At 42.5% G+C, this 115,343-nt stretch carries 108 protein-coding genes and 1 pseudogene (2 of these 109 only partly in view); 55 read left to right on the forward strand and 54 right to left on the reverse strand.

Going from position 1 to position 115,343, the window contains the following annotated elements; translation table 11 throughout:
* The 5 genes in view from BLR73_RS03490 to BLR73_RS03510 are tightly spaced (at most 54 nt apart) and all read left to right on the forward strand, a layout consistent with a single transcriptional unit that may run on beyond the window.
* A protein-coding gene (locus tag BLR73_RS03490; protein WP_091858989.1) for an oligosaccharide flippase family protein crosses the window boundary here: on the forward strand, positions 1 to 176 show its 3' portion. The gene continues 1,135 nt to the left of window position 1, outside the view; 176 of the gene's 1,311 nt are visible here — the last part of the coding sequence; its start codon lies off the left edge, out of view; the stop codon is at positions 174 to 176.
* A complete protein-coding gene (locus BLR73_RS03495) occupies positions 173 to 931 on the forward strand; it encodes a glycosyltransferase family 2 protein (protein ID WP_091858992.1) in 759 nt (252 codons plus the stop codon). Before BLR73_RS03490 ends, BLR73_RS03495 begins: the two co-directional genes overlap by 4 nt.
* Positions 928 to 1,797: an alpha-1,2-fucosyltransferase gene (locus tag BLR73_RS03500; protein ID WP_091858994.1), complete on the forward strand. Its 870-nt coding sequence runs from the start codon at positions 928 to 930 to the stop codon at positions 1,795 to 1,797. The genes BLR73_RS03495 and BLR73_RS03500 overlap by 4 nt, the downstream gene beginning before the upstream one ends.
* Entirely contained in the window at positions 1,794 to 2,609 is an 816-nt protein-coding gene (locus BLR73_RS03505; RefSeq protein ID WP_091858997.1) for a glycosyltransferase, read from the forward strand. The genes BLR73_RS03500 and BLR73_RS03505 overlap by 4 nt, the downstream gene beginning before the upstream one ends.
* Before the next feature lie 54 nt (positions 2,610 to 2,663).
* Entirely contained in the window at positions 2,664 to 3,290 is a 627-nt protein-coding gene (locus BLR73_RS03510) for a sugar transferase (protein WP_013063779.1), read from the forward strand.
* Here the strand turns inward: BLR73_RS03510 and BLR73_RS03515 are convergent.
* Complete coding sequence (locus tag BLR73_RS03515; RefSeq protein WP_013064896.1) at positions 3,287 to 3,682, reverse strand: lipocalin-like domain-containing protein; 396 nt, start codon at positions 3,680 to 3,682, stop codon at positions 3,287 to 3,289. The genes BLR73_RS03510 and BLR73_RS03515 overlap by 4 nt on opposite strands.
* 12 nt (positions 3,683 to 3,694) lie before the next feature.
* Positions 3,695 to 5,179, reverse strand: a complete 1,485-nt coding sequence (locus tag BLR73_RS03520) for a capsule assembly Wzi family protein (RefSeq protein WP_091858999.1) — start codon at positions 5,177 to 5,179, stop codon at positions 3,695 to 3,697.
* 158 nt (positions 5,180 to 5,337) lie between these two features.
* On the opposite strand from BLR73_RS03520, the gene BLR73_RS14515 reads away from it, so the two are divergent.
* On the forward strand, positions 5,338 to 6,177 hold the full coding sequence (locus BLR73_RS14515) for a hypothetical protein (RefSeq protein WP_233456419.1): 840 nt from the start codon (positions 5,338 to 5,340) through the stop codon (positions 6,175 to 6,177).
* Positions 6,178 to 6,180: 3 nt separating this feature from the next.
* Here BLR73_RS14515 and BLR73_RS03530 read toward each other — a convergent pair whose 3' ends face one another.
* The gene (locus BLR73_RS03530) at positions 6,181 to 6,687 is read right to left on the reverse strand and encodes a histidine phosphatase family protein (protein WP_091860097.1); all 507 of its coding nucleotides are present in this window, start codon (positions 6,685 to 6,687) and stop codon (positions 6,181 to 6,183) included.
* Between the two features lie 93 nt (positions 6,688 to 6,780).
* On the opposite strand from BLR73_RS03530, the gene BLR73_RS03535 reads away from it, so the two are divergent.
* The gene (locus BLR73_RS03535; RefSeq protein ID WP_091859002.1) at positions 6,781 to 7,428 is read left to right on the forward strand and encodes an HdeD family acid-resistance protein; all 648 of its coding nucleotides are present in this window, start codon (positions 6,781 to 6,783) and stop codon (positions 7,426 to 7,428) included.
* On the opposite strand, the gene udk is transcribed toward BLR73_RS03535, so the two are convergent.
* From udk to BLR73_RS03550, 3 genes are read right to left on the reverse strand one after another with little or no spacing between them, the layout of a single operon-like run.
* A complete protein-coding gene (gene udk / locus BLR73_RS03540) occupies positions 7,415 to 8,029 on the reverse strand; it encodes a uridine kinase (protein ID WP_013065046.1) in 615 nt (204 codons plus the stop codon). The two genes, BLR73_RS03535 and udk, sit on opposite strands and share 14 nt — an antisense overlap.
* Complete coding sequence (locus tag BLR73_RS03545) at positions 8,026 to 8,604, reverse strand: uracil-DNA glycosylase family protein (protein ID WP_033149989.1); 579 nt, start codon at positions 8,602 to 8,604, stop codon at positions 8,026 to 8,028. Before BLR73_RS03545 ends, udk begins: the two co-directional genes overlap by 4 nt.
* Positions 8,604 to 9,647, reverse strand: coding sequence for an endonuclease/exonuclease/phosphatase family protein (locus BLR73_RS03550; protein WP_091859005.1), 1,044 nt, complete (start codon positions 9,645 to 9,647; stop codon positions 8,604 to 8,606). The genes BLR73_RS03545 and BLR73_RS03550 overlap by 1 nt, the downstream gene beginning before the upstream one ends.
* 151 nt (positions 9,648 to 9,798) lie before the next feature.
* Here BLR73_RS03550 and BLR73_RS03555 point away from each other — a divergent pair, with 151 nt between their 5' ends.
* The 4 genes from BLR73_RS03555 to BLR73_RS03570 all read left to right on the forward strand — a co-directional run bounded on the left by BLR73_RS03555 (position 9,799) and on the right by BLR73_RS03570 (position 13,673).
* Entirely contained in the window at positions 9,799 to 10,053 is a 255-nt protein-coding gene (locus tag BLR73_RS03555) for a type B 50S ribosomal protein L31 (protein ID WP_013064062.1), read from the forward strand.
* A gap of 104 nt (positions 10,054 to 10,157) precedes the next feature.
* Complete coding sequence (locus BLR73_RS03560; protein WP_041385870.1) at positions 10,158 to 10,709, forward strand: glutathione peroxidase; 552 nt, start codon at positions 10,158 to 10,160, stop codon at positions 10,707 to 10,709.
* Between the two features lie 29 nt (positions 10,710 to 10,738).
* Complete coding sequence (gene trxB, locus BLR73_RS03565; RefSeq protein ID WP_073043312.1) at positions 10,739 to 11,671, forward strand: thioredoxin-disulfide reductase; 933 nt, start codon at positions 10,739 to 10,741, stop codon at positions 11,669 to 11,671.
* Positions 11,672 to 12,068: 397 nt separating this feature from the next.
* Positions 12,069 to 13,673 carry a hybrid sensor histidine kinase/response regulator transcription factor gene (locus BLR73_RS03570; protein WP_176763601.1) on the forward strand — a complete coding sequence of 535 codons (1,605 nt, stop codon included), beginning with the start codon at positions 12,069 to 12,071 and terminating at the stop codon, positions 13,671 to 13,673.
* Here BLR73_RS03570 and BLR73_RS03575 read toward each other — a convergent pair.
* Positions 13,594 to 15,027 carry a sodium:solute symporter gene (locus BLR73_RS03575; protein WP_091859011.1) on the reverse strand — a complete coding sequence of 478 codons (1,434 nt, stop codon included), beginning with the start codon at positions 15,025 to 15,027 and terminating at the stop codon, positions 13,594 to 13,596. The two genes, BLR73_RS03570 and BLR73_RS03575, sit on opposite strands and share 80 nt — an antisense overlap.
* A gap of 143 nt (positions 15,028 to 15,170) precedes the next feature.
* Here BLR73_RS03575 and BLR73_RS03580 point away from each other — a divergent pair, with 143 nt between their 5' ends.
* Positions 15,171 to 16,532 (forward strand): TrpB-like pyridoxal phosphate-dependent enzyme, encoded by a 1,362-nt coding sequence (locus tag BLR73_RS03580; RefSeq protein WP_013064193.1) that lies wholly within the window; start codon positions 15,171 to 15,173, stop codon positions 16,530 to 16,532.
* A gap of 58 nt (positions 16,533 to 16,590) precedes the next feature.
* Here the strand turns inward: BLR73_RS03580 and BLR73_RS03585 are convergent, their stop codons facing one another.
* The 4 genes from BLR73_RS03585 to BLR73_RS03600 form a co-directional block, all read right to left on the reverse strand.
* The gene (locus BLR73_RS03585; RefSeq protein WP_091859014.1) at positions 16,591 to 17,376 is read right to left on the reverse strand and encodes a hypothetical protein; all 786 of its coding nucleotides are present in this window, start codon (positions 17,374 to 17,376) and stop codon (positions 16,591 to 16,593) included.
* Positions 17,377 to 17,554: 178 nt separating this feature from the next.
* Positions 17,555 to 18,016 (reverse strand): DUF4293 domain-containing protein, encoded by a 462-nt coding sequence (locus BLR73_RS03590; RefSeq protein ID WP_013064554.1) that lies wholly within the window; start codon positions 18,014 to 18,016, stop codon positions 17,555 to 17,557.
* A 1-nt stretch (position 18,017) separates the two neighbouring features.
* The gene (locus tag BLR73_RS03595; protein WP_013063820.1) at positions 18,018 to 18,356 is read right to left on the reverse strand and encodes a DNA-directed RNA polymerase subunit omega; all 339 of its coding nucleotides are present in this window, start codon (positions 18,354 to 18,356) and stop codon (positions 18,018 to 18,020) included.
* A 3-nt stretch (positions 18,357 to 18,359) separates the two neighbouring features.
* A complete protein-coding gene (locus tag BLR73_RS03600) occupies positions 18,360 to 19,187 on the reverse strand; it encodes an outer membrane protein assembly factor BamD (protein ID WP_013063050.1) in 828 nt (275 codons plus the stop codon).
* Between the two features lie 109 nt (positions 19,188 to 19,296).
* Between BLR73_RS03600 and uvrB the strand changes: the two genes are divergently transcribed.
* From uvrB to BLR73_RS03615, 3 genes are all read left to right on the forward strand, one after another.
* Complete coding sequence (gene uvrB / locus BLR73_RS03605) at positions 19,297 to 21,336, forward strand: excinuclease ABC subunit UvrB (protein ID WP_033149983.1); 2,040 nt, start codon at positions 19,297 to 19,299, stop codon at positions 21,334 to 21,336.
* A 96-nt stretch (positions 21,337 to 21,432) separates the two neighbouring features.
* A complete protein-coding gene (locus BLR73_RS03610) occupies positions 21,433 to 22,050 on the forward strand; it encodes a DUF4468 domain-containing protein (RefSeq protein WP_091859016.1) in 618 nt (205 codons plus the stop codon).
* 182 nt (positions 22,051 to 22,232) lie between these two features.
* On the forward strand, positions 22,233 to 24,563 hold the full coding sequence (locus tag BLR73_RS03615; protein ID WP_091859018.1) for a putative porin: 2,331 nt from the start codon (positions 22,233 to 22,235) through the stop codon (positions 24,561 to 24,563).
* Here BLR73_RS03615 and menA read toward each other — a convergent pair.
* Positions 24,560 to 25,474: a 1,4-dihydroxy-2-naphthoate octaprenyltransferase gene (menA, locus tag BLR73_RS03620; protein ID WP_033149979.1), complete on the reverse strand. Its 915-nt coding sequence runs from the start codon at positions 25,472 to 25,474 to the stop codon at positions 24,560 to 24,562. The two genes, BLR73_RS03615 and menA, sit on opposite strands and share 4 nt — an antisense overlap.
* Positions 25,475 to 25,543: 69 nt before the next feature.
* Between menA and BLR73_RS03625 the strand changes: the two genes are divergently transcribed.
* A complete protein-coding gene (locus tag BLR73_RS03625) occupies positions 25,544 to 26,200 on the forward strand; it encodes an HD domain-containing protein (RefSeq protein ID WP_013064404.1) in 657 nt (218 codons plus the stop codon).
* Here BLR73_RS03625 and BLR73_RS14305 read toward each other — a convergent pair.
* Genes BLR73_RS14305 through uxaC form a run of 3 tightly spaced genes read right to left on the reverse strand, consistent with a single transcriptional unit; the run spans position 26,175 to position 28,691 of the window.
* The gene (locus BLR73_RS14305) at positions 26,175 to 26,327 is read right to left on the reverse strand and encodes a hypothetical protein (protein ID WP_170857807.1); all 153 of its coding nucleotides are present in this window, start codon (positions 26,325 to 26,327) and stop codon (positions 26,175 to 26,177) included. The genes BLR73_RS03625 and BLR73_RS14305 overlap by 26 nt on opposite strands.
* 1 nt (position 26,328) lies before the next feature.
* Entirely contained in the window at positions 26,329 to 27,225 is an 897-nt protein-coding gene (locus BLR73_RS03630; protein WP_041385874.1) for an RluA family pseudouridine synthase, read from the reverse strand.
* Positions 27,226 to 27,284: 59 nt separating this feature from the next.
* Positions 27,285 to 28,691 (reverse strand): glucuronate isomerase, encoded by a 1,407-nt coding sequence (uxaC, locus tag BLR73_RS03635; RefSeq protein ID WP_073043337.1) that lies wholly within the window; start codon positions 28,689 to 28,691, stop codon positions 27,285 to 27,287.
* A gap of 99 nt (positions 28,692 to 28,790) precedes the next feature.
* On the opposite strand from uxaC, the gene BLR73_RS03640 reads away from it, so the two are divergent.
* A complete protein-coding gene (locus BLR73_RS03640) occupies positions 28,791 to 29,828 on the forward strand; it encodes an asparaginase (RefSeq protein WP_091859020.1) in 1,038 nt (345 codons plus the stop codon).
* Positions 29,829 to 29,842: 14 nt separating this feature from the next.
* Here BLR73_RS03640 and nrdG read toward each other — a convergent pair whose 3' ends face one another.
* Positions 29,843 to 30,310 carry an anaerobic ribonucleoside-triphosphate reductase activating protein gene (gene nrdG, locus BLR73_RS03645; protein ID WP_091859023.1) on the reverse strand — a complete coding sequence of 156 codons (468 nt, stop codon included), beginning with the start codon at positions 30,308 to 30,310 and terminating at the stop codon, positions 29,843 to 29,845.
* On the reverse strand, positions 30,304 to 32,409 hold the full coding sequence (gene nrdD, locus BLR73_RS03650; RefSeq protein ID WP_091859026.1) for an anaerobic ribonucleoside-triphosphate reductase: 2,106 nt from the start codon (positions 32,407 to 32,409) through the stop codon (positions 30,304 to 30,306). The genes nrdG and nrdD overlap by 7 nt, the downstream gene beginning before the upstream one ends.
* A 567-nt stretch (positions 32,410 to 32,976) precedes the next feature.
* Here nrdD and rbr point away from each other — a divergent pair.
* Positions 32,977 to 33,519, forward strand: a complete 543-nt coding sequence (gene rbr / locus BLR73_RS03655; RefSeq protein ID WP_013063889.1) for a rubrerythrin — start codon at positions 32,977 to 32,979, stop codon at positions 33,517 to 33,519.
* Positions 33,520 to 33,602: 83 nt separating this feature from the next.
* Here the strand turns inward: rbr and BLR73_RS03660 are convergent, their stop codons facing one another.
* Positions 33,603 to 34,664, reverse strand: a complete 1,062-nt coding sequence (locus BLR73_RS03660; protein ID WP_091859030.1) for a UDP-N-acetyl glucosamine 2-epimerase — start codon at positions 34,662 to 34,664, stop codon at positions 33,603 to 33,605.
* 347 nt (positions 34,665 to 35,011) lie between these two features.
* Here BLR73_RS03660 and BLR73_RS03665 point away from each other — a divergent pair, with 347 nt between their 5' ends.
* Positions 35,012 to 35,611, forward strand: coding sequence for a riboflavin synthase (locus BLR73_RS03665; RefSeq protein ID WP_013063884.1), 600 nt, complete (start codon positions 35,012 to 35,014; stop codon positions 35,609 to 35,611).
* Between the two features lie 7 nt (positions 35,612 to 35,618).
* On the opposite strand, the gene BLR73_RS03670 is transcribed toward BLR73_RS03665, so the two are convergent.
* Together BLR73_RS03670 and BLR73_RS03675 are read right to left on the reverse strand one after the other, a co-directional pair.
* Positions 35,619 to 36,260: an HAD family hydrolase gene (locus BLR73_RS03670; protein WP_091859033.1), complete on the reverse strand. Its 642-nt coding sequence runs from the start codon at positions 36,258 to 36,260 to the stop codon at positions 35,619 to 35,621.
* 27 nt (positions 36,261 to 36,287) lie between these two features.
* Positions 36,288 to 38,897 (reverse strand): 4-alpha-glucanotransferase, encoded by a 2,610-nt coding sequence (locus tag BLR73_RS03675; protein WP_091859035.1) that lies wholly within the window; start codon positions 38,895 to 38,897, stop codon positions 36,288 to 36,290.
* Between the two features lie 98 nt (positions 38,898 to 38,995).
* Here BLR73_RS03675 and mltG point away from each other — a divergent pair, with 98 nt between their 5' ends.
* The 7 genes from mltG (at position 38,996) to BLR73_RS03710 (ending at position 47,298) form a co-directional block, all read left to right on the forward strand.
* Positions 38,996 to 40,021, forward strand: a complete 1,026-nt coding sequence (gene mltG, locus BLR73_RS03680; protein WP_091860100.1) for an endolytic transglycosylase MltG — start codon at positions 38,996 to 38,998, stop codon at positions 40,019 to 40,021.
* A 38-nt stretch (positions 40,022 to 40,059) separates the two neighbouring features.
* The gene (locus tag BLR73_RS03685; protein WP_013065220.1) at positions 40,060 to 41,814 is read left to right on the forward strand and encodes a glutamine--tRNA ligase/YqeY domain fusion protein; all 1,755 of its coding nucleotides are present in this window, start codon (positions 40,060 to 40,062) and stop codon (positions 41,812 to 41,814) included.
* An 11-nt stretch (positions 41,815 to 41,825) separates the two neighbouring features.
* Complete coding sequence (locus BLR73_RS03690) at positions 41,826 to 43,244, forward strand: tetratricopeptide repeat protein (protein WP_143010874.1); 1,419 nt, start codon at positions 41,826 to 41,828, stop codon at positions 43,242 to 43,244.
* Position 43,245: 1 nt separating this feature from the next.
* Positions 43,246 to 43,884 carry a DedA family protein gene (locus BLR73_RS03695; protein WP_013065076.1) on the forward strand — a complete coding sequence of 213 codons (639 nt, stop codon included), beginning with the start codon at positions 43,246 to 43,248 and terminating at the stop codon, positions 43,882 to 43,884.
* Between the two features lie 80 nt (positions 43,885 to 43,964).
* Positions 43,965 to 45,032 carry a mannose-1-phosphate guanylyltransferase gene (locus BLR73_RS03700; RefSeq protein ID WP_033149969.1) on the forward strand — a complete coding sequence of 356 codons (1,068 nt, stop codon included), beginning with the start codon at positions 43,965 to 43,967 and terminating at the stop codon, positions 45,030 to 45,032.
* Positions 45,033 to 45,047: 15 nt separating this feature from the next.
* The gene (gmd, locus tag BLR73_RS03705; RefSeq protein WP_013065500.1) at positions 45,048 to 46,139 is read left to right on the forward strand and encodes a GDP-mannose 4,6-dehydratase; all 1,092 of its coding nucleotides are present in this window, start codon (positions 45,048 to 45,050) and stop codon (positions 46,137 to 46,139) included.
* The gene (locus tag BLR73_RS03710) at positions 46,129 to 47,298 is read left to right on the forward strand and encodes a GDP-L-fucose synthase family protein (RefSeq protein ID WP_091859042.1); all 1,170 of its coding nucleotides are present in this window, start codon (positions 46,129 to 46,131) and stop codon (positions 47,296 to 47,298) included. Before gmd ends, BLR73_RS03710 begins: the two co-directional genes overlap by 11 nt.
* A 40-nt stretch (positions 47,299 to 47,338) precedes the next feature.
* On the opposite strand, the gene BLR73_RS03715 is transcribed toward BLR73_RS03710, so the two are convergent.
* Complete coding sequence (locus BLR73_RS03715; RefSeq protein ID WP_091859045.1) at positions 47,339 to 48,829, reverse strand: xylulokinase; 1,491 nt, start codon at positions 48,827 to 48,829, stop codon at positions 47,339 to 47,341.
* 184 nt (positions 48,830 to 49,013) lie between these two features.
* Between BLR73_RS03715 and BLR73_RS03720 the strand changes: the two genes are divergently transcribed.
* The 11 genes from BLR73_RS03720 to BLR73_RS03770 all read left to right on the forward strand — a co-directional run bounded on the left by BLR73_RS03720 (position 49,014) and on the right by BLR73_RS03770 (position 61,484).
* Positions 49,014 to 49,379 carry a response regulator transcription factor gene (locus tag BLR73_RS03720; protein WP_013063705.1) on the forward strand — a complete coding sequence of 122 codons (366 nt, stop codon included), beginning with the start codon at positions 49,014 to 49,016 and terminating at the stop codon, positions 49,377 to 49,379.
* Between the two features lie 9 nt (positions 49,380 to 49,388).
* On the forward strand, positions 49,389 to 50,588 hold the full coding sequence (locus BLR73_RS03725) for a sugar transferase (protein ID WP_091859048.1): 1,200 nt from the start codon (positions 49,389 to 49,391) through the stop codon (positions 50,586 to 50,588).
* A gap of 15 nt (positions 50,589 to 50,603) precedes the next feature.
* Positions 50,604 to 51,614: a TolC family protein gene (locus tag BLR73_RS03730; RefSeq protein WP_091859051.1), complete on the forward strand. Its 1,011-nt coding sequence runs from the start codon at positions 50,604 to 50,606 to the stop codon at positions 51,612 to 51,614.
* 11 nt (positions 51,615 to 51,625) lie between these two features.
* Positions 51,626 to 53,803 (forward strand): GumC domain-containing protein, encoded by a 2,178-nt coding sequence (locus tag BLR73_RS03735; RefSeq protein ID WP_091859054.1) that lies wholly within the window; start codon positions 51,626 to 51,628, stop codon positions 53,801 to 53,803.
* Entirely contained in the window at positions 53,804 to 55,336 is a 1,533-nt protein-coding gene (locus BLR73_RS03740; RefSeq protein WP_091859056.1) for an O-antigen ligase family protein, read from the forward strand.
* The gene (locus BLR73_RS03745) at positions 55,320 to 56,192 is read left to right on the forward strand and encodes a glycosyltransferase family 2 protein (RefSeq protein WP_091859059.1); all 873 of its coding nucleotides are present in this window, start codon (positions 55,320 to 55,322) and stop codon (positions 56,190 to 56,192) included. The genes BLR73_RS03740 and BLR73_RS03745 overlap by 17 nt, the downstream gene beginning before the upstream one ends.
* A gap of 3 nt (positions 56,193 to 56,195) precedes the next feature.
* Positions 56,196 to 57,359 (forward strand): glycosyltransferase family 2 protein, encoded by a 1,164-nt coding sequence (locus tag BLR73_RS03750; RefSeq protein WP_091859062.1) that lies wholly within the window; start codon positions 56,196 to 56,198, stop codon positions 57,357 to 57,359.
* Between the two features lie 3 nt (positions 57,360 to 57,362).
* Positions 57,363 to 58,535 (forward strand): glycosyltransferase family 2 protein, encoded by a 1,173-nt coding sequence (locus BLR73_RS03755; RefSeq protein ID WP_091859065.1) that lies wholly within the window; start codon positions 57,363 to 57,365, stop codon positions 58,533 to 58,535.
* Between the two features lie 70 nt (positions 58,536 to 58,605).
* Entirely contained in the window at positions 58,606 to 59,457 is an 852-nt protein-coding gene (locus tag BLR73_RS03760) for an ABC transporter permease (protein ID WP_091859068.1), read from the forward strand.
* Between the two features lie 12 nt (positions 59,458 to 59,469).
* Complete coding sequence (locus tag BLR73_RS03765) at positions 59,470 to 60,741, forward strand: ABC transporter ATP-binding protein (protein ID WP_091859071.1); 1,272 nt, start codon at positions 59,470 to 59,472, stop codon at positions 60,739 to 60,741.
* Positions 60,738 to 61,484, forward strand: coding sequence for a hypothetical protein (locus tag BLR73_RS03770; protein WP_091859074.1), 747 nt, complete (start codon positions 60,738 to 60,740; stop codon positions 61,482 to 61,484). The genes BLR73_RS03765 and BLR73_RS03770 overlap by 4 nt, the downstream gene beginning before the upstream one ends.
* Positions 61,485 to 61,490: 6 nt before the next feature.
* On the opposite strand, the gene BLR73_RS03775 is transcribed toward BLR73_RS03770, so the two are convergent.
* The 3 genes from BLR73_RS03775 to BLR73_RS03785 are packed head-to-tail and all read right to left on the reverse strand — an operon-like array spanning position 61,491 to position 65,089.
* Positions 61,491 to 62,402 (reverse strand): glycosyltransferase family 2 protein, encoded by a 912-nt coding sequence (locus tag BLR73_RS03775; protein ID WP_091859077.1) that lies wholly within the window; start codon positions 62,400 to 62,402, stop codon positions 61,491 to 61,493.
* Positions 62,393 to 63,478, reverse strand: coding sequence for an acyltransferase family protein (locus BLR73_RS03780; protein ID WP_091859080.1), 1,086 nt, complete (start codon positions 63,476 to 63,478; stop codon positions 62,393 to 62,395). The genes BLR73_RS03775 and BLR73_RS03780 overlap by 10 nt, the downstream gene beginning before the upstream one ends.
* Positions 63,479 to 63,487: 9 nt before the next feature.
* The gene (locus BLR73_RS03785; protein ID WP_091859083.1) at positions 63,488 to 65,089 is read right to left on the reverse strand and encodes an ATP-binding protein; all 1,602 of its coding nucleotides are present in this window, start codon (positions 65,087 to 65,089) and stop codon (positions 63,488 to 63,490) included.
* A 91-nt stretch (positions 65,090 to 65,180) separates the two neighbouring features.
* Between BLR73_RS03785 and BLR73_RS03790 the strand changes: the two genes are divergently transcribed.
* The 3 genes from BLR73_RS03790 to BLR73_RS03800 are packed head-to-tail and all read left to right on the forward strand — an operon-like array spanning position 65,181 to position 67,853.
* Positions 65,181 to 65,972 (forward strand): glycosyltransferase family 2 protein, encoded by a 792-nt coding sequence (locus BLR73_RS03790; RefSeq protein ID WP_091859086.1) that lies wholly within the window; start codon positions 65,181 to 65,183, stop codon positions 65,970 to 65,972.
* Positions 65,973 to 65,978: 6 nt separating this feature from the next.
* Entirely contained in the window at positions 65,979 to 66,962 is a 984-nt protein-coding gene (locus BLR73_RS03795; protein ID WP_091859089.1) for a glycosyltransferase family 2 protein, read from the forward strand.
* A complete protein-coding gene (locus BLR73_RS03800; protein ID WP_091859092.1) occupies positions 66,963 to 67,853 on the forward strand; it encodes a carbohydrate deacetylase in 891 nt (296 codons plus the stop codon).
* Between the two features lie 14 nt (positions 67,854 to 67,867).
* On the opposite strand, the gene BLR73_RS03805 is transcribed toward BLR73_RS03800, so the two are convergent.
* The gene (locus BLR73_RS03805) at positions 67,868 to 68,929 is read right to left on the reverse strand and encodes a glycosyltransferase family protein (RefSeq protein ID WP_091859095.1); all 1,062 of its coding nucleotides are present in this window, start codon (positions 68,927 to 68,929) and stop codon (positions 67,868 to 67,870) included.
* A gap of 119 nt (positions 68,930 to 69,048) precedes the next feature.
* Here BLR73_RS03805 and BLR73_RS14700 point away from each other — a divergent pair, with 119 nt between their 5' ends.
* Together BLR73_RS14700 and BLR73_RS03815 are read left to right on the forward strand one after the other, a co-directional pair.
* On the forward strand, positions 69,049 to 70,107 hold the full coding sequence (locus BLR73_RS14700) for an acyltransferase family protein (protein ID WP_091859098.1): 1,059 nt from the start codon (positions 69,049 to 69,051) through the stop codon (positions 70,105 to 70,107).
* Positions 70,104 to 70,886, forward strand: a complete 783-nt coding sequence (locus BLR73_RS03815) for an SGNH/GDSL hydrolase family protein (RefSeq protein WP_091859103.1) — start codon at positions 70,104 to 70,106, stop codon at positions 70,884 to 70,886. The genes BLR73_RS14700 and BLR73_RS03815 overlap by 4 nt, the downstream gene beginning before the upstream one ends.
* Here the strand turns inward: BLR73_RS03815 and BLR73_RS03820 are convergent.
* The 5 genes from BLR73_RS03820 to BLR73_RS03840 all read right to left on the reverse strand — a co-directional run bounded on the left by BLR73_RS03820 (position 70,839) and on the right by BLR73_RS03840 (position 77,811).
* The gene (locus tag BLR73_RS03820) at positions 70,839 to 72,125 is read right to left on the reverse strand and encodes a sialate O-acetylesterase (protein WP_091859106.1); all 1,287 of its coding nucleotides are present in this window, start codon (positions 72,123 to 72,125) and stop codon (positions 70,839 to 70,841) included. The genes BLR73_RS03815 and BLR73_RS03820 overlap by 48 nt on opposite strands.
* Positions 72,126 to 72,257: 132 nt before the next feature.
* Positions 72,258 to 74,120, reverse strand: a complete 1,863-nt coding sequence (locus tag BLR73_RS03825) for a DUF4842 domain-containing protein (protein WP_091859109.1) — start codon at positions 74,118 to 74,120, stop codon at positions 72,258 to 72,260.
* Positions 74,121 to 74,159: 39 nt separating this feature from the next.
* Positions 74,160 to 76,220, reverse strand: a complete 2,061-nt coding sequence (locus BLR73_RS03830; RefSeq protein WP_176763602.1) for a DUF4842 domain-containing protein — start codon at positions 76,218 to 76,220, stop codon at positions 74,160 to 74,162.
* Positions 76,221 to 76,527: 307 nt separating this feature from the next.
* Positions 76,528 to 76,959 carry a DUF6078 family protein gene (locus tag BLR73_RS03835; RefSeq protein ID WP_041385892.1) on the reverse strand — a complete coding sequence of 144 codons (432 nt, stop codon included), beginning with the start codon at positions 76,957 to 76,959 and terminating at the stop codon, positions 76,528 to 76,530.
* A gap of 9 nt (positions 76,960 to 76,968) precedes the next feature.
* Positions 76,969 to 77,811 (reverse strand): hypothetical protein, encoded by an 843-nt coding sequence (locus BLR73_RS03840; RefSeq protein ID WP_091859115.1) that lies wholly within the window; start codon positions 77,809 to 77,811, stop codon positions 76,969 to 76,971.
* Positions 77,812 to 77,999: 188 nt separating this feature from the next.
* Between BLR73_RS03840 and BLR73_RS03845 the strand changes: the two genes are divergently transcribed.
* Positions 78,000 to 78,878 carry a UbiA prenyltransferase family protein gene (locus tag BLR73_RS03845; protein ID WP_091859118.1) on the forward strand — a complete coding sequence of 293 codons (879 nt, stop codon included), beginning with the start codon at positions 78,000 to 78,002 and terminating at the stop codon, positions 78,876 to 78,878.
* A gap of 1 nt (position 78,879) precedes the next feature.
* Positions 78,880 to 79,515, forward strand: a complete 636-nt coding sequence (nth, locus tag BLR73_RS03850; RefSeq protein ID WP_028908047.1) for an endonuclease III — start codon at positions 78,880 to 78,882, stop codon at positions 79,513 to 79,515.
* Here nth and BLR73_RS03855 read toward each other — a convergent pair.
* From BLR73_RS03855 to mazG, 8 genes are all read right to left on the reverse strand, one after another.
* A complete protein-coding gene (locus tag BLR73_RS03855; protein WP_091859119.1) occupies positions 79,505 to 79,945 on the reverse strand; it encodes a hypothetical protein in 441 nt (146 codons plus the stop codon). The genes nth and BLR73_RS03855 overlap by 11 nt on opposite strands.
* A 13-nt stretch (positions 79,946 to 79,958) precedes the next feature.
* Positions 79,959 to 80,324: a hypothetical protein gene (locus tag BLR73_RS03860; RefSeq protein ID WP_091859122.1), complete on the reverse strand. Its 366-nt coding sequence runs from the start codon at positions 80,322 to 80,324 to the stop codon at positions 79,959 to 79,961.
* A gap of 31 nt (positions 80,325 to 80,355) precedes the next feature.
* Complete coding sequence (locus BLR73_RS03865; RefSeq protein ID WP_091859125.1) at positions 80,356 to 80,853, reverse strand: RNA polymerase sigma factor; 498 nt, start codon at positions 80,851 to 80,853, stop codon at positions 80,356 to 80,358.
* Positions 80,823 to 82,250 (reverse strand): L,D-transpeptidase family protein, encoded by a 1,428-nt coding sequence (locus tag BLR73_RS03870; RefSeq protein ID WP_143010876.1) that lies wholly within the window; start codon positions 82,248 to 82,250, stop codon positions 80,823 to 80,825. Before BLR73_RS03870 ends, BLR73_RS03865 begins: the two co-directional genes overlap by 31 nt.
* A gap of 11 nt (positions 82,251 to 82,261) precedes the next feature.
* A complete protein-coding gene (locus tag BLR73_RS03875; RefSeq protein WP_049769218.1) occupies positions 82,262 to 82,492 on the reverse strand; it encodes a T9SS type A sorting domain-containing protein in 231 nt (76 codons plus the stop codon).
* A gap of 159 nt (positions 82,493 to 82,651) precedes the next feature.
* Positions 82,652 to 83,566: a ribonuclease Z gene (locus tag BLR73_RS03880; RefSeq protein ID WP_091859131.1), complete on the reverse strand. Its 915-nt coding sequence runs from the start codon at positions 83,564 to 83,566 to the stop codon at positions 82,652 to 82,654.
* Between the two features lie 16 nt (positions 83,567 to 83,582).
* Positions 83,583 to 84,266, reverse strand: a complete 684-nt coding sequence (locus BLR73_RS03885) for a lipocalin-like domain-containing protein (RefSeq protein WP_091859134.1) — start codon at positions 84,264 to 84,266, stop codon at positions 83,583 to 83,585.
* A gap of 21 nt (positions 84,267 to 84,287) precedes the next feature.
* Positions 84,288 to 85,163 (reverse strand): nucleoside triphosphate pyrophosphohydrolase, encoded by an 876-nt coding sequence (gene mazG / locus BLR73_RS03890; protein WP_091859136.1) that lies wholly within the window; start codon positions 85,161 to 85,163, stop codon positions 84,288 to 84,290.
* Between the two features lie 90 nt (positions 85,164 to 85,253).
* On the opposite strand from mazG, the gene BLR73_RS03895 reads away from it, so the two are divergent.
* Positions 85,254 to 87,962, forward strand: coding sequence for a valine--tRNA ligase (locus BLR73_RS03895; RefSeq protein WP_091859137.1), 2,709 nt, complete (start codon positions 85,254 to 85,256; stop codon positions 87,960 to 87,962).
* Positions 87,963 to 87,990: 28 nt separating this feature from the next.
* Here the strand turns inward: BLR73_RS03895 and BLR73_RS03900 are convergent, their stop codons facing one another.
* Genes BLR73_RS03900 through BLR73_RS03915 form a run of 4 tightly spaced genes read right to left on the reverse strand, consistent with a single transcriptional unit; the run spans position 87,991 to position 94,143 of the window.
* Entirely contained in the window at positions 87,991 to 89,967 is a 1,977-nt protein-coding gene (locus tag BLR73_RS03900) for a protein-disulfide reductase DsbD family protein (protein ID WP_091859140.1), read from the reverse strand.
* Between the two features lie 15 nt (positions 89,968 to 89,982).
* Positions 89,983 to 92,175: a glutamine synthetase III family protein gene (locus BLR73_RS03905; RefSeq protein ID WP_091859143.1), complete on the reverse strand. Its 2,193-nt coding sequence runs from the start codon at positions 92,173 to 92,175 to the stop codon at positions 89,983 to 89,985.
* 42 nt (positions 92,176 to 92,217) lie between these two features.
* Positions 92,218 to 93,102, reverse strand: a complete 885-nt coding sequence (locus BLR73_RS03910) for a carbon-nitrogen hydrolase (protein WP_091859146.1) — start codon at positions 93,100 to 93,102, stop codon at positions 92,218 to 92,220.
* Between the two features lie 9 nt (positions 93,103 to 93,111).
* Complete coding sequence (locus BLR73_RS03915; protein WP_091859149.1) at positions 93,112 to 94,143, reverse strand: agmatine deiminase family protein; 1,032 nt, start codon at positions 94,141 to 94,143, stop codon at positions 93,112 to 93,114.
* An 84-nt stretch (positions 94,144 to 94,227) separates the two neighbouring features.
* On the opposite strand from BLR73_RS03915, the gene BLR73_RS03920 reads away from it, so the two are divergent.
* Genes BLR73_RS03920 through BLR73_RS03930 form a run of 3 tightly spaced genes read left to right on the forward strand, consistent with a single transcriptional unit; the run spans position 94,228 to position 96,487 of the window.
* Entirely contained in the window at positions 94,228 to 94,830 is a 603-nt protein-coding gene (locus BLR73_RS03920; RefSeq protein ID WP_091859152.1) for an ABC transporter ATP-binding protein, read from the forward strand.
* Positions 94,827 to 95,573, forward strand: coding sequence for an ABC transporter permease (locus BLR73_RS03925; protein ID WP_091859157.1), 747 nt, complete (start codon positions 94,827 to 94,829; stop codon positions 95,571 to 95,573). Before BLR73_RS03920 ends, BLR73_RS03925 begins: the two co-directional genes overlap by 4 nt.
* Positions 95,570 to 96,487 (forward strand): nucleotidyltransferase family protein, encoded by a 918-nt coding sequence (locus BLR73_RS03930; protein ID WP_091859160.1) that lies wholly within the window; start codon positions 95,570 to 95,572, stop codon positions 96,485 to 96,487. Before BLR73_RS03925 ends, BLR73_RS03930 begins: the two co-directional genes overlap by 4 nt.
* On the opposite strand, the gene BLR73_RS03935 is transcribed toward BLR73_RS03930, so the two are convergent.
* Positions 96,484 to 97,497, reverse strand: coding sequence for an acyltransferase family protein (locus tag BLR73_RS03935; protein WP_176763604.1), 1,014 nt, complete (start codon positions 97,495 to 97,497; stop codon positions 96,484 to 96,486). The two genes, BLR73_RS03930 and BLR73_RS03935, sit on opposite strands and share 4 nt — an antisense overlap.
* Positions 97,498 to 97,558: 61 nt before the next feature.
* Here BLR73_RS03935 and BLR73_RS03940 point away from each other — a divergent pair, with 61 nt between their 5' ends.
* The gene (locus tag BLR73_RS03940; protein WP_091860103.1) at positions 97,559 to 98,584 is read left to right on the forward strand and encodes an acyltransferase family protein; all 1,026 of its coding nucleotides are present in this window, start codon (positions 97,559 to 97,561) and stop codon (positions 98,582 to 98,584) included.
* Positions 98,585 to 98,601: 17 nt separating this feature from the next.
* On the opposite strand, the gene BLR73_RS03945 is transcribed toward BLR73_RS03940, so the two are convergent.
* From BLR73_RS03945 to BLR73_RS03970, 6 genes are all read right to left on the reverse strand, one after another.
* Positions 98,602 to 99,438, reverse strand: a complete 837-nt coding sequence (locus tag BLR73_RS03945; RefSeq protein WP_091859166.1) for a DUF4422 domain-containing protein — start codon at positions 99,436 to 99,438, stop codon at positions 98,602 to 98,604.
* 167 nt (positions 99,439 to 99,605) lie between these two features.
* On the reverse strand, positions 99,606 to 100,733 hold the full coding sequence (locus BLR73_RS03950) for a glycosyltransferase (RefSeq protein WP_091859169.1): 1,128 nt from the start codon (positions 100,731 to 100,733) through the stop codon (positions 99,606 to 99,608).
* 31 nt (positions 100,734 to 100,764) lie between these two features.
* Positions 100,765 to 101,919: a glycosyltransferase family 4 protein gene (locus tag BLR73_RS03955; protein ID WP_091859172.1), complete on the reverse strand. Its 1,155-nt coding sequence runs from the start codon at positions 101,917 to 101,919 to the stop codon at positions 100,765 to 100,767.
* Positions 101,920 to 101,947: 28 nt separating this feature from the next.
* Entirely contained in the window at positions 101,948 to 102,802 is an 855-nt protein-coding gene (locus BLR73_RS03960; RefSeq protein WP_091859174.1) for a glycosyltransferase family A protein, read from the reverse strand.
* 59 nt (positions 102,803 to 102,861) lie between these two features.
* Complete coding sequence (locus BLR73_RS03965) at positions 102,862 to 103,887, reverse strand: glycosyltransferase family 2 protein (protein ID WP_091859177.1); 1,026 nt, start codon at positions 103,885 to 103,887, stop codon at positions 102,862 to 102,864.
* Positions 103,877 to 105,043, reverse strand: a complete 1,167-nt coding sequence (locus BLR73_RS03970; protein WP_091859180.1) for a glycosyltransferase family 4 protein — start codon at positions 105,041 to 105,043, stop codon at positions 103,877 to 103,879. The genes BLR73_RS03965 and BLR73_RS03970 overlap by 11 nt, the downstream gene beginning before the upstream one ends.
* Positions 105,044 to 105,170: 127 nt before the next feature.
* On the opposite strand from BLR73_RS03970, the pseudogene BLR73_RS14520 reads away from it, so the two are divergent.
* Positions 105,171 to 106,277: pseudogene (locus BLR73_RS14520) on the forward strand (glycosyltransferase family 1 protein); the annotation flags it as partial.
* A 486-nt stretch (positions 106,278 to 106,763) separates the two neighbouring features.
* Positions 106,764 to 107,453: a glycosyltransferase family 4 protein gene (locus BLR73_RS14705; RefSeq protein WP_369821135.1), complete on the forward strand. Its 690-nt coding sequence runs from the start codon at positions 106,764 to 106,766 to the stop codon at positions 107,451 to 107,453.
* A gap of 170 nt (positions 107,454 to 107,623) precedes the next feature.
* On the opposite strand, the gene BLR73_RS03980 is transcribed toward BLR73_RS14705, so the two are convergent.
* Together BLR73_RS03980 and glf are read right to left on the reverse strand one after the other, a co-directional pair.
* Positions 107,624 to 108,778 (reverse strand): glycosyltransferase family 4 protein, encoded by a 1,155-nt coding sequence (locus BLR73_RS03980; protein ID WP_233456498.1) that lies wholly within the window; start codon positions 108,776 to 108,778, stop codon positions 107,624 to 107,626.
* Positions 108,779 to 108,794: 16 nt separating this feature from the next.
* Positions 108,795 to 109,931, reverse strand: a complete 1,137-nt coding sequence (glf, locus tag BLR73_RS03985; RefSeq protein WP_091859187.1) for a UDP-galactopyranose mutase — start codon at positions 109,929 to 109,931, stop codon at positions 108,795 to 108,797.
* A gap of 96 nt (positions 109,932 to 110,027) precedes the next feature.
* Between glf and BLR73_RS03990 the strand changes: the two genes are divergently transcribed.
* The 4 genes from BLR73_RS03990 to BLR73_RS04005 all read left to right on the forward strand — a co-directional run bounded on the left by BLR73_RS03990 (position 110,028) and on the right by BLR73_RS04005 (position 114,188).
* Positions 110,028 to 111,200 (forward strand): glycosyltransferase, encoded by a 1,173-nt coding sequence (locus tag BLR73_RS03990; protein WP_091859190.1) that lies wholly within the window; start codon positions 110,028 to 110,030, stop codon positions 111,198 to 111,200.
* A 90-nt stretch (positions 111,201 to 111,290) separates the two neighbouring features.
* Positions 111,291 to 112,484 carry a glycosyltransferase gene (locus tag BLR73_RS03995; RefSeq protein ID WP_091859193.1) on the forward strand — a complete coding sequence of 398 codons (1,194 nt, stop codon included), beginning with the start codon at positions 111,291 to 111,293 and terminating at the stop codon, positions 112,482 to 112,484.
* Entirely contained in the window at positions 112,459 to 113,049 is a 591-nt protein-coding gene (locus BLR73_RS04000; protein ID WP_091859196.1) for an acyltransferase, read from the forward strand. The genes BLR73_RS03995 and BLR73_RS04000 overlap by 26 nt, the downstream gene beginning before the upstream one ends.
* Positions 113,046 to 114,188 (forward strand): glycosyltransferase family 4 protein, encoded by a 1,143-nt coding sequence (locus tag BLR73_RS04005; protein ID WP_091859199.1) that lies wholly within the window; start codon positions 113,046 to 113,048, stop codon positions 114,186 to 114,188. Before BLR73_RS04000 ends, BLR73_RS04005 begins: the two co-directional genes overlap by 4 nt.
* Here BLR73_RS04005 and BLR73_RS04010 read toward each other — a convergent pair.
* The 3 genes from BLR73_RS04010 to aspS all read right to left on the reverse strand — a co-directional run.
* Positions 114,155 to 114,436: a hypothetical protein gene (locus tag BLR73_RS04010; protein ID WP_013063982.1), complete on the reverse strand. Its 282-nt coding sequence runs from the start codon at positions 114,434 to 114,436 to the stop codon at positions 114,155 to 114,157. The genes BLR73_RS04005 and BLR73_RS04010 overlap by 34 nt on opposite strands.
* A 65-nt stretch (positions 114,437 to 114,501) precedes the next feature.
* Positions 114,502 to 114,810: a winged helix-turn-helix domain-containing protein gene (locus BLR73_RS04015; RefSeq protein WP_074761430.1), complete on the reverse strand. Its 309-nt coding sequence runs from the start codon at positions 114,808 to 114,810 to the stop codon at positions 114,502 to 114,504.
* Positions 114,811 to 114,978: 168 nt separating this feature from the next.
* Positions 114,979 to 115,343: the final stretch of an aspartate--tRNA ligase gene (gene aspS, locus BLR73_RS04020; RefSeq protein WP_033149919.1), read on the reverse strand. Its footprint extends 1,417 nt past the window's final position; 365 of the gene's 1,782 nt are visible here — the last part of the coding sequence; its start codon lies beyond the right edge, outside the window; it ends in the stop codon at positions 114,979 to 114,981.

A 115,343-nucleotide genomic window follows, 5' to 3' on the forward strand; every position in this document is an offset into this window, starting at 1 on the left:
CCAGCTTTGGCTTTAACATCGTTTGGGGCATCTCGACAGTAGCGATAGCCTATCTGTTTCTCGAGAACCAACAAGGTGCCTTTGGTATTGCAATGGCCATACTCCTAGCATATATACTTAAGCTGCTATGTATGGGTAGCTATCTGTCGGTTATCACGAAAGGAGGCAAGCCATGATTACGTTCAGCATCATCATACCAACCTATAATCAGTTGCCTTTGCTGAAGCGGGCACTTGAGTCGGTTCTGCACCAACAGGATGCAGACTATGAGGTGATTGTAACTGATGACTCGGATAACGAAGAGATTGCCACATATATTCAATCAATTGATAATCAGTCAGTTAAATACTTTCATCACAAATCTACTGGAAGTGCAGCAGATAATTGGAACTTTGGATTATCCAAGGCAGAAGGGCAGTATGTGATAGTGATGCACCACGACGAAGCAATGGCAAGCAGTAATCACTTAAGCCTGATGGCTCAGGCCTTGACTGATGCCGATGTGGCGATTGCCGACGTAGAGGTGATGAATGGTGGCAAGCAAAGTAGCAGATGGCTCTCCCACCTTACCAGAAAGTTATGTTGCAAGCATCCCGAATGGCTATTCCTACAGAATGCCATCGGACCTACTGCCTGTATCGCTTTTAAGCGCGATCAGCTTCAGTCATTCAATCCAAATTTGAAATGGTTGGTGGATATAGAGTGGTACTATCGCCTGCTGAAAGGTAAGCGTGTATCCATCTGCAAAGGCTGCAAGGTACAATCAACCCACGGACATGCAGGACAGATTAGCCAGCAACTGGATATTATGCAGGCATTCAGTCAAGATAAAGCCATTATCTGTCAGACTCATGGCAACGATGTACGCCTGATGCTATGGCTATATGAGCACTTGATATTAGGAACCAAACGATTATTACGACGGATATGAGGATAGTAAAAGTGTTAGGTGGTCTGGGCAATCAGATGTTTCAGTTTGCTCTTTACAAGGCGCTGCAAAAGCAGTACCCTGAGGAGCGCATGCTGTTAGACCTGCATTGCTTTAACGGCTATCACAAGCATCGCGGTTTTGAGATAGACAGCGTGTTTGGTGTTACCTACGAAAAGGCCACTTTGAAAGAAGTAGCCAGTCTGGCCTATCCCTACCCTAACTACCAATGCTGGCGGATAGGTAGCAGAATTCTTCCTGTACGCAAAACCATGCTGAAGGAGGAGCCCAACTTTACGTTAGAGCCCTCAGCACTCAGCCTACCTGATAGTACTTATTACGATGGTTACTGGCAGCACGAGGAGTATTTCAAGCATATCCGCGAGGAAATACTTAGCACATACACTTTCCCCGCATTCGACGACGAACGCAATAAAACAACTGCGCAGCTGGCTTCAAGCACTAACAGCTGTAGCATACACATCCGTCGTGGCGACTATCTGACCGACCCTTTACGTAAAGGCACTACCAATGGTAACTACGTGATTGCCGCCATCAAAAAAATGCAACAAGAGGTTAAGCCCGAAAAATGGCTGGTATTTTCTGACGACATCGCCTGGTGCCAACAGCATCTGGCCTCAACACTCGACGCCACAAACACCATCTATATAAATTGGAACACAGGCGCTAACAGCATTCACGATATGCACCTGATGGCACTCTGCAGGCATCATATTATCGCCAACTCATCCTTTTCGTGGTGGGGCGCATGGCTCAGTCAACAGGCTGGCATAACCATCGCACCATCTAACTGGATGAACTTAAAGGATGTATGTTCACCAGTGCCTGATAATTGGATAAAAATATGAATAAGATATCTGTTCTCATATCAGTATATAGCAAGGAACAGCCTGCGTATCTGCAGCAAAGCCTTGACAGCATCTTCGCCCAGACGATGCCGCCTGACGAGGTGGTGCTGGTAGAAGACGGACCACTGACAGAGCCACTCTTGGCGGTGATAGCATCATTCGTCCAACAGCATCAGGAACTCCACATCGTAAAACTACCCACGAATGTAGGCTTAGGCCTTGCGCTGAACGAGGGATTGAAACATTGCCATAACCATCTGGTGGCACGTATGGACTCGGATGACATCATGAAACCTGAACGTTTGGCTAAGCAAGCTGCCTATCTTGAGCAGCACCCCGAGACAGCTATCGTGGGTTCGTGGACAGAGGAATTCAGAGGTAGCATTAACGAGCTATGCACCATTCGTAAGGTGCCCGAGACTCACCAGCAACTGGTGGCTTTTAGCAAGCGCCGCAATCCTATGAACCACCCTACTGTGATGTTCCGCAAACAAGCAGTTGAAGCTGCCGGCAACTACAGACACTGTCTGCTTTTTGAGGATTACGACCTTTGGGTAAGAATGATGAGCCAAGGTGCACACTTCCACAATCTGCAAGAGTCGCTACTCTATTTCCGAGTGTCGAACGACTTCTTTAAACGTCGTGGAGGCTGGGCTTATATCCGTCAGGAAATCAGATTCCAGCAGTCGCTACACCAAATGGGACATATCGGCTATGCCACCATGATACAGAACATCATGATGCGTACCCTATTAAGAATGATACCCAACAAATGGCGACAAAAAAGCTATCTTTTCTTGCTGCGGAAATAATAAATTGAGAGATTTTACGTTATATATTAAGATTAAGGAACTAAATAATATTGGATGGAGCAACACTACTCGTACATATATGATGGAATGAACGCCTTTGAGAAAGAAGTCAAGCGATGGATTGATTTCTTTTTCGCAGGTATATGTCTGATTGTATTCTCACCATTGTTTTTAGCTTGTTATATTGCTATCAAGCGCGACCACGATGGTCCAGTGATTTTCAAACAAGAACGTATAGGCCGATTCGGACGACCGTTTACTATCTATAAGTTTCGCAGCATGACGGTTAACGCCGAATCCAAGGGTCCACAACTGTGTAGTGAGCACAGAGACAAGCGCCTTACCAAAACAGGTAAGTTTCTGCGCGAGCATCATCTCGACGAACTGCCTCAGCTATGGAATATCTTCATAGGCGATATGGCCTTTATCGGTCCGCGTCCTGAACGAAAATTCTATATCGACCAGATTATCCAGCACGATCCACGCTACACATATCTTTATCAGATACGTCCAGGTATCACATCGATGGCCACACTCTATAATGGTTATACCGATACGATGGAGAAAATGCTGAAACGATTAGAGATGGACCTCGACTACCTGAAGCATCGCTCATGGTGGCTCGATGGCAAGATTCTGTGTCTTACCTTCCTCAAGATAGCCTTTGGCAAGAAGTTCTAAAACTTTCTGAACTCCAGATGTGTGGTGTTATTATCAAGCACCATTCTGCTACTGGTCAACTCTGAGATGCGAAACTCGGTACTGGTATTGCTAATGCCATAAGGTATGAGCATATCAGCATCCTTGAGGGCGACATCGTCGGAGTCGCGATCCACTCTGTAAGGATCCGACAGCTTCAGTTTATCACCTTCGCGAGTAAAACTCATCACAATATCCTGATGCACTTTTTTCACATCACGCAGTTCCAGAATATGTCCCTGAAAAGCCCAAGTGATGCCTGGCGAAGAACTCATCTGCCAAAAGCCATCAAGATGTCCGTTGGCCGAATCTTCTTTATCACAACTGGTCAGCAACAAGGTTACACCTATTATAATATATAATAAACGCTTCATCTTTACAAACTGTTATTTAATTAATCCTGTTTTTACAATAGACAGCTGGAAACCGAAGTTGTCGCCTCGCAATTTACCGAAGTCGGCAGCTACAGCACCTTTTATGCTCCAACCATCCTTTAGCATATAATCAGCCACAGCCATACAACTTACATTCTCCATGGGGTTGACTGGCAAGTAATAATACGAGCCATAACTCTTTTGCCATGAAGCCAGCACGCGATAGTTCAACTGTTGTATAGGCGAACCACTAAAACCTAAATGCCAAGCCACAAAGCGGTTATGCTCTACCTCAATATGTCCATCGGCATTATACAGCGGAGATACATAAAGCGGATTACCCATCACCTGTCCCCAATGCTGCCAACCGGTATAGAGATGGTGATTGTAGTAATTGTCGCGCCCACTTATCTGATAGCCTACATGACTGGTCTTGTCATGATAAACCGGACCAGCCTGATACTTGGTGTACAGATACTCTACAACAATATTGTTGAGCCAAGCATTATCCTTCAGTTTCAGTTCGGCACCTAACAGCCAATCCTTAAAGTCGTACCAGAAGTACTTGTCGTCACTCTTGTTTACATGAAACATCATAGAGTTATCCTCGAAAAACTGATCGGCATATACAGCCAGATTCCAGGTAGGCTGATCGTAACTAAAACGTGCTACCCACGAACCCAACTGGTTACCTTCGGCATTCTTAAAATTGCCATCGGTAGCATCAGTTCCGCCTGGAATAAAAGCATTCTTAAAGGCTTTTAAACCGCCATCATTGTCATACACCTTTTCTACGCCATTCTCAAACAGATGCGAGGTACCACCAAACTGGCAGGCCATTTCTAAGCCTAACTCGGCAGTAAAGTTGCCTGGACCAATCTTCAGATATCCTGCCTTACTATGGTAGAGCGTGCCTTCGGTATATCGGTTCTGCGGAGCCACAAAATCCTTTTGCCAACCATCGTCGGTAGTTTTTCCATAAGCAATATGTCCTTTCAGCGCTAACCAGTTATTTGTACCTGGGATAGTCCAGTACTCAGGCAACGCCAATCGTACCTGAGGCACAGGACGGGCATTGATACCCAAGGTTTGCGAACCTGAACTCAACGCATGGTTCTTCAGTTCCATCGGATATTCCTTGGCACCAACAGTCAGTGTTCCCTTCAGCCAGCGACCTTCGACATAAGCCTGCTGAACCACCAACGTACTGGTGAAACCGGTAGCCACAGCCACATCGGCCCCATATCCAATCCCCCACTTGCGCCCATCATCAGCACTGAGCTTTCGTTCTATCGCACCACGCACATAGCCATTAGTGGTTTTCAGCGAACTAAGTCCATACTTGTTGGCATTCAACCACAAGGGCACATGATCGCCCGACGACAAGGTAGCCTGCATCTCAACCCGATACTGAACACTATCGGTAAGCGAACGCTGCTGAGCGCTTATAGCCAAAGGGCTACACATTATTAATAATATAGACCAGAATTTCTTCATACTGGGGGCAAAGATACGAATTTTTTCTTTCTTAAAAATACTTTTAGGGAATTTCCTCTACCTAATTAGGGAAAATCCTTTGCGTATAAACCCAAAATGTTGTTTCTTTGCACTGTGATTAACAAAACAGAATGTGAAACCATTTAAATGATACGATTATGAAGAAGATGTTTTTCGCACTGATGGTGATGCTGACCTCGACAATGGCAGCGAGTGCAATGAGCTACGAGCAGGCCCGCAACGAAGCCCTGTTCCTCACCGATAAGATGGCGTACGAGCTGAACCTCACCGACGAGCAGTATGAGGCTGCATACGAGATAAATCTGGATTATCTGATGGGCGTAGCCGGACGCGATGATGTTTTTGGCACTTACTGGGAGCGCAGAAATCTTGATTTGAGCTATATCCTGTACGATTGGCAGTGGAATGCATACATTGCAGCCAGCTACTTCTACCGTCCACTTTACTGGGAGGCTGGTTACTGGCACTTTGGAATCTATCGTCGCTATCCGCATCGCGATTTCTTCTACTTTGGTCGTCCGCACTTCTATGCAACCTATCGTGGTGGACATGCCTGGCACATTCATGGCACTCATGGCTACTACTATGGACGCAGAGAGCACTTCCGTCCTACTCACAGAGAGCACTTCGGAATGCACGATCGCTGGAATCGTGGCGACTTCCGCAACCCTCGTCACAGTTCAACCCGTGTAACTGGTCGTCACGATAGTCATCGTATCGATGTTCGCCACGACAATTCTCGTCGTATTGAAGGCCGTCATGACAACCGTCGCATCGAGAATCGAGATAATGGCATGAACCGTCACCACAACGATATCAATCGCCATAACGATACCAATCGTAATAATGGTTCGTTCAGTGGTCATCGCGGTGGTAGCAACTCACACACCAGAAGTATGGGCGGCGGTGCATCGCACAGTACATCACACGGAACTCGCAGCGCTGGTGGCGACAGCCGCATGGGAGGACGCCGATAAAACTTACAACTCAAGGATGCGGACCTCAGCGTTCTGCATCCTTTGAATTTCGTTCATTGGTTTTTGATAGTAATATGATTGTATAGCTTTGTTGATGATGCCATGGCCTACGGCCAACACCTTCTTTCCTGGGAATGTCTGCTTGACATACGCGATGAATTCGCCCGCCCTGGAAAGAAGGTTTTCTAATGTCTCGATATCATCAGGCCAAACCTCGCCTTTCAAATCAGGAATAAAGCGCCCGGTAAAGCTTCCCCAGTCGCGTTCACGCAGCAAAGGCGTAGTAAGCACCTCTAACTGATGTGGCTCGGCAATGATTCGGGCAGTATCAATAGAGCGTTTTAAATCGCTGGCCAATATAATATCAATCTCCTTATTCTTCCACTGCTCACTGAACTCACGAGCCTGCTGAACACCATTTTCGTTCAACTTACCCTGAGTTTGTCCCTGCATAATCTGATTGGCGTTATCTACCGTCTCGCCATGTCGTACTAAGTATAAAGTTGTCATCATCTATTAAATTTTGCTGCAAAATTACAGAATAATTTGCTTTTTCCACCTTATTTTATTATTTTTGCAGCGTAAAACTTAGAATTATTATATATGAAGATATTACAAAGTTCCATTTTCCGTGCCATTTGCGCCATAGCCATTGGTATCATGCTGATTAAGTATCCTGATAATACTGTAAACTGGATTACAGTTGCTATAGGTATATTATTCCTGCTGTCGGGTGTTATCTCGATGGTGGTATATTACAATGCCACCAAGCATGTAGCCGAGTATAAGATTATGGACGAAAACGGACAGGTGATAGCTGGTGACAAACCGGCTTTCCCGCTTGTTGGTTTGGGTAGTATTATCCTTGGACTGATGTTGGCCCTCACGCCAACCGTATTTATTACAGCCCTGATGTACATCATCGGTGCCATATTGGTTCTGGGTGCTACCAATCAGTATATGGCATTGGTAAGAGCACGCCGACTGGGCGGTATCGGCTTTGGTTATTGGATATTCCCATCGTTCATTCTCCTCACTGGTCTTTATGTGATGATTAAGCCCATGAGTCCAGCCAGCATGGCTATGACAATATTAGGTTGGTGCTCGCTGCTTTATGGTGTTACCGAGATTATCAACTCGCTGAAGATTCACTCTAACAAGCGTAAAGCCGAGAAGGCTCAGGAGATACCTGTAGCAGAGGAAGTGAAAGATGACGATAAAAAAGTTACGGAAGTGACTACACTCCCGTAACGATTCCTTCGATATATGTCTTAAGGATGTGGATACCCGTGCGGTTATCTCCACCCCAGGGAACAATCAGGTCGGCAAACTTCTTTGTTGGCTCGATGAATTGTTCGTGCATGGGCTTCAGCACCTTTTCGTAGCGATCCAGTACCATTTCTACTGTTCGTCCACGCTCTACCACATCGCGACGGATGTTACGGATCAGACGAACATCACTATCAGTATCTACAAATATCTTCAAGTCCATCATATCACGTAGTTTCTTGTGATGCAAGGCCATAATGCCCTCGATAATAATCACAGGCTTTGGCTCTACATGGATAGTCTCCTTCTGTCGGTTACTCTCGATATACGAATAGGTGGGCTGCTCAATAGCCTCGCCATTCTTCAACTTCTTGATATGCTCGGTGAGCAACTTCCAGTCGAAAGCGTCTGGATGGTCGAAGTTGATAGCCTTACGCTCCTCAGGAGTCATACCCGTTGTATCGTTATAATACGAGTCGAGGGGAACAACTGCTGCACAATGAGGAGGCAGAGCCTTGGATATTCTCTTAACTACGGTAGTCTTACCCGAACCGGTACCGCCTGCAATTCCAATGATTGTCATAATCTTAAGTATTTAAATACAATGTTATAAAATTCTGCTTTACGCTCTGTTTTCATGGGGTAAGCCCTCGAACTGCTTGGCATGCGATAGAGTCGTATCACCCTGTCGTCAAGTGTAAACTCTGCATATTCGCCAACTTTAGGGCCTTTAATACCATAATGGTTACAAAATACGTCGGTGGCCAACTGGCCTGCTGTTATCACAGCCTCGCAGCAAGGCAAGCTTCTGAGCATGGCATCAAGATCGGTCTCTTCTACAATCTCCAAGTCCTTATCCGAAGCATTATCCTTTGTTCTGCGAATACGGGTGGCCGTATCATACATGGCAATTCCTTTTTCATTCAGGAAAGGGATAATCCGTTCCAAATCAAAGCGTTTCTCCTGTTCCAACACAAAATGCTGCTTGTTATCAAAGAAACAGATGCCAAAGATTCGCCACATGTCGTTGATGAAGTTGGGGTAATAGAAACGCATACACCATCGCTTTTCAGCAGGAGGGAAAGTGCCGAGCATCAATAGCTTAGCATGCCCAGGCAGAAATGGCTCGAAGGGATGTGATTCTATTATTTCGCTCATCAGTTCTTCTTCAAATAAACCAAAGTGGGTAAGTGATCGCTATAGCCGTTCAGCCATTTGCCACCTGCGGTGGTACGTAGTGTATTGCCACGATATGCGCCTTCCTGCTGAATCAGGTAATCGCGACGGAACACCTGATAATCAAAGAGTTTCAATGTAGAGTAATCCTCCTTACCTGACTTATTGAGCAGATTCGACGAGAGGATAATCTGATCGAAGAGATTCCATGCCCCCTGGAACTGAAGTGTACCCTGACCAGAGGCCAACATATTCCACCAAGGATTATAAAGTCCTCCCTCCTCTACTTCACTTATTTCGCGTCTGGCACCCAGGCATTTTGCCATCGATGCATCGTTGGGGTCATCGTTCATATCACCCATGATAAACAGCTTTACCTTGGGATCATCCTTCTGCAACGAGTCTTTTACTACACGCAACTGCGAACCACCATCCTCACGGGCATACGATGGTGCACCACGCGATGGCAGATGGTTAACAATGATAGTAACATGCTCTTTGGCCATCGTACCACTAACCACCAGGAAACCACGAGTAGCGCGACCGGCATCCTCTGGTCTATTATATATATAAGGTACAAGCTTTACATGATTAACCTTAAAAAGCTGAGGATTGTAAAGCAAAGCACAATCAATACCACGCTGATCGGGACCTTCGATATGTACGAACTTAAAGTTACGGGCCTTCAAGGCTGGCTGATTGCAAAGGTCGGTCAGGCATTTGGCATTCTCAACCTCAGCCACACCAATAGCAGCACATCCCACATCAGGCAACTTATCGGTGCCCATGTCGGCCAGCACGCGAGCCATATTATGAAGCTTGCACTTATATTTCTCAGCATCCCACTTAAATGTGCCTTCAGGCATGAACTCATAATCGTTCTTACCCTCATCGTGAGTGGTATCAAAAAGATTCTCAAGATTATAAAAACCTATGCCATATACTTGTTGCTCCTTTTTATTCTTGGCTTGGCATCCCACCAAAACAAGGAGTAATAAAAACGTTAAAAACTGAAATTTACGCATATTAGTACTGTTTATGCTTGCAAAAATAGCACAAAAAATTGAGTAAACAAAGAAAAAAGCACAAAAAGTTTGTAAATTCGGAAAAATCTTCGTAACTTTGCACCCGCTTTATGCGAAATTAGTATTTATAACATTAATATTTAAACTCAAAATGAAAAAAGGTATTCATCCAGAAAACTATCGCCCCGTCGTATTCAAGGATATGTCCAACGGCGATATGTTCCTTACGAAGTCTACAGCAAAGACAAATGACACTGTAGAGTTCGAAGGCGAAACTTACCCAGTGGTAAAAGTCGAAATTTCAAGCACCTCTCACCCATTCTACACAGGTAAGAGCAAGCTCGTTGACACTGCAGGACGTGTTGATAAGTTCATGAGCCGCTACGGTAAGGCTGCGAAGAAGTAAGATAAAACCGCAAAGAACATTAAAAGATGCGTCCATGGTAGTTGCATATGCCAAGGCCGCATCTTTTTTTTATTACAACAACCCGAATATTATTACAACACGATATGAAAACAGTTTATGACTTCACTGTCAAGGACAGAAAAGGAAAAGACGTATCTCTGAAAGAATACGCCAACGAGGTGTTGCTGATTGTAAACACAGCAACTAAGTGTGGATTCACTCCACAATACGAGGAACTGGAGAAACTCTATGAGCAGTATCATAGTCAGGGTTTCGAGATTCTCGACTTCCCCTGCAACCAGTTCGGACAGCAGGCACCTGGTACCGATGAGAGTATCCACGAGTTCTGCAAGCTGAACTTTGGTACTGAGTTCCCACGCTTTAAGAAGATTAAGGTAAATGGCGACGACGCCGATCCTCTGTATAAGTTCCTGCAGGAGCAGAAGGGCTTTGCCGGTTGGGATATGAGCCACAAGATTGCCCCTATCCTCGACGACATGCTCTCGAAAGAGGATCCTGACTACAAGCAGAAAGCTGATATTAAGTGGAATTTCACAAAGTTCCTGATTAACAAGAAGGGACAGGTTGTTGCTCGATTCGAGCCCACTGAGAATATCGAGAATATTGCCAAGCAGATTGAAGAGCTGCTTAAGTAATAGCCAACATATAAATAAACAGATATCATATGGAACATACTAAGTGTTTAATTATCGGTAGTGGCCCTGCTGGATATACAGCTGCCATTTACGCCTCGCGTGCCAACTTGAGTCCAATCGAGTATAGCGGCATGCAGCCTGGCGGACAGCTCACTCAGACCACTGAGGTTGAGAATTTCCCTGGCTATCCTCAGGGTGTTGACGGCAACCAGATGATGATGGACCTGCTGGAGCAGGCTCAGCGCTTTGGAACCGATATCCGTAACGGCGAGATTGTGAAGGTCGACTTCTCAAAGGCTCCCTACGTTTGCACAGCCGATGACGGTACAGAGATCGAGGCCGACACCGTGATTATCGCTACAGGCGCCTCAGCCAAGTACTTAGGTCTCGACGATGAGCGCAAGTATAACGGACAGGGCGTATCAGCCTGCGCTACCTGCGACGGATTCTTCTATCGCAAGAAGACAGTTGCCGTAGTTGGTGGTGGCGATACAGCTTGCGAGGATGCCCTTTACCTGGCAGGATTGGCCAAGAAGGTGTATCTGATTGTACGCAAGCCATTCCTTCGCGCCTCACAGGTGATGCAGCAGCGTGTGAAGGAGAACGAGAACATCGAGATTCTGTTCGAACATAACACCCTTGGTCTTTATGGCGAGAATGGTGTCGAAGGTGCCCATCTGGTTAAGCGTAAGGGCGAAGCCGATGAGGAACTGGTTGACATTGCTATCGACGGCTTCTTCCTGGCTATTGGCCATAAGCCCAATACCGACATCTTTAAGGAGTGGCTGGATATGGACGAAACAGGCTATCTGAAGAAGATTGACGGAACACCTAAGACCAAGGTTCCTGGTGTATTCGTAGCTGGCGACTGCGCCGACCCTGTATATCGTCAGGCTATCTCTGCTGCAGGTTCAGGTTGCCAGGCGGCTATCGAGGCTGAGAGATTCTTGTTGAATAAGTAATATAAATGAGAAAAGGCTCGTCTCACGACGAACCTTTTCCCCAAAAAAATTACTTAAAAAACTAAATTAATCAACCATAAACCTTAACCATTAAAATCTTTTTCTGATGCAAAGATATGGCAAGTTTTTGAAATGGATGTTTAATTTAAGTTTTTTGTTGTTGAAAATGCGTGAACTAACGCAAAATGAACACAAAATCACTAATTTTATACATTTTAACGCTTAAAACGGCAAATTTTATCGAAAATAGTTGATTGATATCAAAAAAAATAACTATTTTTGCACAACCAATAATTATAAAAGTATGGACAACCGTTTACTATTAGCCCTCATCATAATGGTAATTCTGACCATTATTCTCCTCGTAGGAAGACGTTTATTCCTGCGAAGCCAAAAAGTGCGAAGAAGATTACGACTCAGCGCCATATTTACAAATATTACGCACGAGCTTCTAACTCCCCTATCAGTCATCTCGGCCTCTGTCGACAAGTTGCGCGACACCGAACCGCAGTACAGCCATGAATACGACTTGATGCAATTCAACATTCAGCGAATGGTGAGACTGTTACAGCAGATTCTGGAAACCAGCAAATCTGATGCGGGCCAGCTACGGTTACTGGTTGCTCAGGGTGATGTAATGAAGTATATACGCCAAACCGCCGAATGCCTGGAGCCACTTATTGCCAAGAAAGACATGAAGTTCAGTATCAACTGTCAGCCAGAAAGCATGATGGGCTGGATTGATACCGACAAGTTGGATAAGATTATCTATAACTTATTATCTAACGCAGCCAAATATGGCAAAGAAGGTGGCACCGTGTCGATCAGCGCCATCACCAACGATAAATACGACGAGGTAGAAATCAAGGTGAGCGACGATGGCGATGGTATCTCTGCCAAACAGATGAAACACCTGTTTAAACGCTTTCATGATGGCGATTACCGACAGCATCATACAAATGGGACTGGGTTAGGTCTGTCGTTAACGCAGGATCTGGTTTATCTGAACAGAGGAACCATCACCTGCCACAGCGAAGAGGGAAAGGGCACAGAGTTTATCGTCAGACTCCCTATCAAGAAAGAAGCCTTTGCACCTGATCAGATTGACGAAAAGCATAAGATTGATTTCAATATTCCTAAGAACACCATCGTAGATATCAATACCATCGTACCAGATGTGAATGCTGATCCAGAGGATCCTATTGAGGATGGCTATAAATTATTGGTAGTAGAGGACAATCTAGAATTACTGATGCTGATGCAGCAACTGCTAAAGACCACCTATCATGTTTACATAGCCCGCAATGGTGCCGAGGCTATAAAAGTGATACATGAAAAAGAGCTCGATCTGATTATATCAGATGTGATGATGCCCGAGATGGATGGTATCGAACTGACCAAAGCCGTTAAAGCCGACCCTAACTATAATCACCTGCCCATCATCCTGCTGACAGCCAAGACACAGGAGGAAGACGAGAAGGAAGCATTGCAAAGCGGAGCCGACGAATATCTGAGAAAACCATTCCGCTTAGGCGATCTGAAACTACGCATCGATAACATCATCGAGAATCGTAAACGCATGCAGACAGAATTCAGTCAGTTCAGTGCTGAGGAAGAAGTAAAACACATTGCCAAAGCCCCAAGTCCCGACGAAGCTTTTGTTAATCAGGTTCTGGCAAACATCCATAAACATATCGACGACGAAACTTATGATCGCGATGCATTAGCTGCCGACATGGGCACCAGCGCTTCCACCTTATATAATAAGTTACGCTCTATCACTGGCATGAATGTATCGGCTTTTATTCGTGATGTAAGAATGAAAGAGGCCCGACGCCTGGGCATGGAGAACCCCAACCTGCGTGTCAGCGATTTGGCTTATAGCGTTGGATTCCACGACCCACGCTACTTTGCTACTTGCTTTAAGAAACAGTTTGGCATTCAGCCGAAGGAGTTCTTGGAGATTTTGCTGAACTCAAAACAAAAAGGGCCAGGAAAGTAAGCGCACCATTCATCATCAGCAACTCATAACCAAACCGATAACCAGCCAAATGCCAGGTTATCGCATCAATAGCATAGCATAGCAAAGGCGATGCGATGCAGATATAAGGCACATACCGATCGCGTGGCATACGCTTGGTAAGCATGCCAAAGGCAAAGAGTCCCAACAGCGGACCGTATGTATAGCCACAAATCGTATAGATGGCATCAATCACACTTGTTGAGTTCAGCAGTCTGAACAGCAGAATCATCACCACAAACAAGATGCTGATACCCAGATGGGCACGCTTACGCAACTGCTCGTCGCCTGCCCTACCCCTGATATCTACGCAATAACTGGTGGTAAGCGATGTTAAAGCCGAATCGGCACTCGAGAACGAGGCTGCCACAATACCTATTGTGAAAGGAATCAGTACCGACAATCCGCTACGCTGAACAAATCCAGGCAGCAACGTATCTGACACCCCCGTTTCGCCCAGCATCACCAGCAGAACCCCCAACGACAAGAACAGCAGATTAGCAGGCACAAAAGCCACACCATAGGTACACATATCCTTCTGAGCCTCTTTCAGCGTTTTACATGTCAGGTTCTTCTGCATCATATCCTGATCAAGTCCGGTCATCACAATCACAATAAACACACCGCTCAGAAACTGTTTCCAGAAGTTCTGCTTCGAAACCCAGTCGTCCATCACAAACATCCTGCTATGCTCATCGGCAGCTATCGCACTAACAGCCTCAGGTATCGTCATTCCCAGTTCGCCCACCACCTTATATATAATAAGGAGAAGGGCCGAAAACAGACAGATGGTTTGGAAAGTATCGGTCCATACCAGTGTTTTGATACCTCCACCCCTTGTATAAAGCCAGATAAGGGTCACCATCGCCGATACGGTTACCACAAACGGAATACCCATCTCATCGAACACAAACTGCTGCAGAATCATACAAACCACATAGAAACGCACCACAGCGCCCGTCATCTTCGACAAAAGGAAAAACGAGGCACCTGTTTTATAGGCGCGAGGGCCTAATCGCTTTCCCAGATAGGAATAAATGGTTGTGAGATTCAAGCGATAGTAGAGCGGAAGCAGGATGAATGCAACTGCAAAATAGCCCAGAATAAAGCCCAGACAGGTTTGCATATAAGTCATATCGATACTGGTTACCATACCAGGCACCGATACAAAGGTTACACCAGATATCGACGCACCAACCATACCAAAAGCCACCATATACCATGGCGACTGACGATTACCACGAAAGAAGGTATCGTTAGTAGCACGGCGTGCAGTCAGTCGACTGATGGCAAACAAAACTGCAAAATAGCCTAATATTATTGCAATCATCCACATAATCGTGTGCAAAGGTACACTTTTTTTTAAAATTATCAATTATCAATTCTCAATTTTCAATTAATTGTGTTATCTTTGCACTCGGTGATCGGCTTTGCCGCTTGCCTTAAGCAAGAATTCCAAATTCTAAAACGTATTATATTATGTCTAAACAAAAAAAATTCATCCTCCAAGAGAGCGAGATTCCCACACAGTGGTACAACATTCAGGCTGACATGCCAACCAAACCAATGCCTCCCATCCATCCTGCAACCAAGCAGCCTCTGGGTGTAGACGATCTGGCACACATCTTCCCTCGTGAGTGCTGTGTACAGGAGCTTGATACAGAGCATCGCTGGATTGATATCCCAGAAGAGGTGCTCGAGAAGTACAAGTTCTATCGTTCAACTCCATTGGTTCGTGCCTATGCGCTCGAGGAGGCTTTGGGAACACCTGCCCATATCTACTTTAAAAACGAGAGTACCAACCCATTGGGTTCACATAAAATCAACTCTGCCATTCCTCAGTGCTACTACGCCAAGCAGGAAGGCACCACTAACGTAACCACCGAAACCGGTGCCGGACAGTGGGGAGCAGCCCTTTCATACGCTGCAAAAATCTACGGTCTCGACTGCGCTGTTTATCAGGTAAAGATTACCATGCAGCAGAAGCCATACCGCTCAAGCATTATGCGTACCTTTGGTGCTGTGGTCGAGGGTTCACCTTCGATGTCAACCCGCGCCGGTAAAGACATCCTGACCAAGGATCCAACCCACTCTGGTTCATTAGGTACAGCCATCTCTGAGGCTGTTGAGCTGGCTACTACCACTCCTAACTGTAAGTACACCTTAGGTTCGGTATTAAACCACGTAGGTTTGCATCAAACCATCATCGGTCTTGAGGCCGAGAAGCAGATGGAGATGGCTGGCGAGTATCCTGATATCGTGATTGCTTGCTTTGGTGGAGGTTCTAACTTCGGTGGTATCGCCTTCCCATTCATGCGCCACAACCTGTGCGATGGCAAGAAGACCGAGTTTATCGCTGCCGAGCCCGACAGCTGTCCTAAGCTCACACGTGGTCAGTTCCGCTACGACTTTGGCGACGAGGCTGGTTACACCCCATTGCTACCCATGTTCACACTGGGTCATAACTTCAAGCCAAGCAACATCCACGCTGGTGGTCTGCGTTATCATGGTGCTGGTATGATTGTAAGTCAGCTGTTGAAGGACGGACTGATGCGTGGTGTTGATATCCCACAGCTTGAGACCTTCGAGGCTGGTATGCTGTTTGCACGCACCGAGGGTATCATCCCTGCTCCTGAGAGCTGTCACGCTATCGCTGCCACCATCCGCGAGGCTAAGAAGTGCAAGGAAACTGGCGAGGAGAAGGTGATTCTCTTCAACCTCTCAGGTCATGGTCTGATTGATATGCCAAGCTACGACTCATTCATCAAGGGCGACCTGCAGAACTACACCGTTACTGATGAGATGATTGCCGCTAACCTGGCCGAACTGGATAAGCAGTAATCTTATTATATCTGAAATAGAAATCCCCACTCGCTTGAGTGGGGATTATTGTTTTCGCTTAGAATATGCGACCAGTAATCGTAAGTTTCAGTACTGGATAAACGGTCCATTTATCAATGATCTTTGATAAGTCATCATCGCTATCGTTCAACTCGTTTATCTTAACCTCCTTATTGTCCTGATATACTTTAAGCTTTCCCATAAACTGGCAGCCAGCCTCGAAACGGAAACCTACACGTTTCTTGGGCACCAGACGTCCCACACCCAGTCCAACATACGGACGGAAATTCTTTACGCGGATATCGCCGTTGATATCACCATTCTCGTCGAACTTTACATTATATTTGTCAAGTTCTGCCGAGATGCTATTCAGAATCACATCCTTGAAAGTTGGAAAAGTAGTAATAGCACTCTGTATAGCATCGCTATGACCTGTCAGTTTGCCAAGTTTCTCACCACCAAACGAGAAACCACCAGCCACGAAGAAAGTAGAATTGCCTCCGAATGGGTAGATGTTCAACTTTACATCCATTGTGGTACGCTTCAAATTGCCAGTAATCTTAACTTTGTCGTGGTTAGGAATAGTAACCTGTGCAGGAAGAGCTCCGAGATTGTAATCTACGTTAACATCCCCTTTAATCTTAACGCCTGGCATAAAGTTCACACCAGCACTCAGTTCCAGATAGTCGGTAATAGGTGCAGCTACACCCACGCCGATACCCTCGGTGTTTGCCGATACATTCAAACCTACGTGGTTAAAAACCCCACGCTCATAATACTCTTGTGCCGATGCGGTAGTTATTCCCATCAACAACGCAAAACTTGCAATCAGTAGTTTTTTCATATTCGTAAGTGTTTGATATTAGTATTACTACATTCTTATCAGTTGCAAAGATAAATATATTCTTCCTAAAATGCAAATTTTTACTCTAAAAAAAAGTACCTAAAGAAAAAATGCACTCTAAGTACTTTGCAATTGAAAAGTACCTAGAGTGCAAATTACACCTAAAACTTATCGTTTTTTATCGGATTCTGTCCATTGAGCGGACTAACTTTTCATCTGCCAGGATAGCTCGGCGAGCCATCAAGTAGAGTATCAGCGAGATAGCTGGGAATACAGCTGGCCATGAAGGACGGAAAACAACAGCTCCCCACGACTTATCACCTACCATCTGGCCAACAACAAAAAATACCACATACCAACCAATGATAAACAACACATTGAACAGGCAGAACAAAGCCTGCATCTTACGGTTGTTATATATAAATATGGTATAGGTAGCGATTACTGCTGTAGGCAGCAGAACAGCCATCAAGGGCCAGGTATCAAAATGATGCTTGCCAATGGGGTCGGTGTACCAAAGGTTATACACCTTTGCCACAGAGATACCACCCAACTTGAATGAGCCTATCTGCATACAAAGACAAATGACGGTCATAATAATGGCCGCCAAAAGATATAATGTCTGCTTACGCTGTATCATATTAATCTTCCTGGTTCTGGTTCTCGCGAGAAGGATCACGCCAGTAAACCTTATCCTCAATAAACTCCTGAGTAGCCAGAAGACTTGGTTTTGGCAGCTTTTCGTAGTAACGAGAAATCTCGATCTGCTCACGATTCTCGAATACCTCCTCGAGCGAATCGTTATATGAAGCGAACTCAGCCAGCTTCTTAGAGAGATCGTCCTTAATCTGCAGACTGATCTGATTGGCGCGCTTGCCAATGATAGCTACACTCTCGTAGATGTTACCTGTGTCCTCACACAGATCCATAATGTTACGTGTTACGGTGTTAACCGGTGCTTTTGACTTCTTATAATCCATATCTTAATCTTTAATAACTTTTTTGCACTTATTGATAAACTTCTCGGCCATAGCGGCATTCTTCGACTCAGGGAACTCGTTCAGGAATCCGTAGCACTCGTCCTCGGCATCGCGATAACGATCCATACGCTTCTCCTCCGAACTGTTCTCGGCCAACTCGAACTTAGCCTTCATAATGAGCAGCATCAAATCCTCGCGGATACTGCAGTAAGGATAGTTCTTCAGGCAGTTCTGAGCCGTAATGATACAAGCATTGTAGTTACTCTCCTCGTTTGAGTTGATGTTACCGAAGTAGCCACCCAGATTATAATACAACTCGGCTGAGAGATACTCCTTCTGAATCAGCTTCTCGTGGAGCTCGTACAAACGAGACTGAGCCTGAGGACGAAGCGATGACTCGGGATAGAGATCCATAAACTGCTGGTAGGCAGTAATGGCGCCATTAGTAGGCGACTGATCCAGTCGAGGCTCGGGGGCACTCTGATACAACGACTGACCTACATAGAAGTAAGCCAACTCGGCATAGGTTCCACGAGGATAGCTTGTAGTATATTTCTTGAAAGTTTCCGAAGCAGCATCGTAATCCAGATTGCCGTACTGAGCCATACCCAACATATACAGACACTCCTGAGCTTCGTCGGAGCCTTTCTTGATAGTCACCAGTTCTTCCAACAGCGAAGTAGCCTGCTGGAATTTTCCACATGCGAATGCTTCTTTAGCATACTCATACTTATAATCAGTGTCACCATACTTGTAGACACTGTTAAACTCTGAGGCGCAACTGCTAAGCAGTAATGCCGCACATGCCAATGTAATGATACCTTTATTCATATTCGGGGTGCAAAATTAGCACTTTTCGGTCAAATAACAAAGTTTTATGTAAGGTTTTTGGCGTTTTTTGATGTTTTTTTAATAACTTATTCGTATCTTTGCACACTCAATGAGCAAATTTATACTAACATCGGAATATAAACCCACTGGCGATCAGCCCGAGGCGATACGTCAGTTAACTGAGGGATTGGATCGCGGAGACCGTGCTCAGGTACTGCTTGGAGTAACGGGATCGGGTAAGACATTTACGATGGCAAACGTGATTGCGCAACACAATCGCCCTACCCTGATTCTGAGTCATAACAAGACATTGGCAGCACAGCTTTACGAAGAAATGAAAGGTTTCTTTCCGCAGAACGCCGTAGAGTATTATGTAAGCTATTATGACTACTATCAACCAGAAGCATATCTACCCACCACCGATACTTACATCGAAAAGGATCTGGCCATCAACGACGAGATCGACCGCTTGCGTCTATCCGCCGTATCCAACCTACTTTCAGGTCGTAACGATGTAGTTGTGGTATCATCCGTATCATGCATTTATGGTATGGGAAGCCCGGTAGCGCTTCAGGAGAATGTGATCGAGCTGAAGAAAGGTCAGATTCTTGACCGCAATGCTTTGTTAAGAAAGTTGGTAGCCGCATTATATGTACGAAACGACTTGGATTTACAGCGAGGTAACTTCCGCGTAAAGGGCGATACCGTAGATATTGCGATGGCCTATAGCGAGGTGGTACTCCGCATTACATTCTGGGACGATGAGATCGACGCCATCGAAGAGATGGATGCCGTTACCTTTGACCGACTGGCCAGTTTCGACGAATACCGCCTGTACCCAGCCAACCTTTTCATGACCTCGCAAGAGCAAACCAACATAGCCATCCACCAGATTCAGGACGACCTGATGAAACAGGTGCTCTATTTTGAGGAGATTGGCGATAACATCAAGGCTCAACGCATTAAGGAACGCGTAGAGTACGACATGGAAATGATTAAGGAACTGGGCCATTGCTCGGGTATCGAGAACTATAGCCGCTATTTTGATGGTCGCCAAGCCGGCGAACGTCCTTACTGTCTGCTGGATTTCTTCCCCGACGACTATCTGCTCATTATCGACGAGAGTCACGTAAGTGTACCGCAAATCAGCGCCATGTATGGCGGCGACCGCAGCCGCAAGCAGAACCTGGTAGAATACGGTTTCCGTTTGCCTGCCGCCTTCGACAACCGACCGCTGAAGTTCGAGGAATTCCAGCAGGAGGTGAATCAGGTGATCTACGTGAGCGCTACCCCAGCCGATTACGAATTGAATGAGGCCGAAGGCGTAGTGGTTGAACAGGTTATCCGTCCTACAGGACTGCTCGACCCAGAGATTGAGGTACGCCCCAGCGAGAATCAGATTGACGACTTGATGGACGAGATCCTGACTCGTAGTCATCGTGGTGAGCGTGTACTCATCACCACACTGACCAAGCGCATGGCCGAGGAACTCACAGAATATCTGCTGAACCACAGCGTAAAAACCGCCTACATCCATAGCGATGTAGCCACACTGGACCGTGTAAAGATTCTGAGCGACCTGCGCCAAGGTGTGTATGATGTGTTAGTAGGCGTCAACCTGCTTCGTGAGGGTCTCGACTTGCCCGAGGTATCACTGGTTGCCATCCTTGATGCCGATAAGGAAGGCTTTTTGCGCAGTCATCGCAGCTTAACGCAGACAGCCGGTAGAGCTGCCCGTAACGTAAACGGCAAGGTGATTATGTATGCCGATACCATCACGGCATCAATGCAGCTAACCATCGACGAAACCCTGCGCCGCCGCCTGAAACAGATGAAGTATAACGAGGAGCATCACATCACTCCAAAGCAGATTGTGAAGAACCTGAGTTTCAACGCTTTACAGAAGGAGAACCGTGCCGACACGAAGGAGCTTATGCGTAACTTCTCGATGGCCGCCGAAAACGGCGATGCTGGTGTGAGAGTGGCTGCCGACCCGATAGAGGAACGCATGACCCGACCGCAGATGGAAAAGCTGATAGAAGAGACAACACGCAAGATGAAAGAAGCTGCCAAACAGCTCGACTTCCTGCAAGCTGCACAATATCGCGATGAGATAGTTAGATTGCAGAAAGAGCTGGAATTGAAGTAAAAAAACATAAAATCCGTGTTAATCCGTGTAATCCGTGCTAAAATTTAAAAATAAATTAGTACTTTTGCACGGTTTTATTAAAATAAAAAAGGTTATATGAAAAAGTTTTTGATAGCCATACTGATGGCAATGCCTGTAATAGCTTCGGCTCAGGACAATACTTGGGAGCGTATCGAACAGGAACCTGTTGCAACTGTTAACCCAGATGCCAAATATCTGGCAGAAGGTGCAGTACCAGAGGTTGACGGCAAGGTTTGCTGGCAGACCACCATCAAAGCGCCTGGCAAATCGGCTCAGCAGATTTACGACATTCTGCTTAAGCAGATGGAAAAGATGGTAAACGAGCCCAACCAGATTGCCAATAGCGCCGTTGCCATTAAGGATGCCGACAAGCATGAGCTGGGTGCCGTATTCCACGAGTGGCTGGTATTCAAGAACACCACCCTGTCGCTCGACCGCACTCAGTTTAACTTCCAGCTGATTGTAAAATGCAGCGACGAGCAGGCCGATGTAAAAATCGCCCACATTTCGTATAACTACGACATCGAGCGCAAGCCCGTACGCTATAATGCTGAAGAATGGATTACCGACAAGTATGCCGTTAACAAGAAGCATACCAAGCTGTATCCACTCTCGGCTAAGTTCCGCCGCAAAACAATTGACCGTAAGGACTTTATCTTCAATAAGTTCAATACGTTGTTAAACGATAAATAAATAACATGAGCAAAGACCAGATACGCAATATTCTGAATTTAATCTTTATGATTGGCGCAATCGTAGGGCTGATTTTCTTTTTCTCTAAGAACGAAGAACGACATACCCTCGGTTTGTACATCATCTTATTCTCGATGTGCTTCAAGATAGCCGAATCGTCTATGCGAATGATCAAATAATCTATGTACAGAAGACTATCCACACTTATCGTAGCACTATTGGCGCTGGCTCATGTCAGCGCTCAGACTGATCGTGATTTCAATCAGATTGACGAGAACGGAAATGTAAGCCGTCGAAGCGAGAACTTCAACAAGCATAGCAAGGATACCACTCAGCACAAGGAGATTCCAAAGGGACTCTACACGTGGACTATCGACAGAAGGTTTGGTGATGTAATTCCTACAGAGCCCGACACCCTGTCCCACTTGTTTATGAATACCACTTTCAATAGTGGCATGTATGGCGACTATAACACCACGGGAAGCAACTATACCGCCCGACTGAGTCGTATCTTTATCGACCGTCCTTATGGCGATTACTTCATATTCACCGAGCCCTACAGTTTTGTGAATAAGAAGCCAGACGAATTGCTGTACATGAACACCTTGTCGCCCTATACCAGCGTACTTTACGACAATTGCGGCGATAAGACCAACGGCGAGGACCATATCGATGCCAAATTCGCAGTAAACGCCAACAAGCGACTCAACTTCGGATTCGATCTGGATTATGCTTATGCCCGCGGCTATTACAGCAATCAGAACGTTTCGCATTTTAACGGAACCTTGTTTGGTTCGTATTTAGGCGACCGCTATCAGATGCATTTCTTCTTTAATGCCGCTCACCAGAAAGCTTCGGAGAATGGTGGTATCACTACCGATGATTATGTAACCCATCCCGAATCATTCACCGACAATTATACTGAGAGTGAAATTCCTACCGTGCTCTCAAAGAACTGGAACCGTAACGACCACCAGCACCTGTTCCTGAGTCATCGTTACAACATTGGTTTCTATCGCATGGTTAAGATGACCGACGAAGAAATCAAGGCCCGCCAGTTTGCCAAGGAATCGATGAAGGAGCACGAGGCAGAAAAGGAGCAGCAGGATGCCGACAAGAAAGAGTTGCGCAAAGAAAAAGATACCAAGAAGCCAACCGGTCGCCCCGAAGGTGCCAAGGTGGTAGGCAAAGAGCCACAAAGAGACGCGCTCGATATAGCTGCCGACACCACCCGCATAAAAATTGACGATCAGGCTGCCATCGATAGTTTGAATCGCTTGCAGGCTATTCAAGATTCTATCGACGCCACGATGAAACGCGAATACGTACCTGTAACCAGTTTCATCCACACACTCGATATCAGCAATTACAACCACATCTATCAGGCCTATAGCACGCCAACAAATTATTACCAGAACACCTATTATAAACAGGGTCTGGTATATGGCAACGACTCGATTTACGATCAGGTTAAGCACCAGCATATCAAAAACACGTTGGCATTGGCCCTGCTCGAAGGCTTCAATAAATACGTAAAAGCCGGCCTGAAGGCATTTGTTTCGTACGAGCACAACACCTATCAGATGCCTGAATTGGAGAATGGTTTGCTGCTTTGGAATAAGTGGAAAGAGTATAACCTTACATTCGGTGCCCAGCTGAGTAAGACACAAGGCAAGACACTGCATTTCAACCTGACTGCCGAGCGATGGCTTTCGGGAGCTGATGCAGGCGACATGACTATCGACTTCAGTACCGATCTGAACTTCCCATTATTCGGCGATACCGTCCAGCTGGCAGCATCAGCTTTCTATCAGCAGTGCAACCCTGTATTCCTGCAGGCCACCTATCACTCTAAGCATATCTGGTGGGATAACAATTTCGACAGAGAAAAACGCAGTCGCATTGAGGGTATGTTCAGTTATCAGAAGACCAATACCAAACTGCGCATAGCTGCCGAGAATATCAAGAACTACACCTACTACGGTATGAGTTACGACCTGACCGATAATGGAGGACGTAAGAATATGACCGCAGGTGTATATCAGGAAGGCGAGAATATCCAGATACTTACAGCTCAGCTGCATCAGAACTTCCGCCTGGGCCCACTGAACTGGGAGAACGTTATCACCTATCAGAAATCCAGCAACAAGGAAGTTTTACCCTTGCCCGACCTGAATATCTTCACCAATCTTTACCTAAAGTTTAAGATTGCCAAGGTGCTGGGTGTAGAACTGGGTGCTGATGCCACCTACTTTACCAAGTATTACGCTCCCGATTTCTGTCCTGCCATCAATCAGTTTGCAGTTCAGAAGAACGAGGCCAGCCGTATTGAATTAGGTGAGTTCCCCTTTATTGACGTTTATGCAAACATGACACTGAAGGGTGTAAGATTCTTCCTGGTAATGACCAATGTGGTTAACAATGGTGCAAACCACATGAAGTTCCTCACACCGCACTATCCCACTAACGGATCGGTAATACACTTTGGTGTTTCGTGGCCTTTCTTCAACTAAACAAGCAGAAGTCCAAGACTCACACAAACACCATAGATAAAGATATTACGCGCTGTTTCTCCTAAGCAGAGATTCAGCGCTTTTCCTTGGTATATGCGCTTAATCTTCAGATAAGTGATAAAGTGCAGCACGAGATAGATGAATGGGAATACAAAAGCAAGCAGATGACCATTCAACAGGAATGTACCACCCAGAATCATAGCGCCAACACCTACACCTATATATAACTGCAAACCGGCTTTAGCACCCAAACGCACAATAATGGTATTCTTACCAGCCTGACGATCGTTATCTCTGTCGCGGAAATTATTCACTATCAAAAGCGCATCGATAACCAGTCCGCAAGCTATCGAAGCAAGTACCAACTCCCAAGTAAACTCATGAAGCTGTATATAATAGGTACAGCAGACAGGAACCAAACCAAAAAACACAAGTACCAGCAAATCGCCTAAGCCTTGATACGAGAACCACGTGGTATAAAGGAATGCAAATAACACACATATCATTCCAACCAGCACCATCTCGAAACCGCCATAATACACCAACGGCAAACCTATCACACAAGCAATGCAGGTTGTCAAGGCAATCGCTTTCTTCATCGAATCGAGTTTTACCCAGCCTTGCGCACAGGCTCTACGCGGACCTAAGCGTGTTTCAGCATCGTCGGTACCATTCACAAAATCAAAAAAATCGTTGATAAAGTTGGCATCAATCTGCATGGCAAAGGCAAACAGCAAGCACAGCAATGCTGCTACCCAGCTAAACGTTCCTTCACCATACTGCGCTGCGTCAGAATATGCCAAAGCCATACCTATCATCACAGGAACCGCAGCTCCTGATAATGTTTTTGGACGGGCGGCCAACAACCATGCTTTAGCCGAATCCGTCACTATTTTTTGTTCTTCTGCCATAATTTTCTTAAAATTTCTTGCAAAAGTAACTACTTTTTTGTAAATTTGCAAAGAAAATCAAAACTTTTTATGACAAGCAATACCCCGAGTCTGGATTTAGTGGAGTTTATCGAGACACAGATTCTCCCAAAATACGCTGAGTTTGACCGTGCACATAACATGGAGCACGTCACAAGAGTTATACGCAATTCTCTCGAGCTGGTTAGGGCTACGGGAGCTGACGTCAACATGGTTTATACCATTGCCGCCTACCACGACCTGGGCATGTGCGGCCATCGCGCCGATCACCATATGCGTGGCGGTAAGATTCTGGCAGCCGATGCCCGCCTGAAAAAATGGTTCTCGATCGAACAGATCAAGATTATGAAAGAGGCAGTAGAGGATCATCGTGCATCAGCCAGTCGCAGTCCCCGTTCTATATACGGCAAGATTGTGGCCGAAGCTGATAGAGACATCGATCCCGACCGTATTATTCGTCGCTGCATCCAGTTCGGCTTGGCAAACTACCCCGAGAAATCAGTTGAGGAACATTGGGCCCGCTTCAAAGAGCACATGGCCAGCAAATACTCAAAAGACGGCTACATTAAACTATGGATTCCCAATTCGCCGAACGCTAAACGACTCAACGAATTGAGAACCATTATCGAACAGCCACAACAACTTCGTGAGGCTTTCGACCGAATTTTCCCTGAAGAGGCAGCTATCTCAGATACAGAAAGTAAATAGCTGCAAGAGCTACAACCATCGCTATCAGAATGGCCGACTTGATGAGACAAGAAGCAACTTTCTTAATCACCAAGAAGGCTACCACGATGGCTACCAGCACAAATATGTAATAACTTACGTTTCCCATTTTACTTAAACAGTTTTTTGAATGCAGTTGGAACAGGTGTTTCGAACTCCATAGGCTCACCGGTTACTGGGTGATGGAAGCACAGCAGCCAGGCATGCAGACAAAGGCGGTGTATAGGATCATCGCCATTGCCGTACTTAGGATCACCACATACAGGATGTCCCATATCAGCTGAATGCACACGAATCTGATTCTTACGACCTGTTTCGAGCTTAAACTCTACCAAAGAGTGATCGGTAGTGCGGTCTAACACATGATAATGCGTAACGGCATATTTACCACCATTATCGGTTGGCGACGAATAAGTTACATACGCCTTATTATCCTTCAGCCAGTTGGCAATAGTACCCTCATCGTTCTCCATTTCGCCTGAACAAACAGCTACATATCGGCGATCGTACACGATATCATGCCAGTTATGCTCCAGAATCTGTTCGGTTTCCATATCCTTGGCATAAACCATCAATCCACTGGTATCACGATCCAGTCGGTGTACCACATGTGCCGTACATTTCTGACGCGATTTCTTGAAATAATCATCCAACACTGTTTTTACGTTCAGTGATGAGTGACCAGCCGCCATCGAGAGAATGCCCTCAGCCTTCTCAATCACAATCAGCCATTTATCCTCGTAAACGATTTTCACGTAACGACTCTTGAACGACTGCTGATTGCGCTTGGTTTTGCTAACAGCCACTTTCATACCTGGCTCCAACTGAAAATCAAACTGACTCACAGTCTTGCCATTTACTTTGATACCTCTACCCTGCAGAGTCGCCTTTATCTTTGAACGACTTTGCTGAACATTGGCCAACAACCATTCCAACAATGGCATCGACTCGTTGACCACCAGGTGCTCATAGTCACCTTCTCGGTTATAGCCTGCGTTATATCTCATATCGGGTGCAAAATTAATAAAAAAACCGCAGATTCGAAAACCTGCGGCCTCTTTTTTTATTAGTAGAATTTAAAGTAGCGTCGGGCGTTGTTATAACTGATGTCCTCAACCATGCGACTGAGAATCTCCATATCGCAGGGCAGCAGGCCCTTCTCAACGTCGTTTCCGAGCATATTACAGAGAATACGACGGAAGTACTCATGACGTGGATAGCTCAGGAACGAACGGCTATCGGTAAGCATACCAACAAAGCGACTCAGCAAGCCAAGTACCGAAAGAGCGTTCATCTGACGAACCATACCGTCCATCTGGTCGTTGAACCACCAACCAGAACCGAACTGAATCTTGCCAGGCTCGCCACCCTGGAAGTTACCCAGCATAGTAGCAATCACCTCGTTGGCACAAGGATTCAGAGTATATAAGATGGTACGTGTAAGCTTATCCTTCATGTTCAGCTTGTTCAGGAAAGTCGACATAGCCTTAGCGGTATTGAACTCGCCAATAGAATCGAAACCTGTATCAGGACCGAGCTGGTTAAACATCTTGGTATTGTTATCGCGGATAGCGCCATAGTGGAACTGCTGTGTCCAGTCGGCATCAGCATCCATCTCAGCCATTACTGTCAGGAAGCAGTTTTTGAACTGACGAATCTCCAACTTAGACAGAGACTGACCACGCATAGCCTTCTCGAAGATGGTCTCGATCTCAGAATCGGTATACTCCTCATCGTAGAATTCCTCGATACCATGGTCGGAAAGCTTACAACCATTCTCAGCAAAGAAGTCGTGACGCTTCTGCAGGGCATCAACCATATCGGCAAACTTCACAATATTTACATTGCTCACCTCAGCCAGCTGCTCAACATACTTTGAGAAATCAGCCTTCTCAATGTTCATAGCCTTGTCAGGACGCCATGCAGGAATCATCATAGGATCGTCCTTAGCCTTGGTCTTGGCGTACTCAATGTGGTTATGCAGATCATCAACAGGATCATCGGTAGTACATACACACTCCACGTTGTAATGCTTCATCAGTCCACGAGCCGAGAACTCTGGCTGCTGAAGTTTCTCATTACACTCATCGAAAATCTCGCGTGCTGTCTTAGGCGAGAGCTGCTTGGTAATACCGAAAGCAGTCTTCAACTCCAGATGAGTCCAGTGATAAAGGGGGTTACGGAAAGTATAAGGAACGGTTTCAGCCCACTTCTCGAACTTCTCCCAATCGGTGGTATCCTTACCAGTGCAATACTTCTCGTCGATACCATTGGTACGCATAGCACGCCACTTATAGTGGTCGCCTCCCAACCACAATTCGGTTATGCTCTTAAACTTGTGGTCTTTGGCCACCATCTCAGGAATCAAATGACAATGATAGTCGATAATGGGCATTTTAGCCGCATGATTGTGATACAGGTCCTGTGCCACCTGGGTCTCCAGAACGAAGTTATCATCATTGAATTGCTTCATAAAACTGTTTATTTATAGGTCCTTCTTAAAATTTTACTGCAAAGATAATTAAAATCTCGGAGAAAAGCACTATCTTTGCAGAAAAATAAAACGTAAACGATGACGTACCGTAGCAAAGTCCTTCTCATATACACCGGAGGCACCATTGGCATGAACCGGAACCCACGTACTGGGGCTCTGGAGCCGTTTGATTTTGAACACCTATTATATAATGTACCCGAACTGAAGCAGTTTGATATCACCATCGAAACATACCAGTTCGATCCACCTATTGATTCGAGTGACATGTCGCCTGCCATGTGGACAGATCTGTCGCATTGTATCGCCGACCACTACGATCAGTACGATGGATTTGTAGTACTACATGGCACCGACACGATGGCCTTTACCGCCTCAGCCCTGTCGTATATGCTTGAGAACCTCACCAAACCCGTGATTTTCACTGGTTCGCAGTTACCTATCGGACAGCTGAGAACAGATGGTAAGGAAAATCTTATCACAGCCATAGAGATTGCAGCAGCCAAAGATAGAGAAGGACATGCTTTGGTACCCGAAGTAGGTATTTATTTCGGCGGTCATCTGCTTCGTGGTAATCGTACTACCAAACAGAGCGCCGAGGAGTTTAATGCCTTCGAATCATTCAACTACCCCCATTTGGTTGAAGCTGGAGTGAACATTACCTACCACCACGACCGCATGCTGAAGCCAGATTGGAACAAGCCGATGGCTCCCCACTTTCGCATGGACAATAATGTGATTATCTTCTCGCTCTTCCCAGGCATCCGCGAGGATCTGATCCGTCACATTATTCATACCCCTAATCTGAAAGCCATTGTGATGCGTACCTTTGGCAGTGGCAACGCGCCCCAACGCCCATGGTTGCTGAATGCTTTACGTGAGGGAACCCGCAACGGTAAGGTAATCGTAAACATCAGTCAGTGTATGCAGGGTGCCGTTGAGATGGGCCGTTATGACAACGGTTACCATCTACAGGAGGCTGGTGTTATCAGCGGTCGCGATTCCACCGTTGAAGCAGCAGTTACCAAACTGATGTTCCTGCAGGCACACTACCCCGACGATCCAGAAACGGTTCGCAAATACATGCAACAAAGTATAAGAGGAGAGATATCGTTTTAGTGATATCTCTCCTCTTATTTTTTCCAGAACCACGAGGTCATATCCTCCATCTCGCCATCTTCTTTGATCTTATACAACCTTTGATTCGTCTTCGGATCCTTCAAAGGACCTAAGTGTTTGATAAACGGTCCTATCTTAATATAGTCGAAATCGCGCTTGTTGATAGCCGATGAGATGACCGTTTTACCACTATACCAAGCTACTTTGAACTCAGGATGCACCTCGCGGATATATAATGCCAGTTGGTCAACAGCCTTCGGATCGGCATCACCTCCCATAAACGAGATACAAGTAATGTCGGTACCGTACTTATCTACGAACGCATCGATAGCCTCCGTATCAAGCGGCAATCCAATATCTTCCCAAAGGTAATAGCTATGACACCCAGGACAGCGACACGGGCAATTACTAATGTTAATTGCCAGTGTCACTTCGTCGGGTATCTCTTGAAAAACTATGCCGGTATTTACGTATTTTAGCATAATTGTTTCTGTCCTGCATAGTAGCGACGTGAAGCCTCTTCCTGACGAGCCTGTGAGAAGTTGCTAACACGCTTCAAGTAGCCGATAATACGGGTCATGTAGTCAACATTCTTAGAATGACAATGCGGGCACTCCTTCAGATAGCGCTTGTCGATATGACCACAATCATTACATACAGTATTAGGAATATTGAATGTAAAGTAGTTACAGCCTTCCTTAGCTGCCACCTTCAGCAGGTGCAGATACTGCTCTTTCGACAGATGCTCATCGAGGTTCATGTGCAGGGCCGAACCACCAGTCAGATGTTCAATATAAGGAGCACCATGCAACTTAAACTTATCGATGATGGTCAGCGAGTCGTCCTCTACCACATAGAAATAGCTGTTATAGCAGTCGCGTGGCACAAAGTAACCATCCTCGCGATCCCACTTAGCATGCTTAACACCTACGTTCTCGGCAGGAATCATCTCACAGTTAAACATCACCTCTTTTGAACGGTACTGCTTGTTGTATTTCTCAATCAGACCGAGAATACCCTGAACAAAGTGCAGGTACTCGTCGTTTGGCGAAATCTTCAGTCCCATAAACTCGGCAGCCTCAACCAAACCGTTAATACCAATGGTGAGATACTGACGGGCAATATTGATATATCCAGCGTCGAACAGAGGCAACATACCCTGCTGCTGCAGATCCTTCAAATTCTCGTTGTAAGCCAACTGTACTTTATGGCACAGATCGATCACACCACTCAGATACTCCAGATAATCCAACTTGTGGTTGACGGCATACTGGATACATCGGTTCAGGTTGATAGTGAGCACACTCTTAGAACCAGTACTTACACCGCCTGCACCAAGCGTATAGCTGAAACCATTGTCGGTAATCTCATTACGCAAACGGCAGCAACTCGACAATGAGTCGGCATTATCGCTCATATAGGTAAAGAACGAGTGTCCCTCAGCATACATTTCGGCTGTAAACTCGCCCCACTCCTTATCCTTGCAGTTACCATTCTCATCTACCAACAGAGCCATAGTCTCAACAGGGAAAGTCAGCAAAGTCTTGGTACGCTCATGGTTAAACCACTTCATGAAGCGCTTCTGCAACCATGAAAGTCCCTCCCAATCGGGCTTAGAGCCATCAGGGAAGTAGAACTCACCAAAGATACTCTCGAAATAGTAACGATCGTAGTAGGCAATATTCCAGAATACTGCCTGATAGTTACGAGCACCTGTTGGCTGGTTCAAGGTATAAACAATCTGCTCAAAGTAATCAGTTATAATCTTATCAATGGTACGCTTCTTCAAACTCAGGTCAGCCTGGTCTTGTGAGCGCTTATAGTAATCCAGTCCGTACTCCTTACCCAGGAAATAGTTCATATACATCAGGAACTCAGGTGTAGCACAGGCACCACTCAGCATTGAACTTACCATAAACACCATATTCACAAAGCCACCAGCAAACGACTTCATGTTGGTAGGAGCAGTAGAGTTACCACCAATAGCCACAGTACCACCAATCAACCAAGGATACATGGTGATAGAAGCACAATAGTTGGCCAACGAAGTCTCGTCGTTCTTATATATAAAGTGGTGTGTCAGCTTGTCGATATATTCATCGGCCAACTGCTTACCATACATTTTCTTAATACGATCAGTGAGGAGTCGACGGTTCAGACGGATAAAGTTCGACTTTGGCAGCTCACCAATCAGTGTAGCAATATTCTTATGCTCTACATTGGCATTTGCATCGTACTTTGATCCTGTAGCAGCATTCACCGATTCGCAATATTCTGAAAGGAACACCATTTTCTCGAGTGTCTCACGATCCTCAGAGTGCAACTGACGATAGAGAATAAACGATTTGGCAACCTTATAATAGCCTTCACGCATAAGTGCTTCTTCCACCTGGTTCTGAATATCCTCCACAGTAATGTTGTCATGCATGTCAAGGTGATTCAAGATTTTAGATACGATGGCTAGGTCAGCAGGTTCCTGAACGCTCTCGAAAGCCTTTACGATAGCATTCATAATTTTGTCGAGTGAGAACAAATCCTTCGATCCGTCTCGCTTGGTGATGGTAAAGTTTTTAATTTCCATGTTATTGTCTCTGTTTTTATTTATGTTTTGTTATTTAATTCTCTCCCAAAGTTTTCTTTTTTGGAAACTTTTTTGTTTTTGAATTCGGAAAAGTTTTCCAAAAAGTAAAACCGAATACGGTTGCAAAGATACAAAATATGCCAGAAAAAGCATTCTCGACAAGCTAAAAATTTCTCTAAAATAAAGTTAATATAGAAATAATACGCTACAATAACAATGTATAACATACTGATTCATAGACACTTCTGCAATTTCACAACAGCATCGTCTTTTAAATTAAAGCTTTCACAACAGAAAATCTCCAATTTGCAGTCAGTATTCTTTTTGGAACACCACCACATACACCAAGATTTTCTTTTTGGAAAACTTTTCGTTTTTAAAAATCAGAAAAGTTTCCCGTTTTAACATTTTCCAACAATCCATTTCCCCTCCCACGCGTACCTTATTATATATAATAGAGAATACTAAAATAACACAAAAAGAAAGCCTAAAACTTGCAGATATCAATTTATTATTGTATCTTTGCCAAAAATATCATTTAAACAATTAAACTAAACAAGTACAATTATGAAGGATCTTAAAGGAACAAAAACCGAGAAGAATCTGCAGGAAGCATTTGCAGGTGAGTCAATGGCACGCAACAAGTACAGTTACTGGGCATCAAAGGCCAAGAAGGACGGCTTTGTACAGATAGCCGCCATTTTCGAGGAGACAGCTAACAACGAGAAGGAGCACGCCAAGATGTGGTTCAAGCTTTTGGAAGGTGGTGCAATCAAGAGCACACCAGAGAATCTGGAAGCTGCTGCTGCTGGCGAGAACTATGAGTGGACCGACATGTATGCACGCATGGCCCAGGAAGCACGCGAGGAAGGATTCAACGAGATTGCTGCCAAATTCGAACTCGTAGCCAAAGTAGAGGCAGAGCACGAGGCACGCTACCGCAAACTGCTCGACAACGTTAAGAAGGAGCGTGTATTCTCTAAGGACAATGATGTTATCTGGCAGTGCAGCAACTGCGGCCACATTGTTATCGGCAAGAAGGCCCCACAGGTATGTCCTGTCTGCGATCATCCACAGGCCTACTTCCAGGTAAAAGCAGAGAACTATTAAAGATTAATTTTTCTAAGTACTTTGCAACAAAAAAGTACTTAGATTGCAATCGCTCTCTAAGTACTTTTCAAAAACAAGCCTGTTTAGGCAAGTATAATCTGAACAATGCGCTCTGCTGTTCGACCATCCCAACGGTCAGGCAGGGCGCATTTCTTCCATTCGCCGCTCACCATTTTCTTAACAGCTTCACTTAGTTTGTCTGCATCCTCACCTACCAATACATTCGAACCTACATTCACCGTTTCCTGATGCTCGGTATAATTATTCAGAGTGATACAAGGTACACTATTAAAGGTAGCCTCTTCCGACACATTGCCCGAATCGGTAATAATACCAAGTGCATGAGCAGTTAACCAACCAAATTCCAAATAGCTCAAAGGATCAACAATATCAATAGCCAAGCCCATGCGCTCAACCACCTTACGGGCTTCGCCACGCAAAGGTGCGACAATTCGCATGCCATTAGCCGAAGCCACCATAGCCTTCAGCATTTTCTCCAAATTATCAATATCAGCAATCAGCGCTTTACGGTTCAGTGTAAATACCAGATACTGTTTCTCTTCAAGTGATGGGATCGAAGCTGGCTTCTTCATACGGTCGTAGTTATATCGCAAAGTATCCATCAGGATATTACCCACCATATAGGTCTGCGAACTCTCCGACTGTTCACGAGTAGCTATGCCCGTACTCTTCACACCAGCCGTGAACAGATAGTCAGACAAGGCATCTATCACCAAACGGTTGATTTCCTTAGGCATATTGATATTAAACGAACGTGTACCAGCTACCAGATGCGCCAAGCGGATACCACGTTTCTTGGTTACTATGGCAGCAGCCATAGTCGAGGCTAAGTCATCCACCACGATCACCACATCAATCTGATGCGCATCGAGGAAAGCATCGAAACGGGACATGACCTGACTGGTAATCTCGTTCAGACTCGTTGAATCTACACCTAAGTAATATTGTGGACGTGGCATCTGCAAATCATCAAACAGCGATGCCTCAAGCGTTGGATCGTTCTCACTACCTGCATAAACCAACAAACATGTTGCTTCAGGATTTTTATTGATGGCTCTTACCAAAGGTGACACCTTAACGAAATTTGGGCGAGCACCCGCTATGATACATACAGTCTTTCCCATTTCTTTCTATTTTTGAGTGCAAAGATATAGAAAAAGTTTCTATTTACCAAGAAAAATGGCAAAAGGTTTGGATAAGTCCCAAAATAGTTGTATCTTTGCAGCAGAAACAGTGGGTCGTGCCTGATAGATCGGGATACTCTACATTAACAAAACAAATCGGGATCGTTTCCCTTGCCAATGGCGGGCCACGATTATCCTCCACGAGGAGAGCAGCAATGCCGGTGGATTACAACAGCAGGGAGCCCCCACATCGTGTGAAACAGGAGTTTTCACCAAATCATCGGCACGTACCCTTTTTTTTTATATTAAACATTAAAGATTAAACATTAAACATTATATTTTTTGATATGTTTTCTGGAATCATCGAAGAATTTGCTACCGTAACAGCTATCCACAAGGATCGCGAAAATATCGATTTTACATTAAAGTGTTCGTTTGTCGACGAGTTAAAGATCGACCAGAGTGTTGCACATAATGGCGTTTGCTTGACTGTTGTTGCCATTGAGAATGGCACCTACACGGTTACTGCCATGAAGGAAACACTCGACCGCACCAATCTGGGCTTGCTCAAAGTTGGTGATAAAGTAAACGTTGAGCGCTCTATGCTGATGAACGGCCGATTAGATGGTCATATCGTTCAGGGTCATGTAGATGAGACTGCACGCTGCATTGCTGTTGAGGATGCTGACGGTTCAACCTATTTCACATTCGAATATCCAGAGAACCGTGAGATGGCATTGAAAGGCTATTTCACTGTCGACAAAGGCAGTGTTACCGTTAATGGCGTAAGCCTCACGGTTTGCAATCCAACAGCTAACACCTTCCAAGTAGCCATCATCCCCTACACTTTCGAGCACACTAACTTCTGCGATATCCGTGTAGGTTCGGTAGTCAACATCGAGTTTGACATTCTTGGCAAATATATCGCCAGACTGCAGCAGATTTAATCCACCTTTACAATAACAATTCTGATGGAGCGGAGATGAATGTCTTCGCTCCATGTTGTATCAGAAAGTCACGATCACGAAATCCCCACAACACGGATATACAAGGTAGCCCAGAGTTCGCTGCTGTTTGAACATCCACATCACTATCACCAACATAAACAGCCCTGTCTTTTTCAACACCAAGCTCTCGCAAAGCAGCAAATACCGTATCTGGAGCAGGCTTCTTACGGATTCCCTCTGCTTCATGCTCACCTATAGCCACTTCGATGGTATCCGGGAAGAAATGACGACACAACTCCACGGTAGCAGCCATCATCTTATTGCTGACAACAGCCAGTCGGCAACCACGAGCTTTCAAATCAGCCAATACCTCAGGAATACCGGGATATGGTTGTGTTGTATCAAGCGAATGATGCATATAATGTTCGCGGAAAGTTGCAAACGTTGACTCAAAATCAGGGTTTTCTGCTCCATGAGGAATTGCCCGCTCCATCAATTTCCGTACACCATTACCAACGAACCTACGAACATCATCAACCGAATGTTCTGGCATGCCATGTGTGCGGAGGGCATAGTTACACGAAGCCGCTAAATCTGTTATTGTATCAAGTAAAGTTCCGTCAAGATCAAATATATAAGTGTTATACATTGAAGATTAAACATTAAAGATTAAACATTAGCGCTTTGAACGCTGAATCATGGTTTTCACCTTATTATTATATTTATCTGCCTTCAGCAAATCCTCGATGGTAAAATGCATACGATATTTCCAACGGTTATAAGGATCGCTTGGCACATTGATGCGCTCGTCACGAACATTCTTTGAGCGCAGTTCGCCATCCATAGCCAACCAGTCCTGCAACGACAACATACAGAGCATAGACGGACAATAAAGATGACGCCCGATAATCTCCTCAGCCAAATGGGCCGGCAACTGTTCGGGGGCTCGACCTTGTTTCTGCAACATCGACACATAGAAACGCTGGGTACGCTCAGGACTTTCGCTCCACCAAAGGCGCAAGGGCGACATATCGTGCGTTGAAATTGTAGCAACAGAACGGTATGGATTGCCATCAAGATGAGCAAACTCATAACCACTCTGTTTGGGCATCGACTGGATTTCGAGCGACAGGATACGTAACTGATCGAGTACCGGCGCCACACAATCTGGCAACATGCCCAGATCCTCGCCACAGCATAGCATACGGGTAGAGCCAAACACATCGGTCAACTTACGGATAGCCTCAGCCCCCCAGAAAAAGTTATGACGCTGATAGTAATAATTATTGTAAAGTCGCATAAATGCGTCTTTTTCTTCAGCATTCAACGCCTCAAACACGGGCTCCCCTATCACACCGATTCGCGGATGATACATACCAGACTGTTTTGGATCTTCCAGGAAGAGCACACTACTAACCAAGCGATAAAGTCCATCACGAATCCATAAACTATTTTCATCTATCCGTCCCTCAAAAGCCTGTTGCACTTTTTTCTGCGTATTGTAATCTGATTTCAAATCATACAGACCGTAACTCTTAGGCATCAGGAAATGCTCGCGAACATATGGTGCATGCATACCAAACAACTTATCTAACACCCTATCGTTAATAAAAGGTCTGGTAAACAAGTCCTTACGGAAAGGCAAACCAAAGTATTCTATCTCACCCACTGTCATTGGCAACGAAGGCGAGAAATGCCCCAGCAATCCAAAGACAGCATCGCCTGGTATCTCCCATATCCGGAAGAAACCCAGGATATGGTCGATTCGGATAGCATCGAAATACTGTTCCATCCACTTTAAACGTCTACGGAACCACTCTACAACACCAGCACCCCAATTGTAAGTTGGGAATCCCCAATTCTGTCCGTTAGGCGAGAACATATCTGGTGGTGCACCTGTTTGTGCATCAAGATGGAAATAATCCGGATGGATAGCCGTTTCCACACTATCGCCATTTACGCCGATAGGCACATCGCCTTTCAGGAAGATGCCCTTTGAACGAGCATAGTCAGCTGCGGCTTTCAACTGCAAGTGAAGATGGTATTGCGTAAAGTAAATCAAGCCCACAGACGAATCCAACCACTTGGCGTAAGGCACCAACCAATCCTGGTTCTGAGCAAACCAAGCTTTGAACTCCTTGGACTCAAGAGTCTGTTGACCTTTCTCATCAAACAGTTCCTGAACATAAGCCCGCTTCACTCGATCCACCGCCTCATAATCACTATAGCCGAGTGCGTTAAGTTCCTGGCGTTGACGATGATACGTATTCATCTTGGTTTTATTTTTCAGCACTCCAATAGCCTCTACATCCAGATAATGAGGATGCAAAGCAAAAGCCGAAACAATATTATATGGATACGAATCACTCCAGTTTTTCGAGCACGTAGTATCGTTAACCGGCAGTAATTGGATGGCCTTCATACCCGTTGCCGCACACCAATCAACCAATCGGTACAGATCACCAAAATCGCCCACACCATACGACTGTTTACTACGAAGCGAGAATACCGGTATCACCACGCCTGCAGCTCGCCAGGTATATTCTTTTACTCTCAGGTTCTCACCATAAGCCACCAATACTGTACCATCAGGCACCATAGTCTGGTCAGCAGGCAACAAACCCACAGTTGTGCGATTATCACCTTCCTCCCAAGCCACGAGTGCATGGGAAGTGTCATCAATAATCACATATTTATATTCTATAGGCAGCAGCACAGCATCCACATTCACCGACAGCAGCCACTCGAATCTGCCAATTGGCTCCATACGCAGATAGCGAGACACGTTCCAACTGCCTAATGCCGGATGGTCGCCAATAATAGCAACCGACTGTCCTTTTTGTAACTGAGGTGCCGACACCCTGAACAGGATTGTTTTACGATACAAAGGCACACGAAGCGGCTCAACCTGTTGGTCAACAGATAGCCCCATCGTTGTATGATAAGCCATGCTATAAAGATGATACTGCAGAGGCACATCGCGCCACAAATCAGCCATCACATAGTCTTTTGCCGAATCAAAATAATAGGTTCGAGGAATAGCATTCCACTCTTTTCTAAGCACATTACCATCAGTATCCTCTACCTGATAATAATAAGAAAACGAGACTATCGGATGTTTTCGCGATTCAAGCACGGTGGTTTCCAACTGCCACCCCATACCGTCAGAGGTAGTCATCATCAACCGTTCCGTCTTTTTGGTCTGGTCGATGCTGAGATAGGTCAGCACCACATAGAGATTTTGTCCCCATTGAGTGCCATATTGTATAGAAAACTTAAGTTTCATAAGCTATATTTTAGGGCAAAGATACAAAAAAATGATAAATTAGCGATAATAGTGGAGAGATTTTTGTAACTTTGCAGCGTTTTTTCAAGGATATGAAGATGAATTGGATAAAAAAGTCAAGCTATCTGGTTCCTATTATTGTATGCGCATTAGGAATCTTAGGCATCGCATATTACTATTTTGTGGGGAGTTTTTCTAAACTCAGCGCCACCGAATACGTGTATATCGACGACAACGACAATCTTGATTCAGTATGTGTTAAGTTGGAGCCGATTGCATCCGATCATGGTCTATCAGCTTTCAGAATGCTCGCTCGCCATGGTGGTTATATGGAGCATATACGTAGCGGTAGATACGCCATTACCCCCAACCAGAGTACGATAAAAGTATTCCGCAATCTGAAGAACGGACATCAGGAGCCTGTAAAGCTCACCATTCCCGAAAGTCGTACCATGGACAGACTGGCCGGCTATCTGTCACGCAAACTGATGATGGACAGCGTTGCTGTAGCCATCCTGCTCAGCGATTCGTCGTTCTGTGCGCAGCAGGGTTACGACACAGCCACTATCGCCTGCTTGTTCGTCCCCAACACCTACGAGGTTTATTGGAATATCTCTATAGAGAATCTGATGAAACGCATGCAGAAGGAGAACGAGAATTTCTGGAATGTACAGCGCACCTTGAAGGCCGAGGCCCTGAAACTGAGTAAAAATGAGGTTTGCACATTGGCCAGCATCATCGATGAGGAGACTGCCAACAATGCCGAGAAGCCAATGATTGCAGGTATGTATCTGAACCGACTGAAAGCAGACATGCCACTTCAGGCTGACCCTACCATCAAGTTTGCCTTGAAAGATTTCGCAATCAAGCGTATTTACCACAACATGCTGCAATTCGACAGTCCTTATAACACCTATAAGAATACCGGTCTGCCTCCCGGCCCCATCAAGATTGCATCGGTGGCAGGTATCGACGCTGTACTGAATCGCATAGCCCACGACTATCTGTACATGTGCGCCAAGGAGGACTTCTCTGGCACACATAATTTTGCCAGAACCTATCAGGAACACCTGAAGAATGCAGCAAAATATTCAAAGGCTTTAAATGAAAGAGGCATTAAATAAATTGAGAATTAACAATTGAGAATTTAGAGATATAAGATATGGAAGAGATTATTAAGAACGAAAGCGAGGAGAAGAAGTCTGTCAGCTTCATTGAACAGAAAGTTATCAATGACCTGGCAGAGGGTAAGAACGGTGGCAGAATGCAGACCCGTTTCCCACCAGAGCCAAACGGCTACCTGCATATCGGACACGCCAAAGCCATTGCCATCGACTTCGGACTGGCCAAGAAATACGGCGGTCAGTGCAACCTGCGCTTCGACGACACCAACCCCATTAAAGAAGATACTGAATACATCGAGAGCATCGAGAACGATATTAAGTGGCTCGGTTTCAAGTGGGCTAACGTCTACTATGCCAGCGACTACTTCCAGGAGCTCTGGGACTTTGCTGTATGGCTCATCCAGCAGGGACGCGCATACGTTGATGAGCAGAGTGCCGAGGTGATTGCCCAGCAGAAGGGAACCACCACAAGCCCAGGTACAAACAGTCCCTATCGCGACCGCCCCATTGAGGAGAACCTGAAGTTGTTCGAGTTCATGAACAGCGGCAAGTGCGAGCCAGGCACACTGGTTCTGCGCGCCAAGATCGACATGGCTCACCCCAACATGCTGTTCCGCGATCCCCTTATCTATCGTGTACTCAATATTCCTCATATCCGTACAGGCAACAAGTGGAATGCTTACCCCATGTACGATTTCACTCACGGCCAGAGCGACTACCTCGAGGGTGTAACCCACTCTTGGTGTACACTCGAGTTTGTAGAGCATCGCCCCCTTTACGATCTGTTCGTTACATGGATGAAGGAGTGGAAGGGCGAGACCGACAACATCGAGGACAACCGTCCACGTCAGACCGAGTTCAATAAGCTGAACCTCAACTACACACTGATGTCAAAGCGTAATCTGCTGGCATTGGTACAGAATAACATGGTAAGCGGTTGGGACGACCCCCGTATGCCAACTATCTGCGGATTCCGTCGCCGTGGTTACAGCCCAGAGAGTATCATCAAGTTCATCGATAAGATTGGCTACACCAAGATTGATGCCCTTAACGACATGGCTCTCTTGGAGAGTGCAGTTCGCGACGATCTGAACAGCCGTGCTATCCGTGTCAGCGCTGTGCTCGATCCTGTTAAGGTGGTTATCACCAACTACCCAGAGGACCAGATTGAACAGCTCACCGCTATCAACAACCCAGAGAACGAGGCCGATGGCACTCACACTGTTGAGTTTACCCGCGAACTTTGGATTGAGCGCGACGACTTTATGAAGGAAGCCGAGAAGAAGTTTATGCGATTGGCCCCTGGCAAGGAGGTTCGTCTGAAGAACGCCTACATTATTAAATGTAACGAGGATCACCCCTGCGATGAGGACGAGAATGGAAACGTAACTACTATTTACTGTACCTACGATCCAGATTCACGCAGCGGTATGCCTGGTTCTAACCGCAAGATTAAGGGTAAGACCCTCCACTGGGTAAGTTGCAAGCACGCTGTCGAGGCCGAGGTTCGTCTTTACGACCGTCTGTGGAAGGTTGAGAATCCTCGTGATGACATGGCTGCCATCCGTGAAGCCAAGAACTGCGATGCTGTTACAGCGATGAAGGAGATTATCAACCCCGACTCACTGCACATCATCAAGAAGTGCTATATCGAGCCATACGCTGCCGATATGAAGCCACTCACTTATCTGCAGTTCCAGCGTATTGGTTACTTCACGCCTGATACAGATTCAACAGCCGAGAAGCCAATCTTCAACAAGACTGTTGGACTCAAGGACACTTGGAAAAAGTAATTTAAGAAGAAGTGCCAGAAGATTTAGATTATTTCGAAAGCGAGGATTTTAAGGAAATCCTACGGCAATACGAGGAGTCAGTCAAGTCGGGCGAACGCATCTATATGGATGCCGACGACTTGACTGACATTGCCGATTATTACCACTACAACAACCGACTAGCCGAGGCCGAGGATGCCATTTCCTTAGCTATAGAATACAATCCTGAAGCCGTTGGTCCGATGCTCTACAGAGCCCGCGAAGCTTTGGAAAAGAAGGACTTCAAGACAGCCGAGCAATATGCCGATAAAGTAGAACCTTTAGATAGTATCGAGGGCATCTACCTACGTGCCGAAATACTCATCACGAAAGGAGAGCTGGACAGTGCCGACGAATTGCTGTCAGGATACATCAAAGACTTACCTGAGGATGAATATGCCGACTTTGTGAAAGGCGTTGTAGGTCTGTATCTTGATTACGACCAGTTTGCCAAGGCCTTCGAATGGATAGCCCGCACTACCAACAACGATTCGGTAGGATTCAAGGAACTGATGGCTCGCACGCTGTTCGGATTGGGCAAATACAAAGACAGCGAGCGACTCTTCAACGAGTTACTCGACAAAGACCCCTACTCTGCCAATTATTGGAATGCATTGGCAGGCGTACAGTATATGAAAGAAGACTATTCGGGCGCTCTTACCAGTAGCGAATATGCCATTGCCATCGATCCCAACGACGCCAATGGTCTGCTGTCGAAAGCCAATACCCTGTACGCAATGGGTAACCACGACGAAGCTCTCAAATTCTTCCAGAAATATTCCGAGAAGGTACCCGACGATGAGTTCGGTTATTTGCATCAGGCCATTTGTCTGATCAACAAAGGCTTGTTTAAGGACGGACTTGAAAAGCTGAAAAAAGCAGTCAGCGTTTCCGCCATCGACTCTATTCACCTACCAGAGATCTATCAGGAGATGGCCTTTACCTATAACACCTTAGGCCAGATGGATAAAGCACTATGGTGCATAGACATGACCGAGAAATTGGATTGCGACCATTTCCACATGGGTGTTATCAAGGGGCATATTCTCTTAGCCAACCATAAAGAGGCTGAGGCAGAAGCTGCATTCGCAAAGGTATTACAGGATTCGGGTAACAATCCCAAAGTAAGACTCAGAATCATCATCTCTTATCACGACAACAAGTTTTTACATTTTGCCTACAATGCCTATTTGGATTTCTTCAAGACTGTTGGCGAGGACTATAAGGAAGGCTATGCCTATCTGGCCTTATGTTGCAACGAGCTGATGAAGAATGATGAATTCTTATACTACCTGAAGAAAGCCTGTGATTGCAATCCGGAGGAAGCCAGAGCCATATTAGGCGAGTTCTTCCCTGCTCATATGGATCCAAAAGATTATTACCAGTACGCATTAGAACATACAGACGATTAATATGAATTTTATTACAAACATTCTCAACACGCTCGGTTGGTATCCAACCATTTTCTTTCTGATGTTATTAGAAAGCACAGTAGTGCCGGTACCGTCAGAGTTTGTAGTAACGCCTGCTGCTTACCATGCAGCCAGCGGCTCATTAAATGTATTCTTAGTCATCCTTTTTGCCACACTGGGTGCCGACATAGGTGCCAGCATTAACTACTTTGTAGCCCTGTACGTTGGTCGTCCTGTCATCTACAAGTTTGCCAACAGCAAATGGGGTAAGATGTGTCTGCTTAATCAGGAGAAAGTTGAAAAAAGCGAGAAATACTTTGACGACCATGGAATTGCAGCGACACTTACCGGTCGTTTTGTTCCCGTCATCCGCCACCTGATTTCCATCCCTGCCGGCTTGGCACGTATGCATTACGGCAAATTCCTGCTGTTTACTACCATTGGTGCAGGAGGCTGGCATAGTGTACTGGCTCTTCTTGGCTGGTATCTGCATGCCATTGTACCCGAGGATCAGTTGAACGACAAAATTAGCGAATACGCCGAATATATCAAGTTCGCCATTCTGGGTCTGATTGTAGTAGCTGTCGTTTATTTCGTCATCAAACGAAAACTTAATCATAAACAAGAAAAGTCAGCGTAATAAGCATTTTTTTGCTTTTTTATGCTTTCTTTTCTATTATTTTTCGTATTTTTGCGCAATATTATCAGCAAACAACGATTATGGCAAGAACAAACAACCATTTGGTCATCATGGCAGGCGGCGTTGGTAGCCGTTTTTGGCCCATGAGTACTACCGAGAACCCTAAGCAGTTCATCGACGTTCTCGGCGTTGGCAAAACATTACTACAGTTAACGGTAGAAAGATTCGGCAATCTGGTTAAGCCCGAGAACATCTGGGTGGTAACCAACCAGAGTTATCAGGAAATTGTAAAGAAACAGTTGCCTGATATGCCAGCAGGAAACATTCTATGCGAACCTTGTCGCAGAAACACAGCACCATGTATTGCTTACGTTAGTTGGCGCATCAAGTCGAAAGACCCAAAGGCTAACATCATTGTAACACCAAGCGATCACATTGTGACAGATAAGGCTGAATTTCAGCGTGTCATTAAGGAGTGCATGCAGTTTACCAGCGAGACCGACGCTATCGTTACCCTAGGCATGAAGCCCAACCGCCCAGAAACAGGTTATGGCTACATCCAGGCCGACTTGAGTACCAGCTCGCTCCGAAACAAAGAGATTTTCAGAGTCGACTCTTTCCGCGAGAAGCCCAATCTCGAAACGGCTCAGGAATATATCAAAAAGAACTATTATTTCTGGAATGCAGGTATCTTCATCTGGAATGTAAATACCATTGTAAATGCTTTCCGCATCTACCAGCCCTCAATGGCCAAGATATTCGAGTCGCTGTTACCTATTTATGGTACCGACAAGGAACAGGAAGAAATCAACCGTCTGTTCCCCGAATGCGAAAATATTTCTGTCGACTATGCCATCATGGAAAAGGCCGAAGAGATTTTCGTTTGCCCATCCGACTTCGGTTGGAGCGATCTGGGCACCTGGGGCTCACTCCACGAGCAAAGCAAGAAAGACCTCTATGGCAATGCCAGCATCGGTCCCGATGTAAACCTGATAGAGAGTCACAACTGCATTGTTCACACCATGCAAGAAAAGAAAGTAGTTATTCAGGGCCTCGATGGTTATATCGTAGCCGAAAACAACGACACACTGCTCATCTGCAAACTTTCGGAGGAACAGCGTATCAAACAATTCTCAGGAAATAATTAATATAAACAAACTATAATGGAAAAAAAAGTTGCTCTAATCACCGGTATTACCGGTCAGGACGGCTCATATCTGGCCGAGTTCCTTATTGAAAAAGGTTATGAGGTTCACGGTCTCATGCGTCGTTCATCTTCATTCAACACAGCCCGTATCGAACATCTTTATCTCGACGAGTGGGTTCGTGATATGAAAAAGGCCCGCCTTGTTAATCTCCACTGGGCAGATATGACCGATTCATCATCTCTGATCCGTGTCATCTCAAAGATTCGCCCAACCGAGATTTATAACCTCGCAGCCCAGAGTCATGTGAAGGTTTCTTTTGACGTTCCCGAATACACAGCCGATACCGATGCTAACGGTGTGCTCCGCTTGCTGGAAGCCGTACGCATTGCAGGTTTGGCTGATACCTGCCGCATCTACCAGGCCTCTACATCAGAGCTCTACGGTAAGGTACAGGAAGTTCCACAGAGCGAGACTACCCCATTCTATCCCCGCTCTCCATATGCCGTAGCTAAGCTATATGGTTTCTGGATTATGAAGAACTATCGCGAATCATATAATATGTTCTGCTGCAATGGTATCCTCTTTAACCATGAGAGTGAGCGCCGTGGTGAGACTTTCGTTACCCGTAAGATCACATTGGCAGCCGCTCGTATCGCTCAGGGTTATCAGGACAAGCTTTATCTGGGTAACCTTAACTCTCTGCGCGACTGGGGATATGCCAAGGATTACATCGAGTGCATGTGGCTCATCCTGCAGCAACCCGAGCCAGACGATTTCGTAATTGCCACTGGCGAATATCATACCGTTCGTGAGTTTGCTACCCTCGCCTTCAAGGAGGTTGGCATCGAGCTCGAATGGCGTGGCGACGGTGTTGACGAGAAGGGTTACGACAAGGCAACTGGCAAAGCACTGGTTGAAGTCGATCCTAAGTATTTCCGTCCTGCCGAGGTTGATCAGCTATTAGGTAATCCTGCCAAGGCTAAAGCCAAGTTAGGCTGGAACCCACAGAAGACTTCGTTCGAGGATCTGGTAAAGATCATGGTTCAGCACGATATGAAGTTCGTTAAGAAACTCTTCTTAAAAGCTCACATGGACGATGCTCAGTAAAGAAAGTAAAATATATGTAGCGGGACACCACGGACTTGTGGGTTCCGCTATTTGGAATAATCTGCTTCAGCGAGGCTATACCAATCTGGTAGGCCGCACTCACAAAGAGCTCGACCTTACCGACCAGGTAGCCGTTAAGCAGTTCTTTGATGAGGAACGCCCTGACGCCGTTGTGCTGGCAGCAGCCTTTGTAGGTGGCATCATGGCCAACTCACTGTATCGCGCCGACTTCATCATGATGAACATGAAGATTCAGTGCAATGTCATTAGCGAAGCCTATGCTCACGGTGTCAAAAAGCTGCTCTTCTTAGGCTCTACTTGCATTTATCCAAAGAACGCACCACAACCAATGAAGGAGGATTGCCTGCTCACTTCGCCATTGGAATATACCAACGAGGAGTATGCTATCGCCAAGATTGCAGGCTTGAAGATGTGTGAATCCTACAATCTGCAGTATGGCACCAACTATATCGCAGTAATGCCTACCAACCTCTATGGTCCTAACGACAACTTCCATCTGGAAAACAGTCATGTGATGCCAGCCATGATGCGTAAGGTTTACCTGGCCAAACTCATCCACGATAATGCATGGGATAAGATTGCCATCGACCTGAACAAGCGTCCAGTTGAAGGTGTCAACGGCGATGCTTCTCAGCAGGAAATCTTGACAGTCCTGGCCAAGTATGGTATTGAGAACAACAAGGTTACACTCTGGGGTACAGGCACACCACTTCGCGAGTTCCTTTGGAGTGAGGATATGGCTGATGCATCAGTTCACGTACTGCTCAATGTAAACTTTAGCGACATTATCGGCATCGAGAAGTATTCTTCTGTACACTACGGCGCTTCTACCGATGGTGCTGTCGATCGCAACCATTCTGCAGGTCGCGGAGGTGCTATCCCCAAGTTAGGCGAAATACGCAACTGCCACATCAATGTGGGTACAGGTAAAGAACTCACAATACGCGAGCTTTCCGAATTGGTTGTAAAAGCTGTTGGTTTCGAAGGAACTGTAGAGTTCGACACTACCAAGCCCGATGGCACCATGCGCAAATTGATTGACGTTTCAAAACTTCATTCTCTCGGTTGGACACACAAGGTAGAGATTGAAGATGGTGTCAAGAAACTATTCGAATGGTATCGTTCTAGTTTAGTTTAAAATAATTAACCCTCGCCAATCGGCGAGGGTTAATTATTTATTACATATTCTTTTTCAAAGTTTCTTTCCAAGCCTCATAGGCAGCACGGTAAGCAGCACGGTTCTGAGCATCTGGCTCAATCACCTCTAACTTATCCAGCGAAGCGAAAGCCTCAGAAGCATTGGCATAGATGCCTGCACCTAAGCCAGCACCCTTGGCGGCACCTACCGAACCATCAGTATCATACAGTTCGATGGTTGCACCACTCACACCAGCCAGTGTATTACGGAACAATGGACTCAAGAACATGTTAGCCTTACCAGCGTGAATCTTCTTAATATCCATACCCATCTGCTGCATAATCTCCATACCATAGCAGAATGAGAATACGATACCCTCCTGAGCTGCACGAACCAAGTGAGCCTTATTGTGTTTGTTGAAGTTCAAACCGTTGATTGAACAACCAATCTCCTTGTTCTCCAATACGCGCTCAGCACCATTTCCGAATGGAATCACTGTCACGCCCTCGCTACCAATGGGCACGCTGGCAGCCAGATCATTCATCTCTGCATAGCCGATCTCAGGTGTGATATTACGATGAGTCCAAGCATTCAAGATACCAGTACCATTAATACAAAGCAGCACACCCAGACGAGTCTGATCTGCAGTATGATTCACATGTGCAAAAGTATTTACACGGCTCTGTGGATCGTAGTTCACATCACCAAGTACACCATAAACTACACCCGATGTACCGGCTGTAGCAGCAATCTCACCAGGATTCAGCACATTCAGCGAGAGCGCATTGTTTGGCTGGTCACCACCTCTATAGGTGATAGGAGTACCAGCTTTCAGGCCCATCTCAGCAGCAGCTTCAGCACTTACAACGCTCTGCTCAGCAAAGGTTGGAACGATATCAGCAATCAGCGAATGATCGAATCCATAGTAATCCATCAAGAAATCAGCCACCTGATTATTCTTGAAATCCCAGAACATACCCTCTGACAGACCGCTGACAGTGGTATTAGCCACACCACTCAGTCGCATAGCGATATAATCACCAGGCAGCATTACCTTATATATTTTACTATAGAGTTCTGGTTCATTTTCTTTTACCCAAGCCAACTTGGCAGCGGTAAAGTTACCGGGGGAATTCAACAGATAACTCAAGCACTTGTCAGCACCGAGATCCTTGAAAGCCTTCTCGCCATAAGGTACAGCACGTGAGTCGCACCAAATAATAGCTGGACGCAATGCCTTCAGATCCTTATCTACACAAACCAAGCCATGCATCTGATACGAAATACCCACAGCCTTAATCTCCTCAGCTGTAGCGCCACTCTCCTTCATAATCTTCTGCAGACTCAATTTGGCGTTATCCCACCACATCTGTGGATCCTGCTCTGCCCATCCAGCCTTTACAGCCATAATAGGAGCCTCCTTTTCAGGATAAAAAGCTGTTGCCACACACTTGCCGCTATCGGCGTTAACCAACGATGCCTTCACTGACGAGCTACCGACATCAAAACCTAATAGATATCTATTTGCCATAACAATTTAATAATGATTCTTATTTATAGTACGTTTCAAATGCAAATTTCCCTAAATAATTTAATAAAAACGACTTTTTTCCATAAAAAAGTGATTTTTTTACGTATTTTTGAGTTCAATTTAATTTTTTTGTTTACCTTTGCACGTAGAATGATTAAAAATTGCGTATTAATATAATTCATATATGAAAAAGAAAATATTAATCCTTGACGACAAAGAGACCATTGCAAAGGTTCTCTCAATTTATCTGATGAGCGACTACGATGTACAGTGGTTGCCCGATGGTTTACAGGGCGTAAAGTGGCTGCAGGCAGGCAACACCCCCGACCTCATCATCTCAGATATTCGTATGCCAGGAATGCGTGGCGATGACTTTTTGGAGTGGATTAAACAGAACGAACTGTTCAAGCAGATTCCTGTCATCATGCTTTCCAGCGAAGACTCCACCAGTGAGCGTATCCGCCTGCTGGAGATTGGTGCCGAGGACTATATCGTCAAGCCCTTCAACCCCATGGAGTTAAAAATACGAGTAAAAAAGATTATTCCCTAAATAAATAATATGATAGGTGTTGTATATCTTGGCAGCAATCCCAAGACCGAGGAGCGATTAAGGTACATCCCCGGTCGATTGGTGCAGTACACAAGAAATTACAAGGATGCGGCATCAGCGTGTTCAACGCATGTCCGTAACGAGCATTTTATTGTGTTTTACGAACAGGGCGAGCAAGACGCAGATATTAACGCCATCAACTATTTAAAGAAAAAGAATAAGCACATCTATATTATTCTGCTCACCAAGGAACTTACTGCAGAGAACCGTTCGGTTTACCAGAAGAGTGGTATCAACGATACCCTTGATTGTAACGCTTCTATTACAGAACTTAATAAGAAGATTCAGTTTATTTCCGACCGTGAGAATATGCTGTTCGATGATCAGCAGCCTAAATACAGAATGTTACGTTTCAAGATTCCTCTTTGGAAGAGAGTCTTCGATGTACTATTCGCTATCATCGTACTCATTCTTACCTCTCCCATCTTCATACTCACGGCTATCGCCATCCGTTTGGAGAGTAAAGGTCCGGTTATCTTCAAGTCAAAACGTGTAGGTGCCAACTATACCATCTTTAACTTCTTGAAGTTCCGCTCTATGTATCAGGATGCCGAAGAGCGCTTGAAGGAAGTTGCTAAGGAAGCTGGCAACCAGTATGCCGAAATGAATAAGCAGACCGAGCAAACAACTAAGAGCATCAGTAGCTTGGATATGGGAGCCAATATGATGATTGGCGACGATACCGACATGATGATTGCTGACGACGAGGTCATGCTGGTAGGCGACGACTTTGTGATATCAGAAACCGACTATAGCAAGGAGAAGAAAGAAGAAATCAATAACGCTTTCGTTAAGATTGAGAACGACCCACGCGTTACGAAAGTGGGCAAATTCATCCGTAAATTCAGCATCGACGAGCTACCTCAGCTCTTCAATATCCTCAAGGGCGATATGTCAGTTGTTGGTAACCGTCCTCTCCCACTCTACGAGGCCGAGAAGCTTACCATCGATACCAGCATCGACCGCTTTATGGCTCCCGCAGGTCTCACCGGTCTTTGGCAGGTTGAGGAGCGCGGCAAAGGTGGCATGATGTCAGCCGAGGAGCGCAAGCAACTCGATATCAAGTACGGCCAGACATACAATTTCTGGTTGGATATGAAGATCCTGTTCCGTACTTTCTTTGCCTTCGTACAGAAGGAGAATGTATAACTAAATTCCATTGTCATGAACAGATTCAGACGACTGATATTCATTTTTGCATTGGCTACAACCTATACCACTGCCCTCGCCCAATTCAACGAGAGCGGTATCAGTGCAGGTTTCTTTGATGCCAGCAACGAAAAAGACATCAACTTTTCTGAATTCCATTTGCCACCATTGGCTGTGTTATTTGAAAATGCAAAATCAAGTCCACAGATTTTGTCGCTTGAAAAGGCACGTCAAATAGCTGAGGCAGAGGTGGCCAAACAAAAGCGCCATATATTCTCATACCTTACAGGCCATGCTAGCTACAGTTACGGTATAGGCGACATGTGGGGAAACAATTCATCAGCTTACAGTGCAACTATCTATCAATATCAAGGAACAAAATCTGCATATTGGAATATTGGTGTAGGCTTAGCAATTCCTGTTGAAGACATTTTAGATTTGAAAGCTGCCATAAAGCGTAAAAGACTTGAAGCAGATGAAGCAGTAATTAAGAAAGATATTGCTTACGATCAACTTAAGCTACAAATAGCAACTTTATTTATCAAAATTACGAACAACTTAGTTTCTCTCAAGACACTAGGTGAAGCAGCTGCGGCCTTTCAAGGAGCTGGTGCATTGAACAAAGAAGAATTCGAGAATGGCAATATGGAAATAGCCTCTTATGCATCAACAAAAATGTATGAAAGTGGGCAAGTGTCTGGATATCAAAGTTTACAAACTGAAATTACCACAGATATAATTACTCTTGAAATATTAACTCACACTCCAATTATTACTAATGCAACAACTGAAATCACGTTGGACAAAAGCCTTCACAAGTCTGCCAAAGAAATTGCAAAAGAAAACAAGGCTACAGAGAAACGTATAAAAAAACTAGAGAAAGAAGACAAAGAAAAAGAAATAAGATTAGAAAAACAATTAGCCAAAGCAGAGGCCCAAGCAGCCAAAGCTGATTTAAAAGCAGCAAAAGCTGCAGCCAAAGCCGCTAAAGCCGAAGCCAAAGCCGTAAAAAAACAAAAGAAATAAAATATGCCACTATGGATTTATTTAGATATATTGTCAGATTTTTAAATAAAATTAGATGGTACCTCATCATCCTTCCAATGATAGCATTGGTGGTAGCGTGGTTTTCTACCCGTGATATGGAACGTGTTTTTGATACAAACACCACCATCTATACGGGTATGATTACGGGATATAATCTAGAAGGAGGAACGGGTACTGCCGGTGGTAATTCACAGACGAACATTACCAACCTCATACTTTTAATTACAACTGATGCAACAGTTCACGAGGTTTCGCTTCGTCTATTTGCTCGTTGTATGATGTATGGCAACGCTAACAAAGATAATAATTATATCTCAGCTGAGCATTTTCGTCAGCTTCTAAATAGCGTTCCGACTGAAGTCAAAGCTTTAATTAATCATAATAGTGAAAACGCGACATATGCCAATCTCAAAGCTTACGAACGCCCATCTGCGGATAACTATGTATTTGGCTTAACTAATTATCACCAATATTTTGGTATTAACAGCATTACAAGCCGCCTTAAAGTAGTTCAATTGTCAAGAAGTGATATCATAGATATTGGTTATTCGTGCAATGATCCAGGAATTGCATATAACACATTAGATATTCTGAACGAAGTTTTCGCACGTCAATATAGTTTACTCCGTTATGGCGAAACCAACAATGTTATTAAATTCTTCGAACGCGAGGTTGCACGTTTATATCGTATTCTGACAAATGCAGAAGACGACCTTATCCGCTATAACATCGAAAAACGTATTATCAACTATGGCGAACAAACAAGCCAATTGGCAGGGCTTGATGCCAGCCAGAAGATTTCAGACAACAACATCATTATAGATAAAACAACAACCCGTGCACTAATGAACTATCTCGAGCGCCAGCTTGGTGATAGAGCAAAAATCATTAAAGCCAATAAAGACTTCACGAATCAAGTCACAGATATTTCTCGCATCCAATCGCGAATATCCAACCTTAAGTTAATGAACAGCGAAGGTGGAGGTAATGAGATCGAATCACAATTAGAACTAGCTAAGGCAGAAAAAATGCTTCAAAGTGCTTCCAACAATGTCAGAAGTTTGGTAAAAGACATTGAAGCAGGAAACTACAACACAGAGGCTGGTGTAAAAGCTAGTGACATGGTCGGAAAATGGTTGGACCAAGTTCTGTTATTGGAGAAAGCCAAAGCCCAAGAATCTGCTCAAGATATTATGCGCGGAAAATTGGACAATGAGATACTCTATTATGCCCCAATAGGCGCAACATTAGCAAGAAAAGATCGACATATTAGTTTCATTGAGGGTAACTATATGGAAATGTTGAAAGCACTAAATGCAGCACGACTTCGCCAGAAAAACCTACAAATGTCTACAGCAACTCTTCGTGTGCTCAATCCACCAATGTTTCCGATGAATGCGCAACCTACGAATCGCACGATGATACTATTAGGCGCATTCATACTAACTCTTATGTTTACAGCTATGTATTTCTTCATTATAGAGTTATTGGATCGTACACTTCGCGATCGTATGCGTTCTGAACGTATTACACAGATTCCTGTGATGGGTTGTTTCCCAAAAGAAAGTAATTTGCGCTATCGCCGATTCAACAAGACCATTGCTGACATGGCTCTTCGTCAGCTTAGTAAAGCGCTCCTTCCTCATTTTGAAGAAGGCAAACAGAATGTGCTTAATCTGATTTCAACAGATGCTGCCAATGGCAAAAGTTATATTGCCCAAGAGTTGGAGAACTATTGGATTTCGATAGGTCTTCAGGTTCGACGCATCACATACGACGAAGACTACTTGGCAGAAGATAGCCGTTTCATCATGGCCAAGGACATCAAAGACATATGTCCTGATCTACTGCCAAACGAAATTGCCATTGTTGAGTATCCAAACTTGGACGATAATTCAATCCCTTCTGCATTACTCAATATGGGTACAGTCAATTTGATGGTTACGCGTGCCAATCGTACATGGAAAGACGTTGATCAAAAGGCATTAAAGGAATTAAATGAACGATTAGAGAACAAAAATTCCCTTTTCATGTACTTAACTGAATGTCAGCGTTATGCTGTTGAAGAATTTGTAGGCCAGTTACCACCATATACATCATTTAACAACTTCATCTACAGAATGTCACAGATGGGTCTGACCGCAGTAGAAAATAGTCATGCAAAATAAATGGTAAAAAAAGTCTATTCTAATAGAATATCCGAATATGCTCATGAAAACGGAGGAAGGGTTATTATACTCTTTCTCCTGTTTTTGCTTGAAATATACGAATTTTTACATAGTGGGCTTAGTACTTTTGCTGCTGTATGCATTTCACCAATTATTATTCTTGCCGGCTATTCTATTTTCAAATGGAGGATGGCTGCATTTTGGGGACTTATCGTGGCAAATTATTTAGTTTCATTTAAAAATATTCATATTCCCGTACCAATATCAATAATAGACGAAGCCATTGAGATTCTCCTGATAGCCATGGCTTTAATTGACGCACGAGTAAACGTACATTTTGAAAGGATTTTAAATATAATGTTATTAGCCATCTCCATATGGTTTGGTTTCTGTATAGTTGAAATTTTTAATGACACATGCGGATTGGGAATTAATATATCAGCTTGGTTTACTGGTGCACGATTAATGGCACTACACTTGCTATGGATATTAATTGTATTTAGCATATACATAACAACACCTCAAATTTTGATTAGATATCTAAAACTATGGGCATTCCTTTCACTTTTCTCTGCATTTTGGACATGGAAAATGATTACCTTCGGACTAACAAGTGCTGAAATGTCCTTTTTATATGGTGCAGGTATGAATACGCACCTACTTCAAGCAGGCACTTTAATTAGATATTGGTCAACATTCTCTGATGCAGCCAACTATGGGTGTAATGCTGCTTGTGCAGCGCTTGCATTTATAATTTTTGGAATCACTTCAAAAATCAGGAAAGACAAAATATTCTTTTTATTAACTTCGATAGTTGTTATATGGGGAATGTTCCAATCCGGAACGCGAACAGCAATATTATGCATGGCGGGAGGATTTGTCGTCTTTTTAGTCCTCTCCAAATCCATCCGTATAATGGTTCCAAGTGCTATCTTAGGAGCAGTTCTTTTAGCTTTACTTGTTTTTACAAACATAGGAAATAGCAACCAACAAATCCGCCGAATGAGATCTGCATTCGACAAAAAAGATGCATCAGCGAATGTACGTGACGTAAATAAGGCTGCCATAGCAAAATATATGAAAGATGCGCCTTGGGGGATTGGCATTGGCATGTACTCAGACAACATTCCAACTTGGAACAAATTCAAATTGCTATCAGAGATTCCACCTGATTCTGAATACGTTTTCATATGGATAAGAACAGGTATTATCGGTGTTTCGATATTTGCTCTTTGTATGATTATCATATTATCAGGGGCATCGTATGTAGTATTGTATAAATTAAAAAACCAATCATTAATCGGCATCGGGGCGGGAATGTGTGCGGCCTTTACCGCTATCCAATTAGGAGGTTATGCAAATCAGGTTATTTATCAGTATCCTAATGGAGTAACTTTCTTTGGCGGAATGGCAATCGTTTATTTACTGCCTTATCTGGAGCCAGAATGGATTAAATACGAACAACAACGGTTAGAAGAACAAGAAAAAAAGAAACGCTTAAAATTAGAGAAGAAGCTTGCAAAACGAGTATAGATTATCAATTATCACCATCAATTACAATGGTTTAAATGACACCAGTGAATTGATTGATACCATCCCCTTCAACAGCAATCTGGAGGTGATAGTGGTAGATAATGCCTCTAAAGAAGACGAAGCAAGCATCATCGCCGAGAGATATCCCCATGTAAAAGTCATCCGTAGTCAGTATAATCTCGGCTTTGCTGGTGGTAATAATCTAGGCATCAATGAAGCGAAAGGAGAATACATTCTCTTGATTAATAACGATACCTATTTCAAAAAGTTCAATATAGATCCACTTATTGAGCGACTCGAATCATCAGATAAAATCGGCATTGTCTGTCCAAAGCTTCGTTTTACATGGGGTAATAATCCTATTCAGTATGCCGGTTATACCCCACTTTCGCCAATAACAGTGAGAAATCAAGCTATAGGCTTTGGCAAAGAAGACGCGGGGCAATACGACACTGCCCACCCTACACCATATGCTCATGGGGCAGCTATGCTGATGAAGCGAGCAGCAATTGAGAAAGTCGGACTTATGCCAGAATGTTTCTTCCTCTATTACGAAGAGCTCGACTGGTCTATGATGTTCACCCGTGCTGGTTATGAAATTTGGTATGATCCAGCCTGCACAGTGTATCATAAGGAAAGTCAGACAACAGGTCAAAACAGCCCACTTCGTACCTACTATATCACCCGCAATAGGCTGCTTCTTGTTAAACGCAATTACAAAGGTATTAACAAATACCTCTCATATATATACCTTATAGGTATCGTCGCCACTCGCGACATAATCAAAAATACCCTCCAAGGCAGATTTGATTTAGTAAAGTCCGTCTTCCGAGGAATTTTATCTTTCAAAAATTAAATTATGGATTTCTGGATTTTATTATATATCATCGACTGGATACTATTTATCCCCGTTGCAGGAACAGTGCTTTATCTCGGCATTTTTTCTGTAGCGTCTCTTTTCACTAGAGATACGATTCAAAACAAAGCAAAAAATCAGAACCGCTTTGCCATCATTATCCCTTCTCATAAACAAGACAAGGTCATTGAACAAGCTGTTGTATCCATCTTAAGCCAAGACTATCCACAACGTCTCTTCGACGTCGTGGTAGTATCTGACCACCAATCAGAAATCACCAACATGCGATTGGCTCAATACCCTATCACTTTATTAACACCCGATTTTGCCGAAAGTACCAAAGCGAAATCACTTCAATATGCCATTCTTAAATTACCGGAATTTAAGATCTATGACATCGCATTGATTTTAGATGCAGACAACATCGTTGAGCAAGACTTCCTGACAAAAGTCAATGATGCCTTTGAAACGGCCGCCACAAAAGCCATCCAGATGCATCGAATTTCTCGAAATAGAGATACTGCTGCTGCGCGTATGGGCTCTATTTTCGAGGAAATCAATAACAATATCTTCCGCAAAGGTCATATTAATTTGGGTATCTCAGCAGCTTTAGCCGGATCTGGAACGGCATACGATTTTACATGGTTCAAGACCAATGTTATGAAAGCCAAAACCGCAGGTGAAGATAAGGAGTTAGAAGCACTTCTGCTAAAACAGGGCTATTTCATTGATTACTTCGACAACATTCTATTATATGGTGAGAAAAAAAGAACCACCAGTAAGATGAATGAACAACATAGTCGTTGGACGCTGCAGCAGTTCCAAAATCTGTTGAAGAACATTCGATACCTTCCTGGTGCTTTTTTCCGTAAACAATACGATTGGGCTGACAAACTTATTCAATGGATGCTCATGCCTCGAACCAGTATGATAGGCATCATGATGCTTATGAGTATCATGTTACCATTCATATATTTAACATTGGCTCTCAAATGGTGGATTATCAGTTCCGCAGTGCTATTTTTCTTTGCCTTAGCAACACCTGATTACCTGGTTGACGAAATGTGGGATCGTACATTTCTACGTTCACCATTTGTCACACTGTGGGGAATCATCAGTACTAAATTTTTAAATAAAAATAAAAAGAACCAACTAAATAAACAATAAATTATGATTTGGCAGATATTACACATTATCGACATTACCCTCTGGGTGCTTATCTTAGGCTCAGTAGCCTATGTGGCATTCTTCGCAGTTATCTCGTTATTCTATGAAAAAGAAGATCGCGTAGCTATTCATGCTGCAGCACTGACTAATAGGATGACAAAATTCCTTATACTCTATCCAGCCTATAATGAGGATCGCGTCATCATCAATGCAGTGGAGCATTTCTTAGAGCAGGATTATCCAGATGACTTATATACTGTAGCAGTCATCTCTGACCATATGCAACCTGAGACGAATGATTATCTTCGTTCTCTCCCCATTACATTGCTGACCCCTACCTTTGAAAAGAGTTCGAAGGCAAAAGCCATGCAATATGCTATCGATACAATTCCTGAAACATTTGACAATGTAGTTGTATTGGATGCCGACAATGTCGTACGCCCAGAATTTTTGTCGCAACTTAATATTCTTTGTTCTATTTACGACGCCATCCAGTGCCATCGTTGCGCCAAGAATGCCAATAATGATGTCGCTGTTCTTGATGGTGCCAGTGAAGAAATCAACAATACGCTATTCCGCAAAGCCCATAACCGTTTGGGACTTTCTTCAGCTTTGATCGGTTCGGGCATGTGCTTCGACTACGAACTATTTAGAAAGAATGTATTCAAACTTTCGACAGCAGGTGAAGACCGTGAGATGGAAGCCCTTCTCCTCCATCAAGAGGTATTTATCAAATATGCTCCTGATATCCATGTATTCGACGAGAAAGTCAGCAATCAGGACAACTTCCAGAAGCAACGTATGCGCTGGATGACCGCTCAGGTTCAGAGTTTGATGAGCAACCTGCCAAAGATTCCGGGAGCCCTCATTCATGGTAAAATCAACTTTGTTGACAAGACCATCCAGCAGGCACTCATTCCACGATCGATATTAATAGTATTATTAACAGCTATTTCTATCTTCATGGCAATAGTCATGCCCGTATGGAGTGAAAAATGGTTGATCACACTGGCCGTATTAGGTCTGTCATTGTTCGTAGCCATCCCCAAAGAAATCCGATTCCGCTCATTTTCTAAGGTATTTACAATTCCAGGGCTGGTACTACGCATGCTCAAAAACATCCTCCACATAGATAGAAAAAATACCGACTTCATTCATACCGAGCATACTACATAATTCTACGAATTTGTGATTAAAAATTTGGCAGTATCGTTTAATTGTACTATTTTTGCAAAAAATAAGCATTATGGCTAAAGACTGGGATATCATAATAACAAACAAGAGCAATCTGCTAAACATTGATTTCGGAGAAATCTGGCGTTATCGTGACCTTTTGACTATGTATGTCAAACGCGATATTGTGACATTTTATAAGCAAACCATCCTCGGCCCACTATGGTTCGTCATTCAGCCTCTATTCACAACGATTATGTTTATGTTTGTGTTTGGCGGCATTGCAGGAATTTCTACAGATGGCATCCCACAAGCCGTCTTTTATCTGGCAGGCCTCGTTTGTTGGAACTATTTCCAGGATTGCCTCAGTAAATGCTCTGATACTTTCAATGCCAACCAAGCTATTTTTGGAAAAGTGTATTTTCCAAGATTGGTGGTACCACTCTCGATTGTTATCTCCAATCTCATAAAAATGGCCATTCAATTCGCATTATTCTTGGTCGTTTACATCTATTATTTTGCATCAGGAATAGATTTTCAAATTAATGCAGCATTATGCTTAGTGCCATTATTAATTTTTATGTTGGGAGGTCTTGGCTTAGGTTTTGGTATGATCATATCATCCATGACTACCAAATACCGTGACCTAAGATTCTTGATAACATTTGGCGTTCAGCTATGGATGTATGCCACCCCTGTTATCTATCCTCTATCAGTGATGAAAGAGACATATCCCAAGTATATTTGGGTATTAGTTGTCAATCCACTGACTGCCATTCTTGAAACCTTCAAATATGCCTTCACAGGCGTTGGCGAATTCAATTGGTTCTACTTTGGATACAGCTTTATATTTACTATCGCAATCCTCATGGTTGGTATCATTATTTTCAACCGAGTACAACGCAACTTTATGGATGTCATCTAATACAATCTACTTATGAGCAATACAGTTATAGAATTCAACAACGTCGGCAAGCAATATATTCTTGGCACTATCGGTACAGGCACTCTCAGCCAGGACCTCAATCGCTGGTGGGCCAATATCCGAGGGAAGGAAGACCCCTATCTGAAGATTGGTGAAACCAATGATCGTACTCAAAAGGGCGACAGTCGTTTTGTTTGGGCACTTCGTGACATCAACTTTAAAGTTGAGCAAGGAGACGTAGTTGGTATAGTCGGCAAGAATGGTGCAGGTAAATCCACCCTTCTAAAAATTCTCTCTCGTGTCACCTCCCCTACTACTGGCGATATCAAAATCAAAGGACGTATTGCCTCTCTACTTGAAGTAGGAACAGGTTTCCATCCAGAAATGACTGGTCGAGAGAATATCTTCATGAACGGCTCCATTATGGGTATGACCAAATCTGAAATCAAGAGTAAGTTCGATGAGATTGTTGACTTCGCAGGAGTTGCTAAATACGTAGATACACCTGTAAAACGCTACTCATCTGGTATGATGGTCCGTTTAGGATTTGCGATTGCAGCCCACTTGGAACCCGAGATCCTTGTTGTTGATGAAGTTCTTGCAGTTGGCGATGCAGAATTCCAAAAGAAAGCTATCGGTAAAATGCAGGATGTCAGCAAAGGAGAAGGCCGCACAGTGCTTTTTGTTAGTCACAATATGGCAGCCGTTCGTAGTCTCTGCACCCGTGGTGTGATGCTCAAAAATGGTACAATAGATTATATCGGCAGTATACCAGACACCCTTGATCATTATCTGAAGGATGATGACGGGAAACAAGATGAGTTGATTATCAACAACCTGCAATGGAAGAAATACACGATAAAAATTAAGAATATAGAGATTAATAATACCCCGAAATCACGTTCTATTGTAAAAAATGGGCAAAAGTCTCTCGAGTTACTCATTGAAGGAGATACCGAAGAAGATATGAACTACGATATTATGATGATATTCAAAAGTAAAGAAGGGGTACCCTTGGCAGCATATGCCAAAGGCCATTATATGGGAACCATTCAGCATCTTCCCAAAGGAGAATTTAAAATTCATAAGACAATTATACTACCTGATATTCTCACAAAAGGTGCCGTTACAATAGATCTTTATATACATCACCCAATGGTTGAGTATTACATAAAAGCACCCAATTGCTGTATTCTCGATTGCGAAGGATTCCAAAAAGACTATGGAAAAGCCATTGACCAAGAAGGCTTCGGATTAATTGGACTAAATGATGAATTGATATGATTATTCTTCTAACAGGCTGTATTGAGCCGAATGGAATGGTACAAACGACTCTCAATGATAAAGAAGTAAGAAAAGAGCAATATATCAATGCTCTAAATTTTTACTTACAAAAGACAGGATACTCTGTTGTATTTGTAGATAATTCAAATTCAGATATTAGTTATCTTTTTAAAACATATATACAGTCTGGTCGTTTAGAATATCTTTCGTTTTGCGGAAACCAAAGAAAAGAAAGAGGAAAAGGATATGGTGAATGTGAAATTATTCAATATGCACTTGATCACTCCAATATAATAAAGACATCTAAAGACAAGCGCATAGCAAAAATTACAGGCAGACTTGTTGTAAAGAATATCAACTCTGTTATATCGCTCCATAGTGTATTATTTAATCACAAAACAGTTTTTTTCTCCATCAATTCAGATTTATCATTTTCCGATAGCAGATTGATAATTGCACCTACTATCTTTTATACAAAGTTTCTAACTTCAAAAGAAGACATTGATGATTCAAAAGGGTATTTTTTCGAACATGCACTTATCGATACTTTTAGAAAGTATCATGATCTCTCATATTCACCATTCTATATCATACCACGCATAGAAGGCATGTCTGGATCTACTGGAGAAGTATACCAAGACGAAGCCCACACACTCTCATTTTGCGTGAGATATGTAAAATATTCCATAAGACAAAAATGCCAATTTTACAAAAAAATCATTAACGCAAGCAATAATCAATAACAACAACTACACTCCTAGTTTATACCCTACGGATTTCCATAGGTACTTAATTATATTTTTAACAACAAACCATCTACCAAATCCTGCCTCTCGTATAATCTTGTATTCTTTACGGAAAAGTTTATTATCCTTATATAAATGTCTCGAAAAATTATAAAAACGATAATCAAACTTTGGCAAATCAAATGAAGGGTAAACCTCAAGAAGAAATTTCTTCCATCTAGAGAACACTCGCAATTCGTCAAGATAAATATCCATTGACATCTTTCTTGACACAGAATTCTCACGGGATGTTATACAATATAATTCTTGATTCGCAACCTCAATCTTCTTGGCATAACGTCCAACAGAACATGCAAATCTAACATCCTCATGAATTAAGGTGCTATCGAATACTATTGAATACTTGTTTATCAGTTCTCTTTTTACCATTTTACAAACTGTTTCTGAGAACTTATAACGCAATATTGGTTCACCTTGTTTCTTATCAATATCATAAAGTCGCATGTACTCATGTATATGATCGGCTCTATTACTCGGCTTAAGGGTATCAGAATCTACGCTGTTAGCACTGAAATACACTACATCTGCATCACTGTTTGCAAATTGACTCAAAAAAGCATCAAAACCTTCATTAAAATAATCATCAGCATCTGCAAATATAATCCACTTACCTTTGGCTTGTGGAATAGCAAAATTTCTAGAGTATCCAGGACCGTGGTTCTCTGAATTTCTTATGATAGTAACCTGTTTTCTATCTGCACCAGGAAAGTTGTCAAAATCAACAACAGTTGGATCGCTATTATCATCAACAATAATTAATTCCAAATCATTACGCTCTGGAACAGACTTTATAAGTCTGAGTAACAACGCAGGAGTGTTGAAATGAGGAATAATAATCGTGAAATTCAATTCCATAAACTAATCTTTTTAAAAGAAATACAAAAAAAATGATAAAAAATCACAAGCATAATAGGAACTAAAACTCCCACTATAGAATAGATTAACCACAAATAGCATGGAGTATGAATACTCGCTATTACAGGATGCTCAGCAATATGACTAACATCCATGTCATAGCCCAATAAATATAAATAGCTTACAACTCTAAACATAAGGAAATGAAGAGCAAGTATTTCCAAAGTATGATTTCCTACAAAATATAATGGACGCTTCAGAAAAGAAGAAGAGTAGTTAATCACATTTGAAACATTTAGAGTAAGCAATATACCAGCAACAGCCGCTATCGAATATAAGAGGACCTTATTAAAACCGCATCCCATTGAGACAGGTGTCTTGAAATAAAAGTATGACAAGAACAGAATAAAGCAACACAATATAGTCCCATATTTATTCTGCCAACATCCTTTATACCGCATTAATACGTTGCCTGTCATATAAAAGAACGCTCCTAAAGCACCCATTGAGATATCCCTCCAAAACTCAGGATCTGGAGCAAGCCTTCTAATAACGATCGTTAGTATAAGAAAAAAAACACATAGTAATTCATACTTATATTTTGAAACACTCTTCAATAACAATGAAAAAAAAACAATTAGTATTGAAGAAACAAATAAAGCACGGATGAACCAGAATCCTCCCAGCAATTCTTCATAATCATGCATTGTAAACAATATACCAATTAGTTTGTGGACCATCTCCGAAAGCGTATAATAAAAAGATCCACCTTCATAGCCATAACTGGTATTATATATTCCTACAGACATTAGCAAATTGTGGAGAAGCAGAAAGAGAACCGACCATTTAACAAAAGGAACATATAGGCCCTTTATTCGCTTTTTTAAAAATTGTATAGCCGCTTTATGGCCATTCAATTCACTAAAAAAAATACCAGAACAGAAAAAGAACAAAGGCATATGGAAAAGATATATAAATTTAGATAGCATTTGCGGGCAGCCAGAATGTCCAACAACCATAAGAATAATACCTATGGCTTTTGCAATTGTTATGCTATTACAATTATTCTTTCCCATATAATCAAATTACATTCCCCAAACAATAATTTTCTTATTGTTATATTCATATTCTTTATGCCAAATGCGCTCTTCCCATGTTTTGTCTTTAGTACGATCGAACAGGATAAAATGGGCCTCATCTACCGAACCGACTTGATCCATGTAAGCATAAGTCTGTTCCAATCCGTCTTGAATTGTTTTCTCCAACGAGTACCGCTTGATTTTGAGTTCTAAGACAATTCGCTGCACAGGCCCCCCATATCCTTCTGTAAGAGGTTTACGAATCAGCAGATCAGTGCGCTTTCGCCCCAATCCATACTCTCTATCAATATATCCCCCACCATTTACGATACGCTGAAGAAATGCTTGTAACAAAAGCTGTGGCCCAGCTTCGGCATAATCAAATTTTGAAATCCAGGCATCTGAATTCTCACGAAAGAACTGCTGGAAATCTAACAATAGTTTCTCCATATTAATACTGCCATCAGCATTCTGATACCATTGAGGTTCTTGAACCAATGCCCCTTGGGTACTCCAAGTCAATTCACGAGGTATAACTTCCCGATAGATGCCATTAGCAATCCTTCGCGGCTTCCCCCTCTCGACTTTTATAAGTCCCATGTCTTGTACATAGAGAACATCATCATTTGGCAACAAGCTATCGTCAGCTTCATCGCTATTAGCCAAAATCGGTTCTATCACACGTTTCACACGAGGCTCTTGCAGCTTGTCTATCAGTATATCGATATGAGTGTCCCGCCTATAAATAAGATGCTCCTGAGCCTTATACATCATTTCCGGGGTAATCGTTGTCGTACGGTCACGATTCTCTTTCATGCTCCATGTCACCTCTCTTGCCAAAGCATTAACCAACCAAGGTTGGCCTTCAGTAGCATTCCATACTAATGGGAAACAAGCTTCTTCAAATTTCTGTCCTGTCTCGTTGGTATGTTGCATGTAGAGTTCGTGGATTTCTTCTTTGGAAAAATTACCAAGTCGCAATGACTCTGCCTTGATATTAAAAGCGGAACCGCCTGTAACAATATCCTGATTGGAGAGGACAATACGATAGTCACGCACATCTCGTACACCGCACAGAATAACCGTCTGCGGAAAAGCCTTAGGACGGTTAGCATAACCAGCTCGCAACTGTCGAAGAACGCTAACCAAGCTGTCACCAACCAGAGCGTCAATCTCATCAACTATAAGGACTAAAGGCTTACTCAGTGTTTCAGACAATTTAGATAGAAAGATTGTCAACATCGAGTCTTTACCTAAATCCTGTACACTATTTCTTATTTCATTTACAGATTCATTTTTCGTCACAAGAATCACTTCACGTGTCAACGTATCAATAGTTGATTTCACTACGCTCTGTACATCATTTCTCGAAGCTTGACCACCTTCTACATTAGCATAGACCGAAATATAATTGTCAGAAGCATTCAGGTAATCACGCAAAGCCAACATACAAGAAGTTTTGCCAGTCTGCCGTGGTGCATGCAACACGAAATACTTACCCTGTGCGATATATCCGAGAATATCTTCTAAGTCAAATCGACTTAGAGGATTCAACGTATATTCGCACTCTGCCCTATTTGGGCCTGCAGTATTAAAGTATCTCTCCATATCATGTAAATTTTGGGCAAAAATACAAAAAAAAACTGAGAACAATTCTATTGTTCGCTAAAAAAACATTATCTTTGCAAAAAATTAGCAAATGAGGTACTCTGTTATCACCATCAATTATAACAATCTAGAAGGGTTAAAGCATACAATAAAAAGCATTGTATGCCAGACATATAACAAATTTGAATTTATCATTATTGATGGAGGTTCAACAGATGGAAGCGTAGATATCATAAGAGAGTATGAGCAACACATCACCTACTGGGTTTCAGAGGAAGACCATGGTATATATCACGCCATGAACAAAGGCGTGGCTCAATCCCATGGGGATTATTGCATTTTCATGAATTCTGGTGACAGCTTCCATTCTCCAAACATATTGGAATCTTTAAAAGATTATCAAGAAGATATTGTCTGTGGAAAAGTTATTAAAGGAAATGCCACAACAGCAAGTGGATTAGCCACCCCATCAATTACCCTGGTAGATCTCATGAGGGCTAGTCTCCCCCATCAGGCCATGCTTATCAAAAGAGATTTGTTGGTTAAGCATCCTTATGACGAGCATTACAAAATCCTTTCTGATTGGAAATTCTGCCTTGAGACTATCGTATTCGAAAACTGCACATTCCGAAATATTGACGTCATCGTCGCCGACTATGATACAAGTGGCATTAGTACCAATTCTAATGGTCTGCTTCCAAAAGAAAGAGAACAAATACTCAAAAAAATGTTCCCACCTCGAATTCTTGCTGACTATCAACGATTATATCCTGTCGATGATGAGCTTCTAGATCAGGCACTGCTACTGACTCAGACAATAAGAGCCAGAAAATTGGTAAAATACTTTTCGAACTTCATATTAAGACTAATCATTAAAAAGTAATATGCAATGGATATAAGTGTAATAATTCCAGTATATAATACAGAAAAATATTTAACTACTTGTGTCAATAGTATATTGCAACAAGAGAATGTTTCTTTGGAGATTATTCTCGTTGACGATGGCTCAACCGATTCATCTGCCAATATCTGCGATGATTTCGCAAAGAAGTATGATAACATCAGTGTGATTCATATCAAAAATTCCGGGCCTGCAACTGCAAAGAATGTTGGTCTTAAACTTGCAAAGGGATACTACATTTCTTTTACAGATAGCGATGACGAGTTAGAACCAACGATGTTCTATGAGATGATTAATGCTGGTAGAAAATACAATTCAGAAATAGTATGTTGCAATTTTAAAGAAGCAGATGCTAAAGGGAATATAAGCCACACCAATTGTAGTGGAAAGATTTATACATTTAACAAACTTGAAGCTCTCCGCCATATCCTATCAAAGAACTTAATATACACAGGTTCAGTTACAAAAATCTTCAGAAGAGAATTATTAATTCAAAACAACATTACTCACAATGATGGGCTTAAAACTGATGAAGATTTTATTATGAATATCAAGGCTTTTGCCAAATGTAGTCATTGCACAGTAGTAGACAAATGTTTCTATAAGATTAATTATAGAGAAGACTCCCTATCCCATAGTTACTTTAAAGAAAATATTAATAACTATATAAACAACAGGTTTGTTAGAGCCCAAATCATTGAAAAGACGATTAACGAAGAATGTCCAGAACTCATAGAATGGGCATATTTGCAAAACATCATGTATTTTAATGAACTACTTGGAAGAATATCTCGTTTTTCGTCTTTATATAATGATAAAAGAACCATAGAAGTCGTTACATATATAAGAAAGCATTGGAATATTCTCTACAAGTTCCATTCAAAGTGTGGTTTTTCTAAACTAGGATGCTATTTAATAAAGTATCTGCCTATATATCTATATATGTACTATCGAGGCGCAAAATTATCATAAATGAAGATGAAAAATAAAAAGTATTTAATAATCAATGCTGACGACTTTGGAATGTCTACTGAATTTAATCAAGCAATTAGTTTTTTAATGACACAAGGAATTGTCTCTTCAACGTCATTAATGGCAAATGGTCCAGCATATGAAGAAGCTATCAGAGATGTTCACGAATTTAACTTAAATAATATTGGAGTGCATTTAACACTCACATGCGATGAATTCAGGAACAGCAATAAGCTCACCTATTCGAGTATTACTCACGCAAACTCTATAGAAGACAAGAATGGTGTACTATACTGTTCTTATCGAGATTTGGCACTCAATGCCTCGGATGAAGATATTATTAACGAGATTTACTCTCAAATAATGAAGATAAATAATGATGGAATTGAATTTACACATATAGACAACCACATGTACAGTGTTGTACACTATTTGGGATTTAGAGGATACAAATGCTTTTATAATGCGCTCACACGTGTAAGATTAAGCAAGGGTATTGGCTTTAGACATGCTACAAAGAAACATGAGATAGATGGTATTAGAAGTGTTTATCCCGGACGTAAAATTCAGCCATTTGTCTGGGGGATGAATTTATTATTTCATCTTCATTGCCCCAACTATGTATATACATTACCATATGCATCTCCTCTATGTAAAAGCATTGAACAAAAATATGATGTACTTAATTCTTTCTTTTCTAATATAATGAGTGGCGTTAGTGAACTTCATGTCCACCCTGCGGTATTTTCTGAAGAATTAAAAAAATGCAATCCGACATGGCTGGACAGAACAAACGAGTTTGAGGCATTAAAACGCTATTCAAAAGAACTTTTGAAGAATAAATATGATATAACCCTAATTTCCTATGCAGATTTAATCAGTGACCAATAATTGATTAATTAACACTAAAAATTAGAGGTTATAAGCAAATAGGCTGTATACAACCTTTCAACAATTACTTCTGTTGAATATTCATCCAACTGACGAAGTCTATTTTGTCCCCCGATACCCTCTTTTCCCATTTGTAATGCTTTTCTTACTATAGATCCAACATTGTCCACATCTTCAACGGAGAACACCGGATAATTCCACTGGTGCAACAAAGGACCAACATTTCCACAATCAGGCCCTACTACCACTTTACCAAAAAGCATCGGCATCAAGGCATTTCCAGAATTCAGGATCTTCAGCCTTGGTATGAAAGCGATATCAGCAGCACCATAATAATAAGGAAGACTCTCGTCACTAACAGCACGCCAAGTACTACCTGTACAATAAATATGATAGCGAAATTTATAGAACCATTTTATGAGACGTTTATGAAGCAATCGAAAAGAATGCCACCAAATATTCATAAAGCTTGGGGCAAGAATAACAATATTTTTATCGGCAAGCTGTTTACTGAGAGAGAAAATCAATTCTCTTTCTTGTTGCGCCCGAAATGCGCCAAAACATAATATATATATACGATTATCTGGCAAGCCTAATTTTTTTAGAGATTCCTCTCTCGATGGGAAATTAGTATAAACAGTATCATATAGATGATGAGGCAATAAATAATGGACGGCGTTAGGATACTTTTTCTCAAAAAGCGTTTTACTATAGTTGCCAAGATGAAAAATAGCATCACAATGAGAATAAACAATCCTCATTGATTCTGCCTTGTCGGCAAATTGGTTATAGTGCGGCTCTAAATCATGACATGTAGCTACAATCTTAACCCCTGAAGATTTCATATTCTCAATATGGCGCAAAAGATCTGTTTCCGTATGCGGATCCTTTCCCATGAATGTTTGAGGCCAATGGAAATGTACAATATCATACGAAAGAATCTCATCACTCCAAAAGTTTTCTCGTCCCCACCCCATACCACACTCAGGATGAGATTTTTTAATCCCTTCTATAAGAGTGTATATAAACGGATTACCTGCATTCCAGGGATCCTCATGAACCATAAATACCTTCATATGCCGCAAAGATACAAAAAAAAAGAAGAATTCTGCATTTATTATCCAAAAATCTTGTATTTTTGCAAAATATAATAGTTATAATATAATAATGTGCTTATCACAAAATACTCATTGTAATGGAATCAAATAAAGTATATCAACAAAGGTTATCCGAAACAATAACATGGTTAAGATTTCCTCTAATATTCTTTATTATTATGCTTCACTGCTACTCGGTAGTTAGACTTAATGGAGAACATGAAGTGTACTTTAAAACCGTATATCCATTTGCTTTGTGGCTTGGTGAAACTGGTGTCCCGGGGTTCTTTTTTATTTCAGGATATCTATTTTTCTTAAGCAAGAAAAGTTATACAAAAAAGATCGAAACAAGATTACATACATTGCTGATTCCGTATATCATTTGGAATACAATCATGCTATTACTCTATATACTCTCCTATTCCATTGGCTTCCCACAAGAGATTAATAATAGATCTCTCACAGATTTTTCGGCGTTAGACTATTTAAGACTATACTGGGATAGAGGAGAATATGATAACGGTAATTTTGTTCCTTTACTCTGCCCTCTGTGGTACATACGAAATCTGATGATTATGGCTATTATATCGCCATTACTATTCTACATAATAAAATATACGAGAGAACTTTTTCTTATTGTGGTTGGTATATGGTGGCTACTGTCATATCATAATGCTTTCATACAGCAAACTTTATTTTTTTTCTGTCTTGGAGCCTATTTCTCAATCAAAGAAAAGAATCCGTTATCAGTATTGCTCGATGTTAAGTATATATTGTTGATTCTATTTGCAGCATTTGCCATAGGTGATATTATGTTACACATAACATCTATTTCATTTTATGATCTACAGATTCATAGGATTTCATTAATACTGAACATCCTTATACTCATTATTTTTGCAGATTTTCTCATCAAGAGAGGTATCAAAAATGAATATCTTCCTCATACTGCATTCATTGTTTTCTGTGTTCATTATCCAATCGTTGTCGCTCTACGCAAATTATGTTTAAATATATTCTTTGACGCATCAGAAACAGTTCACATCGCCTTGTATTTCCTCTGCATATTGCTTACTACAATTATTTCTCTTGCAATTTACCAGATACTAAGCAAATTCTTTCCAAATATAAAATCGATATTATCAGGAAACAGATGAATAAAAAACAATATATTATTTTAGCAGTACTCTGTAGCATTTGCCTTATCATAGCATACCAAACCTACAAGTATTATTCTGCCCCCCAACAAAGGAAGGCATACTTAACTCATATGTACCCTGATACTGACACTATAAACATAGCATTCATCGGAGACAGTTGGGCATTTTTGCATAAGGATCATTCGTGTAAGATTGCAGAATATCTTGAGAATCAAATTCACAAGCCGGTTAGGGTATATTCATTTGGCATTAATGGACTAACCAGCAAAGAAATTTATGAAAGTATGTATGATAATGAAGAACTTAGGCGTTTCATGCAGCAGAAACAATTTGACTATTGTTACATCTCTGCTGGCATTAATGATAGCTATAAGAAAATGAGCACATCATACTACAAGAAAAGTATAGATTATATAATACAATTGTTGTTAAAGAACCATATACGTCCCATTATCCAGGATATACCAGATTACGATATATGCAAAGCCTATAATAGGCAAAAGTACCCCAAAAAGCTACTAAGAAATATTTCATCGTATATCAATGACTGCCCACTTGATTGCAAGGATTTGTATCGAAACTCTTTAAAAGCTCTTATTATAGAGAAGAACTATAAAGACAAGGTTTCTGTCTTACAATACCAAGTATGGAACAATAATTACCAACAAGACCAACAAGAATTATATCTTCCTGATGGAATGCATCTAAATGAATGTGGATATTCTGCTTTAGATCGAGCTATTGCCACTGAAATTGCTAAGCTTATACTCAAATAACAAGGCCCATTCTGGGCATTTGTCATTTGAATCTCTCAAGTTACCTCTAGAGCCGACTTTTCGACCTCCTTTAAGGAATTCGCCGTTAACACCATAGCGCAATTTGCAGTTCTCTGGCGATGCTTTACAATGAATAATAACCGAGGTCTGATTGATTTTCACGTCAGAGACAATATCTACACCATCACGACGGATGACGTTAAAGCCATAGTTATCGACTTTTTTGACCTGAATAGTATCAAAACTCAATGGCGGACAGGGGACATTGAAATCAATCTTGATATCGTTACCAATCACATTGTATGATTTAGGAATCAAGCCAATATTCCTTTTCTGCTTTCTGATGATACCCAAAGTTGATTTTGCAGCAAGTCTGCCAATGCCTTGCTGGCCAATAGCATCAATATGAAGTGATTCATTCACAAAGTCATAAGGGTATGTAGGTCCACTTGCCCATATCAGCGAATCATCACGTATCAATTCCATCTGAGCAGTAGGAGTCTTTGGTTCTGTAGCATCAAAATTATTAGCTTTGTAACGCAGACCTTTAGTAATTGTGGAAGACTGATAACAAATAATGCGTATATCATCTTTTTGATGTGTTACCTGCTTGATATCAGTATTCAAATCGTTGTACATACGATGGAAGTACTCCTTATAATCATAGTCGGGATATTCAACTATATCTGATTCTCCTTGCATCCAGCAAACTGCAGGAACAACAAACTCCCAACCTCTATCTTGAGCTTTTTCGCAAGCAGTTGCAATTTCTTTGATAAACTTAAGATAAGGGGGTGCCGGCTTCATTAACTGTTCAATTGTATTCATTCCATGACCACCTGGAAAAATGCAGATTATTGTATCTTCACCAAGTTTTGAAGCCAATTCTTCTGCCATACTATATATAGACAGTTCAAAAGCCTTTTTGTCGTAGTGTAGAATACGTTTAATCCATTGTTTAAACTGACTACTATGATCGAAATAGCCAAAGGTATAATCCAAATTCTCAGTTACAATTCTTCCATCATACTTGATTCTTAACGAATCAAAGTTGGTGATTCTTGTAGCTTCTTCTCCTAAAGCATAGCTCTGTCCATATACAGGGATACAAACCACGACTTTATGTCCATAGTTTTTTGGATAAACCTTATTATATAGATATAAAGTAATACCAACAAAAAATAATCCAAGTAGAATATATATTCTATTCTTATATTTCCCTGACAGAACTCTAATCATTATCTTAAACTCTAATTAAACTATAGCGATGGCAAATTTACATAAAAAAACTGGCTTTACCAAACAATCAAACAAAAAAATCGTGTGAAGCGTATAACTTCACACGATTTCTATTGTATTTATGATAATGTATTATTCAATAACCTTTCCTGTAACAGGCTTGGTGTACCAATTAGTTGAGTTCACAGGATTTTTGCCCCAGTTGTTAAACTCATTATATGCATCCTTTATACAAACCTTCTCTACAGGATACTTAAAGTCGAAAGGAATCATAATTCCATGGGGATCCTGGCCTTTTAAAGAAAGCTTAACAGTATGCTTTGTTGTTACATCGTAAACATACGGCTGGTTTATTTCATCTAAGAAGCTAAATGATTCACTAACAGTCTTCCGAGCTGTAATCGCAGCATGTTTCTCTGCCCCACTCTCCGTATTTACAAACTGTTTAGCATCCACACCAAAAAGCGAATGGATTTCGACATTGTCCTGAATAACGCCAGCATTTACATTCCTTACACATAGCTCATCGTAAGCACCGCACGCCTCTAACGAATACTCTACAGTTGTTTCATTAATGCGTTTTGCCTTGATAACAACATCGTTCAAATCGTAATCACCTTTCTGGGTATCCTCAAAACAGAATGTATAGGTATTATATTCAAACTCGTGAGCTGTATAAATTGGTTCAACACTTCCCTCTACCTCCAATAGAATATCGTTGAAGTCTGTATCAGTACCAGACTCCCAGCACATAATACTACGGTCATTTATCTTTAGCCATGTGGCACGAGGACTATCTAGAGGAAGGTTTTTCTTTTTGAATGAACTTGTAAAGTTTGTCTTATCATAATTATTTATATCGACATTTAAACGACCATCAAAATAAAGTTCACCTTGTTTCTTTTTATTTTCATCAGTAGTTTTAGCACGGACCATAAAACCGATCTTATATCCAGCGGGGAATTTAAACGTACCTTTTGTTTCGAGAGCAGGCGTCTTGCTATCACCAAAATATAGACAGGCATAGCTAATAGTCTTCTCGACGACGTCATTCTTATCGCCTACAAAATGATTACCAAAAGGAATCAACTTAAATTTTGGCAAGCTCTGCAAGAAAGCAACTTTATCAGCAGCATTCTCCAAATCTGCTGGTTTGAAATAATAATAATACAAATCAGAATTAATAACCTCTTCATAACCACCATCATTCTTATAGATAGGAGAAATTACAATCGGCCCATCCTCACCAGTTGTAACACGATACGCATTATCATCGGTATAACCAGCAGCTTTCACCTTATCCAAATTGTTATACGCTTTATTGGGCAGATATGCGAAAACCAAGTCTCGTACCAATGCATTATACTCAGCGTTGTATGGGTCTACAGGAATCTGCATACGATTATAGTCTTCATCAGAAAGCATATACAATTTCTCATCTGGTATCCATCCGCGCTCAGCGGCAAATGAACTCTCAATCTTACCGATAGCAAATGTACCAGAAGGAGCCGAAACGGTACGTGTTACAGCTCTGGTCTTAGCTACCTGATCAAAAGTCACACTATTGCCCTCTACCTTTTTATAATAGCAACCTTTCTCGGTATAGAAAGCCACATATAAACCTTCATTCTTTTGGGGGACATCATAATTCAAGGAAATAGAAGACTTATCTTTAATCTCAGCTTCATTCAATTTCGTCATTGAATTATATGTTTCACCATCCTCATCAGTTTGTGCCACCAAAGCCATCACGGCAACTTTAGTCACCGCAGAAGTAACATTAATAGTTACAGTGCCACTTTCGGTAGAAATCCAATCCTGATTATCAGGAATTGTAAAGCCCAAAATCTCTTCTGCATGATTCTTTATTTCCTCATCAGTTACACCCTGTCCTTGCTCTGGATCAGGATTAGGCTCAGGCTCCATACCTTCAAAACCTTTTACGCAGCCAGATAACACTAACCCAAGAACTGCTAACGACAATAACTTTTTCATACTTTTACTATACTTATTCGTTTTTATATTTATTAAAATTTACTTTTCAAAAACCTTACCAGTAACAGGATTCGTGTACCAATCGGTAGATATTACTGGATTAGCGCCCCAGTTATTAAAATCGGTATAGGCATCCTTTATACAGGTCTTCTCAATAGGATACTGGAAATCGCAAGGAATCATGATACCATGGGGATCTTCGCCCTTCTGCGACATCTTCACCTCATACCCCTGCGTCATGTTGTAGATATAAACCTGTTTAGAGAAATCGGTAAAGCTGAATGATGGATCTACTGTTACCACCTCTGATACAGGCTCGTAATACTTACTCTGGGTATTAGTATTAATAAAGGTCGAGAGATTATCTACACCAAACAAATGATGGATTTCAGTTGATTCATTTAATGTCTTACCATTGATGTTGCGCAGATAGAGCTCGTCATAAGCGCCACATGCTGCAACAGTATACTTAACCTGACTCATATTCAGACGCTCTGCTTTGATAACTACATCGTTCATATCATAGTCGCCCAAGTTACGATCCTCGAAACAGAATGTGTACACATTATTATTAATCTCCTGAGCAGCATCAACCTCTTTTAGGCCACCATTAACCTCTACGACCATATCTACATAGTTTACATCACATCCTTCTTCAAACATGATATATGCCCTTTGGTTTGCTCCAAATATTGCTGCGCGAGGATCTTCTAGTAACATACCTTTCTCGGTTACAGCCTGACTAAAGATTGGGAACTGATTAATCTGCTTGTTCAATCTGCCATCAGCATATACTTCTCCATTACTTTCTTTGTCATACGATTTGTTTGAATAATTTGTTCCTTTATAAAAATCGTTATCTTTGGTGTATGAGTCTAAATAGTCAGTAGGATTACTTCTCAACATAAAACCAACATAATAGCCTTCTGGAATGATAAAGCTCTTCACAGTGACATCGCCTGTTTCATCGCTCTTAATATCTCCAAAATAAGGCAGGACATATTCGTGTACCTTAAAATAATCCCCCTTACCCTTTTCGGTTCCGCTCGAATTCTTTGTGTTTTTAACATCAATACATTTGAACTTAGGCAGATTCTTCAGGAAAGTAATCTGTTCTTCTTCCGACTTGCCATTCAGCTCGCTTGGATTGAAATAATAATAATAACCAGAAAGATTCGTGTATTCCGTAGTGAAAATTTGAACTGGTGTTACCGTGATAGGGGCTTTACCATCAGCAACGAGATAGTTCTTAGTCAGCTGATAAACAGGAGAATTACGAATGGTAGTCAAATTCATCTCCTTGTAATACGCATCTCGTCCCTTCTTACCACCAACTGCATCTAAGACCGTTTCTAGGCCAGCTTTTTCGGCATCAGTAATCGTAACACTGCGGAAAATGGTCTGTTTTTCTACCTTCCAAGTACTATTTCCTCCTGCATTGCTAAGCATCCAAATACGCTCATTATCCCAATTACTGTTCTTCCACGGATCTATATTGGTATTTTCTCCTTCCTGACCAGCCATACGAGCACGCATTGCATTATAAGTCAGATGTGAGTTTTTATATTTCAGCTTCAGCCCACTAACTGCTGGTAAATCAGGAAGATCATACACCGCTCTTGTGCGAGCTTGAGCAGCTTTCTGGAAGTTTACACTACTATCACCAACCTTAAAACCAGCAACATAGTAGACGCCTTTGCTGTCAACACAAGCTGCCACCAACTCGGTATACTCAGAAGGACAATCATAAGTAATAGATACTGTATTACCTTTACTTGTCGACGCCTCATTCAGTACACGTGCATCTTCATTAAAATAAGGAGATTCTGTCAAAATCTGCACCTTAGCAATATCATTCATAGGTGCATCTGCTGTAACAGATACTGTATACTTGGTTGTAGAGCTCCAGTCCTGATCAGAGCTAAAAGTAGTACCAAACTTCTCCTTCACATTAGCTTCAATCTCTTCCTGAGTAGCTTTGTTGTTTGTTGGAGTAGGATCTGGAGTTGGTGTAGGTTCTGGCTCTGGTGCATCAAAGCCTTTTACGCAACTGGTTAATAATACAGTACTTAAGACTGCAAGTGTCATCAACTTTTTCATATTTTCTTTCATTTAATCGACTAAATTGTTTATATTTTCGGCAAATATACAAAAAGTTCTCCTAAACAAAAAGAAAAAGCCTACAAATCAGCCTAACTTAACTTTTATTAAGTTAATTACAAAGATTCATAGCCCAATTTCGTTCTATAAGCAGATGCAAGAAGAATTGAATACACTAAGTACGGGTTATTGCGCACTGCAGTACGGCTTAGAGCGTACTGCAGTGCGCAAGGCAACATACTGTAGTACGGATTGTCCGCACTACATGCTGAAACAAGCCGTACTAATCGTTAAAACTATCTCTTTGTTAGTCGTTCCAATTATAAAGCTGCTCATAGGCATCGAAGCCGAGGTGCTGCATGCCGATTTCCTTCAGAACATTCTTTATGATCATTATATCCTTGGGCGAACAAAGCCTCTCCCCTCGCCTACGTTCGAAATATCCCGTACGACCGAATTTACCTTGAAGTCTGCATGAGAACGTCTTATATTGCCTTGGCAACATCTCTTCCTGCATCTTTGCAAATCCACGAGCAAATGTCTGAGGCTCGTCTGAACGGTAGAATTCGCACTTTTCCGATGGTTCCGTAAATAAGGGATTCACTATTTGCACTATCTTGTATTTCTTGGTTAGCACATTCGTGGCCATTTGACGAAGACAGTGAGCGGCCATCGGACAGTCAGACTTGATACAAAGTGTATAATAGTCTGGTACTTCTTTACTACTGATTGTATTCATATTTGTTGATTATTTAAATACTTGCGGTTTACATATCGGCACCTCCATACGCCGTATTTTTAGTTCATGAGCCTCAGTAATATTTCGCTGCATAAACTTTACAGAGAAATAGTTCATAACCCATTTCAATATGGCATCACTTTCCCAGTTCTCAATACCAACTCGTCGGGCTATGTGATGCGTTACTTTTTCGTCTAGATAGAAAAGCAAATCCTCCTTGGCGACATATTCTGGCACCCTGTACTTTCTAGCATAGGCTTGGGTAAATTCACCGAAATAACGATTATAATAGGCTTCGTTTGAAAATAACGTCATAAATCCTTTATGTATGCGTTTAAGAGCCTCATCGCTTGCTTCTACATGAAACTTAGGCACGTTACCTGCCAACAACATATGCATATTGATACCATGACGATGCTGCCGCTGATTCTCAGAGATCTTGTCGCGATCGTTATCGTTGGCCAATGCATTGGCCTTACAATCGAATATTTCGTATGGTATAGCCGGCTCTTCAATCTCCTGGCTTGGCAAAGCCACAAAACGGTCGCCCACCAAGGGCGACATAAACGCATCCATCTGATGCGTTTCTCTGTTACGAACGATACGAAAAGCTTCAGCTTTCTCTATCAGTTCTATTAGTTCCGAATCTTGCTTGAACCCGAGCGCCTTACGCAGTTTATTAAAGTGTGTACGAGTATAGGCCAACGTTACATCATCCATATACTCATAAGCCCCATCGAAAAGATATTTAATCTTTCCGATTTCCGACCACGAAAGTTTGTGAGCGCGCCAATGTCGATTATAGCTGCGGGCGCTCGTAGCAGCTATAGCTATGTCCGTTTTACGTTTCATTGTTAAGTTTCTATTTATAGATTAGGCCCTATTTATAGGATAGGGCCTATCGTATAGGCCTTTAAAGAAAAGTTCGGTAATTTCCGAAGTTGATTATCTGGCTACAAATATAGCCATTTTCTATGAAACCACCAAATAATCTTCCACATTTTTTGGATAATTCAAAGAAAAAAACTACCTTTGCAGCAATGATACATTATATACGACTGATACGCCCATTGCAGTGGCTCAAAAACGTGTTTGTATTTGCGCCTATATTCTTCAGCACCAATCTGCTGAAGCCGGAATTCTTTTGGCCTACATTGGTGGTGTTTGCTTCGTTCTGTTTGATTTCAAGCTCTATCTATTGCTTTAATGATCTGAAGGATATAGAGGCCGATCGTCAGCATCCCAAGAAATGTCATCGTCCCATTGCTTCAGGCAAAGTGTCGGTGATGGGAGGATATGCGATGATGATACTATGCACCATTGGTGCGTTAGCGATTCTGCCATTGGCACAGAGTGTGAATACCCCCTACATCTACGCCATTATCATAGGTTACTGGCTGATGAATATCGGCTATTGCCTGAAACTAAAACAGTTTGCCATCCTCGACGTAACGATTATAGCCATAGGTTTTGTGATGCGTGTATTAGTTGGAGGTATCGCAACGGATATCTACATATCGCACTGGTTGGTGATGATGACTTTCCTAGTCACACTGTTCTTAGCCTTTACCAAGCGTAATGACGATTATCGTATCTATGAGCAAACAGGCACCAAGCCTCGCGTATCAATCACCGGCTACAACAAGACCTTTATCAACGAGGCTACAGCCATCATTGCCTCTGTAACATTGGTGTGCTATATCATGTACACCATGTCGCCAGAGGTGATTCATCGCTTAGGCACCCGTTATGTTTACCTCACGTCGGGCTGGGTATTAGCTGGTTTACTACGCTATCTGCAGAATATGATTGTGTTCGGATTGAGTGGCAGTCCTACCAAATCTTTGGTAAAGGACCATTTCGTGCAATTCTGTATCCTGGGTTGGATAGCCTCGTTCTTTGTAATTATCTATCTGTAAGATGAAAAAGAAAGAAAGATACGACCTGATTCTGGGGCATTTCCGCGAGAAAATGCCGCTGGTAACTACCGAGTTAGACTTTGGTAGCACGTTCCAACTATTAGTAGCTGTGGTGCTGAGTGCACAGTGTACAGATAAGCGCATCAATCAGGTAACGCCCGATTTGTTCGCCCACTACCCAGACGCGCAGTCGATGGCAAAAGCTGAAGAAGAGGATATCTTTGAATGGATTAGGAGTGTATCATATCCCAATGCCAAAGCGAAGCACCTGGTAGAAATGGCAAGGGTACTGATGGAGAAGTTTAATGGCGAGGTACCTAGTACACTCGACGAGCTGTTAACACTGCCTGGTGTTGGCCGCAAAACGGCAAATGTGATTCAGAGTGTAGCTTTCGGCAAAGCTACCTTAGCCGTTGACACACATGTATTCCGTGTAGCACATCGACTTGGTTTGGTAAGCAAGAGTGATAACACACCATACAAAGTAGAAATGGCACTCACCAAGTATATTCCCGAGGAAGATATACCCAATGCGCACCACTGGCTGTTACTACATGGACGCTATGTTTGCACAGCGAGAAAGCCTCACTGTGAGAAATGCGAAATAGAAAAATACTGTGCTAAGATTATTTCTTAGGAGCGGCGTTACGCTGCTGACTGAACTTGCGAAAAGCACGACGATGGAATTTATCCTCGGCAACAATCGTTCCGATAACCTTTGAAGCAGGAATTACACGCAGGAACTTATTATGATAGGTCTGTGCGATTTGCTTCAACTCAATCTCCAACTGGTCGCGTCGCTGAATGGCACGTTTGCACGAAGCTTCATCATGAGGCAACTTAAAGAGTTCGTGTATCTTGTTATATACTACACGCTGTTTCTGCTGCATCTCTCGATACAACGGGAAGAACTTTGCGGCCTCTTCGTTAGTCAAACCAGCTTCGGTAGTGATATACTGCTCTAAGTCAGCCTGAAACTTCTCAGGAGAGAACTTCTGCTGTTCCTCAGCTGAAACACCAAGCACAACCACCAACATCAATACAGCGAATACAAGTAGCTTTTTCATCTTTCAAATACATTTAATTTTCAGCTAAGTAAGCATAGATTTCGTGATTGTCGAGCATCATATAGTCGACAGCCTCATCCATATACTCACCACTCACCTCTTGTTGCTGAGGCTGAACAACAGCCTCAGCCTGAACGGTATCCGTCGAAGTACCATCAGCAGCAGGACGCCACATCCAAGCAGCTCCTGCAACCAACAAAGCACACACGCTGGCAGCCGCATAGAATACGGGGCGCATAAATACAGACTTGGCACGACGCTTTGGCTGCTCAGGCAGATTCTGCATCACCTGGGCAGTCAGGTTATCAAAATAACCCTCTGGAACGCGGAATGGATTCCGCTTTCCAACCTTTTCCTGTATGTACATTTCTTCGTTCATCGTATATATGACGTATTGATATTCAAATAGTTTAATCGCGCGACTTAAAAAATTCTGTAATCTTTTTCACCGCAATATGATAGGACGCTTTCAATGCTCCCTCCGACGTATCGAGCAGCTGACTGATGTCGCTGTATTTCATCTCCTCAAAGTATCGCAACTGAAACACCGTACGCTGCACATCGGGCAACTGTGACACAGCCTGTTGCAGCATTGCTTCGGTTTCATTACCATCAAAATACTCATCGGCCAACAGTGAGTTGGCAACCGACATATCATCAGAGGTAGCTGAGCCCAGGTGTTTATTGCGACGCAGAAAGTCGAGACTCTCGTTGATAGCTATACGCGACAGCCAAGTTGAGATCTTCGACTCGCCATGAAAATTATCAAAGCCATTCCATGCTTTCAGAAAAGTATTCTGAAGCACGTCGTTGGCATCGTCGTGGGTAAGCACGATGCGACGTATCTGCCAGTATAGCTGCTCGCTATATTCGCGTACTATCGACTCGAACTCCCTTCGCTTATCCATTTTAATTCTTTACTGATAACCTTATCAAATCCATACAAGTCGGGCCAGTAATCGATGACACCCGTCTTAGGATTCGGGAAGGTGGTATAATATAATATGTATAACGGCACATGAGGTTTTACGGCATGATAGGATATCAGACGATATGGATGCGGGGCATCAGCATGCTTTTGCAGCCACTCTCGACCACGATCGCTTACCGGTGGAATATCCATCGAGATACGAAGACTCTCGAGTGTCCATTCATCAACATCCGAAAGCAGGAAACTGGCCAGTTCAAACGGTTTCTGCACACGAACACAACCATGCGACAGGGTGCGGCGATCTCGCTGGAAAGCACTACGGTTATTGGTATCGTGAAGATAAATCGAGAAATCGTTAGGGAAACGGAACACGATACGCCCCAGAGAGTTGCCTACTCCACTCTTCTGACTAATACGCAATTTACCAGAAAGCAATGCGTTTGAGCCCACACTGGCCACATTCAGAGTGTCGCCCGATTCCTTATCAATAATAGAATAGCGGTTACGGGCAAAGTAAGCCGAATCGCCAGCATGATGCACCACTTCAGTCTTTACGATATTCTGTGGAATCACCCACTCAGGGTTTACCTGCATATAGCTGATGGCACTATGCAATAAAGGCGTTTTGGTTGGCACCGCACCACAACAGATACGCATATCGAGTACACTATCAACACCTATCGCCCACAACTGCTGAGCAGGGATGTTTACCAATATCTGACGTTTTATATCCTTAGGATGCTCTATCTGCCAGCGGCAACGCTCCATATTCACAGCTAACTGATGGCGCTTATCCGCATCAGTCGTCTTATCCATCTCACGCAGCAGTGCCTTATAAATATAGGTATCGGGCGCTGAAGAAACAAGAAAAGCCACACGATCGCTTTCTGTCATCTTCCTAGCTGCCACAGATGTATCAGGCAAAGCTGGATCATAATCAAACACACGAGCGAAAATGCCAGGATTACCCACCTTGGGATCCATATGATTAAACACACGTGGTTTCATAAAACCATACCGTTGACCAGTTGCATAGCGAATATATGCTTTAGACAGATGGACATCTAAACGAGGCAGTACCTCATTAATACTCACACCAACAGAATCGAATAATAGCTGATGAACAATCTCTAAATCCTTGGCAATTTCGGGAACAAAAAAGGCAGTCGTATCCAAGCCATTACGTGGCACCTCACGACGCAGATAAGCCAGAACGGAATCGGCATCTGCCGACACCCCCATTCTATCAAACCAAGCACCGGTAACCGCACTGTCTAACTGATTAACATATTCACCAAAAGCGGAACGTTCAGCCTCAGAAAGTTCTTGGTTTCCATGACCGAAGCAGGAAACCAGCACCAAACAGATACTCAACAAACCGAAACTTATCGGATGGATACCTTGCGAACTACTTTTCCTACCTTTAATATGTAACACCCTTTAGAAAGATTTAGTTCCAAACGCTGAACGGGGGCATCAATCTCATATTCTGCCACCAACCGACCTGTAAGCGATACCACCTGAAGCGTTTTGCCTTGAGCACCACTTACAGTCACAATATGTCCTTCGACCGCTATCGATGGTTCATCGAATTGTGCCGAAGAAGCCGGATCCATCAGCATTCCAGTAGCTAAAACCGGGGCTGCCAGTAGGAACAATATGGTTGATATGAGTAGAATTCTCCGCATAAGCAATCTATCTATATTCGGGGCAAAGATAGGCAAATCTTCCGAAATGAACAAATTTTCGGCTAAAAAAGTAGCTTTTGGAGCCTTCTATACATCGAAAACATCCATTTCGTTCGTCAAAAAACTATTCTCAAACACTTCTTTGGCCTGATTCAACAATACCGTTTCATCCTCATATCGTGAGCTATAATGGCCCAACAACAACTTGCCAGCACCAGCATCACGAGCTACCATTGCAGCCTGTCGCGCTGTAGAGTGGCAATACTTCTCTGCCTGGGGTAAATGGTCATCACCGTAGGTACTCTCATGATAAAGGGTGCTCACCCCTTTCACCTGTTGCCAGAGGTCAGGTATATAGCGGGTATCCGACAGATAGGCATAGCTACGAACAGGATCGGCAGGTGTAACCAGTCGTTCATTGGGAATCACATCACCATCGGGAGTAGTCCAATCAGCGCCACATTTAATATTATTTATCTGCGAGTTAGGAATCTGATAGGCATCCATCATATCACGGCGGATATGGGGGTGCGATGGTTTTTCGCTAATCAGATAACCACAACATGGCATGCGATGAATCAACGGGATACTCTCAACCATAATGCTACGATCTTCATACACTACCTGGCACTGGGTGGTATCTACAGGATAGAATACCACTTCGTAACCTAAGTCGTGGGTATAAAACTTGAGCTGTCGGTCTAATTCCTCTCCAAGTTCCTTGGGAGCATGAACATGCAGCTTGGCTGTACGTCCTAACAAACCGAACGTTGAAATCATGCCAATCAGACCGAAACAGTGATCGCCATGCAGATGGGTAATAAACACATGACTGAGCTTATTAAAACGCACCCTGCACTTTCGCAACTGCATCTGGGTGCCTTCGGCACAATCAAGCATCAATACCTTCTCTCGCACCTCGACCACCTGCGACGACGCATTATGGCGAAGTGTAGGCAGAGCACTGCCACAACCTAATATATGAACTTTAAATGGTTCCAAAACGCAGTAATTCTGTTTACAATTTCATATACTCGTCCTGATGTTCCTCCAGCTTCAAGCCATGAAGATCAGGCTGTTCTTTCTCTCGCCAACGACTGTATTCAAAGGTTTCTTCCTCATCCTGAGGTTTGTCAATGGTCTTATAAACAAGCGTATCGGCCGAAAGTTTCAAAATATCAAAATAGTTAGTCTCCTCTGCTTGTTCACCACCTTCGCGGATAGAAGTAATCTCCAGTTTTCCATTAAAGATGCGCCAGGTACGATAAGTAATATTTGTCATCTCGATTGACTCAGCCACGCCACCCTCTTTGATACGGATACCGATCTCATCACTACCATCCAGCGGATCGGGCATCACCCAGTTGCCTAACAGCAGGTTGATATTAATCACCTCAGTAGCCATGGTCTGATTCTTGTTAGTCATCACAGCCAAGCGATCACCCACTTTTACAGAGCCCAACATCTTACGGTTTTCAAGAGCGGGCGTGATATCAAGTGTCACCGTGTCACCAACATCTGTTATCACCTTCAACTGGGATGTAGAAGGAATCGCGGCACACAGACCATAGAGTGTATGATCGCGAATCAAATCGTTCACATCCACTGTATCTTCCTCACGCTCAGCCTGATGGGTGTTACCACCACAGCTCAACATCATCATAGCGGCCATGGCCACACTCAGAAAAACTAACTTTTTCATATCGTTTCAATTCTTCAATTTTCAATCTTTCAATGTTTTCTTCGCTTCATTCCAAAGGGCATCCATCTCTGCAAGGGTCATATCCTTAAGCGGTTTACCAATCTTGATGCTATGCGCCTCGATATAGTTAAACCGGTTGATAAACTTTCGGTTTGTCTTTTCAAGGGCATTATCAGGATTCAGTTTATACAATCGGGCGGCATTAATAACACTGAACAAGAAATCGCCCAACTCCTCAGTTGATTTTTCTTTATCTTCCTTATTCAGTTCCACCTCCAATTCAGCCAGTTCCTCATGCACTTTTTCCCATACAGCCTGACGGTCTTCCCAATCAAAGCCTACATTACGAGCCTTATCCTGAATGCGATAAGCCTTGATGAGTGATGGCAGGGCATCAGGCACACCAGAGAGAACCGATTCGTTACCATCTTTTTCCTTCAGCTTTATCTGCTCCCAGTTTTCAAGCACTTGACCAACTGTCGTTACCTTTGCAGAATCACTATTCACTATTCCCTGTTCACTATTCACTTCCTTTGGCACATATGGCAATGGTTTTGGATTCTCTGCCTCAATCTGTGAAGGATGATAGACATGCGGATGGCGGGTTATCATCTTACGAGTGAGGGCGTTACAAACGTCAGCCATATCAAACTGCTCTTTCTCCTCAGCTATCTTGGCATAGAAACAGATGTGCAGTAACACATCGCCTAATTCTTTACAAATATCGAGAATATCATTCTTGATGAGTGCATCGCAGAGCTCGTAAGTCTCCTCGATGGTATTGGGGCGAAGACTCTCGTTAGTCTGCTTTTTGTCCCATGGACAATTTGCTCTTAACGCGTCTAAAACGTCAAGAAAACGACCGAAAGCCTGCATTTTTTCTTCTTTTGTATGCATAAAACTATCTTTTTCCGTGCAAAAGTACTAATATTAATTGAAAATTTAGTAATTTTGCAGCGATTTTTGCAAAATATTAAAATATTATATATGGAATTAGCTAGCAAATACGACCCAAAAGAGGTCGAATCGAAATGGTATCAGTACTGGCTGGACAACAAGCTCTTTGCCAGTAAGCCCGACGGACGTCAACCTTACACAATCGTTATTCCGCCACCCAATGTAACGGGTGTGCTGCACATGGGACACATGCTGAACAACACCATCCAGGATATTCTGGTGCGTCGTGCTCGCATGGAGGGCAAGAATGCTTGTTGGGTACCAGGTACCGACCATGCTTCTATCGCTACCGAGGCTAAGGTAGTGAAGAAACTCGCCGGCGAGGGTATCAAGAAGCGTGATCTGACCCGTGAGCAGTTCCTGAAGCACGCATGGGATTGGACCGATGAGCACGGCGGCATTATTCTTAAGCAGTTGCGCCGTCTGGGTGCCAGCTGCGACTGGGACCGTACCGCATTCACTATGGATGAGACACGCAGCAAGAGCGTCATTAAAGTATTTGTTGACCTCTATAACAAAGGCCTTATCTACCGCGGTCTCCGTATGGTAAACTGGGACCCCAAGGCTTTGACAGCACTTTCAACCGAAGAGGTGATTTATAAAGAGGAAAAGAGTCACCTGTTCCACCTGAAATATTATGTGGATGGCTTGAACACCCTCGAAAACGAGGAGGCCTTAAAGGCTGAAGGCAACATCATCCACAAGGACGAGAAGGGCTACTATGCCGTAGTTGCTACTACACGTCCTGAGACCATCATGGGTGATACTGCTATGTGTATCAACCCCAAGGATGCCAAGAACCAGTGGCTGAAAGGTCGCAAGGTAATTGTTCCTCTGGTAGGTCGTGTGATCCCCGTGATTGAGGACCGTTATGTAGATATCGAGTTTGGTACCGGTTGTTTGAAAGTAACTCCTGCACACGATACCAACGACTATATGCTGGGAAAGACTCACAATCTGGAGACCATCGACATCTTTAATCCCGATGGCACTATCTCTGAGCAGAGCCCACTCTATGTAGGTATGGACCGCATGGACTGCCGCAAACAGATTTCGAAGGATCTGCAGGAGGCAGGATTGATGGAGCGCATTGAGGACTATATTAATAAGGTAGGTTACTCAGAGCGTAACCCTGACACAGCTATCGAGCCACGTCTCTCACTGCAGTGGTTCCTGAAGATGCAGCACTTTGCTGATATCGCTCTGCCACCAGTGATGAACGATGAGCTGAAGTTCTATCCTGCTAAATACAAAAACACTTATAAGAACTGGTTGGAGAATATCCAGGACTGGTGTATCTCTCGTCAGTTATGGTGGGGACATCGTATTCCAGCTTACTACTACGACGAAGAGAAGTTCGTTGTAGCCGAGACAGCTGAGGAGGCCCTGGAGCTGGCTCGAAAGGAAAGTGGTAACGCCCACCTGCAGATGAGCGATTTGAAACAGGACGAGGATGCTCTCGATACCTGGTTCTCATCATGGCTGTGGCCAATCTCATTGTTTGATGGTATCAACAACCCTGGCAACGAGGAGATTAAGTACTACTACCCCACTAGCGACTTGGTAACAGGTCCAGATATCATCTTCTTCTGGGTAGCTCGTATGATTATGGCTGGTGAGGAGTATATGGGCACCTTCCCATTCAAGAACGTTTACTTTACCGGTATCGTTCGCGATAAGCTGGGCCGCAAGATGTCTAAGTCGCTCGGCAACTCACCTGATCCTATCGAACTGATTGAGAAGTTTGGCGCCGATGGTGTACGTATGGGTATGATGCTCTCTGCACCTGCCGGTAACGATATTCTGTTCGACGAGGCACTGTGCGAGCAGGGACGTAACTTCAACAACAAGATTTGGAACGCCTTCCGCTTGGTTAAGGGTTGGAAGGTTGCAGATATCGAGCAGGCCGAAGCTGGCAAAATTGCTACCGCTTGGTTTGAGGCCAAACTGAAGCAGACCAATGCTGAGGTTGAGGACCTGTTTAAGAAGTACCGTATCAGCGAAGCCCTGATGGCTGTTTATAAGCTGTTCTGGGATGAATTCTCAAGCTGGTACCTCGAGATGGTTAAGCCTGCCTATATCAATGGCGAGCCTCAGCCCATCGACAAGGCTACTTATGATAAGACACTCGAGTTCTTCGAGATTCTGCTGAAGATGCTACACCCATTCATGCCATTCATTACTGAGGAGCTGTGGCAGCACCTGTACGATCGCAAGGATGGCGAGAGCATCATGAAGGTAAGCCTGAAGCTCGACGCTCCTACTAAGGCTGACGAAGAGCTGGCTGCTCTGATTGAGAACGTGAAGCAGATTGTATCGGGTGTTCGAATGGTTCGCAATCAGAAGAACATTGCACCTAAAGAGCAGCTCGACCTGCAGGTTGTTGGTAAGAACGACTATGCTGAGTTCGATGCCGTAACCATCAAGATGGCCAACCTGAAGAGTATCAATGTCGTTGCAGAAAAGGACGCCACCGCATCTGCCTTCATGGTAGGTACCGATGAGTTTGCTGTTCCTGTAGGCGATATGATTGATGTTGAAGCTGAGATTGCCAAGATGGAGGCTCAGTTACAGCACCTCGAAGGTTTCTTGGCAGGTGTCAAGAAGAAACTCTCGAACGAACGCTTTGTAGCTAACGCCCCTGAGGCTGTTGTAGCCCTTGAGCGCAAAAAGCAGAGTGATTCGGAAGAGAAGATTGCAGCGCTGAAAGAAAGCATCAACGCTCTGAAGAACAAGTAATAAAAATCCCCGCTTCGGCGGGGATTTTCTATTTCAGACCTTTATTCAAGAATTCTATATAACCTTGAATATCCTCATCGTAAGAACGGCTGCCCGCTAGCGGGTGGCCTTCTTCGTTTAATAGCACATAGAATGGTTGGGCATTAGCACCGAACTTCACACGTTGCAAATAGCTCCACTTATCACCAACAGTACGCAAGGTACGCTTCTGGCCATTCTCCTCCACCTCGATAGGTGTAGCGAGTGGTGTCTTGTCGTCTACGTAAAGCGATATCAAGATATACTTATTATTCAGGATATCAGCCACCTGAGGATCGCTCCATACAGCAGCCTCCATCTTACGGCAGTTTACACAACCAAATCCAGTAAAGTCGATAATCACAGGTTTGTGCTCAGCCTTGGCAGCAGCCATACCCTGTTCGTAATCCTTGTATTTGGCCTCGGTCACCGTCTTCTGCAGATTAAAGTCCTGTGTACTCATAGGTGGTGCAAAAGCTGAAATGGCTTTCAAAGGTGCTCCCCACAAACCAGGAATCATATAAAAAGTGAAAGCTAACGAAGCCATAGCCAAGAAGAACTGTGGCACATTGGTACGATGCTTATCATCGTCGTGCGGGAACTTGAGCCAGCCCAACAAGTATGCGCCAAGCAGACCGAAGATAACAATCCACAACGACAGAAACACCTCACGATCGAGAATATGCCAACCGTAGGCCAAATCAGCCACACTCAGGAACTTGAGTGCAAAAGCCAACTCGATAAAGCCCAAGGTTACCTTGATAGCATTCATCCAACCACCTGACTTAGGAGCCGACTTCAACAAAGAGGGGAACATGGCAAAGAGTGTAAATGGAATGGCCAATGCAATGGCGAATCCCAACATACCGATAGTTGGAGCCACAATGCTTCCCTGTGTAGATACAGCCACTAACAGGAATCCGATAATAGGACCGGTACATGAGAAAGACACCAAAGCCAATGTAAATGCCATCAGGAAGATGCTGAGCAAACCAGTGGTACTCTCAGACTTTTCATCTATCTTTGTTGACCACGAAGCAGGCAAGGTGATTTCGAAAGCACCTAAGAATGAAGCCGCAAAGACTACCAACAACAGACAGAAGAAGATATTGAATACCGCATTAGTAGCCAAAGCGTTGAGTGCGCTGGCACCAAACAGCAGAGTAACAGCCAAACCTAACAGCACATAGATAACCACAATGCTGGCACCATAGGTAGTAGCCTCGCGGATAGCTTTTGAGCGATCTTTATTACGTTTAAGGAAGAAAGATACCGTCATCGGAATGATTGGCCACACACAAGGTGTGAACAAAGCAATGAAACCACCCAGCAATCCCTCAATAAAAATCAACCACAGAGCCATACTCTCGGTAGGAGCAGAGTTACCATTGAAAGCCTGCAATTCAGAAACAACAGGTGTCCACAGATTATCTGCAACAACAGCACTATCGACAACAGCACTATCTACAGGTGCCACTACTTTCGCCGTATCTACCTCGGGAGCATCTTTTGGAACAGAAGCTTCCTCCTCAATGGAACTTTTACCACTTTGCTTAAATGCAACCTCGGATGGTGGCAGACAAGCCTGATCGTTGCAGGCACCATACTCAATATAGCAATCGATATCGTATTTGGGCTTGGTAAACTTAATCTTCTGAACAAAAGTCACTGCTTGTTCAAAGTAGCGCACCTCCATCTCAAAGAGTTTATCAAACTGCTTGATTTCCTTACCACGAGCCTGCAGTTTTCCTACAGGTTCGGCACCATCCATCTTATTCTTGTGGAACGAAGCCGAAATAGGGCCATCGTTACCCAAGCCTGTAGAATAGACATGCCAGCCAGCATCAATCGTTGCCTTGAATACCAGTTCAGCCTCACCATTCTTCAAATCCTTCATCTGAGTGGTGAAGTGTACTGGATCCATCATCTGGGCCTTGGCTGCTACGAAAGCAACCAAGAGCATCCATATAGTTAAGAGTTTCTTCATTTTTGTGCGATTTATTTATCTGATAAACAACAACTCACGGTACTTGGGTAATGACCACAGACCATCCTCAACAATCATCTCAAGATGGTCGATCTCATAACGGATGGCATCCATCTTAGGACAAACGGTATCATGATAGCTCATGGCACGCTCATGGATATTGTAGATACGATTAGCCACACGACGTGCCTCTGTGAGATCATCAACCAACTGCTCGATACGCTCGGTACGCTCAGCAATCTCCTTAATCAGCTTCATGTTACGAGCTGAGAGGCGCTCGGCCTCGGCCTTATCGAACACATCCTTCATACCCTGCACATTCTTAATGAGCTGACTCTGATAGTGTGTGCTCACAGGGATGATATGGTTCATCGACAGGTCGCCCATCACACGGGCCTCAATCTGTACGGTCTTCACGTAGGTCTCCCACTTCACCTCATTACGAGCCTCCAACTCCTTACGGTTCATCACCTTGACTGACTCGAACATCTTCACGCTGTCCTTATCCAGATAGTGCTCAATAATCTTTGGTGTTGACTTCTCGACATCCAGACCACGCTTGGCAGCCTCAGCCACCCACTCGTCGCTATAACCATTACCATCAAAGCGGATTGGCTTACAGGTCTTAATGTCTTCACGCAGGATATCAACAATAGCCGAGAGTTTGCTCTCACCCTTGGCAATACGCTTATCCACACGATGCTTAAAGTTCTGCAAAGCCTCAGCCACAGCCGAGTTAAGTGCAATCATGGCCGATGCACAGTTTGCCGACGAACCTGGTGCACGGAACTCGAAGCGATTACCCGTAAAGGCAAATGGCGATGTGCGGTTACGGTCGGTATTATCGATAATCAGATCAGGAATCTGTGGAATATCGATCTCCATGCCCTGCTTACCCTTAATAGTAAAGAGATCGTCCTTATCAGAAAGCTCAATATGATCGAGCAACTCAGTGAGCTGCTTACCCAGGAATGAACTGATAATAGCAGGAGGTGCCTCGTTACCACCCAAACGATGTGCATTGGTAGCACTGACGATCGAAGCCTTCAGTAGTCCGTTGTGCTTATATACACCCATCAAGGTTTCAACAATGAAAGTTACGAAACGCAGATTCTCCTCAGGTGTCTTACCTGGCGCATGTAGCAGCACGCCACTATCGGTAGAAAGACTCCAGTTGTTGTGCTTACCACTACCATTGATGCCATCGAATGGTTTTTCGTGCAGCAACACACGGAAGCCATGCTTACGGGCTACCTTCTTCATCAGCGACATCAGCAGCATGTTATGGTCGACAGCCAAGTTACACTCCTCGAAGATTGGTGCCAACTCAAACTGGTTAGGTGCTACCTCGTTATGACGGGTCTTACAAGGAATAGCCAACTCGAGTGCCTGGATTTCCAAATCCTTCATGAAAGCCTGCACACGATCAGGGATGGTTCCAAAATAGTGGTCGTCCATCTGCTGATTCTTGGCACTCTCATGTCCCATCAGGGTACGACCAGTAAGCATCAGGTCAGGACGTGCCGAATACAAGCCCTCATCAACCAGGAAGTACTCCTGCTCCCAACCTAAGTTTACCTGTACCTTAGCCACATCATTGTAGAAATACTGGCACACATCGGTAGCAGCTTTGTTAACAGCATGCAGCGAACGGAGCAATGGTGCTTTATAATCGAGCGCCTCACCAGTATAAGCAATAAAGATGGTTGGAATACAGAGTGTATCGTCGATAATGAATACAGGCGATGTAGGATCCCAGGCAGAATAACCACGTGCCTCGAAAGTGTTACGGATACCACCATTAGGGAAACTTGAAGCATCAGGTTCCTGCTGAACCAGCAGTTTGCCACTGAAGTTCTCAACCATACCACCTTTTCCATCATGTTCCACAAAGGCATCGTGCTTCTCGGCAGTACCCTCTGTCAATGGCTGGAACCAGTGCGTGTAATGGGTTGCTCCCATTTCCTGTGCCCATTTCTTCATACCCTCGGCTACTTCGTCGGCAATCGAGCGGTCCAAACGGGCGCCATTATCTATGACATCAATCAGTTTGTTGTACACCGTAATAGGCAGATACTTATACATCTTCTCACGGGTGAACACATACTTACCGAAATACTCTGAGGGACGCTCTGCAGGCGTTTTAACCTCTACAGCTTTTTTCTTAAAAGCCTCTTCTACAACCTGGAATCTAAGTTGATTTGACATAGTCTTATATAATTTATCTTTTTACCTTTTACAATCCTACCTTTAATCGATGAAGCGCTTCGTGATGTCACCATAGGCATCGATACGGCGATCACGCAAGAAGGGCCACCAACGACGCACCTGCTCAGAACGGTCCATATCCATCTCTACCACGATGCTCTCCTCATCATCAGTTGACGCCTCGTAGATAATCTCACCCTGAGGGTCGGCTACAAACGAGGTACCCCAGAACTGGATGCCAGCAGTCTGACCAGAAGGATCGGGTTCGAAACCAACACGATTAACAGCAATCACTGGTAAACCGTTGGCCACAGCATGGCCACGCATCACTGTCTGCCAAGCCATACGCTGGCGTTGCTGCTCTTCGGGGGTATCATTATCGGCATAACCAATAGCAGTAGGATAGATGAGCATCTCGGCACCCTGCATCGCCATCAGACGGGCAGCTTCAGGATACCACTGATCCCAACATACCAACACGCCTAATTTTCCCACCGAGGTCTGGATAGGATGGAATCCCAAGTCACCTGGTGTGAAGTAGAACTTCTCGTAATAAGCAGGATCATCGGGAATATGCATCTTACGATACTTACCCACAATCTCGCCATTACTCTCGATGACTACGGCTGTGTTATGATATAAACCTGGTGCGCGTTTTTCGAATAACGAAGCAACGATAACCACGCCACATTTCTTTGCCAGCTCGCAGTACAACTTAGTAGATGGACCAGGAATTGTCTCAGCTAGATCGAACAGATCCACATCTTCCGTCTGACAGAAGTAAAGCGTATTATGCAACTCCTGCAGTACAATGAGTTGTGCACCACGTTTTGCCAGATCGGTGATACCCTCACCCAATCTCAGGATATTGTCCTTGGTGTCAGCAGTATTATGCTGCTGCAAAAAACCTACTCTTAACTCCTTCATATTTTATCTTCACTTTTCACTATTCACTACTGCTGGGTATTGCATGGTGCAGCAATGGAGTGAACCATGCTGCTTAATGATACTTCTACAATCGACACCTACAACCTCCCTACCCTCGTGGGCCTCACCAATCAATTTCAGAGCCTCAGCATCAAGATCGGGCTGGTTATAAGTAGGCACTAATACAGCGCCATTCATTATTAAATAATTAGCATAGGTAGCTGGCAGACGCTCACCTTCGTCAAAGATAGCTCGTGGCATAGGCAACTTCACCAACTTATAGGGTTTACCAGCCATGGTACGGAAGGTCTTAAGCTGTTCTTCCATCTTCTTCAAATCTTCGTAGTGCTCATCAGTCTCATCATCGCACCCTATATATAATAAGGTGTCGTTAGGGGCGATACGGACCAAAGTATCGATATGTCCATCAGTATCATCACCAACCAGATGACCATAATCAATCCAAAGCACACGCTCTGCACAAAGGTCTCGCTTTAGTCGCGCTTCGATTTCGGCTTTTGTCATCGGCTGATTACGATGAGGAGCCAACAAGCAACAAGAGGTAGTAAAAATGGTACCCTGACCATCGCTCTCAATCGAACCACCTTCGAGTACGAAGTCCAGACAATCCACATATTCGCCTTTAACCTTACCTTCATCATAGATACGACGATTAATGGCATTATCTAACTCAGACTCAAACTTTTCGCCCCAACCATTAAAGCAAAAATCCAACAAGCGAGCATCACCTTGATCATCAACCAATGTAATGAAACCATGATCGCGAGCCCAAGTGTCGTTTGAGTTGATAGATGATAGTTGGCAATGGACAGTTGGCCTGACATCGTCAGGAGTAACAATGAGAAGAGGTTCACGTTTTGCAATTTCGCGAGCCATTTCTTCGTAAGTCTCAGTGATTTCATCGAGCATGGGTGCCCAGTCTGTTTTTGCATGCGGCCAAGTTAGCTGCACCATTGATTGTGGCTCCCATTCTGCAGGCAGTCGCCACTGTTTTGTTGAGTTATTTTTTTCTATGCTCATAATTTTGGCGCAAAGTTACAAAAAAATGAGTAATAACTGATGGCATGATGAGATTTTTTTGTATTTTTGCACAAACAATTTAATATGTTAGAGGTTAAAGACGCTACAATAGCCGTTTCGGGGAAGGTATTAGTGAAGAACCTGTCCTTTATAGCGGACGATGGAAAGATTACTTGCATCACGGGCCCAGAAGGTTCGGGCAAGACTACTTTTCTACGTACCCTGATGGGATTTCTGCCTGTAACCGAAGGTTTTGTGAGTGTGGATGGAGAATTGTTGACGGTACAATCAGCGCCTGCATTCCGAAAGATGATGTGCTATCTGCCTCAGAATATTGACCTGCTGCGTAACCAACTTTACCAACCGCAGCCGCCACAAGTAGAAGCAGACGAATATGGTGTATGGAATGGCATATTGCCATCTGCAACAGAAATACCAGAGACAGAGCCATTGTTGCCCGAAGAGGTACTACGTTTGGCTGAGGCTACTATAGCAGAGGCAACCAACAAGCCGATTCTGGTGGCAGACGAACCGGCCTCGCACCTCTCACCAGAATTAACGCCCCAAATGCTACAGTTATTACAACAGCAAGCAGCGCAAGGCAAATGTGTTTTGATAGCCAGTCGCAACCCGCAACTTATAGCATACGCACATCATGTAATTGATTTAAACCAGTTTCAGATATGACTACAACACTGATACTACATACCATTTTAGCACTTTTGCTACTAATTTTACCTTTTGGAGCACTTTATTTGTTAGACCGCCCCACCATGAAACCACTCGCCGTGGCATTAACGAAAGGATTTGTGCAGTTACTCATCTTTTCGCTGATTGCATGGGGCGTATATAAGGTAGATAACATCTGGATATCCATTGGATGGTTATTGGTGATGGCCATTTGGGCAGGATTCCTGGTTACTAACAAATGCAAACTCGCCATTCAAAGATATCTTTTCCCAACAAGTGCAGGACTTTTTGTTGGCGTGCTATTGATTGGACTATGGCTTTTGGTAGCAGTTCTACCTATCGATCATATATCTGCCCGTTGGTTTATACCTGTCATGGCGATTCTATTGGGACATTCGTCAGCTATGCAGGTAAGAGGTCTCGGCAATTTTGTAACGATGTTGCAACGCAACCGCGGGCAATATGATTTTATGTTAGGTAATGGTGCTTCTCAGTGGCAGGCGTTGATGCCCTTTATGCGCACCAGTCTGTTAGCCATTCTGTCGCCAACTATCGCCAACCTTTCTGCATTAGCATTAGCCTCTCTCCCACTATTGTTCTGTGGTATGCTTCTAGGTGGTTTTGCCCCTATCAATGCTTTTGCCATAATGGTTTATGCCGTACTGGGATGTATTGCATCATCGGTATCGGCATTAGGAATTACATTGGTTATCATTAAGTACATCCATCGATTATCATGATAAGGAAACTATTTTTCGAATTAATGCAGGTTTCTGTGGGCCAGCTGGATTGCGTAAGTCGATTTCCTGAGCCCGATGAGTGGAAGAAATTGTTCGAACTAGCCAAGCACCACACGGTTGCTGGTATCTGTTATCATGGTATCACAAAACTATTCGACTATGGTTTGGTGGCTCCTCAGGAGTTATCACTCAACTGGATGGCTGAGGCAGAGGATATCAAAGAACAGAATCGCGGCAGGAGTCGCAGACTAGTTACACTACAAGACGAGCTACACTCGCACCATCTACGTTCATCGGTGGTTACGGGACCTGGCTTGGTTCGTTTCTACGACCGTGAGCTACAACCACTTCGCTATACCAAGGGGATTGATCTCTATGTATTCGGCTATAAGAATCAGGTTGACCTGAACCAATGGGCCGACATCAATGTACGCATTCATACAGAACTGCATGCAGGCAAGTCATCTCAACGTAACACCCGACTCGAAAAATGGATGTTGCAGAACAACGATTTGATGTTTCGCAAAGCAGGTGAACTGACAGTGCCCGCTCACTCGATGACAATCATTCTCCAAATAGTCAATCTTTATAACCTCTTAATAGAGAAGCGCTTGCAGATGCGCAATCTGATGGATCTATTCCATGTGCTCCGGTTTGGAGATGGTAACTGTAAGCAGTTTCAATTTTCGCAATCAACGATGGATGGCGAGATAAAGGAATTAGGACTGACACGTTTCACACAAGGCATGATGTGGTTGATGAAGGAGATTTTCAATCTCGCCCCAAGTCACATGCTGCTTGAACCGTCAGAGGAAGAAGGGCAATATCTCCTCAGCGAAATAATGGGCGATGGATTTACCTTCCATAACTGGTGGCACAAGTTTTGGTATTACACCTGTCAAAACCTGACTTAGGTCGACTTATCGTACTTTACGCCAAACAGATAATGCCCTAAGAAAGGACTTAGGCGAATAGCATAGCTGGCTACCAAGGTTAGCGTCAAGACAACGAATGATACAGCAAGTATCACCCAAAACTCAACGAAACGGCTATTATACGCAGCCAATTGTGGCGCATAAGCCATCAAAAAGCGTGGCAAGAAAAAGAAATGCAATAAATAGATATCAAGCGTTCGAGTTCCGACATATTGCAAGAGCTTAGAAACATGCCATTTCTTAAGCCATGAAGCAGACAATCGGAAGAAGGTAAACACCATGATCATACCAGAAATTCCCCCAACATAAAATCTAAACATCTCGAACAGCAGATGATCATGATGTGACGTAGAAGCAATCAAGAAAAACGCAACAGTTATCGCCCCTATCACAACAGGTTTGCTAGTCCATCGGATAAAGGCATCAAAGTTACGTCTTATCCATGTTCCCAAATAGAAGAATATAAAAAAGCGCCAGGTGATAACGCTCAAGAATCCAAGAAAGTCCATAACCATCAACAGCCATTCATCTGCCGACGTTCGGATACTATAATAATAACGTGAATAGATAAAAGAAGCCAAGGTTAGTGCTATAGCAAATATAAGAGTCAACCTCCTACTAGCCCTAACCATCAGCATATAGAGAATAAAAAACTCAAATAATGCAAAAGTAAACCAATATCCGCCTTTAACCGCCCCCAACTGATGAAAGAACTCAGGTGGTGGTGCCAAAATCAGCAGGAATATAAAAGTAGGCAACAGTTGAACCATGGCTTTATGTTTAGCAACCTCCTTTAATGGTCTTTGGGCCACTGACTCAAACAGCCAACCACTAATCATAAAAAAACAAGGCAATCGAAATAGGATAAACACCGCATTATAGCCCATCATAGAATCGCCCAAACAGAAATGACAAACATGTGCAAACACTACGAGAATCATCGTAAATCCTCGCATCGCATCAATGTATTCAATCCTTTGTTTTGCCATATCTTGTGCAAAATTACTAAAAAGAATCCACAATATGGATATTTTTTTGTAATTTTGCAACATGAACCGAATTAATTGGATAGATTGGGCAAAAGCATTCTGCATGACGGTAGTGGTATTCTGCCACCTACCCCAACAAGAAGATACCTTTCATCTACAGTTTTTGGCATCAGTCATCCTATCCACGTTTTTCTTTGTATCCGGCTATCTGAAGAAGAAAAACCTATCAGTTAAAGAGTCAGCCAAGAAATACGGCTATGCACTCTTGATACCTTATATTATATATAATGTAATATATTACCCCTATTGGCTAGCCAAATTCTACATAGAGCATGGCGGCATAACCTGCGGGGATGCCGTAAAGCCTATTGTTGGCACTATGCTTGGTCAGCTAAACAGCAGTTTCTCCTGCGAGCTCAACGGAGTAACATGGTTCCTGATTGCACTGTTCCTCATGCACATCCTGACAGATGTACTCAATAAGAACAAACACGGCAAAACCATCATGCTGATACTTTCCGTCATCACCATGATCCTCTATGGCGCCAACAAGCACTACCATTATGCCCCATACATCACCTACCACGGACTCATCCGCTGCCTATGTTTCTTCTTTCTAGGCAATCTCTACCGACAATGGGGCAAACTAAAACACCAGCAACTCCGAAAAGACCTACTAATCGGCACAACCGCCCTACTCGCCAGCCTCATCTTATTCTACTGGCACATCAACGAGAGCAATTTCATCCTCCACATCATATTATATTATGTGGTAAACTTCGTATCAGTATATGCATTCATCTACTTATCAAAATCGCTCAACCACATCAAGAGCCGCACCATCACCCTCATCTCCATCGGCACCATGCTCATCTTCGGCCTCCACCGAATAATGATTGGCGTAATAGATTTTGGAATCGAGAAGTTTCTCCATCACCCAAACATCCAGTATGATTGGATCGAATGCCTTATCATAGCTCTCATGATAGAAATGGTGCTTTTACCCATCACCATCTACCGAAGAAAATACTCTATTCTTTTCGGCAAAGACTCTCATATTCAAACAAAAAAAGTATCGGAGGATTGAACAATATGAAATAAGAATTATCGACTATTACCTGTAGCTTTTATTGCCAGGTCACGAACAAACGACCTAATATAATACCTTACCCAAGAAATATTATCAACCTCAGGTTCATCAGCAATTTTTAATATGGGCAACTCAAGTCGTTTCAACTTGTTTGTTTTAATATACAAATTCAGCAATCTCTCAGCTAAATATCCATATATGCGCTTTTGGAAAGGAGGATAATGACTTATATCTACTCTATCCTCAATGGCTTGCAACAATGGAAATAACCATTTACAATAACTATCAAACTGCTTCCAATTCATAATAAACATGTTATATGGTGAAAACAGATTACTTTCTACAAGGTACTTCCAAAAGCCTTGATAATACTCAGGCGATAATGTTTCACGAATAACATCACCCATAACTTTGAAATCCGGACTATAATGACCTTCACAATACTGCAAATATAGAGAAGTATGTAAATGAACAGGTTTGGCAACGATACAAGTCCCCTGCTCTAAATAAGACTTTATTTTAGAATTAATCTCTAGATTAAGTGAATCAAACAAGCTTGTACCAATTGTTGTTGAAGGAAAGACCATACGCCCGATATGGTTAAAATCAAAATATCGACGATAATGACATAATCCAATATAATCTACATCTTTTAAATTCTTCCATGCCCAATACATGCCAGTCAATTCACAATAACTGTCATTCTTCTCACTTATGTTTATACCCTCATTATCACCTTGCATATTAAGCGTGGTATTAGATATTGCCCTACCTACTTGAATAGGAAGATAGACATCAGACGACTTGAAAATATCATTTTTATGGCAACAAACAAGAATTTTAATTTTCATAACAGCAAATATTATTAAAATATATTAGGACGATACCAAAATGAAAGTAACTACTTCGCAATATACAATTCGACATTATATACTGGAATACACATATATATCAACGGATTCATCATAAGCTTCTATTTTTTTTGCAAAAATAAACATTTTTCTTCATCAATCCAAAATTATATCACTTTTTTATTTCTTATTTCTTCAAATAGCAACTTCCATTGTGGCATTATGGAAGAAGGAGCGTACCTAGATATAGAAATTCGCCCAGCCTTTCCCATTATCTGCCTCTTGCCGATAGACCCCATCAACATTAATACCTTTTCAACATACCCATCAATATCTTCTTTAGAAACTATATAGCCATTGATGCCATCAGAAATAATTGCAGAAGGCCCATATGGACAATCAAAAGCCACAACAGGAAGCCCGCAGCTCATGGCTTCTATTAAAACTAAGCCAAATGGTTCAAACAAAGAAGTAGACAACAACATCGAACATTCAGCATAGCATTTCCAAATATTGTCAGTCGGCTTATGTACAATAATTCCACCAACCTCCTCTGCAAGTTTCTTCACTTCATCTTCCAGATCACCTTCACCATAGATATGCAAAATCCAATCTTTATCACGTTGACGAATCTTAGACCAAATACTAATAACAGTTAACGGGGCTTTTTGATAATCAAGCCGCCCCACAAAAATAGCACTTTTATTATTCAATAACGCTCTCTCACCACCAAATACAAATATAAAATTGGGAATTACGACGACTTTAGGATGTACTTTACGCCATTCAACACCATCTGCTTCAGTCAATGAAACTAGACAATCTACAGAAGACAATGTTTTTAGAAACATATACTTTCTAAACTTCTTCAACAACCAATAATTACCATATTCAATTGTACGGGAAAATATTGAGTGAGATTCCACAACTAGTGGTATTACACCTTTAACCCTAACGATTGAATTAATATCATCAGCTGTAGTACAAACAACAACATCGGGATTAATATCCATTATTCGTCTATGAAGCCTATCTCTATATTTTTTTTTCATCATAAACGACACCCAAATCCGGCGTATAATATTATAATTGTATTGACGATAAAAACATATTCCCAAATCTTCCACTTTAACATCTTCATCAAGATGATAAGGTATAGCATGATTACTTTGATCAGTTGTTATCATCCACACACTATATCCATATACAGATGATAAGTAATTCATCTTGTCAACAAGAATCCTTTCAATACCACCAAACACAGCTAATGAACGAAACAGATACAATATTTTCATTACAGACACCAAAAAACTTCATCAAATCAGGTTAACGAATTATTGAATCAAACAATTCTACCCATTCCTTCATTATTAAATCTTTCTTGTACTTAGCTGACGAATGGCGAGCTTTATCCCCCATCAACAAACGTGCTTCATTATGGTTAATTAACCAAAGTATAGACTCTGCTAATTCTGCAGTATCCCCATTTGTCACAAGAATTCCATTTTCACCATTTGTTATTGCATCTTCTGGTCCATATTTACATCTAAAAGCGACACACGGCAATGAACATGACATAGCTTCATTCAATACGAGAGGATACCCTTCATATCTAGAACTCAAGACTAAAATATCACTTTTACAGTATTCACGATAGATATCTGAAGTTGACGGATATATGGAAACACGAGATTCCATATGATAATTAGATATCATATTCAACAATTTTTCTTTATCACTTCCATCTCCAAAGATATCAACGTTCCATTTAGGACACTTATTAGCAATTTTCGAAAAAGCCTCTATCAGTAAATCAAAACCTTTTTGTTCATTCAGTCTACCGACAGCTATTATTCTATGAATATTTTCACTCTGTCGAGTTACATTTTTTTCAGGATAAAAAGTAATGGGATTAGGAATAACCAATACACTCTTAATATACCTTTCCCAATCATTTGCATCACCTTTAGTCAAAGCAACGAGTTGGTCAAATTTGCTAACTCTTTTGAGAAAATAGGCATCATATACTTTAGCAAAAAAACGCAACAGTGAATAACTTGGAAAATCTCCAGTTTTTTTAGCCTTATAACATGCTATATGAGATTCCAGCACTTTTTTTGCATTGGTCTTTACTTTAGTTATTAAATCAAGAAGTTTAAGTTGATAGGTTGTTGTTATAATTATGTCTGGGCGAAAAAAATCCACTTGTTTCTGGAGATTATCAACAAATCGTTTTCGGAGACGCAAAAACTGTGTAAAACGCTTTAATTCTGGCAAACTTGACAATTTAAAAAAACGAGCATCTAAATCACTCCTCTTTATAGAAGGATGTAAAGTAAAAGCATCAGGATGATTACCCTGTTCATAAGTTACAAGCATGATATCATAGCCGTGTTCAGCTAACCAGTTCATTTTGTCACTTAATACACGTTCTACACCAGCTTTGGCCGCAAATGATTTTGTTATATATAATAGTTTCATAGCAATCTTTAATTAAGATTCCAACAACCTACTTATTAGCAATCAAATTATCTTCACTATCTTCATAATAATCCTTTTTAATGAATATACGTGAAAGACCTTTTCCTTGAATCTTAACATGTTGTACAAAACTCTGCCACATGGATTGATTGCCAATAGTTCCATAGCCAGTTATTGCACGACAACGGCTGTCGTGAACAAATTTGATTTTTCCATACTTCTTCAAAGACAAAGCCATCGATCCATCTTCACCTCGAATGATATCGACTCGGTATTCTTCTTGGCGACCGAAATTTGCATTATAGGCGAAAACAAGTCCACGAACACTCAACTCGGGACGTTTAAAATGCTGTATCCAAAGAAACAGGTCGCGACACATTTCAAAAAGCTTAAGTCCCAACTTACTATGATTAGTATCGGGAAAATAACTCCAAGTTGCAGAAACAGCAACAACTCCAGGTTTCATTAACTGGTCAAGCATCAACTCGTAATACATTGGTGGATAAATTGTGTCGCTATCAACATCAAAATAAAATTTTCCTTTAGAATGTTGCAACCCACAACGACGAGCATATCCACAAGAATGTTGGTATTCTGTATAATAAGGAATACCAGACTTCACGAAAATTTCAGCAGTACGATCTTTAGAGTCGTTATCCACACCTATTATTTCTACAGGATATTTACACTTTATCTCACTAATAGCCCATAAACAGGCTTGCAAATGTGTTTCCTCATTATACGCAATAACAACAATCGAAGCTATAGGTTTATCACTCTGCAAAGCCGCCAGTCTTCGGCGAGTGCCATCTATGACATCTTGAGAAACCTCGCTAAACGGTTTCCCATATATACTAAGATATTTATCGTACCAGTTGGACATAAGCAACACTTCTCTGTTTTGATGGCGAAGATAAGCATTTTCAACCAAACCACCAAATTTTATATCAACTTTTTAAGTTTTCCAACACACCAGATAAAGCGAACACACCAAAAAGCAGGTAATTTACCTACAACAAAAAGAATAATGTTCTTTATACGAGACTGACGAAACTTACAGACTTGACGAAAGTCTGCTGGGTGTTTCATCAAAGACTTAATTTCTCCATCCTGTACATAAGGGACTATATCGTTCCTACGTTTAAGAATATTGCAAGCTATATAGAAATCGGTCATCGCAATAGTGTAACACCGATTGGGATAATAAATTTTATTAGATAAAAGAGAAGATGTTTTTTTAAGGGTATCGATTGCTCGGACATTCTGCCAAACTTCATGCTTAGATATTGTATTACGATGCTGATAATGAGAAAGCGAATTGGGCCTACAAATGTAACTGTATGTAACATCAGATAACAAAACTGCACGTGAAATATAAGTCACCAAATCGAAGGTAAAAACCATATCTTCCCAATAGTTTGCATCAATAAAACGAAGATGATTATCACGAAGAATATCTATCTTTACCAAAAAATTACATGACGAAGCTTGGATACCTGCATATTTTCGATAGGCAAAAGTTGCCAACTCATCTTTATGAGCGAAATGCACGTCAGAATACTGATAAAGCCCTTTGTTCCCTGACAATTCTATCTTCTCATAAGACCCAAATACTATTTCTGCATCATACGAACCTACACGAGACATCAATAGTTCAATCGCATTCTCTGTTATTACATCATCGGAATCCATGAAATACAGGAATCGTCCTCTTGCACGGTCGATAATTTGATTACGAGATGCAGAAACACCAAGATTCTCTTGATGGCATATCAAATGTATATCATTTCCTCTAGGGTGAGTACGTTTAATCTCGTGAACTATATCCAAAGATCCGTCACATCCAGCATCATCTACAACCAGAAATTCTATAGATGAATAAGTTTGAGAAAGTGCAGACTCCAAAGACCTGCGGATATAATCAGCAGATTTATAAACAGGAATGCCTATAGTTACTTCATATCCCATCTTTTTGCATCAATTCATCAAATAATTGTTTCCATTGTTTTCCAACAGATTCAATTTGATAACATTGAGACTTATTACGCCCCTTTTCGCCCATCGCCTTCCGTAAATCTACATCATTTATTAATTGAATCAAACGATTTGCAAACTTTTCTATATCAAATGTAGGAATCAAGAAGCCTTCTTCACCATCAGTAATAATAGAGCGAGGACCATTTTCGCAATCAAAAGATATAATAGGTAAGCCACATGCCATGGCTTCAACTATTACTAATCCAAAACCTTCGGTCCTAGAGGGCTGAACCAAAATTGAGCTCTTTAAGTATTCCTCTTCAACATCTACGACACTACTATGAAGATAACAGCGTCTTTTATCGATTGACAAATCATCCATCAACTTCACATATGGTGTAGGATCCCCCATAGCATAAACATCAAGCTGCCAGTCTATACAGTTTTTCTCTACTACAGACCAAATTTTTAACAGAATATCATATCCTTTTTCATAAGAATAACGCCCTATTGTAATGACCCGCTTTGCTGTTAATGAACTAGAGCAACAAATCTTTAGCGATAACGGATCAGGAATCATTCTAATATTTGAAAGTTCTGGCCATTCGAAAACGGCATCATTCGTCAGAACAACCATTCTATCAAGTTTCTTTAGGCTATCAACAACACGATCCTTCCACCAACGAAAAAAATAAATTTCATAAAATTTTGAAAAACGAGCATCAATCTTTCTATAGTTCGTCCTACTTAAATGCTGTTCACCAATCTTTTTACTACCATCATTAACATCGTTAATAAAATTTATTTCCCTACGTAAAGTTGTTATCGTAATATCTGGCTGAATTCTTAACAATTCATTTGACAATCTCTTTCTATACTTTCGCTGTTTCCTCAGATATAGGAGAATCTTCTTAAAAAGTGAAATATTCCACAACTCTTCAAAATTGAGCCCCAGATTAATTACTTTAACCTTTTTTGATAGAGAGAAAAAAGAATTGCCATTTTTGCCTTCGGTTACGATGATTGTCACATCATAACCTAAAACATCGGCAAAATAATTGGCTTTAACAGAAACGACACGTTCTGTGCCTCCCGCAGAGTACAATGCCGGAGTACAATAAACTATCTTGTATTTTTCGTTTCTCATCTATGATTTTTATTCATTTACGATGCAAAAATACATATTTAAACTGAAAAACACAAAAAAAGTTCATATAAATTTGGTTATTATTAAAAATATGCCTATCTTAGCCGAGATTTTGAAAACGAAATAAATGAAAAAAGCTCTGTTTCTAATATTTCATGGTTTCGACCCTAATAATGGTATCAGTAAAAAGATATCATATCAGGTTGATGCCCTCAAAAAGTGCGGAATAGATGTTCATCTGTGTTATATGGATGAAAAGAACACAAAAAAAAGAATTATAGATGGAGAAGTTATTGCTGATTATGGAAATGGCATATTAAGCAAAATACTAAAAAGAACCGACTTCTCTGCTATTTCAAATTATGTCAAAGAAAACAAAATAGACCTAGTATACATCCGATCAAACCACAACGCGAACCTGTTTACGATAAACATGGTTAAGAAGATGAAAGCATTTGGAGCAAAAGTCGTAATGGAAATACCGACATACCCTTATGACGACGAATATAAAGCGCAAGACATAAGTAGACAGATTTTTCAAGATAAGATCTTCAGATATCAACTTGCCAAGCAATTGGATGCTGTAGTCACATTCTCAGATTACGATATCATTTTCGGTCAACGCACGATTAAAATTTCCAACGGGATTGACTTTGATAGTGTAAAAATGAAAAAAACAATCAATGACACGACAAAAGAATTGAATTTAATTGGTGTGGCAGAGATTCACGAATGGCATGGATTTGATAGACTCATTAAAGGGCTTGCTGAATATTATTCAAAACCACAGGATTATTTAGTAAAGTTTCATGTAGTAGGATATTTCTTCTCAAAAGAAATTGAAGATGAATTCAGAAAGATTATCTCAGATAATCACATGGAGAATTATGTGATACTATATGGTAAAAAGCATGGAACAGAACTAGACAATCTCTTTGATAGATGTGATTTTGGCATTGGAAGCCTTGGTCGACATCGCGTTGGAATCGACAAAATTAAGACATTAAAGAATAGAGAATATGCTGCAAGAGGTATTCCTTTTATGTATTCTGAAACAGATAATGATTTCGACACCCAACCATATGTATTTAAAACACCTGCAGATGAATCACCTATAGATATTCAACAAATTGTTGATTTTTATAGGCAGTTTGTTATCCAACCTAAAGAAATCAGAGAATCAATTAAACACTTATCATGGTATAAACAAATGAAGTTCGTCTTAGAAGATATTTTTCCAAAAAAAAGATCAGATAACACAATCCGGCTTGCATATTGTATACCATCCCTAAACAGAGCTTCTGGAATGGAAAGGGTACTGACAGAAAAAGTTAATTATTTATCTGACCGATTAGGATATGACATCACTATTATCACTACAGACAATAAAGGAATCAAACCATTTTTTCCTCTGTCAAATAAAGTAAAAATAATCCAACTAGATGTAAACATAGACGAACTATGGAGATACTCTATTGGGAAACGTTTATTTTATTATCTCATTAAACAAAACGAATATCACCACAAGTTAGAAATAACACTAAGGCATCTCCAACCAGACATCACAATCTCTCTTTTAAGAAGAGAAATCAACTTTATTAATGACATAAAAGACGGAAGTAAGAAAATAGGTGAGATTCATTTCGGGCGATACAAATATAGAGAAATAAACATAAAAATTCTTCCAAATTTTATAAACAAAGGATTGTCTTTCTTGTGGATGAGACAACTAGACAATAAAATTAAAAAATTGGACAGATTCATTGTACTCACGAATGAAGATGCTTCATACTGGAAAGGAATAGACAACATTTCCGTAATTCCAAACCCGATAACAATTCATGAAGAAGTAACAAAACATAGCAATGCCAAACGAGTCATCGCCGTAGGCAGATACACATACCAAAAAGGATTTGACATGCTCATTGATGCATGGAAGCTGGTACACTCAAAGCATCCAGACTGGACCTTAAACATTTACGGTCCAGGTAATAAAGAATCCTACGAACAACTTATAATAAAGAATAATCTTTCTTCAAGCATAACTTGCTATGGAGCTACAAACAATATCATAAAGGAATACGAAGAAAGTTCTATATTTGTATTCAGTTCTAGATACGAGGGATTCGGTCTTGTCCTAGCTGAGGCTATGTCAGTTGGTCTACCATGTGTATCATTCTCTTGTCCTTGTGGACCGCGCGACATTATTCATGATGGTGAAGACGGCATATTATGCGAGAATGGCAATTCAACTATGCTCGCAGAGGGTATTTGTAAGCTAATTGAAGACCCTATATTAAGGAATGAGATGAGCAAACTGGCGAAAAAAAATATTCAGAGGTACAATATAGACAATATCATGGAATTATGGCATCGATTATTCACTAACATCATTTCTGGAAAAATATAGTTTATTATGTAATCACTAGTGTTCAAAAAATATTTCCAGAACGCTAAATTAATACTTACTAATCAACAAAACACTTCGATTTAAAACTTCCCGATTTGATTTTGTATCTTTGTACTGTCTCACATATTTGAAGACTTTATTTTAATATACTATTATTTTCCAAACACCGGTCATAAAGATTGATAAAAATGCTGCCAAAAAGAAATAATTCTTTCAGGCTTATACTTCAAAATGGCTACACGAGCATTTCGCCCCATTTTCATACGTTCATCATTATGCTCTATCATAAAGCATATTGACAGAGCCAATTTCTTAACGTCGTAAGGCGGAACCAAAATGCCAGTCTCTCCATCAGTAACTATCGAACGAGGCCCATAATTACAATCAAATGAAACAATTGGCAAGCCACATGACATAGCTTCTATCAACACCAAGCCAAAGGACTCAAAACGAGAAGACATTACATAAAAATCGCTCTCGACATATTTTGAATAGACTTCATTTGTTGCAGGATGCAAATATACATTTTGCATACGACTATCATCTATTATATGTAGAAGCCGTCCGTAGTCGCCCATATCACCATCATGACTGCCATAAATATGAAGTGACCAGTCTGGATGTTTACCCTCTACTATTTTCCAAGCCTCCATCAACAAATCATATCCTTTCTGGTAGGCATAGCGACCAACGCTGATGATTTGATTATGAGTAATTGTATGTTCTGGAAGATCTTCCGGATATGAAACAAGCATATTTGGAATAAAGACAACTTTATCACCTAAATGCCATTTAACTCTCTCATCCTTTGTCAAGACAACGATTCTATCAAATTTGCCGATGATACGGATTAGTTTTTGTTTAAGACTTCGTTCTCTATTTCGTCTATATCTATTCTCAATCTTCTCTAAATCTTCGAAATAAGCAGAAAGACCACAATGACACTCAACAACCTTTACAACATTGTTTTTTAAGGAAAGCACAGCCTCTAAATCAGCTAAATGCATATCAACACATGTCACAACATCAGGATTTATCCTTTCAACACAATGACGAAATAATCGTATGAATATTTTACGAGAGACATATCTATCAAAATATTGAAATAAACCATGGTAAGAACAACGCTCGATGTATCTCGTGGCTAAATCAACATAATGAACTTTATCGGATATAGGGAAGGAGAAAGGGGCGCCGTATTGATTGTATGTGATCAAATAGACCTTGTACATACCACTTTCCGCCAACAGACTTAACCGTTGGGACAACACACGTTCGACACCATTAGTCGACTTCATGTTATTGCATAGAAAAGCTAACTTCATCAAAGCTTTATCCTCCCTATAGTTGTCCAAACAACCCCATCACTTTCTCCATAATTGGAGCCATGTCGTAATATTTGTATTCGGCCAAGTGACCACCCAGAATCAGATTGGGATCCTGATCTGCCATATCCTTGTATCGTTGATAGAGCGACATATTCTTATCGTCGTTTACGCTGTAATATGGTTCCATTCCATCCTGCCATTCAGTGGAATATTCGCGAGAAACAACCGTCTTGGGACACTTGTAAACATCATCGCCAAACATTTCAAAATGTTTGTGCTCGATGATGCGGGTATATGGAACCTCGGCATCGGTAAAGTTCATTACGGCATTACCTTGATAATTAGGTGTATCGAGGATTTCCTCTTCGAAACGAACAGTACGATATTCTAATTTACCAAATTGGTAATCAAAGTACTCATCAAGTTTACCTGTGTACAGTATCTTATCAGCAATCTGCTCCCAATGCTGACGATTATCAAAGAAATCAACATTAAGCTTTACATCAACACCTTCTAGTAGGCCATCGACGAGTTTATTATAGCCACCGATGGGAATACCTTGGAAGCGATCGTTGAAATAGTTATTATCATGAACGAATCGTACAGGCAAGCGTTTGATAATAAAGGCTGGCAGTTCGCTACATTTGCGTCCCCATTGTTTTTCGGTATATCCTTTGATTAGGATTTCGTAAATATCCTTACCTATTAGTAACTGTGCCTGTTCTTCCAAGTTTCTTGGTTCCGTGGCGCCATCGGCTTTCATCTTTTCAAGCGCTTCCTGACGTTGCTCTTCTATCTTGGCCTGAGCCTCTGCAGGTGTGAGCACGCCCCACATCTGATAGAAGGTATTCATATTAAATGGCAGGTTATACTGTTTACCTTTATAGTTGGCTATGGGCGAATTGGTATAGCGATTAAATTCGACGATAGAGTTAGCAAAATCCCATACTTTCTTATTGGATGTATGGAAAATATGCGCACCATACTTGTGGACATTGATGCCCTCGATGTTCTCGCAATAAATATTGCCACCAAGATGATTACGTTTATCAATCACCAAACAACGTTTACCTTGGCGATGAGCCATGCATGCAAAAGTTGCACCGTATATGCCTGCTCCAACTATCAGATAATCGTATTCCTTTGCCATAATAATACTGATTTTTGTGCAAATATAGGATAAAATTTGGAATAATCCAAAATATTTCGTACTTTTGTAAACGTAATAAGGCTTTTTTGTAGATATATGAAAAAAATCTGCTTTGTTGTTGATAGCATTTTCAGTATTGGCGGGGTGCAAAGAGTAACAGCCGTGATTGCCAAGGAATTGGCAAAGGATTATGATGTAAACATTGTAACCTTTGACAAACCAGAGCAAAAGAATACCACACTCTATCATCTTAACGAAGTAAATATTAACTACAGATTTTTTGCATATCCACAGGTTGGAAAAATCAAGACTCTTATCTGCAAAGCATTTAGTGGTTTGTATTTAAAACTGCAACCCGCAACCCAATGGTGTTCTGACTTGTACGCCCGCAGTTCATACCCCTCAGAATTAAGGAAAGCACTTTTAGCAGAACTTCGCCTAGGAGAATATGATGTCATCATTGGCGTGCATGCCCCCTTAGCAGCCAGACTGGCCACACTTAGAAAGGATTTACCAAACACCAAACTGATTGGTTGGTTGCACAATTCGTTTGAGGCCTTGTTTGGTAAGGATTCACATTATTATATTGGTCCCAAAAGACGAAAGCATTATATCTATCAGTTCAGAAAACTAGATGACGTGGTTGTACTCTGCCAAGATGATGCCAACAGATTTAATGAATGCGACAAACATTTTACACCTACCGTTATCTATAACCCATTGACTTTGAAACAAGGTGAGACAGCGACAGGTGAAAGCAAAAAGTTTCTGACCATCGGTCGTTTTACGCCGCTGCATAAGGGAATAGACATCCTGATAAAGGCTTTCAACCTGTTTGCAAAGAAAAACAACGAATGGCACTTAGATATCGTTGGTGAAGGCAGTGAGGAAAGGACATTCAAAGATCTGATAATAAAATATCAATTAGAAGACCGAATAACCATCCATCCTTTTACTAACCAGATACAAGAGTACTATAGCCATGCTCAGACATATGTGCTCAGTTCGAGATGGGAAGGCATGCCTTTGGTTTTGGTAGAAGCGATGGCACACGGGCTGCCCATTATCTCGTCGGACTTACCCGTAAGTAAAGAGATTATGGGCGATTTCGGCATGTACTTTAAGAATGGCGACATAGAGGATTTGGCACAGCGAATGGAAGAGGCCACCCATATAGATTGGCAGAAAAAATCGAAAGAAGCCATAGCTGTTGCGCATCAATTTGATATTAAAAATATCATTACGCAGTGGAAGCAACTGATAGAATGAGCAATTTTTCGGAGAAATAAAGCATAAAATTTGGAATAATCCAAAAATATTTGTACTTTTGTCAACGATAATTTGGCTGATTATACATGTATGAAGAGAATATGTTTTATAACAGATAGTATTTTTAAGTCGGGCGGCATGCAGAGAGTGACTGCCGTGATTGCCGAGGAGCTATCAAAACAATATGATGTAACCATCGTAAGTTTTGAAGAACCGGAGCAAGAAGACTTATCGATGTATGGGTTGAAAGACTATCCCGTGAAGATTGTGTTTACCCATTTTCGTAAAACCGAAAAATGGAAAAGCATGTTATACAACGCATACAGCTATCTGTATAAAAACGCTCTGCCAAAAACAGCCATCACCTCTGATTTATATGCGCACAGCTCTTTTCCCAGAGAGATGCGAGAAGCTGTTGTAAAAATACTAAAAGAAGGCCAATTCGACACGATTATTGCAGTAAACTCATATCTCTCCATGCGACTGGCAACCATCAAGAGAGACTTAGGTGGTGTAAAAGCTATCGGCTGGATATACAACTCGTTTAACGCTTTCCTGAGAGAAGCATCGCCTTACTTAGGTACTGAGCTAAAATACCACTATGGTAGACAGTTACAGAAGCTGGACGAGACCGTGCTGTTGTACCTGCAGGATTCGGAGATGTACTATCATGCCTACGGATTCTCACCATTTGTGATTCCAAATCCACTGACACTGAAACCAGGCGCTCCATCAACAGAAAAGAATAAACGATTCTTAGCAGTAGGAAGATTAACCCCAAAACATAAGGGATTCGACCTGCTGATAAAAGCCTTCGACAAGTTTGCTCAGCGCAATTCCGACTGGTATCTGGATATTGTAGGAGATGGACCAGAGAAAGAGGCACTGAACAAGATGATTGAGAATCGCTATCTGACGAAAAGAATAAAGATACATCCCTTTACTGAGAACATCCAGATGTTCTATTCGCAGGCCAGCATCTATGTATCAAGTTCGAGATGGAAAGACTTCGGATTGGTATTAGTACAGGCAATGGCACACGGACTGCCAGTGATTTCGTCGGACCTACCATCGAGCAAAGAGATACTGGGCGATTTCGGCATGTACTTTAAGAATGGTGATGTGGACGATCTTGCCAAACGACTGGAGGAAGCCACTTACATGGATTGGCAGTTAAAATCGAACGAGGCAATTATGATATCGCAACGTTTCAATGCGAACGTGATTGCAGAGCAATGGAAGACGCTGATAGAAAGTGATGGACAACGAAACCGTAAGAGCTAATTTAAAAAATAGTCCCAAGCTTAAAAAGCTGATTGATTGGGTGATTATGAACCAGGTGCAGACAAGACCACGCTGGTTTGTAAGATTATTGGCTCCATTATACCAGCACCGAGGTAAACACTCGGTGATTCACCGTTCGGCCAGAATGGACACTCCACCCTACCGAAAATTCTCACTTGGCAATTATTCGGTGGTGGAATCGTTTGCTTGCATCAACAATGCTGTGGGCGATGTGCTGATTGGCGATTACACTAGAATAGGTCTACACAATACGATTATCGGTCCGGTAAAGATTGGTCACCATGTAAACTTAGCGCAAGGCATTACCGTAACAGCATTGAACCACAATTTTGACGACACCAACAAACGGATAGACGATCAAGGTGTAAGCACCAATGCCGTAACCATCGAGGATGACGTATGGATTGGTGCGAATGCCGTGATATTGCCAGGCGTTACGATTGGTAACCATTGCGTAGTAGCAGCAGGTGCAGTAGTAACCAAGAATGTACCACCCCACTCGCTTGTAGCAGGGGTACCAGCAAAAGTCATCAAGCAGATATGAGAATAGGTATCGAAGCACAAAGAGTGTTCCGCCGTAACAAGCACGGTATGGACTATGTGGTTCTGCAAGAGATTAAAGAGCTACAGCAGATAGACACGCAGAACGAATACTTTGTGTTTGTGGCACCAGGTATTGACCGATGCCTGAAGGATACCAAAAACGTACATATCATCGTTATCGGCGAAAGTTTCTACCCTGTTTGGGAACAAATAACCCTGCCAAGAGCCGTCAAGAAATACAATCTTGACTTACTGCACTGCACCAGTAACACAGCGCCGATATTCTGCGACGTTCCATTGATACTGACGCTGCACGACATTATCTTCCTAGAACCAAGAGATAAGAACAACAAGTCTATCTATCAGAACCTAGGATGGCTGTACAGACGTAAGGTGGTGCCTAAGATTCTGCAGAAATGTCGTCGCATCATCACAGTGTCGAACTTCGAGAAACAAAATATCATTAACAAACTGCACATCCCCGAAGAGCGGATGGCGATGATTTATAATGGCTATAACGACTGGTTCAAGCCTTTAAGGGATGTGGCTGATATCTACCAATCGTATATCGAAAAGCCCGGTTATTTCTTCTTCCTAGGTAACACCGACCCCAAGAAGAATACAGAGCGTACACTGATAGCTTATTCGAAATACCTGAAAGAATCGACCGTAAGACGTAAGTTGCTGATGGCAGATTTAGACCAAAGCTACCTGAATGGCATTATTGAACGAAACAACATTGAGAACATCAGACCGTATATCGTGATGCCAGGTTATATCGTAAACAGCGATCTGCCTTACATCTATAACAGTGCCTTTGCCTTTCTGTACACCTCGCTCAGAGAGAGTTTCGGTATTCCACTCCTTGAGGCGATGGCCTGCGGCACACCCGTGATTACTTCGAACACCTCGTCGATGCCAGAGATTGGTGGCAGCGAGGCTATCCTCATCAACCCAGAGAATCCTGATGAGATTGCCGCACAGATGTTACGTCTGGAATACGACGAAGCCTACTATGAGACACAAAAAGAAATAGGACTAAAAAGAGCTGGTTTGTTCTCGTGGCGTAAAACCGCCGAACAACTGCTGAAACTATACGAAACAGTTTACAAAGAACTACCGAATTCCAACATCAGCTGACGAGCATCGGGATTGTTCTGGGTATTTAAACGGTAATACCCGCGACGACCTGTTGACTCGATGAGCGACTGAGGCGACTTGGAATTCTTAAGCAGATACTGCTGCACATATGCACGTATTTCATTGAGATCGGGTGTATAGAAAAAACTCAAGTTCATATTATACACATGCTTGGACACCTGCATAACGCTAATGCCCTTATCACCCACACTTGTAAGTATACTTAATATCTGCTGATCGTATGTCATTATATTCGCTTAAAAAAGGCCGGTAAAAGCGATTACCGACCTTTTTCTATCATTCGTTAAAAGGCTTAAGCCAATGTAACTTTTTCACCATCATTAGCGAGCTTGCCCTCCTTGAAGAGCCAACCCAAACCGAGAAGAGTCTCCTCCTCAGAAATCTTTGCAGCCTTAGCAATCTCCTTTACAGTGAGAGCCTTACCTGCTGCTGCAAGTGCCTGATATACATCACCTGCCTTGAAACCTACATTCTCAGCGTTGATTGCGAGAACTGCCTTTGCAGCTGCCTTAGGAGCTGCGGCCTTCTTTACGGTTGTCTTTTTAGCTGCGGCTGCCTTTGTCTCAGTAGCCTTCTTAGCTGTTGCTTTCTTTTCTGCCATAGTTCTAAAAAATTAATACTCTATTTGAAGTGTTATACTTCTGTTAATTTTCGAATGCAAAAATACCGCTTTTATTCCGGACAACTCGCTGATTTTTAGGCTTTTTTAGCAGAATGTAAATTATTCTTGATGTAGGTCAACCGACGAACGAAGCAAGCGCAGTGAACTTTATTCACTGCCTTGCAAGGAGGAGGTAGAACGCAGTTCAACCTTAAGCTGAAGTTCGTCAAGTTGTTTCTGATCCAACTCACCTGGGGCATCGAGCATCACGTCGCGACCGCTGTTATTCTTGGGGAATGCGATACAATCACGAATGCTATCGAGACCAGCCATGAGGCTGACGAAACGATCGAGACCGAAAGCCAGACCTGCGTGAGGGGGTGCTCCGTACTTAAAGGCATTGATGAGGAATCCGAACTGAGCCATAGCGCGCTCGGGAGTGAAGCCCAGAATCTGGAACATCTTTTCCTGCAACTTGCCATCGTGGATACGCAGTGAACCACCACCAACTTCGACACCATTGCAAACAAAGT

This window comes from Prevotella sp. khp1 (assembly GCF_900102205.1).
Lineage (GTDB): Bacteria > Bacteroidota > Bacteroidia > Bacteroidales > Bacteroidaceae > Prevotella > Prevotella ruminicola.

What these genes read in the sequence shown, in the direction of transcription:
- BLR73_RS03795 (WP_091859089.1), top strand. Translation starts at nt 65,979, where the DNA reads ATGGATATAAGTGTAATAATTCCAGTATATAATACAGAAAAATATTTA.
- BLR73_RS03755 (WP_091859065.1), top strand. Translation starts at nt 57,363, where the DNA reads ATGATTTGGCAGATATTACACATTATCGACATTACCCTCTGGGTGCTT.
- BLR73_RS03820 (WP_091859106.1), bottom strand. Translation starts at nt 72,125, where the DNA reads ATGATTAGAGTTCTGTCAGGGAAATATAAGAATAGAATATATATTCTA.
- gmd (WP_013065500.1), top strand. Translation starts at nt 45,048, where the DNA reads ATGGAAAAAAAAGTTGCTCTAATCACCGGTATTACCGGTCAGGACGGC.
- BLR73_RS03790 (WP_091859086.1), top strand. Translation starts at nt 65,181, where the DNA reads ATGAGGTACTCTGTTATCACCATCAATTATAACAATCTAGAAGGGTTA.
- BLR73_RS03935 (WP_176763604.1), bottom strand. Translation starts at nt 97,497, where the DNA reads ATGGCAAAACAAAGGATTGAATACATTGATGCGATGCGAGGATTTACG.
- rbr (WP_013063889.1), top strand. Translation starts at nt 32,977, where the DNA reads ATGAAGGATCTTAAAGGAACAAAAACCGAGAAGAATCTGCAGGAAGCA.
- BLR73_RS03550 (WP_091859005.1), bottom strand. Translation starts at nt 9,647, where the DNA reads ATGCGTAAATTTCAGTTTTTAACGTTTTTATTACTCCTTGTTTTGGTG.
- BLR73_RS03495 (WP_091858992.1), top strand. Translation starts at nt 173, where the DNA reads ATGATTACGTTCAGCATCATCATACCAACCTATAATCAGTTGCCTTTG.
- BLR73_RS03835 (WP_041385892.1), bottom strand. Translation starts at nt 76,959, where the DNA reads ATGAATACAATCAGTAGTAAAGAAGTACCAGACTATTATACACTTTGT.
- BLR73_RS03560 (WP_041385870.1), top strand. Translation starts at nt 10,158, where the DNA reads ATGAAAACAGTTTATGACTTCACTGTCAAGGACAGAAAAGGAAAAGAC.
- BLR73_RS03640 (WP_091859020.1), top strand. Translation starts at nt 28,791, where the DNA reads ATGACGTACCGTAGCAAAGTCCTTCTCATATACACCGGAGGCACCATT.
- BLR73_RS03785 (WP_091859083.1), bottom strand. Translation starts at nt 65,089, where the DNA reads ATGGAGAGATACTTTAATACTGCAGGCCCAAATAGGGCAGAGTGCGAA.
- BLR73_RS03765 (WP_091859071.1), top strand. Translation starts at nt 59,470, where the DNA reads ATGAGCAATACAGTTATAGAATTCAACAACGTCGGCAAGCAATATATT.
- BLR73_RS03700 (WP_033149969.1), top strand. Translation starts at nt 43,965, where the DNA reads ATGGCAAGAACAAACAACCATTTGGTCATCATGGCAGGCGGCGTTGGT.
- BLR73_RS03740 (WP_091859056.1), top strand. Translation starts at nt 53,804, where the DNA reads ATGGTAAAAAAAGTCTATTCTAATAGAATATCCGAATATGCTCATGAA.
- BLR73_RS03860 (WP_091859122.1), bottom strand. Translation starts at nt 80,324, where the DNA reads ATGAACGAAGAAATGTACATACAGGAAAAGGTTGGAAAGCGGAATCCA.
- BLR73_RS03600 (WP_013063050.1), bottom strand. Translation starts at nt 19,187, where the DNA reads ATGAATAAAGGTATCATTACATTGGCATGTGCGGCATTACTGCTTAGC.
- BLR73_RS03910 (WP_091859146.1), bottom strand. Translation starts at nt 93,102, where the DNA reads ATGAAGGAGTTAAGAGTAGGTTTTTTGCAGCAGCATAATACTGCTGAC.
- BLR73_RS03710 (WP_091859042.1), top strand. Translation starts at nt 46,129, where the DNA reads ATGCTCAGTAAAGAAAGTAAAATATATGTAGCGGGACACCACGGACTT.
- BLR73_RS03670 (WP_091859033.1), bottom strand. Translation starts at nt 36,260, where the DNA reads ATGTATAACACTTATATATTTGATCTTGACGGAACTTTACTTGATACA.
- udk (WP_013065046.1), bottom strand. Translation starts at nt 8,029, where the DNA reads ATGACAATCATTGGAATTGCAGGCGGTACCGGTTCGGGTAAGACTACC.
- glf (WP_091859187.1), bottom strand. Translation starts at nt 109,931, where the DNA reads ATGGCAAAGGAATACGATTATCTGATAGTTGGAGCAGGCATATACGGT.
- BLR73_RS03845 (WP_091859118.1), top strand. Translation starts at nt 78,000, where the DNA reads ATGATACATTATATACGACTGATACGCCCATTGCAGTGGCTCAAAAAC.
- BLR73_RS03610 (WP_091859016.1), top strand. Translation starts at nt 21,433, where the DNA reads ATGAAAAAGTTTTTGATAGCCATACTGATGGCAATGCCTGTAATAGCT.
- BLR73_RS03925 (WP_091859157.1), top strand. Translation starts at nt 94,827, where the DNA reads ATGACTACAACACTGATACTACATACCATTTTAGCACTTTTGCTACTA.
- trxB (WP_073043312.1), top strand. Translation starts at nt 10,739, where the DNA reads ATGGAACATACTAAGTGTTTAATTATCGGTAGTGGCCCTGCTGGATAT.
- BLR73_RS03840 (WP_091859115.1), bottom strand. Translation starts at nt 77,811, where the DNA reads ATGAAACGTAAAACGGACATAGCTATAGCTGCTACGAGCGCCCGCAGC.
- BLR73_RS03905 (WP_091859143.1), bottom strand. Translation starts at nt 92,175, where the DNA reads ATGTCAAATCAACTTAGATTCCAGGTTGTAGAAGAGGCTTTTAAGAAA.
- BLR73_RS03815 (WP_091859103.1), top strand. Translation starts at nt 70,104, where the DNA reads ATGAATAAAAAACAATATATTATTTTAGCAGTACTCTGTAGCATTTGC.
- BLR73_RS03780 (WP_091859080.1), bottom strand. Translation starts at nt 63,478, where the DNA reads ATGGGAAAGAATAATTGTAATAGCATAACAATTGCAAAAGCCATAGGT.
- nrdD (WP_091859026.1), bottom strand. Translation starts at nt 32,409, where the DNA reads ATGGAAATTAAAAACTTTACCATCACCAAGCGAGACGGATCGAAGGAT.
- BLR73_RS03920 (WP_091859152.1), top strand. Translation starts at nt 94,228, where the DNA reads ATGTTAGAGGTTAAAGACGCTACAATAGCCGTTTCGGGGAAGGTATTA.
- BLR73_RS14515 (WP_233456419.1), top strand. Translation starts at nt 5,338, where the DNA reads ATGAAGAAGATGTTTTTCGCACTGATGGTGATGCTGACCTCGACAATG.
- nrdG (WP_091859023.1), bottom strand. Translation starts at nt 30,310, where the DNA reads ATGCTAAAATACGTAAATACCGGCATAGTTTTTCAAGAGATACCCGAC.
- uxaC (WP_073043337.1), bottom strand. Translation starts at nt 28,691, where the DNA reads ATGAAGCAATTCAATGATGATAACTTCGTTCTGGAGACCCAGGTGGCA.
- BLR73_RS03995 (WP_091859193.1), top strand. Translation starts at nt 111,291, where the DNA reads ATGAAGAGAATATGTTTTATAACAGATAGTATTTTTAAGTCGGGCGGC.
- BLR73_RS03915 (WP_091859149.1), bottom strand. Translation starts at nt 94,143, where the DNA reads ATGAGCATAGAAAAAAATAACTCAACAAAACAGTGGCGACTGCCTGCA.
- BLR73_RS03695 (WP_013065076.1), top strand. Translation starts at nt 43,246, where the DNA reads ATGAATTTTATTACAAACATTCTCAACACGCTCGGTTGGTATCCAACC.
- BLR73_RS03720 (WP_013063705.1), top strand. Translation starts at nt 49,014, where the DNA reads ATGAAAAAGAAAATATTAATCCTTGACGACAAAGAGACCATTGCAAAG.
- BLR73_RS03900 (WP_091859140.1), bottom strand. Translation starts at nt 89,967, where the DNA reads ATGAAGAAACTCTTAACTATATGGATGCTCTTGGTTGCTTTCGTAGCA.
- BLR73_RS03730 (WP_091859051.1), top strand. Translation starts at nt 50,604, where the DNA reads ATGAACAGATTCAGACGACTGATATTCATTTTTGCATTGGCTACAACC.
- BLR73_RS03725 (WP_091859048.1), top strand. Translation starts at nt 49,389, where the DNA reads ATGATAGGTGTTGTATATCTTGGCAGCAATCCCAAGACCGAGGAGCGA.
- BLR73_RS03990 (WP_091859190.1), top strand. Translation starts at nt 110,028, where the DNA reads ATGAAAAAAATCTGCTTTGTTGTTGATAGCATTTTCAGTATTGGCGGG.
- BLR73_RS03585 (WP_091859014.1), bottom strand. Translation starts at nt 17,376, where the DNA reads ATGAAAAAACTACTGATTGCAAGTTTTGCGTTGTTGATGGGAATAACT.
- BLR73_RS03865 (WP_091859125.1), bottom strand. Translation starts at nt 80,853, where the DNA reads ATGGATAAGCGAAGGGAGTTCGAGTCGATAGTACGCGAATATAGCGAG.
- BLR73_RS03945 (WP_091859166.1), bottom strand. Translation starts at nt 99,438, where the DNA reads ATGAAAATTAAAATTCTTGTTTGTTGCCATAAAAATGATATTTTCAAG.
- BLR73_RS04005 (WP_091859199.1), top strand. Translation starts at nt 113,046, where the DNA reads ATGAGAATAGGTATCGAAGCACAAAGAGTGTTCCGCCGTAACAAGCAC.
- BLR73_RS03885 (WP_091859134.1), bottom strand. Translation starts at nt 84,266, where the DNA reads ATGAAAAAGTTAGTTTTTCTGAGTGTGGCCATGGCCGCTATGATGATG.
- BLR73_RS14705 (WP_369821135.1), top strand. Translation starts at nt 106,764, where the DNA reads ATGAGACAACTAGACAATAAAATTAAAAAATTGGACAGATTCATTGTA.
- BLR73_RS04015 (WP_074761430.1), bottom strand. Translation starts at nt 114,810, where the DNA reads ATGGCAGAAAAGAAAGCAACAGCTAAGAAGGCTACTGAGACAAAGGCA.
- BLR73_RS03630 (WP_041385874.1), bottom strand. Translation starts at nt 27,225, where the DNA reads ATGAGATATAACGCAGGCTATAACCGAGAAGGTGACTATGAGCACCTG.
- BLR73_RS03665 (WP_013063884.1), top strand. Translation starts at nt 35,012, where the DNA reads ATGTTTTCTGGAATCATCGAAGAATTTGCTACCGTAACAGCTATCCAC.
- BLR73_RS03580 (WP_013064193.1), top strand. Translation starts at nt 15,171, where the DNA reads ATGTCTAAACAAAAAAAATTCATCCTCCAAGAGAGCGAGATTCCCACA.
- BLR73_RS03520 (WP_091858999.1), bottom strand. Translation starts at nt 5,179, where the DNA reads ATGAAGAAATTCTGGTCTATATTATTAATAATGTGTAGCCCTTTGGCT.
- BLR73_RS03775 (WP_091859077.1), bottom strand. Translation starts at nt 62,402, where the DNA reads ATGGAATTGAATTTCACGATTATTATTCCTCATTTCAACACTCCTGCG.
- BLR73_RS03875 (WP_049769218.1), bottom strand. Translation starts at nt 82,492, where the DNA reads ATGGATCCGGCTTCTTCGGCACAATTCGATGAACCATCGATAGCGGTC.
- BLR73_RS03830 (WP_176763602.1), bottom strand. Translation starts at nt 76,220, where the DNA reads ATGAAAAAGTTGATGACACTTGCAGTCTTAAGTACTGTATTATTAACC.
- BLR73_RS03625 (WP_013064404.1), top strand. Translation starts at nt 25,544, where the DNA reads ATGACAAGCAATACCCCGAGTCTGGATTTAGTGGAGTTTATCGAGACA.
- BLR73_RS04010 (WP_013063982.1), bottom strand. Translation starts at nt 114,436, where the DNA reads ATGACATACGATCAGCAGATATTAAGTATACTTACAAGTGTGGGTGAT.
- uvrB (WP_033149983.1), top strand. Translation starts at nt 19,297, where the DNA reads ATGAGCAAATTTATACTAACATCGGAATATAAACCCACTGGCGATCAG.
- BLR73_RS14305 (WP_170857807.1), bottom strand. Translation starts at nt 26,327, where the DNA reads ATGGGAAACGTAAGTTATTACATATTTGTGCTGGTAGCCATCGTGGTA.
- BLR73_RS03960 (WP_091859174.1), bottom strand. Translation starts at nt 102,802, where the DNA reads ATGTCCAACTGGTACGATAAATATCTTAGTATATATGGGAAACCGTTT.
- BLR73_RS03770 (WP_091859074.1), top strand. Translation starts at nt 60,738, where the DNA reads ATGATTATTCTTCTAACAGGCTGTATTGAGCCGAATGGAATGGTACAA.
- BLR73_RS03950 (WP_091859169.1), bottom strand. Translation starts at nt 100,733, where the DNA reads ATGAAAATATTGTATCTGTTTCGTTCATTAGCTGTGTTTGGTGGTATT.
- BLR73_RS03800 (WP_091859092.1), top strand. Translation starts at nt 66,963, where the DNA reads ATGAAGATGAAAAATAAAAAGTATTTAATAATCAATGCTGACGACTTT.
- mltG (WP_091860100.1), top strand. Translation starts at nt 38,996, where the DNA reads ATGAATTGGATAAAAAAGTCAAGCTATCTGGTTCCTATTATTGTATGC.
- BLR73_RS03575 (WP_091859011.1), bottom strand. Translation starts at nt 15,027, where the DNA reads ATGTGGATGATTGCAATAATATTAGGCTATTTTGCAGTTTTGTTTGCC.
- BLR73_RS03970 (WP_091859180.1), bottom strand. Translation starts at nt 105,043, where the DNA reads ATGAGAAACGAAAAATACAAGATAGTTTATTGTACTCCGGCATTGTAC.
- BLR73_RS03535 (WP_091859002.1), top strand. Translation starts at nt 6,781, where the DNA reads ATGAAGATATTACAAAGTTCCATTTTCCGTGCCATTTGCGCCATAGCC.
- BLR73_RS03895 (WP_091859137.1), top strand. Translation starts at nt 85,254, where the DNA reads ATGGAATTAGCTAGCAAATACGACCCAAAAGAGGTCGAATCGAAATGG.
- BLR73_RS03940 (WP_091860103.1), top strand. Translation starts at nt 97,559, where the DNA reads ATGAACCGAATTAATTGGATAGATTGGGCAAAAGCATTCTGCATGACG.
- BLR73_RS04000 (WP_091859196.1), top strand. Translation starts at nt 112,459, where the DNA reads ATGGACAACGAAACCGTAAGAGCTAATTTAAAAAATAGTCCCAAGCTT.
- BLR73_RS03500 (WP_091858994.1), top strand. Translation starts at nt 928, where the DNA reads ATGAGGATAGTAAAAGTGTTAGGTGGTCTGGGCAATCAGATGTTTCAG.
- menA (WP_033149979.1), bottom strand. Translation starts at nt 25,474, where the DNA reads ATGGCAGAAGAACAAAAAATAGTGACGGATTCGGCTAAAGCATGGTTG.
- BLR73_RS03715 (WP_091859045.1), bottom strand. Translation starts at nt 48,829, where the DNA reads ATGGCAAATAGATATCTATTAGGTTTTGATGTCGGTAGCTCGTCAGTG.
- BLR73_RS03980 (WP_233456498.1), bottom strand. Translation starts at nt 108,778, where the DNA reads ATGAAGTTAGCTTTTCTATGCAATAACATGAAGTCGACTAATGGTGTC.
- BLR73_RS03965 (WP_091859177.1), bottom strand. Translation starts at nt 103,887, where the DNA reads ATGGGATATGAAGTAACTATAGGCATTCCTGTTTATAAATCTGCTGAT.
- BLR73_RS03735 (WP_091859054.1), top strand. Translation starts at nt 51,626, where the DNA reads ATGGATTTATTTAGATATATTGTCAGATTTTTAAATAAAATTAGATGG.
- BLR73_RS03505 (WP_091858997.1), top strand. Translation starts at nt 1,794, where the DNA reads ATGAATAAGATATCTGTTCTCATATCAGTATATAGCAAGGAACAGCCT.
- BLR73_RS03750 (WP_091859062.1), top strand. Translation starts at nt 56,196, where the DNA reads ATGGATTTCTGGATTTTATTATATATCATCGACTGGATACTATTTATC.
- BLR73_RS03615 (WP_091859018.1), top strand. Translation starts at nt 22,233, where the DNA reads ATGTACAGAAGACTATCCACACTTATCGTAGCACTATTGGCGCTGGCT.
- BLR73_RS03545 (WP_033149989.1), bottom strand. Translation starts at nt 8,604, where the DNA reads ATGAGCGAAATAATAGAATCACATCCCTTCGAGCCATTTCTGCCTGGG.
- BLR73_RS03930 (WP_091859160.1), top strand. Translation starts at nt 95,570, where the DNA reads ATGATAAGGAAACTATTTTTCGAATTAATGCAGGTTTCTGTGGGCCAG.
- BLR73_RS03685 (WP_013065220.1), top strand. Translation starts at nt 40,060, where the DNA reads ATGGAAGAGATTATTAAGAACGAAAGCGAGGAGAAGAAGTCTGTCAGC.
- BLR73_RS03805 (WP_091859095.1), bottom strand. Translation starts at nt 68,929, where the DNA reads ATGAAGGTATTTATGGTTCATGAGGATCCCTGGAATGCAGGTAATCCG.
- BLR73_RS03955 (WP_091859172.1), bottom strand. Translation starts at nt 101,919, where the DNA reads ATGAAACTATTATATATAACAAAATCATTTGCGGCCAAAGCTGGTGTA.
- BLR73_RS03760 (WP_091859068.1), top strand. Translation starts at nt 58,606, where the DNA reads ATGGCTAAAGACTGGGATATCATAATAACAAACAAGAGCAATCTGCTA.
- BLR73_RS03855 (WP_091859119.1), bottom strand. Translation starts at nt 79,945, where the DNA reads ATGAAAAAGCTACTTGTATTCGCTGTATTGATGTTGGTGGTTGTGCTT.
- BLR73_RS14700 (WP_091859098.1), top strand. Translation starts at nt 69,049, where the DNA reads ATGGAATCAAATAAAGTATATCAACAAAGGTTATCCGAAACAATAACA.
- BLR73_RS03675 (WP_091859035.1), bottom strand. Translation starts at nt 38,897, where the DNA reads ATGAAACTTAAGTTTTCTATACAATATGGCACTCAATGGGGACAAAAT.
- BLR73_RS03515 (WP_013064896.1), bottom strand. Translation starts at nt 3,682, where the DNA reads ATGAAGCGTTTATTATATATTATAATAGGTGTAACCTTGTTGCTGACC.
- BLR73_RS03660 (WP_091859030.1), bottom strand. Translation starts at nt 34,664, where the DNA reads ATGGGAAAGACTGTATGTATCATAGCGGGTGCTCGCCCAAATTTCGTT.
- BLR73_RS03595 (WP_013063820.1), bottom strand. Translation starts at nt 18,356, where the DNA reads ATGGATTATAAGAAGTCAAAAGCACCGGTTAACACCGTAACACGTAAC.
- BLR73_RS03510 (WP_013063779.1), top strand. Translation starts at nt 2,664, where the DNA reads ATGGAGCAACACTACTCGTACATATATGATGGAATGAACGCCTTTGAG.
- BLR73_RS03530 (WP_091860097.1), bottom strand. Translation starts at nt 6,687, where the DNA reads ATGACAACTTTATACTTAGTACGACATGGCGAGACGGTAGATAACGCC.
- BLR73_RS03825 (WP_091859109.1), bottom strand. Translation starts at nt 74,120, where the DNA reads ATGAAAAAGTTATTGTCGTTAGCAGTTCTTGGGTTAGTGTTATCTGGC.
- BLR73_RS03555 (WP_013064062.1), top strand. Translation starts at nt 9,799, where the DNA reads ATGAAAAAAGGTATTCATCCAGAAAACTATCGCCCCGTCGTATTCAAG.
- BLR73_RS03590 (WP_013064554.1), bottom strand. Translation starts at nt 18,016, where the DNA reads ATGATACAGCGTAAGCAGACATTATATCTTTTGGCGGCCATTATTATG.
- mazG (WP_091859136.1), bottom strand. Translation starts at nt 85,163, where the DNA reads ATGCATACAAAAGAAGAAAAAATGCAGGCTTTCGGTCGTTTTCTTGAC.
- nth (WP_028908047.1), top strand. Translation starts at nt 78,880, where the DNA reads ATGAAAAAGAAAGAAAGATACGACCTGATTCTGGGGCATTTCCGCGAG.